The sequence below is a fragment of the Colwellia sp. BRX9-1 genome (genome assembly GCF_014077195.1).
GTDB lineage: Bacteria > Pseudomonadota > Gammaproteobacteria > Enterobacterales > Alteromonadaceae > Colwellia_A.
On the sequence record NZ_JACGVM010000017.1, the window covers coordinates 1 to 103,131 of the forward strand.

General features: G+C 38.1%; 88 protein-coding genes, 2 tRNA genes and 1 pseudogene. 57 read left to right on the plus strand and 34 right to left on the minus strand.

Annotated features, from left to right (window positions below; translation table 11 throughout):
* Positions 1–40: 40 nt before the first annotated feature.
* A tRNA-Met gene (locus H4J76_RS14690) sits at positions 41–117 on the minus strand.
* Between the two features lie 363 nt (positions 118–480).
* On the opposite strand from H4J76_RS14690, the gene rlmKL reads away from it, so the two are divergent.
* From rlmKL to H4J76_RS14735, 9 genes are all read left to right on the plus strand, one after another.
* Positions 481–2,616: a bifunctional 23S rRNA (guanine(2069)-N(7))-methyltransferase RlmK/23S rRNA (guanine(2445)-N(2))-methyltransferase RlmL gene (gene rlmKL / locus H4J76_RS14695; RefSeq protein ID WP_182221907.1), complete on the plus strand. Its 2,136-nt coding sequence runs from the start codon at positions 481–483 to the stop codon at positions 2,614–2,616.
* Positions 2,616–2,861, plus strand: a complete 246-nt coding sequence (locus H4J76_RS14700; protein ID WP_182173404.1) for a glutaredoxin family protein — start codon at positions 2,616–2,618, stop codon at positions 2,859–2,861. Before rlmKL ends, H4J76_RS14700 begins: the two co-directional genes overlap by 1 nt.
* A 3-nt stretch (positions 2,862–2,864) precedes the next feature.
* Positions 2,865–4,772 (plus strand): ABC transporter ATP-binding protein, encoded by a 1,908-nt coding sequence (locus H4J76_RS14705; RefSeq protein ID WP_182215263.1) that lies wholly within the window; start codon positions 2,865–2,867, stop codon positions 4,770–4,772.
* A gap of 24 nt (positions 4,773–4,796) precedes the next feature.
* Positions 4,797–6,593: a DUF3466 family protein gene (locus tag H4J76_RS14710; protein WP_182221908.1), complete on the plus strand. Its 1,797-nt coding sequence runs from the start codon at positions 4,797–4,799 to the stop codon at positions 6,591–6,593.
* A gap of 106 nt (positions 6,594–6,699) precedes the next feature.
* Positions 6,700–7,353, plus strand: a complete 654-nt coding sequence (gene bluB, locus H4J76_RS14715; protein ID WP_182215260.1) for a 5,6-dimethylbenzimidazole synthase — start codon at positions 6,700–6,702, stop codon at positions 7,351–7,353.
* 20 nt (positions 7,354–7,373) lie between these two features.
* A complete protein-coding gene (gene hinT / locus H4J76_RS14720) occupies positions 7,374–7,724 on the plus strand; it encodes a purine nucleoside phosphoramidase (protein ID WP_182215258.1) in 351 nt (116 codons plus the stop codon).
* Between the two features lie 120 nt (positions 7,725–7,844).
* Positions 7,845–8,918 carry a sensor histidine kinase gene (locus H4J76_RS14725; protein ID WP_070376930.1) on the plus strand — a complete coding sequence of 358 codons (1,074 nt, stop codon included), beginning with the start codon at positions 7,845–7,847 and terminating at the stop codon, positions 8,916–8,918.
* Complete coding sequence (locus H4J76_RS14730) at positions 8,915–9,739, plus strand: LytTR family DNA-binding domain-containing protein (protein WP_070373519.1); 825 nt, start codon at positions 8,915–8,917, stop codon at positions 9,737–9,739. The genes H4J76_RS14725 and H4J76_RS14730 overlap by 4 nt, the downstream gene beginning before the upstream one ends.
* Positions 9,740–10,118: 379 nt before the next feature.
* Positions 10,119–10,364: a CDGSH iron-sulfur domain-containing protein gene (locus tag H4J76_RS14735; protein WP_070373520.1), complete on the plus strand. Its 246-nt coding sequence runs from the start codon at positions 10,119–10,121 to the stop codon at positions 10,362–10,364.
* 193 nt (positions 10,365–10,557) lie between these two features.
* Here the strand turns inward: H4J76_RS14735 and H4J76_RS14740 are convergent, their stop codons facing one another.
* Together H4J76_RS14740 and H4J76_RS14745 are read right to left on the minus strand one after the other, a co-directional pair.
* A complete protein-coding gene (locus tag H4J76_RS14740; RefSeq protein WP_220466035.1) occupies positions 10,558–10,752 on the minus strand; it encodes an MBL fold metallo-hydrolase in 195 nt (64 codons plus the stop codon).
* A 17-nt stretch (positions 10,753–10,769) separates the two neighbouring features.
* Positions 10,770–11,225 (minus strand): cytochrome C, encoded by a 456-nt coding sequence (locus H4J76_RS14745; RefSeq protein WP_182215253.1) that lies wholly within the window; start codon positions 11,223–11,225, stop codon positions 10,770–10,772.
* 615 nt (positions 11,226–11,840) lie between these two features.
* Between H4J76_RS14745 and H4J76_RS14750 the strand changes: the two genes are divergently transcribed.
* From H4J76_RS14750 to H4J76_RS14765, 4 genes are all read left to right on the plus strand, one after another.
* On the plus strand, positions 11,841–12,302 hold the full coding sequence (locus H4J76_RS14750) for a DUF1269 domain-containing protein (RefSeq protein WP_182230878.1): 462 nt from the start codon (positions 11,841–11,843) through the stop codon (positions 12,300–12,302).
* A 465-nt stretch (positions 12,303–12,767) separates the two neighbouring features.
* On the plus strand, positions 12,768–13,886 hold the full coding sequence (gene hflK, locus H4J76_RS14755; RefSeq protein WP_182230879.1) for an FtsH protease activity modulator HflK: 1,119 nt from the start codon (positions 12,768–12,770) through the stop codon (positions 13,884–13,886).
* Complete coding sequence (gene hflC, locus H4J76_RS14760; RefSeq protein ID WP_070373525.1) at positions 13,883–14,866, plus strand: protease modulator HflC; 984 nt, start codon at positions 13,883–13,885, stop codon at positions 14,864–14,866. The genes hflK and hflC overlap by 4 nt, the downstream gene beginning before the upstream one ends.
* A gap of 139 nt (positions 14,867–15,005) precedes the next feature.
* A complete protein-coding gene (locus H4J76_RS14765) occupies positions 15,006–15,221 on the plus strand; it encodes a hypothetical protein (protein WP_182215249.1) in 216 nt (71 codons plus the stop codon).
* Between the two features lie 168 nt (positions 15,222–15,389).
* Here the strand turns inward: H4J76_RS14765 and acnA are convergent, their stop codons facing one another.
* Both acnA and H4J76_RS14775 read right to left on the minus strand, forming a co-directional pair.
* Entirely contained in the window at positions 15,390–18,128 is a 2,739-nt protein-coding gene (gene acnA / locus H4J76_RS14770) for an aconitate hydratase AcnA (protein WP_182230880.1), read from the minus strand.
* Between the two features lie 391 nt (positions 18,129–18,519).
* Positions 18,520–18,969, minus strand: a complete 450-nt coding sequence (locus H4J76_RS14775; RefSeq protein ID WP_182230881.1) for a universal stress protein — start codon at positions 18,967–18,969, stop codon at positions 18,520–18,522.
* Between the two features lie 569 nt (positions 18,970–19,538).
* Between H4J76_RS14775 and H4J76_RS14780 the strand changes: the two genes are divergently transcribed.
* The 9 genes from H4J76_RS14780 (at position 19,539) to H4J76_RS14820 (ending at position 33,993) form a co-directional block, all read left to right on the plus strand.
* The gene (locus tag H4J76_RS14780) at positions 19,539–20,303 is read left to right on the plus strand and encodes a Crp/Fnr family transcriptional regulator (RefSeq protein ID WP_182230882.1); all 765 of its coding nucleotides are present in this window, start codon (positions 19,539–19,541) and stop codon (positions 20,301–20,303) included.
* Positions 20,304–20,721: 418 nt separating this feature from the next.
* Positions 20,722–21,429 carry a Crp/Fnr family transcriptional regulator gene (locus H4J76_RS14785; protein ID WP_182215242.1) on the plus strand — a complete coding sequence of 236 codons (708 nt, stop codon included), beginning with the start codon at positions 20,722–20,724 and terminating at the stop codon, positions 21,427–21,429.
* Between the two features lie 333 nt (positions 21,430–21,762).
* Complete coding sequence (locus tag H4J76_RS14790; protein WP_182230883.1) at positions 21,763–22,260, plus strand: pyridoxamine 5'-phosphate oxidase family protein; 498 nt, start codon at positions 21,763–21,765, stop codon at positions 22,258–22,260.
* Between the two features lie 110 nt (positions 22,261–22,370).
* Positions 22,371–24,056: a thiamine pyrophosphate-dependent enzyme gene (locus H4J76_RS14795; protein WP_182230884.1), complete on the plus strand. Its 1,686-nt coding sequence runs from the start codon at positions 22,371–22,373 to the stop codon at positions 24,054–24,056.
* A gap of 133 nt (positions 24,057–24,189) precedes the next feature.
* Positions 24,190–28,014 (plus strand): bifunctional proline dehydrogenase/L-glutamate gamma-semialdehyde dehydrogenase PutA, encoded by a 3,825-nt coding sequence (gene putA, locus H4J76_RS14800; protein WP_182230885.1) that lies wholly within the window; start codon positions 24,190–24,192, stop codon positions 28,012–28,014.
* A 225-nt stretch (positions 28,015–28,239) separates the two neighbouring features.
* Positions 28,240–28,710 (plus strand): Dps family protein, encoded by a 471-nt coding sequence (locus H4J76_RS14805; RefSeq protein WP_182230886.1) that lies wholly within the window; start codon positions 28,240–28,242, stop codon positions 28,708–28,710.
* 88 nt (positions 28,711–28,798) lie between these two features.
* Positions 28,799–29,917: an efflux RND transporter periplasmic adaptor subunit gene (locus H4J76_RS14810; RefSeq protein ID WP_182230887.1), complete on the plus strand. Its 1,119-nt coding sequence runs from the start codon at positions 28,799–28,801 to the stop codon at positions 29,915–29,917.
* 2 nt (positions 29,918–29,919) lie between these two features.
* Positions 29,920–32,961 carry an efflux RND transporter permease subunit gene (locus H4J76_RS14815; protein ID WP_182230888.1) on the plus strand — a complete coding sequence of 1,014 codons (3,042 nt, stop codon included), beginning with the start codon at positions 29,920–29,922 and terminating at the stop codon, positions 32,959–32,961.
* 303 nt (positions 32,962–33,264) lie between these two features.
* A complete protein-coding gene (locus tag H4J76_RS14820) occupies positions 33,265–33,993 on the plus strand; it encodes a PRC-barrel domain-containing protein (RefSeq protein WP_182230889.1) in 729 nt (242 codons plus the stop codon).
* Between the two features lie 352 nt (positions 33,994–34,345).
* Here the strand turns inward: H4J76_RS14820 and H4J76_RS14825 are convergent, their stop codons facing one another.
* On the minus strand, positions 34,346–34,549 hold the full coding sequence (locus tag H4J76_RS14825) for a hypothetical protein (RefSeq protein WP_182230890.1): 204 nt from the start codon (positions 34,547–34,549) through the stop codon (positions 34,346–34,348).
* A gap of 445 nt (positions 34,550–34,994) precedes the next feature.
* On the opposite strand from H4J76_RS14825, the gene H4J76_RS14830 reads away from it, so the two are divergent.
* The 3 genes from H4J76_RS14830 (at position 34,995) to H4J76_RS14840 (ending at position 37,796) form a co-directional block, all read left to right on the plus strand.
* Complete coding sequence (locus tag H4J76_RS14830; protein WP_182215228.1) at positions 34,995–35,450, plus strand: hypothetical protein; 456 nt, start codon at positions 34,995–34,997, stop codon at positions 35,448–35,450.
* Between the two features lie 138 nt (positions 35,451–35,588).
* Complete coding sequence (nhaC, locus tag H4J76_RS14835; protein ID WP_182230891.1) at positions 35,589–37,124, plus strand: Na+/H+ antiporter NhaC; 1,536 nt, start codon at positions 35,589–35,591, stop codon at positions 37,122–37,124.
* Between the two features lie 201 nt (positions 37,125–37,325).
* The gene (locus tag H4J76_RS14840; protein WP_070373535.1) at positions 37,326–37,796 is read left to right on the plus strand and encodes a low molecular weight protein-tyrosine-phosphatase; all 471 of its coding nucleotides are present in this window, start codon (positions 37,326–37,328) and stop codon (positions 37,794–37,796) included.
* Positions 37,797–37,896: 100 nt separating this feature from the next.
* Here the strand turns inward: H4J76_RS14840 and infA are convergent, their stop codons facing one another.
* From infA to ald, 6 genes are all read right to left on the minus strand, one after another.
* On the minus strand, positions 37,897–38,115 hold the full coding sequence (infA, locus tag H4J76_RS14845; protein ID WP_011043571.1) for a translation initiation factor IF-1: 219 nt from the start codon (positions 38,113–38,115) through the stop codon (positions 37,897–37,899).
* A gap of 84 nt (positions 38,116–38,199) precedes the next feature.
* On the minus strand, positions 38,200–38,901 hold the full coding sequence (locus H4J76_RS14850; RefSeq protein ID WP_070373536.1) for an arginyltransferase: 702 nt from the start codon (positions 38,899–38,901) through the stop codon (positions 38,200–38,202).
* A 1-nt stretch (position 38,902) separates the two neighbouring features.
* Entirely contained in the window at positions 38,903–39,553 is a 651-nt protein-coding gene (gene aat / locus H4J76_RS14855) for a leucyl/phenylalanyl-tRNA--protein transferase (protein ID WP_259377153.1), read from the minus strand.
* 68 nt (positions 39,554–39,621) lie between these two features.
* Positions 39,622–40,578: a thioredoxin-disulfide reductase gene (gene trxB, locus H4J76_RS14860; protein ID WP_070373538.1), complete on the minus strand. Its 957-nt coding sequence runs from the start codon at positions 40,576–40,578 to the stop codon at positions 39,622–39,624.
* Positions 40,579–40,741: 163 nt separating this feature from the next.
* Complete coding sequence (locus tag H4J76_RS14865; protein ID WP_070373539.1) at positions 40,742–41,581, minus strand: isopenicillin N synthase family oxygenase; 840 nt, start codon at positions 41,579–41,581, stop codon at positions 40,742–40,744.
* A gap of 160 nt (positions 41,582–41,741) precedes the next feature.
* Positions 41,742–42,863, minus strand: coding sequence for an alanine dehydrogenase (ald, locus tag H4J76_RS14870; RefSeq protein ID WP_070373540.1), 1,122 nt, complete (start codon positions 42,861–42,863; stop codon positions 41,742–41,744).
* Between the two features lie 134 nt (positions 42,864–42,997).
* On the opposite strand from ald, the gene lrp reads away from it, so the two are divergent.
* The 12 genes from lrp (at position 42,998) to H4J76_RS14930 (ending at position 57,090) form a co-directional block, all read left to right on the plus strand.
* Positions 42,998–43,480, plus strand: a complete 483-nt coding sequence (gene lrp, locus H4J76_RS14875; protein WP_182215220.1) for a leucine-responsive transcriptional regulator Lrp — start codon at positions 42,998–43,000, stop codon at positions 43,478–43,480.
* A 227-nt stretch (positions 43,481–43,707) separates the two neighbouring features.
* A complete protein-coding gene (locus H4J76_RS14880; RefSeq protein WP_404842537.1) occupies positions 43,708–46,161 on the plus strand; it encodes a DNA translocase FtsK in 2,454 nt (817 codons plus the stop codon).
* A gap of 46 nt (positions 46,162–46,207) precedes the next feature.
* Positions 46,208–46,900 (plus strand): outer membrane lipoprotein chaperone LolA, encoded by a 693-nt coding sequence (lolA, locus tag H4J76_RS14885; RefSeq protein ID WP_182230892.1) that lies wholly within the window; start codon positions 46,208–46,210, stop codon positions 46,898–46,900.
* Positions 46,901–46,946: 46 nt separating this feature from the next.
* Positions 46,947–48,281, plus strand: a complete 1,335-nt coding sequence (locus H4J76_RS14890) for a replication-associated recombination protein A (RefSeq protein ID WP_182230907.1) — start codon at positions 46,947–46,949, stop codon at positions 48,279–48,281.
* Positions 48,274–48,675, plus strand: a complete 402-nt coding sequence (gene crcB, locus H4J76_RS14895; RefSeq protein ID WP_070373543.1) for a fluoride efflux transporter CrcB — start codon at positions 48,274–48,276, stop codon at positions 48,673–48,675. Before H4J76_RS14890 ends, crcB begins: the two co-directional genes overlap by 8 nt.
* A 49-nt stretch (positions 48,676–48,724) precedes the next feature.
* Positions 48,725–50,005, plus strand: a complete 1,281-nt coding sequence (serS, locus tag H4J76_RS14900; protein ID WP_070373544.1) for a serine--tRNA ligase — start codon at positions 48,725–48,727, stop codon at positions 50,003–50,005.
* A gap of 148 nt (positions 50,006–50,153) precedes the next feature.
* Positions 50,154–50,639, plus strand: coding sequence for a TlpA disulfide reductase family protein (locus tag H4J76_RS14905; protein ID WP_310734078.1), 486 nt, complete (start codon positions 50,154–50,156; stop codon positions 50,637–50,639).
* Between the two features lie 73 nt (positions 50,640–50,712).
* A complete protein-coding gene (locus H4J76_RS14910; RefSeq protein WP_182215217.1) occupies positions 50,713–51,840 on the plus strand; it encodes a carboxypeptidase family protein in 1,128 nt (375 codons plus the stop codon).
* A gap of 131 nt (positions 51,841–51,971) precedes the next feature.
* Complete coding sequence (locus tag H4J76_RS14915; RefSeq protein ID WP_182215215.1) at positions 51,972–53,462, plus strand: sodium:alanine symporter family protein; 1,491 nt, start codon at positions 51,972–51,974, stop codon at positions 53,460–53,462.
* A gap of 139 nt (positions 53,463–53,601) precedes the next feature.
* Positions 53,602–53,928 (plus strand): hypothetical protein, encoded by a 327-nt coding sequence (locus H4J76_RS14920; RefSeq protein WP_182173780.1) that lies wholly within the window; start codon positions 53,602–53,604, stop codon positions 53,926–53,928.
* Positions 53,929–53,977: 49 nt separating this feature from the next.
* The gene (locus H4J76_RS14925) at positions 53,978–54,268 is read left to right on the plus strand and encodes a YeaC family protein (RefSeq protein WP_070373547.1); all 291 of its coding nucleotides are present in this window, start codon (positions 53,978–53,980) and stop codon (positions 54,266–54,268) included.
* Positions 54,265–57,090 carry a DUF349 domain-containing protein gene (locus H4J76_RS14930; RefSeq protein ID WP_182230893.1) on the plus strand — a complete coding sequence of 942 codons (2,826 nt, stop codon included), beginning with the start codon at positions 54,265–54,267 and terminating at the stop codon, positions 57,088–57,090. The genes H4J76_RS14925 and H4J76_RS14930 overlap by 4 nt, the downstream gene beginning before the upstream one ends.
* A 371-nt stretch (positions 57,091–57,461) precedes the next feature.
* On the opposite strand, the gene ansA is transcribed toward H4J76_RS14930, so the two are convergent.
* Together ansA and sppA are read right to left on the minus strand one after the other, a co-directional pair.
* Positions 57,462–58,472 (minus strand): asparaginase, encoded by a 1,011-nt coding sequence (gene ansA / locus H4J76_RS14935; protein ID WP_182215212.1) that lies wholly within the window; start codon positions 58,470–58,472, stop codon positions 57,462–57,464.
* 120 nt (positions 58,473–58,592) lie between these two features.
* Entirely contained in the window at positions 58,593–60,479 is a 1,887-nt protein-coding gene (gene sppA / locus H4J76_RS14940) for a signal peptide peptidase SppA (RefSeq protein ID WP_182230894.1), read from the minus strand.
* Between the two features lie 270 nt (positions 60,480–60,749).
* Here sppA and H4J76_RS14945 point away from each other — a divergent pair, with 270 nt between their 5' ends.
* Complete coding sequence (locus H4J76_RS14945; RefSeq protein ID WP_182215208.1) at positions 60,750–61,298, plus strand: NAD(P)H nitroreductase; 549 nt, start codon at positions 60,750–60,752, stop codon at positions 61,296–61,298.
* 17 nt (positions 61,299–61,315) lie between these two features.
* Positions 61,316–61,735 carry an N-acetyltransferase gene (locus H4J76_RS14950; RefSeq protein ID WP_182204314.1) on the plus strand — a complete coding sequence of 140 codons (420 nt, stop codon included), beginning with the start codon at positions 61,316–61,318 and terminating at the stop codon, positions 61,733–61,735.
* Positions 61,736–61,801: 66 nt separating this feature from the next.
* Here H4J76_RS14950 and asnS read toward each other — a convergent pair whose 3' ends face one another.
* Positions 61,802–63,202, minus strand: coding sequence for an asparagine--tRNA ligase (gene asnS / locus H4J76_RS14955; RefSeq protein WP_182221928.1), 1,401 nt, complete (start codon positions 63,200–63,202; stop codon positions 61,802–61,804).
* Between the two features lie 303 nt (positions 63,203–63,505).
* Here asnS and H4J76_RS14960 point away from each other — a divergent pair, with 303 nt between their 5' ends.
* Positions 63,506–63,769: a hypothetical protein gene (locus tag H4J76_RS14960; protein ID WP_259364644.1), complete on the plus strand. Its 264-nt coding sequence runs from the start codon at positions 63,506–63,508 to the stop codon at positions 63,767–63,769.
* Positions 63,770–63,818: 49 nt separating this feature from the next.
* Here the strand turns inward: H4J76_RS14960 and bioA are convergent, their stop codons facing one another.
* Positions 63,819–65,120, minus strand: coding sequence for an adenosylmethionine--8-amino-7-oxononanoate transaminase (gene bioA / locus H4J76_RS14965; protein ID WP_182230895.1), 1,302 nt, complete (start codon positions 65,118–65,120; stop codon positions 63,819–63,821).
* Positions 65,121–65,232: 112 nt separating this feature from the next.
* Between bioA and bioB the strand changes: the two genes are divergently transcribed.
* From bioB to bioD, 4 genes are read left to right on the plus strand one after another with little or no spacing between them, the layout of a single operon-like run.
* Positions 65,233–66,279 carry a biotin synthase BioB gene (gene bioB / locus H4J76_RS14970; RefSeq protein ID WP_070373554.1) on the plus strand — a complete coding sequence of 349 codons (1,047 nt, stop codon included), beginning with the start codon at positions 65,233–65,235 and terminating at the stop codon, positions 66,277–66,279.
* 35 nt (positions 66,280–66,314) lie between these two features.
* Positions 66,315–67,454: an 8-amino-7-oxononanoate synthase gene (locus tag H4J76_RS14975; RefSeq protein WP_182215196.1), complete on the plus strand. Its 1,140-nt coding sequence runs from the start codon at positions 66,315–66,317 to the stop codon at positions 67,452–67,454.
* Entirely contained in the window at positions 67,454–68,239 is a 786-nt protein-coding gene (bioC, locus tag H4J76_RS14980; RefSeq protein ID WP_182215194.1) for a malonyl-ACP O-methyltransferase BioC, read from the plus strand. The genes H4J76_RS14975 and bioC overlap by 1 nt, the downstream gene beginning before the upstream one ends.
* A complete protein-coding gene (gene bioD, locus H4J76_RS14985; protein WP_182215192.1) occupies positions 68,232–68,921 on the plus strand; it encodes a dethiobiotin synthase in 690 nt (229 codons plus the stop codon). Before bioC ends, bioD begins: the two co-directional genes overlap by 8 nt.
* A 262-nt stretch (positions 68,922–69,183) precedes the next feature.
* Here the strand turns inward: bioD and H4J76_RS14990 are convergent, their stop codons facing one another.
* From H4J76_RS14990 to H4J76_RS15005, 4 genes are all read right to left on the minus strand, one after another.
* Complete coding sequence (locus H4J76_RS14990) at positions 69,184–69,582, minus strand: type II toxin-antitoxin system HicB family antitoxin (protein ID WP_070373558.1); 399 nt, start codon at positions 69,580–69,582, stop codon at positions 69,184–69,186.
* Between the two features lie 507 nt (positions 69,583–70,089).
* Entirely contained in the window at positions 70,090–71,493 is a 1,404-nt protein-coding gene (locus tag H4J76_RS14995) for an alkaline phosphatase (RefSeq protein WP_182221933.1), read from the minus strand.
* 28 nt (positions 71,494–71,521) lie between these two features.
* Positions 71,522–72,703 (minus strand): endonuclease/exonuclease/phosphatase family protein, encoded by a 1,182-nt coding sequence (locus tag H4J76_RS15000; protein ID WP_182230896.1) that lies wholly within the window; start codon positions 72,701–72,703, stop codon positions 71,522–71,524.
* A gap of 54 nt (positions 72,704–72,757) precedes the next feature.
* The gene (locus tag H4J76_RS15005) at positions 72,758–73,402 is read right to left on the minus strand and encodes a TetR/AcrR family transcriptional regulator (RefSeq protein WP_259367747.1); all 645 of its coding nucleotides are present in this window, start codon (positions 73,400–73,402) and stop codon (positions 72,758–72,760) included.
* A gap of 662 nt (positions 73,403–74,064) precedes the next feature.
* Here H4J76_RS15005 and H4J76_RS15010 point away from each other — a divergent pair.
* From H4J76_RS15010 to deoA, 3 genes are all read left to right on the plus strand, one after another.
* Positions 74,065–77,205 (plus strand): TonB-dependent receptor, encoded by a 3,141-nt coding sequence (locus H4J76_RS15010; protein WP_182230897.1) that lies wholly within the window; start codon positions 74,065–74,067, stop codon positions 77,203–77,205.
* Between the two features lie 159 nt (positions 77,206–77,364).
* Entirely contained in the window at positions 77,365–77,784 is a 420-nt protein-coding gene (locus H4J76_RS15015; protein WP_070373562.1) for a cytidine deaminase, read from the plus strand.
* A gap of 12 nt (positions 77,785–77,796) precedes the next feature.
* A complete protein-coding gene (gene deoA / locus H4J76_RS15020; RefSeq protein ID WP_182215185.1) occupies positions 77,797–79,098 on the plus strand; it encodes a thymidine phosphorylase in 1,302 nt (433 codons plus the stop codon).
* A 106-nt stretch (positions 79,099–79,204) separates the two neighbouring features.
* On the opposite strand, the gene upp is transcribed toward deoA, so the two are convergent.
* From upp to udk, 5 genes are all read right to left on the minus strand, one after another.
* The gene (upp, locus tag H4J76_RS15025; RefSeq protein ID WP_182230898.1) at positions 79,205–79,831 is read right to left on the minus strand and encodes a uracil phosphoribosyltransferase; all 627 of its coding nucleotides are present in this window, start codon (positions 79,829–79,831) and stop codon (positions 79,205–79,207) included.
* An 80-nt stretch (positions 79,832–79,911) separates the two neighbouring features.
* The gene (locus tag H4J76_RS15030; protein WP_070373565.1) at positions 79,912–80,487 is read right to left on the minus strand and encodes a thymidine kinase; all 576 of its coding nucleotides are present in this window, start codon (positions 80,485–80,487) and stop codon (positions 79,912–79,914) included.
* A gap of 24 nt (positions 80,488–80,511) precedes the next feature.
* Entirely contained in the window at positions 80,512–81,285 is a 774-nt protein-coding gene (gene deoC, locus H4J76_RS15035; protein ID WP_182230899.1) for a deoxyribose-phosphate aldolase, read from the minus strand.
* A 24-nt stretch (positions 81,286–81,309) separates the two neighbouring features.
* Positions 81,310–82,554 carry a NupC/NupG family nucleoside CNT transporter gene (locus H4J76_RS15040; protein ID WP_182215181.1) on the minus strand — a complete coding sequence of 415 codons (1,245 nt, stop codon included), beginning with the start codon at positions 82,552–82,554 and terminating at the stop codon, positions 81,310–81,312.
* A 43-nt stretch (positions 82,555–82,597) separates the two neighbouring features.
* The gene (gene udk / locus H4J76_RS15045; protein WP_070373568.1) at positions 82,598–83,248 is read right to left on the minus strand and encodes a uridine kinase; all 651 of its coding nucleotides are present in this window, start codon (positions 83,246–83,248) and stop codon (positions 82,598–82,600) included.
* A 256-nt stretch (positions 83,249–83,504) separates the two neighbouring features.
* Here udk and H4J76_RS15050 point away from each other — a divergent pair, with 256 nt between their 5' ends.
* Positions 83,505–84,725, plus strand: a complete 1,221-nt coding sequence (locus H4J76_RS15050; RefSeq protein ID WP_182215179.1) for a phosphopentomutase — start codon at positions 83,505–83,507, stop codon at positions 84,723–84,725.
* Positions 84,726–84,835: 110 nt separating this feature from the next.
* On the opposite strand, the gene deoD is transcribed toward H4J76_RS15050, so the two are convergent.
* From deoD to H4J76_RS15065, 3 genes are all read right to left on the minus strand, one after another.
* Positions 84,836–85,540, minus strand: coding sequence for a purine-nucleoside phosphorylase (gene deoD, locus H4J76_RS15055; RefSeq protein ID WP_146800086.1), 705 nt, complete (start codon positions 85,538–85,540; stop codon positions 84,836–84,838).
* Positions 85,541–85,789: 249 nt separating this feature from the next.
* Positions 85,790–86,785 (minus strand): adenosine deaminase, encoded by a 996-nt coding sequence (add, locus tag H4J76_RS15060; RefSeq protein WP_182230900.1) that lies wholly within the window; start codon positions 86,783–86,785, stop codon positions 85,790–85,792.
* 97 nt (positions 86,786–86,882) lie between these two features.
* A complete protein-coding gene (locus H4J76_RS15065; RefSeq protein WP_182221940.1) occupies positions 86,883–87,788 on the minus strand; it encodes an endonuclease/exonuclease/phosphatase family protein in 906 nt (301 codons plus the stop codon).
* 144 nt (positions 87,789–87,932) lie between these two features.
* Between H4J76_RS15065 and H4J76_RS15070 the strand changes: the two genes are divergently transcribed.
* The 3 genes from H4J76_RS15070 to H4J76_RS15080 all read left to right on the plus strand — a co-directional run bounded on the left by H4J76_RS15070 (position 87,933) and on the right by H4J76_RS15080 (position 92,118).
* On the plus strand, positions 87,933–88,490 hold the full coding sequence (locus H4J76_RS15070) for a phosphoribosyltransferase (protein ID WP_146800083.1): 558 nt from the start codon (positions 87,933–87,935) through the stop codon (positions 88,488–88,490).
* 18 nt (positions 88,491–88,508) lie between these two features.
* Entirely contained in the window at positions 88,509–89,615 is a 1,107-nt protein-coding gene (locus tag H4J76_RS15075; RefSeq protein WP_182230901.1) for a hypothetical protein, read from the plus strand.
* A gap of 271 nt (positions 89,616–89,886) precedes the next feature.
* The gene (locus H4J76_RS15080; protein WP_182230902.1) at positions 89,887–92,118 is read left to right on the plus strand and encodes an NADP-dependent isocitrate dehydrogenase; all 2,232 of its coding nucleotides are present in this window, start codon (positions 89,887–89,889) and stop codon (positions 92,116–92,118) included.
* A 92-nt stretch (positions 92,119–92,210) separates the two neighbouring features.
* On the opposite strand, the gene H4J76_RS15085 is transcribed toward H4J76_RS15080, so the two are convergent.
* Positions 92,211–92,447: an RNA-binding protein gene (locus H4J76_RS15085; protein ID WP_070373576.1), complete on the minus strand. Its 237-nt coding sequence runs from the start codon at positions 92,445–92,447 to the stop codon at positions 92,211–92,213.
* Between the two features lie 309 nt (positions 92,448–92,756).
* Here H4J76_RS15085 and icd point away from each other — a divergent pair, with 309 nt between their 5' ends.
* The 3 genes and pseudogenes from icd to H4J76_RS15100 all read left to right on the plus strand — a co-directional run bounded on the left by icd (position 92,757) and on the right by H4J76_RS15100 (position 95,971).
* Positions 92,757–94,007: an NADP-dependent isocitrate dehydrogenase gene (gene icd, locus H4J76_RS15090; RefSeq protein WP_182230903.1), complete on the plus strand. Its 1,251-nt coding sequence runs from the start codon at positions 92,757–92,759 to the stop codon at positions 94,005–94,007.
* Between the two features lie 136 nt (positions 94,008–94,143).
* A pseudogene (locus H4J76_RS15095) lies at positions 94,144–94,357 on the plus strand (cold shock domain-containing protein); the annotation flags it as partial.
* Between the two features lie 372 nt (positions 94,358–94,729).
* Positions 94,730–95,971 carry a tyrosine-type recombinase/integrase gene (locus H4J76_RS15100; protein ID WP_182215169.1) on the plus strand — a complete coding sequence of 414 codons (1,242 nt, stop codon included), beginning with the start codon at positions 94,730–94,732 and terminating at the stop codon, positions 95,969–95,971.
* A 79-nt stretch (positions 95,972–96,050) separates the two neighbouring features.
* Here the strand turns inward: H4J76_RS15100 and H4J76_RS15105 are convergent, their stop codons facing one another.
* The 4 genes from H4J76_RS15105 to yejK are packed head-to-tail and all read right to left on the minus strand — an operon-like array spanning position 96,051 to position 99,924.
* Positions 96,051–96,881 carry a M23 family metallopeptidase gene (locus H4J76_RS15105; protein ID WP_182230904.1) on the minus strand — a complete coding sequence of 277 codons (831 nt, stop codon included), beginning with the start codon at positions 96,879–96,881 and terminating at the stop codon, positions 96,051–96,053.
* A complete protein-coding gene (locus H4J76_RS15110) occupies positions 96,874–97,752 on the minus strand; it encodes a 6-carboxytetrahydropterin synthase (RefSeq protein ID WP_182215166.1) in 879 nt (292 codons plus the stop codon). Before H4J76_RS15110 ends, H4J76_RS15105 begins: the two co-directional genes overlap by 8 nt.
* A gap of 19 nt (positions 97,753–97,771) precedes the next feature.
* A complete protein-coding gene (gene pyrC, locus H4J76_RS15115) occupies positions 97,772–98,818 on the minus strand; it encodes a dihydroorotase (RefSeq protein ID WP_182215164.1) in 1,047 nt (348 codons plus the stop codon).
* A 29-nt stretch (positions 98,819–98,847) separates the two neighbouring features.
* Positions 98,848–99,924 carry a nucleoid-associated protein YejK gene (yejK, locus tag H4J76_RS15120; protein ID WP_070373582.1) on the minus strand — a complete coding sequence of 359 codons (1,077 nt, stop codon included), beginning with the start codon at positions 99,922–99,924 and terminating at the stop codon, positions 98,848–98,850.
* Positions 99,925–100,003: 79 nt separating this feature from the next.
* Between yejK and H4J76_RS15125 the strand changes: the two genes are divergently transcribed.
* From H4J76_RS15125 to H4J76_RS15135, 3 genes are all read left to right on the plus strand, one after another.
* Complete coding sequence (locus H4J76_RS15125) at positions 100,004–100,216, plus strand: DUF1414 domain-containing protein (protein WP_070373583.1); 213 nt, start codon at positions 100,004–100,006, stop codon at positions 100,214–100,216.
* 64 nt (positions 100,217–100,280) lie between these two features.
* Positions 100,281–101,972: a DUF3413 domain-containing protein gene (locus tag H4J76_RS15130; protein ID WP_182215162.1), complete on the plus strand. Its 1,692-nt coding sequence runs from the start codon at positions 100,281–100,283 to the stop codon at positions 101,970–101,972.
* Positions 101,973–102,070: 98 nt separating this feature from the next.
* Positions 102,071–102,147, plus strand: a tRNA-Pro gene (locus H4J76_RS15135).
* Between the two features lie 353 nt (positions 102,148–102,500).
* On the opposite strand, the gene H4J76_RS15140 is transcribed toward H4J76_RS15135, so the two are convergent.
* Positions 102,501–102,911 (minus strand): hypothetical protein, encoded by a 411-nt coding sequence (locus H4J76_RS15140; protein WP_182215160.1) that lies wholly within the window; start codon positions 102,909–102,911, stop codon positions 102,501–102,503.
* Positions 102,912–103,131 lie beyond the last annotated feature (220 nt).

Below are 103,131 nucleotides of genomic sequence, written 5' to 3' on the forward strand. Positions count from 1 at the left end.
AAGGGAACTGACGACCTGATTTTATACTTATATCTTAAGTTGGTTGCGGGAGCCAGATTTGAACTGACGACCTTCGGGTTATGAGCCCGACGAGCTACCAGACTGCTCCATCCCGCGTCCGAATGGTTTAAGTATTCCCATCAAAGGTTACACATAAACAAGCCATAACTGTTTTAATTCTTGTTATTAACGAATGCATTTCAAAAGGCTGAGCCCTTGAAAGCGATGCGTATCTTAAGGATAGTTACATCACATTGCAAGGCGTTTCTTTAACATTTTTACATCTATTGAAAAATGGCAGTTAATTGCCCTAATTGTAGTCTAAACGGTGGTTTTATGACCTTTAAAGTCTGCTAATACAGTTATTAAAAATATTTTAAAATATATATCAATGAATATTGGTGTTTTATGCACGTCTCTATATAAGTAGTTAGCGTCTTTGTTTATAATTGCGGGCATAAATCGGTCTGGAAAACACTCATGCAGCAATTTTTAGCATTAACATCTCCTGGTATAGAAATTTTATTAGCTCAAGAGCTAAAAGATTTAAAAGCATCACAAGTCGTGCAAAAGCCTGAAGGCGTATATTTTACGGCAACAATTGAAGAGGCCTATAAAATCTGTCTCTATTGTCGCTTATCAACGCGAATTTTATTAAAACTTGCTGAAGGTGATGCTGAAAATAAAGATAAACTTTTTGCAACCGCGCAAAGTGTTAATTGGTCTGAACAATTTTCGAGTAACCATACCTTTGCTATCGACTTTGTCGGGTCAAGTGATGAAATAAGAAATACCCAGTTTGGTGCGCTTACGATTAAAGATGCGCTAGTTGATCATTTTCGTGATCAAGGTATGGATAGACCTTCTGTTGACAAAAGTACGCCAGACATCAGTTTTCAAGCGCGTTTGTTAAGAGAAAAGGTTGTTATTTATCTTGATTTCTCTGGTCGTAGTTTATTTAAGCGTGGCTATCGCGAGCACTCGGGTGCTGCGCCATTAAAAGAGCATCTAGCGGCGGCTATTATTACTCGTTCGGGCTGGTTAGATGATACCACTAAACCGCTTGTTGATCCTATGTGTGGTTCTGGCACGATTTTAATTGAAGCTATAATGATGGCCGCAGGTTACGCGCCGGGTATCGACAGAGTAAAATGGGGATTTGATTGTTGGCTTGGTCATCAATTATACCCGTGGCAAGCACAATTAACTCAAGCTAAACAAAAATCACATCTTGGTCTTGAAGAATTAAAAGCGAAAGTTTTTGGTATTGATATTGATAGCCGAGTAATAAATACCGCACAAGTAAATGCTCGTAATGCCGGTGTACAAAAGTTTATTGAATTTTCATGTAAAGATATCAATAATTTAAATAATGGTTTTGGCCACAATGGTACTTTTTTACTTAACCCTCCTTATGGGGAGCGTATTGGTGAATTACCAGAACTTGTTGAAAATTTTGTTTTATTAGGTCGAAAACTAAAAGCACAATTTGTGGACTGGCGTATTGCTATTTTAACAGCGAATGTTGAATTGCTTTCGATGATGAAGCTAGCAAGCCACAAACGCTATAAATTTAAGAATGGTCCATTAGATTGTCAACTTGCTCTTTATAACGTCGATGAAAAACAAGCTTCAGGGCAAAACAATGATGCAGAATTCGAAGATAAAGATTCGGATTTTGGTAATCGCTTATTAAAAAATAAGAAAAATTTAAAAAGCTGGCTGAAAAAAGAAAATATTGAATGTTATCGTTTATACGATGCAGATATTCCAGAATATAATGTCGCGGTTGATGTTTATGGTGAGTATTTGGTTATTCAAGAGTATTCAGCACCTAAAATTATCGAAGAAAGTAAAGTAGCAAAACGTTTGCAAGAAGTTATCTATTTTGCTCCTAAGGTACTCGGTGTTCCTACCGATAAGGTGATATTAAAAACCCGTGCCAAGCAAAAGGGCAGTGACCAATATCAACGTGTTGATCAAAGTAAACAGTCGATGATTATCAACGAACATGGTGCAAAATTAAAAATTAATTTATGGGACTACCTTGATACAGGCTTATTTTTAGATCACCGTAAAACCAGGCAAATTGTTGCACAGAAAGCTAAAAACAAATCATTACTTAATTTATTTGCGTATACCGGTTCTGTTTCATTGCAAGCCGCACTGCATGGCGCAACAAGTATTACTACTGTTGATATGTCGAATACTTACTTGAACTGGGCACAAGAAAACTTTGCCTTGAATAAATTGTCAGGTCATAAATATCAATTTGTACAAGCCGATTGTTTAACTTGGTTAAAAGAACATAGGGGCACTTACGATGTTGTTTTCGTTGATCCGCCAACGTTCTCAAATTCTAAGCGTATGGAAGACAGCTTTGATGTGCAAAGCGATCACGTGGCGTTAATTACTGATGCAATGAAGTGTGTTGCTGAAAACGGTGAGCTTATTTTCACGAATAATAAACGAAACTTCAAAATGGACTTTGATGCTGTTGCTGCTTTAAATTTTGAGGTGAAGTCAATTTCAGAGTTAACCCGCGATAAAGATTTTCAGCGTAATAAGCACATCCATAACAGTTGGTTAATTACCCGTAAAAAAGTTACGGCTTAATGAGTGTTTTATTTCACTTATATAGTAGTGCCGGTTGCCACCTTTGTGAGCAAGCTGCAGAGTTAATTGTTGATATAATACCCGATCACCAAATTAAGGTGGTTGATATTATTGATGATGACACCAGTAGTGAAAATAATTTAGTAAATTTATACGGTGTTCATATTCCCGTATTAGAGCGCTTGAGTGATAACACATTATTATTCTGGCCTTTCGAACAATCACAAGTAGTAGAGTTGATATAAACCATGGAATTAATCCGAATAGCTCAAGGCGAATTAGCCTTCGGTGAAGACAGTATTTTAGATAAGACAGACTTAACGGTAAAAACGGGCGAACGCGTCTGTTTAGTTGGTAAAAATGGCGCAGGTAAGTCTTCATTAATGAAAGTGTTGATGGGTAAACAGAACCTAGACGATGGTCAGATCTTGATGTCGAGCAACATTAAGTTAGCGATGTTAGAGCAAGATCCACCTGAGTCATCTGAAATGAGCGTTTTTGATTATGTTGCTCAAGGTGTTGCTGAAAATGCAGAATTGATTAAGCAATATCACCATATAATTCATATTATTGGTGAAGACCCTTCAGAGAAGAATCTTAATAAATTATCAAACGTTCAACAACAACTTGACCAAGCCAATGCTTGGCAAGATGAACAACGTATCGATAAAGTATTAACCACGCTAGCGCTAGAAGCAGACAAAATGATTTGCGATCTCTCTGGTGGTTGGTTACGTAAACTGGCATTAGCGAAAGCATTAGTCAGCGAGCCTGACGTGCTATTACTTGATGAGCCTACTAACCATTTAGATATTAGTAGTGTGTTGTGGTTAGAGCAATTTCTAAAAGACTTTAAAGGCACTATCATATTTATTAGTCATGATAGAGCATTTATTCGTGGTTTAGCGACCCGTATTTTAGACTTAGACCGTGGTCAGCTTGTTAGCTATCCTGGTAACTATGATCTTTATATCGAACAAAAAGCTCACGACTTAGAAGTTGAGTCCACACAAAATGCGCTTTTTGATAAGCGTCTAGCTGAAGAAGAAGTATGGATAAGACAAGGGGTTAAGGCTCGCAGAACTCGTAACGAAGGCAGAGTTCGTTCACTTGAAAAGTTACGAGTCGAACGCCAAGAAAGACGTGAAGTTAAGAAGCAGGGCGATATTAATATATCAACCGGAGATCGCTCAGGTAAGTTAGTCTTTGAGTGTGAAAACTTGCATATGGCGTTTGGTGATAAAACCATTTTTAATGGTTTAGATTTACTTATAACGCGTGGCGACCGTTTAGCCCTTATTGGTGCCAACGGCACGGGTAAGTCAACGTTAATCAAATTAATCATGGAACAACAACAACCCACCTCAGGAAAGATGCGTGTTGGTGTTAATTTAGATGTGGCTTATTTTGATCAACATCGCGATGCTTTAGACTTGAGTATGACCGTTCAGGACACCGTTGCCGAAGGTAAGCAAGAAGTCACTGTTAATGGGGTAACACGCCATGTATTGGGATATTTGCAAGATTTCTTATTCAGTCCTAAACGTGCTAGAACTCCTGTACGTGCGCTTTCAGGTGGTGAAAAAAATCGCTTGTTATTAGCACGTCTATTTTTAAGACCCAGCAACTTACTTATTCTTGATGAGCCAACTAACGATCTAGATATAGAAACTTTAGAATTATTAGAAGAAGTCGTTGCAAATTATGCAGGAACCGTTATTTTAGTAAGCCATGATCGCGATTTTGTTAATAATTGTGTAAATAGTTGTCTTTACTTTGATGGTAGTGGTGAAATAACAAATATTGTTGGCGGTTATGATGATGTTGATAGTTATTTAGCATACAAAGCTGAACAGCGTAAGCAGTTAGCTGAAGGTATAAAAGCCCCTGTTAATTCAGTGAGTGAGAGTAAATCTGCAGTTAATGTGCCTACTAAAAAAAAATTATCGTTCAAAGATAATCGTGAATTAGAAGCGCTACCTGGACAGGTCGATGAACTTGAAGCATTAATAAATTCATTGCAAGAACAAGTCAACGACGCTAACTTTTTTGCTCAAGATAGTGATAAAACAAAAAATATATTGAACCAGCTTGAAGAAAGTGAGTCAAAACTCGAAATCGCTTTCGCAAGATGGCAAGAGCTAGATGAATTATAACAAGAAATGAGAGTTAAGTAGTATATGAACAAATTTGTAAAATCTGTATTAGTTTTAGGAATTAGCAGTGCGTTAAGTTTATCAATGGCACAGGCAGCTAAATATGAAGTTATCGATAAAGGTGGCATTGATATAGTTAAATATAGTTATGCTCAGCAAGAAAACAACCAAAATCAAATGGCTATTTCTGGCTCAGATATTTATAATTTTCCCGTTCAATTTCAGTACTTTGATACTAATGATTTTGATAGTATTGTTAGATTTGCCAATTTACAATATGAAGATGTTGATGGCTTAGTCGATATTGAAAACGAAAACGACTTAAGGTTAGGTAATCCAACCGCTAATGATTTAGCTTGGGCTGTCCTGTATTTGACTAGTCAAAACAGCAGTAGCTCAGCTAGGTTTTATCAAAAAATTGGTAATATCTTGGCTATGCGTAACTTAACAGGTAAAGCGGGTGATACTGAAAGCTTTGCTGTATTTGACCAATATTTCCCAGATACCACAACATTGACGCGTTCAACGGTTGATTATGTAAACGGTATTACTAATGATGGCTGGATTTATGGTAACGGCTCAGCTCCATATACTGCATTGCCATTTACGGGCACTGATAATAACCCTGTTGTCTATTGGGTTCGTGATTTTACCTCAAGAGCCTTTTATTCTCCTGATGCAGGCAATACCATTATTGAATTAAAGCCACCGACTGAAGGTGACGATGTTGCCGAGAATCTTCGCTTAGGCGGTGATTCTGCTATTTTAGACATGAGTGAATCTTTATTTGCTGTCGGTTATGCCAGTACGAGTATCGATCAAGAAGCGCTTGATTTTATTTTTGATGAAACGGGTGGCTGTGCAGACCCTGCTATTTTAGCAAATGCTCCGTTCGAAATTTGTATTCAAAATGCAGTGTCGAGTATGTATAACACTGAAGCAATAAAATGGACGCTAAGTTTAGAAGGGGTGACAAAGACTGAGACTTTAGGGCATTTAGTTACACCAAATGTTGATGATACAAGAGAATTTCTTAACTACGCACAGGCTATTAATAATGATGGTGTTGCTGTTGGTTTTGCTCATGGTTGGGTGGATGAGAACGAAACCGAACCAAGCAGAAGTGAACGTCGAAATTTATATGCGGTAGTTTATAAAAATGGTCAAGTGAAAGACTTCACTGATGATCATAGTAAGTTTTTTGATTCTCGTACTTACGGTATTAATAATGCTGGTATTGCTATCGGTCATACTAAAACGGTGGTAAATGGTAATACGCGTACAAAATTCTTTCATGTAGATACCAATGATTTTGATAGTGGTATGCAAATGATAATGCCTGATGACTTTTTCAAGGGCTCATCAAGTACTGCACGTGCTATTAACGAAAATGGTATTATTGTTGGTGAAGGTGAAGTTGAAACACATAACGATCAGCAGTCTCCTCGTCGTAGACATGCTTTTATGTATGAGATTGCCAGTAAGACCTTTACCGATCTCAATGACTTTTTAACTTGTGACTCACAGTACACAATTATCGAAGCGCGAGACATTAACGATAAAAATGAAATATCTGCTTCAGCACTTGTTAAAGCACCTCGCCGTGACGCAAAAGGTGAATTGATGTTTGATTTAGATACTGGCGAGCAGCTTTTAGAAGATGTTGTTCGTGCTGTCACATTGAGACCGTTAGCGGGTGAGATAGATGACTGTTCAGCGGTAGAGAAAAAAATAGAAAGAGAAGGCGCTGGTTTAGGCTTTATCAGTTTATTCGCTCTATTAACCTTTGGCTTCACTCGACGAGTGTTGAAAAAAAGCTAACGATGAGTTTTTAAATATATGATTAGGTCTAGGTTAATTTTTAACCTAGACCTTTTTTATGCGACATTGTTATTTATTTCATTTACCTCAAGCAAAAATTATTCAAATGCATATTTCTGAAAAAGAAAGAGACGCGGTTTATAAAACTATCTTTTCACGTCGAGATGTTAGAAGCGATTTTATTAACAAACCCATCCCAGAAGATGTTTTAAAGCGAGTATTAACCGCCGCTCATCATGCTCCCAGTGTTGGTTTCATGCAGCCGTGGGACTTTATTGTTATTAATGATAAAGAAACAAAACAAAAAATTAAGCATGGATTTGAGCAAGCAAATTCGGTCTCTGAAAAAATGTTTACAGATGATAAACAACAAAGCTATCAAAAGTTAAAACTTGAAGGGATATTAGAAGCGCCGATAGGAATATGTGTCACATGTGATAGAGAAAGAAATGGCCCAGTTGTCTTAGGAAAAACGATCAAAGCTGAAATGGATTTATACAGTGCGGTTTGCGCTGTACAAAACTTATGGCTTGCCGCAAGAGCAGAAAATTTAGGCGTTGGCTGGGTAAGTATTATCGAAGATGACAAGCTTCGAGATGCTTTGAATATTCCCACAAAAATTGAAATCATTGCTTATTTATGCGTTGGTTATGTCACACATTTCAAAGACAAACCTGAATTAGAAAGTGCAGGGTGGTTGCCGAGACGTTCAGTTGATAACGCGATACACTATAATAAGTGGACACCAGAAGTAAACTAACAGACACAACGGAGCATATCATGGCAGAAGAAACTATTTTTTCAAAAATAATCAGACAAGAAATACCAACACCTTTACTCTATCAAGATGAACTCGTAACAGCATTTAGAGACATAACACCACAAGCGAGTACCCATGTTCTTATTATTCCGAATAAATTAATTCCGACGGTTAATGATGTCACTGACGATGACGAGCTCACTCTAGGGCGCATGATCACTGTCGCTAAAAAAATAGCCAAAGAAGAGGGCATTGCTGAAAATGGCTACCGCCTTATTATTAATTGTAATGATCATGGCGGCCAAGAGGTTTATCACATCCATATGCACTTAGTCGGTGGGCAACGTTTAGGTAAAATGATAGCGCTTTAAAGCTTTGTATTTATATTGAATACAAATGAGTTGAGTCGCTGAAATGCTACGGTCAACGGTAATGCGTGAATGGCAAAGCTACTTCATAATTATTATAAGATTTTTTATTGGTTATACTGCGTGAATTGGAAAGAATTATTAGAAAATAAGAACCGACTGTTTTGGTTAGTGCATAGCACTAGTTGGTTTGGATTTGCTTTAGTGCATTATTTAGGATCATTATTACATGATCCTCGTGATATTTTTGTCGTGATAATTTTTCTCAATGCTTATGCAGGTTGGCTGTTCACTGTGCCTTTGCGCTACCTATATCGTAGAGTTTGGAATTTTAGTCCGGCAAAAATAGCCGTTGTGGTCATAGTCGCCTCTTATTTGGTTGGCGTACTTTGGCAAGTTGTTAAAAACATTAACCACTGGGAAATATACAAGCACGGTTATCGCCCTGATTTTTGGCTGTACTACACCACTAACAGTGTTTATTCATTTTTTATTATTTTGAGCTGGAGTGGTTTATACTTTGGTACAAAATATTATCAAATGCTGCAAAAAGAAAAACAAAATGTTTTAGAAGCTAACAGTGTCGCTCACCAGGCTCAGCTTAAAATGCTGCGTTATCAGCTCAATCCTCATTTTTTGTTTAATACTCTTAATGCAATCTCTACCCTTATTTTGGTTAATGAAAATAAAATAGCCAATGGTATGGTGACTAAATTAAGTGAGTTTCTTCGTTATTCTCTTGATAAAGATCCGATGAAAAAAGTCACCTTAAATAGTGAGTTGCATGCACTAAAACTTTACCTAGATATAGAAAAAGTTAGATTTGAAGACCGATTATGTGTAGAGTTTATCGCAGCGGATGATTGTAAAAATGCCTTAGTACCCAGTATGATATTACAACCTATTGCTGAAAACTCTATTAAGTATGCTATTGCTTCTCAAGAGAGTGGCGGTACCATTAAAGTTACGGTGACCCGCTTTGCCAATGACTTATTATTAGAACTTGCCGATGATGGTCCTGGCGCTGAAATTAAAAATGGTAATCTTTATCGTGAAAATGGTGTTGGCCTCGCAAATAGCCGAGAAAGATTAGCCGCATTGTACGGTAGTGATTTTTCTTTAGTTGTTGCCAATAATACGCCAAAAGGTGTTAAAGTGAGCATTAGAATGCCCTATGAACTAGAGATAAATACATGACAAAGCTTCTGTCAACAATCATAGTTGATGATGAACCTTTAGCAAGGAAAGGCCTTGCCGTAAGATTAGCGGATCATAAAGACGTTGATATTATTGCGCAATGCCATAATGGTCGTGAAGCACTTGAAGCTGTGCGAGCCTATGAACCTGATTTAATGTTTCTTGATATTCAAATGCCAGGCCTCAATGGTTTTGAAGTCGTGCAAGCTATTATTGAAAGAGGATTAAAGCTACCCATTGTTATTTTTGTCACCGCCTTTGATCAATATGCCTTACAAGCCTTTGAAGTTCACGCACAAGACTACCTGTTAAAGCCTGCTGATGAAACTCGCTTAGCCGAATCTATGGACAAGGTTAGGCAGAGCCTGATCAGCTCAGAAAATGCTGCTCATAAATCTAAACTTATTCAGTTAGTCAGTGATGTTACCGGTAATGATTGTGACAAAATTTTAGCTGAGCTCGCAAATAATCAACCGGTAAGTTTATCTTCTTACTCTGATATCTTGGCTATAAAAGATGCAGGCGAAGTGAGTAGAGTCCCAGTTAAAGACATTTTATGGATTGACGCTGCGGGAGACTATATGTGTGTTCATACCCATAGTGCTACACATATATTACGTAAAACCATGAAGCAGCTTGAAGAAATATTAGACCCAAAGCAATTTGTACGCAGTCATCGCTCAACCATAGTTAATAAAAATTATGTTGATAAGTTTTGTAGTCAACTTAATGGCGAATATTACTTAGTGATGAGTAATGGCAAAGAATTAAAAGTGAGTCGAAGTTACAAAGAAAAAGTTAAACAAGCTGTTGGTATTTAAAGCGTCAAAATTAGTATTTCCAATTGAATTATTTGCTTAACGTCTCTGTTATTAACAGCGCAGGTTTTTTTAATCCACCTTTTCATTGAACGCTATTCCTTAAGCAGCCTTGTTTTTAATGGCTTTAGTCTTTTGGGTTAACTTTATTATTGTTACTTCACTTGGCATAGTTATTCTTCAAATGTCAGAGGATAAAATTTTAAAATCCCTTTAATGACCTTGGACTTTAGTGCAGTTTTCTTATGATTTTTTTACTCAACAGATAATTAAAGTTCAACTGGGATAAATAACAGTTGGCTTTTATGGCTTTATCGCTTACTTTAAATATCAGTTACTTGCCTATTTATCGGGCGCTATATATCAATTAATGGAGATTACTATGTCTACACCAGTACGAGCATCTGACACACCTTTTGCAGTCGACGTTGAAGAAGGTAAAAAATATTCTTGGTGTTCTTGTGGGGAAAGCCAAAAACAACCCTTTTGTGATGGCTCTCATAAAGGCTCAGAATTCTCACCAGTAAGATATACCGCAACAGAGTCAAAAAAAGTATTTTTTTGTGGCTGTAAACAAACGGCATCTCAGCCGATGTGTGATGGTAGCCATAAAAAAGCCCTAAGCTAAAATTTTTTATCTGCGACTAGGCAAAGACAAACGCTGTTTTGTTTGACCCTAGTTTTATCAGTATTGTCGACAAACCAATTAACAAAGATATTAACCAATTCCCTTCCTTATAATAATATCTTGGTCAATGACCATGCAAATTGCCACCCCCTCTTAGATTATAATATTTTACTTATAACTTGCTTGGGTTACATTAGCCTGATGCATGTGTGATCACCACAGCATCTAACTCACTAACATCAAAAGGGAAGGGGTCATGGTTGTGTTTTTCATGGTGATGAGAACCTTGAAACATACCACATTCAATCAGTATATTTTTGTTATTACCCTGTACCAAATAGCAAGAGCCAGTGACTTCTCTAGTGGCTCCAAAAAATTTAATGTTCATGTTAACTCCCATACCTTTTAATGTGGATAATATTGATATCTGGTTTGTTGATAAGGTTTTAATGAATAGTTAGGTTGTAAAAAAGATACTAAATCAATGAGTTCAGTCACAGTCATTACATCATTAAAGACTTTCATCTTTGATTCACCCTGAGGTGTTCTAAACTGTGGTGAATGTAAATTTGAAAATTTATGGGATGGATTAATAATAGAGGTAACCAATTCAGCATAAGTGACTATTTTAGTTTTTTTACCACCCAGGGAAATTGAAAGGGTTTGCTGCTTTGCAATACTATCATCCTTAACACCATCGAGTGTGTGGCAGGCTAAACATTGATATTTTAAGAAAGCTATTTTACCTGCTTCAATATTCCCTGTAGGCAGACTAAATCCTCTTGGTGAGTCAATTCCGTTATCACAACTGAACAGTGTTAATGACATAACGACAAGTAAACTCAATAGAAAGTATTTCATTATTATTCCTTAATCATTTTTAGGTTGAATTATTAGCCAGCTAGTTAACACTCTGCGCTATATGAAGATAATAGAGAATCAATTCTTGCCCATTAATAATGACAAATGAAATAAAAATTTCTAATCATATCAAGGGTCATTCATTAAATAGCAGAATAAATTAAACAGATACCTAAGCAAAGGTAGAGGTAGTAGCTTCTACTAATCGATTGATTTTTAGTCTAGTTACTGTTGATAAAGAGCGCTAGTTTATCTGAATCAAGGTTGATACAGATCAATCAGCTTGTCGTTAGTTAAGATCTCATTGATAAGCAGAGAGTAAGTTTTGACGTTGTTTATCATAGCTTAAGCAATGCAATTTATGACTTTAGATCACTTCATTAAATAATGTGTGGCAACGCACAGACGCTTTGTGGATATGAATTTATGATGACTTATGGATAAACATGCACTTTATCGATAGGGGAATTATTAAAATTTTCCTTCTTGTTTTAATCAAATACTGCAGTTCATGCCTGTTAACATTATAAGGTTTTTAGCCAGTGTGGCTGCACACAGGAGCAACAAATGAAACGTATTTATTTTCTAGCCCCCGATGTTAAGGTTACATGTGAATTGGTAAACTTGTTTCGTGCTGATGGCATTAACGACAGTCAAATGCATCTAATAGCAAACGATAAAATCGATTTAAGCGAACTCCCCAAAGCGGATGCATTGGATGATTCAGACTTGTACCCAGCGATCAAACGGGGTGTTATTGCTGGTGGAACTACTGGATTATTGGCAGGTCTGGCGGTTATAACCCTTCCGGCTACGGGTTTAGCCCTTGGTGGTGCCGCTATTTTAGGTTTTACCGTTGCGGGTGCGAGTTTTGGTGCTTGGGTCTCTGGTATGGTAGGAGCTGGTTTAAGTGATCAGGAGAAGGTTGCATGCGAAACTGCAATTAGTAATGGCGAAGTGCTGATGATGTTGGATGTTCCAGCTGATCACCAGATTGAGGTATATCACAATAAAGTAGCCAGTGTTTGTCCGCTGGTTGAGATTCGTCAAACAGAAATTACTGTCCCACCGCTTTAGCCCTCCTTTTAAAATAGAGACCTTATCTGCACAAGTGCGTCAGTAATCATCTCATACTGGCCACATCAACGATTAGCGTAAGCACTTATAAAAAATCACCATTTGAATTTCCTCAGATTCAATGGAAAGTTATCTAATAAATTCAGCCTGTGAAAACGTTATTTCGACACTCAACTTTAATCAAAATTAAATATTTGTGATGATGCTCTATCTATCACAGGCTGTATTAACTGAAATAATTTATGACGACTACGTGTGGTATCGAACAGAAAACTAATATTATTTATCGTAGAATTTTCTGATGATCCTGAGTAGGAAATTACAAAGTGTGTCTATCCAAAAACAAATAATATAATACGATTTATTTAATTAAAGTTATATTTTACAGTTTGATAGGATGGGGCAGTCATTAATTATAAAGTTAAAACCTATTTTTCGAAGGTTAGTTAATAAAGAGAGGAGCCTATGACGCCAGATAATAACAACGCTAAAAAGCCCAAAGCAGAGCTACCTGATCTAAGCAAAGTAGTCGGTAAATTTTTTCAAAAGTATCAAGAATTATTGCCAACGAGTAGTGGCAAAAAACCTGGATGGATTATCCTTGCAGTTATATTGCTTACTGGTGGTATTTATACCGCGGTATACACAGTTCCTAGCGATTCTGTAGCCGTTGTACTGAGATTTGGTAAGTTTGAAGCTATTTTCCCCGCAGGTTTACATTTCAAATTACCTTTAGGTATAGAGCAAGTGAACATAGTGCCAACAAAGCGGCAGTTGAAGCAAGAGTTTGGCTTTTCAACGCCTGGTGCTAAAGACCCTGACCAAAATATCTCCATAAACAACTCGTTCAATGATTCTTTAAACAATATAGGCCGTAGTGCTCGTGAGCGTGACTTAGCCGTAGCAAGTAATCAAGTGGGTGAAACGCAAATGGTGACGGGGGATTTGAATACTGCACTGGTGGAATGGGTTATTCAGTATCGAATTGCTGATCCCAAAAATTACTTATTTGAAGTACGTGATCCAGCAGGTACGTTACGCTATGTTTCTGAATCAGTGATGCGTGAAGTGGTAGGTGATAGAACCGTTGACGAAGTGATCACTATTGGCCGCCAAGAAATTGAAGTTGAAGCACTTAAAAAAATGCAGGCTTTGGCAACTAAATATGTAATGGGCATTAGTATCGACCAAGTTCAATTAAAGAATATTAATCCGCCAAAGCCCGTTCAAGCGTCATTTAATGAGGTAAATCAGGCTCAACAAGAAAAGGAAAAGCTGATTAATGAAGCGCGCCGAGATTACAATCGTATTATCCCATTGGCAGAAGGCGAGCGAGATCAACGTATTCGTGAAGCAGATGGCTATAGAATAAAACGAATTAATGAAGCAGAAGGTGATGTATTACGTTTTAATGCACTATATGACCAGTTTAAATTGGCGCCAGAGGTCACGCGCAGACGCATTTACGTGGAGACCATGCAAAAAGTAATGCCAACCATAAGCAACAAAATTATCATCGATAGTGGCACAGTAGATGTTTTGCCTTTGCTGAATTTAACATCTATTGAAGGGAGAAAACCATGAAACGTTATTTAAGCTTATTCACGAGTATTTTGCTATTCGTTATTATTACCTTACTTTATGGCGCCTTTTATACCGTAAATGAAGTCGAACAAGTCATTATTACCCAATTTGGTCGTCCCGTGGGGGAGCCGGTTGTTGATGCTGGTATTAAGTTTAAATTACCTTATATTCAGCAGGTTAATTCGATTGATAAACGTGTGTTGGAATGGGAAGGTACACCTTCAGATATGCCGACAAAGGACAAGTTATATATTTCTGTTAGCTTATATGCACGCTGGCAGATAACCGACCCATTGCCGTATTTTTTACGTCTGGGTGATGAACGCAGTGCGCAATCGAGATTAGATGATATTTTTGGTAGTGAGACACGAAATGCGGTAGCAACACATAAGCTAATTGAAATTATTCGGACCACGAAAGGCCGTCAACCTCTGCGTGACCCATTGTTAACTGATGCAGAAAAAGCATTAGATATGGGCAGTTTAGTGCCTATCCATAAAGGTAGGAAACTTGTCGAACAAGACATATTTAACGCCGCGGCAGAAAAGGTTAAGGTGTTTGGTATTGAACTATTAGATATTCGTTTTAAGCGCATTAATTATAATGAAAGTGTACGACCTAAAATTTATGAGCGCATGATCAGTGAACGTCGCCAAATTGCCGAAAGGTTCTTATCTGAAGGCAAAGGTGAGGCAGCTAGAATATTAGGCAACCGCGAACGTGATTTAAATAAAATTCAATCAGAAGCTTATCGTCAAGTTGTAGAAATTCGCGGTAAAGCCGATGCTAAAGCCGCTGGAATTTATTCTACCGCACATAGCCAAAGCCAAGAATCTATTGAATTTTATGCTTTTACACGAACCTTGCAAGCCTATGAGCTTGCTATTGGCGAAGATACGACATTAGTACTGTCGACTAACAGTGACTTATTTAAATATTTACACAATGCCAACCCCCCAAAAAATATCATCGAAAAGTAAGCGCTACATTGATATTTTAAATAGCATCAATACGAATAAGTCTACATATAAAAACTGCTTTACTGGTACTCCTAATTTGCATCGTTAGATGCTAGGAGTAGCGGTGACTATCATAACGAATAATTAACGGAGTGTTATCATGGGATCTCATCATACGAATCAAAATAAACACGCTACCGTGAACTTCTCTGCTTTGAAAACCGCAATAGGAAATGGCGAAGCGTTATTAATAAAAAACTTACTAGCAAATCAATCCATGCAAGATCTTGAAAAAAAATACCTCATTAATTTAGCCTATATAAACAACAACCCCAGTATTATAGAACTACTCGAAGGTATTCCTGTTAAGGAATAGTCCATTAGTATCGTTAATATTGACTAGGGTTCAGGCATTTACATTTAAAATCTACAGTTGAATGTTAACCTCTACAACAATGAATAATAAACAGTTCAACAATATGACCTGTTTATACATTATGCTAAAAAATTTACCCTTCAAAATTAATTAAGAAGGGTAACAACATTAGTCTGTCGACGCTAAATTTCGTAGCACATAATGTAATATGCCACCATGTTGGTAGTATTTGAATTCGTTGGGTGTATCAATACGAATTTTTACTTCAAAGGAACGTTCATTACCCTCTTCATTTTTAACAGATACTGTCACCGTTTTCTGCCCAATACTCACGGCAGGAATACTGAATTGCTCTTCACCGGTTAGCTTTAGTGACTCGGCATTATCATCTGGCATAAATTGCAGTGGTAATATCCCCATGCCGACTAAATTAGAGCGATGAATACGTTCGTAACTCTGTGCAATAACCGCTTTAACGCCTAATAAAGCTGGCCCTTTGGCGGCCCAATCACGAGAACTGCCCGTACCATACTCTTTTCCAGCTAAAACAATCGAAGCAATGTTTTGTTGTTGATATTGCATCGCCGCATCAAAAACACTCATTTTTTCACCTGATGGCATCAGTGTCGTCCAACAGCCCTCAGTGCCGGGTGCTAATAAATTACGTAAACGAACATTGGCAAAAGTACCGCGCATCATCACTTCATGATTACCGCGTCTAGAGCCATAAGAATTAAAGTCTTTGGGAGAGACTCCTTCACTTTTTAAATATTCAGCCGCGGGGCTATCTAGCGCAATCGAACCGGCAGGAGATATATGGTCAGTAGTGACACTATCACCCAGTTTTAATAAACATCGAGCATTTTTAATTGGCTTAATAGTTGGTATTTTTGCGCTAATATTATTAAAAAATGGTGGCAGTTTAACGTAGGTAGAAGCTGGCCAATCATATTTTTGGCTTTGTACTATATCCAGCGCTTGCCAGTCTTTATTACCGCTATAAACATCTTCATATCGGGAAATAAACATTGAACTGTCGATAACTTTTTCGATAACTTGTTTAATTTCCTGACTATCTGGCCAGATGTCATGTAAATAAACCGGTTTACCTGTAGGGTCATCACCTAGTGAACCCGTGGTAATATCTATCTTCATATTACCCGCTAAAGCATAAGCAACGACCAAAGGAGGAGAGGCTAAATAATTAGCTTGGACTTCTGGATGAATACGACCTTCAAAGTTACGATTACCCGATAAAACAGAGGTAACAGATAAATCGCCTTGATGAATAGCGTCGCTAATTTCGGTAGGTAAAGGGCCGGAGTTACCAATACAGGTAGTACATCCGTATCCGACTAACTGAAAACCAAGGGCATCTAAATCTTCATTTAAGCCAGATTTAAGCAGATAATCAGTGACCACTTGTGAACCAGGTGCAAAACTGGTTTTTACCCAAGGTTTAACCGTTAATCCTCGCAACCGGGCATTTCTGGCTAATAGTCCAGCGGCAATTAATACCGATGGATTTGAGGTATTAGTGCAACTGGTAATTGCCGCTATAACGACGGATCCGTGTTTTAATACAAAGTCTTCATCAGCATACTGACAGGGAACGCCTGAATCTTCATTACTAGCAGGTAATAGTACCGAAGGTTGTCCGCCTTCACTTTCAAAGCCACTTTCACTATCGCTCGAGACTGTTTGTTTTATACCGTGTTGTAAAGCTAACCAGTCACGATACGCCAGACCGGCACGGTCAAGTGAAATTCTGTCTTGAGGACGTTTAGGACCAGCAATAGAAGGCACTACTTCATCTAATTTTAATGATAATCGGCTATGATAAACAGCATGCTGTTGAGATTGCGTTCCCCACATATCCATCGTTTTTAAATAGGACTCTACGCGTTCAATGTGCTCACTGTCACGCCCGGTTAATTGCAGATAATCGGTAGTTTGATGATCGATGGGGAAAATTCCACACGTTGCCCCATATTCTGGCGCCATATTGGCTATGGTTGCTCGGTCGGCCAAGGTCAGCTCATTCACCCCAGTACCAAAGAACTCGACAAACTTACCTACCACACCTGCAGCACGTAATTGTTCGGTTACCGTTAAGACTAAGTCAGTCGCTGTAGTTCCTGCAGGTAATTTCCCCGTTAATTCAAAACCAACAATCTCAGGTATTAACATGGTCACGGGTTGTCCCAGCATCGCCGCTTCAGCTTCGATACCGCCGACTCCCCAACCTAACACACCTAAGCCATTAATCATGGTGGTATGTGAATCGGTGCCAACCAAGGTATCTGGGTAAAGTAAATTATTCTCGTCGGGCTTTTTGAATACTACGCGGGCTAAATATTCGAGATTTACCTGATGTACAATACCACGGCCCGGTGGTACCACTTTAAAATTATCAAAACTTTGCTGACCCCAGCGTAAAAACTGATAACGTTCACGATTACGTTGAAACTCAATTGCGGTGTTTTTTTCCATCGCATCAGCTTGACCAAACACATCGACCATAACTGAATGGTCAATGACCAATTCGACTGGATTTAATGGGTTTATTTTTTCGGCTTTTCCACCCATTTTTACTATCGCATCTCGCATAGCCGCTAAATCAACTACGGCGGGTACCCCAGTAAAGTCTTGCAAAATTACGCGAGCAGGTACAAAGGCAATTTCAGTATCCTGCCAGTTGTCTACATCCCAATTGGCTAAGGTTTCAATATCCCCTTGTTGGACAAAATCACTATCTGCATGTCGTAATAAGTTTTCTAAAAGAATTTTAGCGGCAAAAGGCAAACGTGAAAGGTCATACTTATCCGCTAAACCATCAAAACTGTGGTAGTGACAAATTTCACCATTAATTTCAAGTTGCTTTAAACGTTGTATAGAGTTGGCCATTGTCGTTATCTCCATTAAAAGTATTAATCTGATTGGTATACGCATTATGATAAACGTAGTAAATATACCCTAGCATACATAGACGAAAACATAATGTGGTAGCCAAAATAAAGGGCTGGTAACATGTATAGTTATATAACAATCAGTAGGGTGTTTATTATAAATGAGACTCGAGTCAAATAATTTATCATGATAGGTCGATTTGATAAGACAGGATAAATTAGTGATACGACCCTCGATAAAAACCTGTTATGGAAAGGTAAGTCTAGCTGCAACCGATAGATAATTAACGATATTATATTAATTGCCGACTTAATTGATTGGCTCGTTCACAGCAGGTTCGTTACCATCATAATATTCAAAGCAATGTATTTATTGCTTAAATCAATGCTTATTGCTCTTTATAACGCACTGCCAATACATCACATTTTGCGCCGTGTAAAATGGCATTTGCGGTAGACCCTAATAATAAGCGTAAACCATGTACGCCATGGCTACCGGTTATAATTAAATCGACATTTTCGTGCTCTGCGAAAGCCAATATTTCTTCGCTAATATATCCAACCGATATAAACAAGTGTTGTTCGGTGATATTTAGCCTTTTAGCTAATGGTTGAAGTATCTCTTTGGCTTGTTCTTTTCGTTTTTCTGTATTACCAAAACTGCCAACTGGGTCTGGACTCGGAACAACACCGAGTGCTCCACCATAATTAGGTATCGGCTCTACCACATGAATAATACTAAGTTTAGCGTCGGTGAACTGTTGTAATTGCGCGACTTTATCTTCAATATAGCTTTTTGAGTCATGGAGTTCTGTGGCAAATAAAATATGTTTATACATAACGTTTTCCTCTATTAAATGATAAGGGTTTTATTGGTGGCTGGCAAAGCATTAACTTGTTGTTTTACCTGTTTTACCTGTTTTAAAGGGTGCTACTTCTTTTACTGAAGTAAAACTTTTATGGTCTTGTCCATTCCATTAATGAATAAAATTTTATAACGCTAAGCTCTAAATACTACCTTGTACTTTACGTAAAGATATATCTGTACGCTGTCACACATAACCTAATAATTATCGTACTATTTTTTATGCGAAAGCCACTAGAGCAGTAGGCTATTTCTTCGTTAGACTTTACAGTAGTGGAAAGTTTAAGTTTTTGTCTTTAAATGTTATTGTTGTTTGTTATGTTGTTATCTGAATGTAAGCGCATCTACTTTAGGTGGTCTAAATGTTGATTAGTGCGATATATACTTTAATTACCTAAAATAAAAATGATCATCACCTAAAATAAAAATGATCATCTAAAAAGAGTGTTGTGTACGGTATCGAACCGAACAGCGAGATTGTTTTTGTTAAGGTATAATAATATCTAGTAGCTTGATTTAATTCTTAAGAAGGGACGCCTCACGATGCAAAAAATAATCGACACCCAAATTTCCCCCTTACAAAATCACTTACTAGCTGTCTTGCCTGATGAAGTAAAAGAACGACTTTTTCCTTTTGTTGAATTAGTAAAGCTAGAGTTAGGCGAGGTTATGTACGAAGCCGGTGATAAGCTCGCTAATGTATACTTTCCCGTTGACTCTATTGTTTCTTTATTATACGTAATGGAGAGTGGCGCTTCGGCAGAAATTTCTGTGGTCGGTAACGAAGGCGTTGTTGGTATTGCGTTGTTTATGGGCGGAGAAAGTACGTCTAGCCGAGCTGTGGTTCAAAGTGCAGGTTATGCTTATCGGCTTAAAGGAAAATGCTTAACCGAAGAATTCCATCGACATGGAAAATTGTTAGGTGTAATGCTTCGTTATACCCAATCCCTTATTACTCAAATGTCACAGACTGCAGTATGTAATCGCCACCATACGATTGATCAGCAATTATGCCGTTTTCTTTTACTGTCGCTTGACCGTTTACCCGATAATACCCTAGTGATGACTCAAGAACTTATTGGTAATATGTTAGGGGTTCGCCGAGAAGGTGTGACCGAAGCTGCGGGAAAACTGCAGAAGTTGGGTGTCATTGATTATCATCGCGGTCATATTACCGTATTAAATAGGCAGAAACTTGAAAGCTTAAGTTGTGAATGCTACGCGGTTGTAAAAAAAGAAACCGACCGATTGCTCCCTCATGAAAACGAAAAAGTTTACTATCAATCAAAAAACGTTATTAATCTTTAATCAAGGTTATTTGTTTCAATGAGTAATACTGTCTTTTATCTTTATAAATTGATGATTTTTATCAGTATTAAAGCTCAGTTTTTAATCAGCTTAGATATTTAGCACAATATCAGCTATTGCGCTAAATAAGGCGGTCACGCCATTGACTTTTATCAAAAATTTTCCTGCAATATCCGCATCAAAACGTTAAGACTTTAGCGCTGGCATTGAAGAAAACCTCCCGACATTATAGACACCGCAATTGCTTAGTGAACTAATCATTTTAAATATGTAAGTTATAAAGTCATCATATAAGTGAGTAATGTTTGCCAGCGCACAGATCCTCTATTTTATATCGCTTACACTTGACTATTGCTGCTATAAATTAAATTTTAATTATTTAAGGCAATATCATTTTTCTGTATCAGAGAGCAAACATATGCGATCAAAAGAAAAGCAAGAAGTCACCAATGAGCTGTTAGATGGGCTACCAAGTAAACTCAGAAAAACTATTGTAGCGCAATGCGAGCAAGTCCATTTAACCTCCGGTGATATATTGCATGAGCGCGGGCAAGGCATTGACTACATATTTTATCCTTTAACAGGGTATATTTCACTGGTCACTACAGGAACAAGACACCCACCGCTTGAATTGTGTATTATTGGTAATGAAGGTATGTTGGGTATTTCCAATATTTCAGGGGTACAATCGGCTCCTGATAGAGCTGTTGTTCAGGGGTCTGGAACGGCGCTGCGCTTATCTGTTAAGCAATTTCAGTATCAACTGAAAAACTTTCCATTACTGTTAAAAAGGTTGAATGATTACCTTTATATTTTGTTTGTGCAAGGTTCTCAATCATTAGTCTGCATGCGATTTCATCCCATAGTATCTCGTCTTGCTCGTTGGTTACTCATGACTGATGATAGGGCACATTCTACTCATTTAAACCTAACACATCAATTTCTTGCTGATATGCTTGGTGTTCGAAGAAGCGGGATAACAGTAGCCGCTTGCTTATTAAAAGATAAAAAGTTAATTAGCTATACACGAGGTACCATTCAGATACTTAATCGTAAGGGCTTAGAGAGGGAAGCTTGTGAGTGTTATCAGCTGATGAAAGGTAATTATACCAATAGGTTAAACTAGACCACTTTAGCTATTCGTTTGTTTTAAATAAGCATTAGTAAAGACATTTATTATAACCTCAAACAGTATTTTACACTATTTTTAGTCTGTTAATCAGCGCTAAGACCACCTTAAAAACCCTCTGTTTCAACTTGCCAGCATTAGTTTTAAGCCGTTTAGGTAAAAGCCATTTTTTAGACAGTACGCTAACGTACAGAGCGACCTCCCTTGTCACCGTATAATATTTTTAGATTTAGCTTAATAAATCAAATATAACTGTTTTTATGTTAACTATCTTAGCCGTATCTAAAAACAGATAACACCGTTGAATACATTTAATCGGAGAAAATTAGCATGCAAAGTGAAAAGCATTTACAGAGAGATATCTCACATATTCAAAAGCTCATTAATATAGGTGATGTAGCAATGCTCGTTTCTAGGTCTGCTGATGGAATAATGAAAAGTCGACCGATGGAAACCGTTGAAGTTAGTGCTGAAGGAGAACTCTTCTTTTTTACAACGCTATCTTCAGAGTTGATTGGTGAATTGACTGAAAACAGCTTCGTCAATCTTAGTTTTATCAAAGAAGATAACAATTTTATTTCGGTATCTGGGATCACTCAGGTAATTAAAAGTGAAGCTATGTTGATTAAATTATGGGAGTCACGTTATGAAACGTGGATTCAAGATGGATTGGATAACCCAGACATTGCTTTATTGAAAGTAAGTTTAGTGCGAGCAGAGCATTGGAGGCATAACACGATGTTGAACAGCATCAGACAACTATTTACTCCGGGAGTTTCAGCAGTAAATAATGTTCATGAATCAATTGAGCCTGATGAAAGTCGTTAACAGTGAGTAAATATAATAGATAAATTCATAACGCTTTGAGCGTTGTGCACAATTAAAGTAAATATCGATGAACTTATTTGAAATTGAAATTGAAATTGAAAGGGGAATACATGTCTACAATCAAAAAACGTAAAGTTGTCGACCACATTGTAGAGACACTTTACAAATATGGTGTCCGCCATGTCTTTGGTATTCCAGGTGATGCGATTAATGATTTGATGGATGCTATACGCCGCAATGGAAAGATAGAATTCATACAGGTCCGTCATGAAGAAAGTGGGGCGTTTGCCGCATCAGCCCAAGCAAAATTAACCGGTAAACTTGCCGTTTGTGTCGGTACTGCTGGAGGTGGAGCCATACATTTACTCAATGGCTTGTACGACGCTAAGCTCGACCATGCACCTGTCCTAGCGATAACGGGGCAGTTACCGCGTTCTGAAATAGGTAATAACTCACATCAAGAAATCAATTCATCCGCTCTTTTTTCTGATGTCGCTGTGTTTAATCAAACCTTGTTTGCTGCTGATCGTGTCCCTGAAATCATCCAGCAAGCGTGTAATAGTGCGATTAATGAAAGCGGAGTTGCTCATATTGCCTTACCTGTAGATGTGGCCACGGAGCAAATAGAAGGAGGTATTACTTGTCATCCAATCGCGGGCAATGAAACGGGTAGTACAAAACCTTTAGCATCAGCATTAAACAATACACTTAGCCTAATTCAGCAAGCTAATAAAATTGTAGTTCTTGCGGGTGTAGGGGCTATTCCAGCGCGTCAACAGCTACTTACTTTGTTGAAAAAATGCAATGCACCACTTATTAGAACATTAAAAGCAAAAGTATTACTGCCAGATGAGCATGAATATTCCTTAGGAGGACTTGGCTTACTTGGTACGCGACCATCAATTGAGGCAATAAATAATTGTGATTTACTTATTATGCTCGGTACTGACTTTCCCTACAAAGAATATTACCCTGGAAAAGCGAAAGTCATTCAAGTGGACAAGGATATTCGACACATAGGTCGACGTTGCCCTGTCGATGTATCGATAGTTGGAGAGGTAAGTGAGGTGCTAGAGCAATTAATTATTGATTTACCCCAAAAAGATGACAAAAATTTTCTTGATGAATGTCGTCACCAGAAAATGAAATGGTCAAGAGAACAAGGCGAAAAAGAAAGCTCGCAAGTAGCGCCAATAAAACCGCAGTTTCTAGCACGAACAATCGGCGAGCTTGCCAACAAAGATGCGATTTTTCTTTGTGATACTGGCACGGTTACTGCGTGGGCCGCACGTCATTTACCCGTAACTGAACACCAACTATTTACCCTTTCAGGTAACTTGGCCACGATGGCATTTAGCATGGCTGGCGCGATAGGCGCACAATTAAAATTTCCTGACCGGCAGGTAATAGTACTTATCGGGGATGGTGGTTTTAGCATGTTAATGCAAGAATTTATTACCGTGGTCAACCGGAAATTACCGATAAAGGTTATTATTTTTAACAATGCCAAATTGGGACTAATTCAACTCGAACAAGAAAGCAGCGGTTACCCCAATTATAAAACGGCATTAAAAAATCCAGATTTTGCTGAATTTGCTCGATTATGTGGTGGTGAGGGTTGGAGTGTAGAACGCCCTGAAATGCTAGTCGACGCATTGAAAGAGGCATTTACTAGTACTGAGGCCTGTGTGCTTGATGTCCATGTCGATCCAAATGAATTGGTTATGCCGCCCAAACTTGAACTGTCACAAGCAGTAAATTATTCGATTGCTAAAGCTAAAGAGTTTTTAAATTAAAAGGACAGACTTTGTTACGTATCTTGTCGGCGATGATTGACAAAGAGCTAACAAAGCATTCGTAGCATAAATTAAATTGTAATCACTTAAGTGATTACAAAAGACTATTTAATAATTTTTTAAGGATAACTATATGCTTTTCAATGGTTCGTTTAATACAGACTGTCCTCTTCGTCAAAAACTTCGTGAGTTTTACCGTATCGATGAAAAAATCGCGGTAGATCATATCTTACCATTGGCAGAAGTAAATGTTGGTGCCAGAAGTCGAGCGTGGGAAAGAGCGCGTAAAATGGCTGTTCAAATTCGTAAAGTCGAGTCAGGTAATGGTGCAATAGACGCCTTATTAAAAGAATACACCCTATCAAGTGAAGAAGGTGTGGTCTTAATGTGTTTGGCCGAAGCCTTGTTACGAGTACCAGACAAACATACTCAAGATGCTTTAATTCGTGACAAAATTTCTCAAGGGCAATGGAACAGTCATTTAGGCAGCAGCGATTCATTGTTCGTTAATGCCTCGTCATGGGGCTTGTTAATTACCGGCACTATGGTTAATTATGCCGATAAACGCAAAAAGGAAAGCTTTGGTTTATTGAAAAAGATTGTCGGTCGTTTAGGTGAACCTGTTATTCGTAAATCAATGAACTACGCCATGAAAATTATGGGTAAGCAGTTTGTGATGGGCGATACAATCATTGCCGCAACTGAGCGTGCTGCCGATAAAGAGCAGCAAGGCTATGTCTATTCATTTGACATGCTCGGTGAAGGTGCCCGTACGATGAATGATGCTGATAAGTATTTTAAAGCTTATCAAGAGGCAATAGACACGATTGGGAATGTAGCGCGTGCTACGGGTAAAGATGATCCTCGTAAAGTTCCTGGTATTTCAGTGAAACTTTCTGCTATTCACCCTCGTTATGAATTTAACCACAAAGAACGCGTTATGGCTGAAATTGTGCCAAAACTTAAGGCGCTCTGTTTACAAGCTAAAAGCTACAATATTGGTTTAACCGTTGATGCAGAAGAGTCTGAACGTTTAGATATATCACTTGATATTATTGAAGCGGTTTTTAGTGATAGTGATTTAGCAAATTGGACTGGCTTTGGTATGGCATTACAAGCTTATCAAAAGCGGGCTATTTTTGTCGTTGATTGGTTACGTGAATTAACGGTGCGAGTTGACCGAAAAATGATGGTCCGCCTAGTAAAAGGAGCTTATTGGGATACTGAAATTAAAAAGGCTCAAAAAGAAGGTCATCAGCATTTCACTGTATTTACACGAAAATCTTCTACTGATGTTTCTTTCCGCGCTTGTGCAAAAAAATTATTAGCTTATAGAGATACCATTTATCCACAGTTTGCTACGCATAATGCATACACTGTTGCCGCCATTCTTGAACTCGTTGATGGCAATAAAGAGGGTTTTGAATTTCAATGTTTACATGGCATGGGGAACTCTTTGTATGATCAAATAGTTTCTAGTGAAAATATTCAATGTCGCATCTACGCCCCAGTTGGTCATCATGAAGAGCTATTAGCTTATTTAGTGCGGCGTTTGCTAGAAAATGGTGCTAACTCTTCTTTTGTTAATGCCATTGTTGATGAGACTCAACCTGTTGAATCTTTACTGAGAGATCCCGTTGAAAAAACGCAGCGTTTAAAAGATAAATATAACACCCAAATCACCAAACCCATAGCTTTATACCATGATGAAAAAGGTCTCGGTCGTGATAACTCTAAAGGCGTCGATTTAGCTGATATTAATACAATCACACCCTTGCAGTCGTTTTTAGATAGCTGGTTTACTGATCATCTACTCTCTGAAAGTAACGTTCCAAAAGGGGCTTTTGCCGTTAATAATCCTGCCAACCAAACTGAAATAATAGGCTTTTATCGTCATCACAACGAAGATGAAATGCTGGCAATGATAACGTTGGCTAAAACAGCATTTTCATCATGGTCACAAACACCAGTATCTGAACGCGCAGCGTTATTGTGCCGCGTTGCCGATATTCTTGAACATCATATGGACGAGCTTATCGCCTTATGTATTAAAGAAGCGGGTAAAACAGCTCAAGATGGCATCGATGAAGTACGTGAAGCGGTTGATTTTTGTCGTTATTATGCTGAAAAAGCTATTAATCTTGCGGAAGACGAACGTTTCGAAGCTCGTGGTGTAGTGCTCTGTATCAGCCCATGGAATTTTCCTTTAGCGATATTTTTAGGGCAGATCGCTGCAGCCATTGTTACGGGTAATACTGTATTGGCAAAACCCGCTGAACAAACCAGTTTGATTGCGCTGCGCACCATTGAACTGATGAAATCTGTTGGACTACCTGAAGGCGTTGTACAAGAGGTTATTGCCCGTGGTAGTAAAGTGGGTAGTGTAATTATTCCGGATGATCGTATTAAAACCGTTATTTTTACTGGCTCTAGTGACACAGCGACAATAATTTCACAAACCTTGGCTGATAGAGGTGGCGATCAGGTGCCTTTCATCGCTGAAACGGGTGGACAAAATTGTATGATAGTTGACTCAACTGCCTTGCCTGAGCAAGTTGTTGACGATGTTATTTCTTCAGGATTTCAATCGGCAGGTCAACGCTGTTCTGCGCTTCGGGTATTATTTTTACAAGAAGACATCGCTGATAATGTTATTACTATGCTTAAGGGTGCCTTAGCAGAATTACATGTCGGTAATCCAGCGTACTTAAGCACTGATGTAGGGCCTGTTATAGATAAAAAAGCACTCGGCGTTCTAAATGCGCACAGCGATTATATGAAAACACATGGTCAGTTATTATACCAATGTGAAATATCTGCCGAGGTAGAAAATAATGAGCATTTCTTTTTTGCCCCGCGTCTTTATGAAATTGAAGATATTAGCGTGTTAGAAAAAGAAGTCTTTGGTCCTTGTGTGCACATTGTACGTTTTAAAGGTAATGAGATAGAAGGGGTTATCGATAAAATTAATGGTACAGGTTTTGGTTTAACCATGGGTATTCATACACGTATTGAACACCGTGCCTTTGATTTAGCTAAGCGGTCACGTGCCGGTAATGTTTATATCAACCGTAATATAATTGGCGCCATTGTTGGTGTACAACCTTTTGGTGGTCGAGGTCTTTCTGGTACTGGGCCAAAAGCAGGGGGTCCCAATTATTTAACGCGCTTAGTGAAAGAAAAATCTACCCCTGATGCGGCGAAACTTAATGTATCGCCCTCACAAGAGGAAGTGTTAGAGGGAGATGAAAAAGCTAAAAAAGAGGCAGTTTTACTTATGGATAAGGCCGATGTCGCTGAAAAATGCTGGCGTTTAACTGAGTTAAATACACGTATTTCTTGCGTGCGTCAATTGTTAGCCAAAATTGCTGATGTTGATATTGTTGATGATTTATTTGATGACCTAAATCTTACGTTAACAGCGGCTCGTGAACAATTAATACGTATTGAAAAACACCTTAATAAACCACTAACTCTACCTGGGCCAACAGGTGAGTCTAATATGTTGTATTTAGAAAACCGCGGTAATATTATTTGCTTTGCGGATAAAAATGTCAGCTTTCAGTTTTTGTTGATGTCTATTATAACGGCGTTGGCGACGGGTAATACCGTTATTACGGTTGTCTCTGATTTATTTTATCAGGAAGCTTTAGCCTTTAGAGATAAGTTTGTTGCAACAGGCGAAGATGAAAATGTTTTTCAAGTTGCTAAGTTATGTCATTTATCAGCGCTGTTAGCGCATCCTGCTTTGTCAGGTGTTGTTGTTGATAGTCATTGCGACCGAAAACATTATATCAGTGAGAAGTTAGCTGAACGTCAAGGCGCAATATTACCGGTGATCAGTTCAGAATATTTGGATAATTTAATTCAGCGTCTATTAACAGAAAAATCAGTTAGCATTGATACGACCGCTGCTGGTGGTAACACATCGCTTATGACTTTAGAGGAAGAATATTAGTTAATAATCCATTGTTAGCCGTTAGATATTGTTATAAATCTACAATAACTATCGGCAGGCAACCTAAAGCCAATAGAGTTATCCCCCGTATACTCATCAGCCAAACGTTTTTGGTTCGATATCGCACAGAGCCTAAATCGATAAAGTCGTACACTATGTTTTTGGTGGGGCGGCAAAAATCGCCTCCCTATATTGATTTTTTTAATGAAAAAAGGAAAAGTAATTATGAGCACCATTGATATTGGTATTGATGAAAAAGATAGAAGCAAAATCGCTGAAGGATTAAAAAAATTACTAGCAGACTCTTATACGCTTTATTTACAAACACATAACTTTCACTGGAATGTTACGGGGTTGAGGTTTAGAGAGTTACACTTAATGTTTGAGGATCAATATACAGAATTAGCAATTGCTGTAGACGACATTGCAGAACGTATTAGAACGCTTGATGTTGACGCGCCAGGCACTTATAAAGAATTTTCCAGATTAAGCTCAATCCACGAGGTGGATGGTGTTCCTAATGCCACAGAAATGATTGCAGTATTAACTGTTGGGCATGAAACACTTATAAAGACCGCACGTGACGTTTTAAAAGTGGCTCATCAATTAGACGATGAATCAACGGTATCTCTTGTCTCTGACCGAATGCGAATTCATGAAAAAACATCGTGGATGCTAAGAGCTTCAAATAAGTAGCTTGAGTAATTACCTTTCAATGTTTTGAAATTAAATTCGTTATATATTTCAACGTTATTCACCTATTTTATTTAAAAGGATCACCAGAATGGGCACTTTTTCTCGCTTTGCAATGGCTATTGTTTTACTGCTTGTTTTGCTTGGTGGCGTATTCAGCTACAAGTTCTATCAACTAGAGCAAATAAAGGCGAAGTTCTCGCAGCCACGACCACCTGCGGTTGTTGAAGCCACAGAGGTTGTTATGGCTACCTGGCAAACGAGCATTCAATCAATTGGCAGTATTAGGGCTATAAATGGTGTTCGGATCGCTAATGAGATGCCAGGCGTTGTAACTGAGGTCTTATTCGAATCGGGTCAGCGTGTTGAAAAAGGTGATATCCTTATTCGCCTGAATAGCGAAATAGAGCAAGCCATACTTAAAAAAAGTAGGGCTGAGGAACAGCTTGCATCGAAGGAGTTTCAACATAACGTCGATCTGATTTCCAAACGAGCTGTTTCACAGTTAGCCTATGATAAAGCTAAGGCTGCGGAAGATTCTGCCAGAGCAAGAGTGCAAGAGGCAGAGGCTCAGCTTGGCAAAAAAGTCATTACAGCACCTTTCAATGGTGTTCTCGGGCTCCGTCTAGCCGACATTGGCCAATATCTATTCGTAGGTACGCCTATCGTTGAAATCAATATGCTTAACCCAATTCTTGTTGAATATACACTTTCTGAAAAAGAGCTGCGAAGTGTTGACATCGGAGACCCTGTTGAAGTCACTGTTGCGGCAAAAGGTTCCGAGGTATTTAAGGGGTCCGTTACCGCTATCAACAGTTCGGTCACACCTGAAACACGCACCGTTAAATTACGTGCTCAGCTTCTTAATTTACAACAAGGACTCAAACCTGGAATGTTTGCTACTGTCAGAACCTTCGCAGAAGGTCCTCGAGAGGTGGTAGCGATCCCAAACACGTCAATATCATTCAACACCTACGGTAACTTTGCCTATGTATTAACAGAAAATTCAGCGGGTCAACTGGTTACTGAGCGCCGAACATTAGAAACAGGTTTTAAACGAGGAAGTATGACAGAAGTTAAGCAAGGACTTGAAGCTGGAGAGCGTATTGTTGCCTCAGGCCTCTTGCGCCTCAGGGCTGGCCAGCAAGTAAAAATCAAGCAGAACGACTCCTCACGCGACCCTGCTTCTGTTAGCACAGGAGTAAAATAGCCATGCGTTTTACAGACATATTCATAAAACGGCCCGTTTTATCCACGGTAGTAAGTTTGCTGATATTACTGGTTGGTGTGCGGTCCATCATGGAAATGGAGATCCGCGAATATCCTTTGCTAGAAAGCACTAAAGTCACGGTTACGACTGCATATCCAGGTGCTAGCAGCGAACTAATTCAGGGGTTTATCACCCAACCTTTGCAACAGGCCATCGCCGAAGCTAAAGGCATCGACTTCTTAAGCTCTTCGAGCACGCAGGGGTTTTCAACTATCGAAGCACAGATGGAACTTAATTACGATGCTAATGACGCGTTAGCCGAGATCCAATCTAAAGTCGCTAGTCAGCGGAACGCATTACCTGTAAACGCTCAAGACCCTGTTATTAATTCGACAACAGGTGAAGGTCGCGCGCTTATGTACATTGCTTTCTTCAGTGAGACTATGCGGGTACCAGAAATCACCGATTATCTTGCTCGTGAAGTACAGCCAAAACTACAGGCACTATCGGGTGTGGGTAAAGCTGAACTTTTAGGACGGCGTTTTGCTCTGAGAGTTTGGTTAGACCCCCAAAGACTTGCTGCGGTTAATCTTACCTCGACCGAGATTGTTCAGACCCTGCGCGAAAACAATTATCTCTCTGGTGTTGGACAAACAAAAGGAGAGTTAATAAAGATTAGTCTTACCAGTAACACTGACGTTTCTAACACTGAACAGTTCAAGAATCTTGTTATCAAATCAACTGAAGACACGATTATTCGTCTCAAGGATGTTGCGAGGGTGGAACTTGGATCGCAAACCTACGAAAACATTGCGTTATACAAAGGAAAACCATCGACATACGTGGCTATTAGCCTCTCTCCTGGCTCAAATCCGCTGTCTGTGGCAGAACGGGTAAAAGAACTTCTACCTGAGATTAAATCTCAACTACCGTCTGGTTTGCTGGTTGAACTGCCTTATGATGCATCAGAATTTATCGACGATTCAATTAATGAGGTCATTAAAACGCTGATCGAGGCAATAGGTATTGTGCTTGTTATTGTGTTTTTGTGTCTTGGTTCCCTTCGCGCTGCCATCATTCCATCACTAGCGGTTCCGCTCTCGCTAATTGGTGGTGCCTTTATAATGCTTGTACTGGGTTTCTCACTCAATTTACTGACATTACTTTCACTTGTTTTGGCCATTGGTTTAGTCGTCGACGATGCGATTATTATTGTCGAAAATATCCATCGTCACATCGTTAATGGTAAGTCAAAGAAGGAAGCTGCGATCATTGGCGCCCGTGAAATGGCAAGTCCAATTATTGCGATGACAATCACGCTGGTTGCTGTTTATGCACCTATTGGCTTTATGGGAGGGCTAGTTGGCTCGCTATTTACTGAGTTTGCTTTCACGCTTGCAGGTGCGGTCGTTATTTCAGGGATCATCGCCTTGACCTTATCGCCTATGCTAGCTAGCAAGGTACTGAAACCTCATGGAGAGTCGTCGCGTTTTGAAAGTGCTGTAGAAGGCTTGTTTGAAAAGCTCGCCAACGTTTATCAGCGCTCATTGACTATCGTTGTTAAGGCCGTGTCACCTGTGATCATGTTTGCATTGGTTGTTCTCGTGTCGATATTTTTTATGGTCATGTTAAGTGAAAAAGAGCTGGCGCCCACTGAAGATCGTGGCATTATTCTATTTCAGGGCAAAGGACCACAGACTGCTACCCTTGAATACTTGCAAAAGTATGGCGCGGAAATGCAGACAGCGTTTGAGCAGGTGCCAGGCTACGACGAGACATTTATGCTGGTGGGTATGACAAGTTCCGATGCTGTATTTGGCGGTTTTAAAATGAAACCCTGGAGTGAACGTGATATATCGCAGTTTGACATAATGCCTCAACTACAGTCTTCGGTGGCAAATATTACCGGTTTAAAAACAGCATTATTCCCGATCCCCTCCTTGCCTGGTTCCAGTGGTGGTTTACCTTTTCAGTTTGTAGTGACTTCAGGGAGTGACTTTAATCAGCTTAACCAGGTGGCTGATGAATTGGTTGTTGCCGCCATGCAAAGTGGCAACTTTACCTTCGTGCAAAAATCAATCGATATCGATAAGCCTGTTACTCGGGTAAAGGTTGACAGAGATCGCGCTGCAGATTTAGGTTTGTCGATGGAAGAAATCGGTCAGGAGCTCAGTAGTATGCTTGGTGGTGGCTATATTAATCGTTTTAATATGGAAGGGCGCTCTTACGAAGTTATTCCTCAGGTTGAGCGTTATGCTAGGGATAGTGAACTGGCAATAAACGATTATTACATCCGCGCTGATTCTGGCGAGTTGGTTCCACTTGGCTCGGTCGTTAATTTCGAACATGATGTTGAACCCTCGTCAAGGACACAATTTAATCAGCTAAATTCGATAACAATTGAAGGTATTCCCGTGCCATCAGTACCCATGGGAGATGCTGTTGGTTTCATGAAAGCCAAGGCTGCTGATATCTTGCCACGCGGCTTTAGCTACGATTTTAAGGGCGAGTCTAGACAATTCGAAAATTCTGGTAGCGCACTAATCGTTACCTTCTTTATATCGTTACTCGTTATCTACCTTGTGCTGGCGGCGCAATTTGAGAGTTGGCGCGATCCATTTATTATACTGGTGTCTGTACCTATGTCTATTGCCGGCGCTATGGCTTTTATTATGCTTGGTTTTGCTTCAATGAATATTTATACGCAAGTGGGCCTGATCACTCTGATTGGTGTAGTCGCAAAAAATGGTATTCTCATCGTGGAATTTGCGAATACTCTACAACAGCGAGGCCGCAATAGACGCGACGCGGTCATTGAAGCGGCTGCGATTCGCTTGAGACCCATTATTATGACGTCGCTGGCACTTATTGTGGCTATGATCCCGCTGTTAATTGCAGTGGGTCCAGGCGCACAGTCGCGCTTTGCGATTGGTATTACTATTGTTGCAGGGCTTGGTATTGGTACTATATTAACACTGTACGTGTTGCCAGCGTTCTACATTGTGCTAGCAAAGAAAATTAAGACGTCAAATCAGGAAACATAAGGACCTCCAACGATAAAGCTATCATCATCTAAGAGTGAACTTTCTTTTTAAGAAAGTTCACGTTGATTGAATCTACCATGATTTATATCTATATCGAGTAGAACAAGGGTATGTACCCGCTACCAATCAAAATGCATGTTTCAGGTGCTTGATCCATAACAGGTATAAATATTATCTCCATGTTTTGGAGTGAAAATATCACTGCTAAGTGTGTTGACGTACATACGAAAAATAACTGACCGAGTATGATATAAGCCATGACTTTCGAAAATTAAAGCTTAATTAATATAGAAGGGTAGGACAATGTTACGAAGTCTCAATGAACTTATGCGTTTTCAATTACAAGGTATCGACAAAAAAATAGGTCTTTGTAAAGATTTCCTCTTTGACGATAAATTATGGGTAATACGTTACATAGTTCCTGATACTAAAAAGTGGCTCTGTGGAGAACGAAAAATATTAATCAGCACCATCTCACTGCAAAAACCTCAGTGGGAACAGTACAAATTCCCTGTTGATTTAACTCAACAAAAAATTAAAAATAGTCCTCCACTTGAGGAACACCAACAAATATCTCATCAATATGAAACTGAATTATTTCAATTCTACGGTTATGCTTACTATTGGATGAACGAAGGATTATGGAGAACTTCTCCTAGTCCCAAACCCTTAGTTGATACAAAGTTATCTAAGGATAATACTCAAGTAAAATCAGAAGATTGGCATTTACATTCAACCAATGATGTTAAGAAATTTAAAATCTACGCGAAAGATCAAAAAATTGGCCATATTAAAGACTTCATTTTAAATGATGATAATTGGACTATTTCGTATATCGTCATAGACACGCGTAATTGGGCTCCCGGTGGTCGCAAGGTTTTGATTAGTCATAAATGTATTGAGGCAGTTAATTGGACTGACTGTTATATTACCGTTAATGTAAACGCTGAGAAAATAATGGAAAATCCACCATTCGATCAAGAGCGGTTTATTGATCCAGAATATGAAAACGAGCTCCGTAAGTATTATTAAAAGTTATTAAACTTTGTTAAGGGTTACCGTTAGCCAAGGTAAATAAGCGTTGGCTAACAAAAATGGATAATATATTACGATACCTTTTCCATTCTTAAGCTAGAAATTTTCGTTAAATTCTAACGTAGTAACAGGTTAAGTTGCGCGACTATTTCAGACCATAAAGCTGTTTCGTGTCGTTTAACATCGCTGGCTATAGGCGCATTGTTATCAATATAATTAGATAATCAATAAAATAGATATTAGCCTTTCTTGTTCCTTGCTAGCCCTGTTGATTAAAAAGTTATTCAATTGAATGCATTGGTGCTTGCATCTGGCACTCTTTAAATTGTGATGTTAATTTTTAATTAATTCATTCGTTTATTGGGCTTTCTTCAATGAGTTTTATTATAGTAGGATTGTTATTTAATTTTGCTAAGTCAATAAGATAGCTTTTTTCAAGTGCTTGTATTGGCTGCTTTGCTAATAATTCTTTTACTGATTGTGTTTCTCCATTTGCTATGCAAGTTTTTAAAGCCGCAAAGGTCGCGATACTGCGTTCGTTTTGATTGCTCATATTAAATCCCAATAGTTCAGTTTTGTTAAATTAGTTAAGTTATAGGTTACGGCTATTATTTTGCACGGAATGTGACAATAAATATGTACGCCATCACACAAAACTTAACGGTTTTCTTATCTACAAAGCTACTACCCCCTGTATTGCTATATTCTCAGTAGTCTAGGTTATATTTAAATGTGTATATTAGCGGTATAAGTAACATATCTCCCTTTAGGCTTTTTATAATGCTAAAAATTGATTTTTGTTCTGCTACATCAATTAAGTATGTGCGCTAGCGCACATCTAGCAGGCTGATATTTTGTTACTTTGAGTTGTAAAAATAAATCCTACATGACTAAATTATTCATAAGCAGAAAATTCAAGTGGCGTTGTTTAATTTATAAGTTGATCGTTAGGTTCTTCGAAAATAGGCTCACAAAAATTTAGAATAGGAAGGAAAGTTATGCGTTATCACCAGTTAAGTGAAGTATTTGAACACCTAATAACATTGAATACCGCAACGCTAGCGTTTTATGAGAGAAGTCTTAAAGTGACAGAGCAAGAGCGCGCTAGAATGTTTTTACATTATTTAACAGACAAGCAAAAAGTCAGAAACCAATATTTAATCACCTCATTGATAGAGGCGCCTATTAAAACATTTGAAATGTGGTTCGATGACGATATTGACGAACAATTATTAGTTTATATAGAAACACTAGCGTTAGCTCCTAATGCAAACAGTGAAACAATAACCACTGTAATGCTAGAGGTAAATGAGAAGATAGAAATGTGGTTAAGATCCATTTTACCTTTGATAATCAATAATTACAGTAAAGAGTATCTTCTGGATTTGATCAATAATTTACATCAAAAAAATCAGCAAATAATGCATGGCCTTCAAAGGATGAATGATGTGTGACCCTACCTTTGTTATCCTTTATATCGACGATGTAATGATGCTTTCAAAGCCGTAACAAGTTAAATTGGCCTATTGCTTTACCCATCACGATGACTGTTCTTCACCTAATCTATGAATAACAAAACATGAGGTATTTAAATGAAACGGACAAAAAATGCCAATCCGGGTTTATTACTTGCCTTGACGCCTGTCGTATTAACGCTACTTATTCTTGGGACACAAATATTTTACTTTGGCGTTTTTGAGCCACACATTCCTCTTGCCATTGGTTTAGCCATTACCAGTATTGTTGGTATTAAGTTAGGGCTGAAATGGAAAGATATTGAAAGAGGAATTTTTCACGTTATTCACGTCGCTTTACCTTCAGTGTCTGTTTTAATAACGGTTGGGATGATTATTGGGGTCTGGATTGCTAGCGGTACAGTACCCAGTATTATTTATTATGGTTTAAAGGTCCTTTCGCCTGAAATCTTTCTGGCTGCTGGTATGGTCATTTGTGCTGTTGTTTCACTTTCTCTTGGCACTAGTTGGGCCAGTGTCGGTACGGTTGGTTTGGCCTTAATGGGCATTGGCGAAGGTTTTAACATTCCTGCATATTGGACAGCTGGCGCTGTAGTTTCTGGTGCTTTTTTTGGTGATAAAATTTCACCACTTTCCGACACAACTAATTTGGCCCCTGCAGTGACTGGAACCGATGTTTTTTCTCATATAAAAAATATGATGGCAACGACCATCCCAGCTATGCTCATCGCTCTTATCATCTATTTGTTGGTGGGGTTTTTCGTCATCGACACTCAAAGCATTTCATTTGAAAGAATTGACGCTATCACTAACACCCTAGACGAAAACTTTTATATTTCAGGATGGGTATTATTACCTGCTTTGGCTGTCATGGGTTTAGCGATAAAAAAATATCCCCCTATGCCATCATTATTCGCTGGCGTTGTTGCGGGTGGTGCAACGGCAATGGTTGTACAGGGGCAGAGTCTGCAATCAATTTTTGATTTTGCCAATAATGGCTACTCGATAAGTACGGGGATTGAAGAAATTGACAGCTTGTTAAATAGGGGGGGCATACAATCGATGATGTGGACCATTTCCTTGATATTAATTGCACTAGGCTTTGGCGGTGCACTCGAAAAAACAGGTTGTTTGAAGTCAATTATTAATGCTATTAAAAGTAAGGTGAGTAGTTTTGCCGGTATTCAAACCGCAGCGATTGGTACTGCCTTTGCGACTAACCTAGTTGCCGGTGACCCTTATTTATCGATTGCTTTACCGGGACGAATGTACTCGCCTGTTTATCGTGGTATGGGCTATTCAACCTTAAATCTATCACGTGGAATCGAAGAAGGTGGAACATTAATGTCTCCCCTTATTCCATGGAATGCGGGTGGTGCATTTGTAATTTCAGCGCTAGGTCTTGGTATTGCTGATGGCAATATAGAAAACCTTTTGTATATCCCCCTTGCTTTTGCCTGCTGGATGGCACCACTTATTGGGATCTTCTATGCTTTTACTGGGCTATTCTCGCCCAAAGCAACCGAAGAAGAAAGAGAACATTGGGAATCTTCTGGTGAAGCGATAGCTGAATTTAATGCTAACGGTACACCAAAAGTTGAAGAAACTGCGAAAGATGATGTAGATAACAATTCAGTCACGAAAAAGTCATAGTGTTGTTGATATGATTTATTACGCCATTGAATTTAGTTTGACGTAAAGTAACTTTCTATCGAGAATTATCCTTTACCTTCTTATAAAAATAGCTCAAGATAGTTTCGTTAAATACACTGACAATACATAAGTCATTGATTTTACTAGTATGAAAACACTAGTGATCAGATGTCAAATACATGGAGATTGGTAACTAAACTTATGAATTATAAAGAAATAAATAGCATTCTGTTTGTCTGTATGGGCAATATTTGTCGTTCGCCAAGCGCAGAGGCGGTCTTTCGTCATAAAGTTAAAGAAAAGGGTATTTCTTTAATTATAGATTCTGCGGGTACAACGGGCTCTCATGCGCGTGAAAAGCCCGATCATCGTGCACAAAAGATAGGTACTGAACGTGGCTACTCATTTGACAAAATTAAAGCACGTAAAGTTATTGTTGAAGATTTTACCAAATTTGATTTAGTCTTAGCGATGGACGAGCATAATGTTAAAGAGCTAAAAAAGTTAGCACCAGAGCATTTACATGAAAAAATTCAATTGTTTTTGGAATATGCAGATAATTTTGAAGAACGAGAAGTACCTGATCCATATTATGGTGGGGCGAGGGGATTTAAGCTTGTCTTAGATTTAGTTGAGGATGCTAGCGACGGCTTATTAAAAAAGCTGGCTTAATCGTCAATGATTGGTTTTTAGGTTTAAGGATCTATAACTAAAGTAATAAAAAAGCCCTGTGAATATTATTCACAGGGCTTTTAGCTTTATAGGGTCTTAATTATCTAGCACGGAAAATAATACGGCCTTTAGATAAATCATACGGTGTCAATTCAACCGTTACTTTATCACCCGTTAATATGCGAATGTAGTTCTTACGCATTTTTCCTGAAATATGTGCCGTAACAACATGACCATTTTCTAGTTCAACGCGGAACATAGTATTTGGTAAGGTATCAAGAACCGTACCTTGCATTTCAATATTTTCTTCTTTCGCCATTGGGCGCTAAACCTCTAAAGTTGTGCATAAACAAAAATCTGGGCAGATGATGCCGAAAACAGGCCGGAATGTAAAGCTATAGTGTTATTTATTTACTGTTTGCCATCTGTTTTCTATCAATACTTGATGTGGGTAATAACGATCCTTGTAGTTCATCTTTTTGCAGTCATCAATTTGGTAACCCAGATAAAGAAAGTTCTTCTGCCTATCTTTTGCTAAATACACTTGCTGCAAAATAGAAAACACGCCTAAGCCGTGCTTATTATAATCCGGATGATAAAACGTATATACGGCTGATAGGGCATCTTTTAGTACATCGGTTACTGCAACACTAATAAGTTGATTATCATGCCATATTTCAAGGTAGAGCTGCTCTGTGACGTTACAACGGATAAAACTATTGTATTGATCGTTTGTCGCTGGGAACATTGAGCCATCGGAATGTAAAGTATTGATGTAATTTTCGTAAAGCGGGTAATAAATAGCTTTTTTTTCAGTTGATATGTTAATAGTAAATAGGTTGTTTTTCTTTATATTTCGTTTTTGACTTTTAGATAACAAAAATTCCTTAACTAAGACCCGCAAAGATTTGCATGCAGAGCAAAGTTCACAATGAGGTCGGTATATCTGATCACCACTGCGTCTAAAGCCTTGTGACATTAACCAACCATAATGTTCACTGTTATGTAAACGTTCATCGGTTGCAATCAGTAAACGTTCTTCTTGGTCGGGCAAGTAGTTACAAGGAAACGAACCGGTAATGCCTAACTGAAAATTTGTGCTCATACTAAGGCTCTTCTGTCAGTTGGCGAGGTAGCCAAAAATCCGTTGGTAATGAAACCGTTAATGCTTCTGCTTTCAATGTCATAAACTGCGAGCGTGAAACCTCAATACAGCCCATGTCTTCTAAAAAAGGGTTGAGCATTTGGCAGTCAATTAATGGAATGTTTTGGCCTTTTAATAAAGCATTTAAATAAACTAATGCGATTTTAGAACCATTGCTTTTTCGATAAAACATTGATTCTCCAGAAAAGCTGCCATTAATTGCCACGCCATATAAACCGCCGGCCAATTCGCCATCCATCCACACTTCTATCGAATGTGCGACACCATTGTCATGCAGTTGCTGATAAGCCGCTAACATATCATCAACTATCCAAGTATCTTCCTTACGAAAGGGAGCATCGGCACAATAATGAATAACACGGTCAAAGGCTTGATTTAAGGTTACGGTGAAGTTCTGTTGTTTTAATACTTTTCGCAAGGTGCGATTAATACGTAATTGGTCGGTTAGGATAATACCACGCGGATCTGGGCTCCACCACATAATGGCTTCGCCAGCACTGTACCAAGGAAAGACACCACTTCGATAGGCCGACTTTAATCGCGCTACAGATAAATCACCACCAAAAGCAAGTAAGCCATTAGGTTCAATCAACGCATGCTTTAAGGGTGGAAATGCCAGATCATCGACATCGAGTAATGCGACAATCTGGTTTTTAATGACTAAGAGCCTTTAGCGTCTAAGTAACGTTCTGCATCAAGGGCTGCCATACAACCAGCTCCAGCAGAGGTAATTGCTTGACGATAAATATGGTCAGCTACATCACCCGCGGCAAAAACACCTTCAACACTGGTCTGTGTTGCATTACCGTTAGTGCCACTTTGTATCGTTAAGTAGCCATCTTTCATCGCTAATTGGTCGTTGAAAATATCAGTGTTTGGCTTATGACCAATCGCAATAAAACAACCCATAACGTCAATATCTTTAGTCGTGTCAGATTGCGTTTCTTTTAAACGTACACCAGTAACACCCATTTTATCGCCTAACACTTCATCTAAGGTTTGATTTAAGTGTAAGGTAATATTGCCGTTTTTAACTTTTTCGTATAAACGGTCAGTTAAAATCTTTTCAGAGCGAAAAGTTTCACGACGATGCACTAAGTGAACTTCAGAGGCAATATTTGATAAATATAACGCTTCTTCAACAGCGGTATTACCACCGCCAACAACAGCAACTTTTTGGTTGCGGTAAAAGAAACCATCACAGGTAGCACAGGCTGAAACGCCTTTACCCATAAATGCTTCTTCTGAAGGTAAACCTAGGTATTGTGCAGAAGCACCCGTACAAATGATAAGTGCATCACAAGTATAGCTCATGCTATCGCCTTTTAAGGTAAAAGGGCGTTTCGAAAAGTCAACTTCATTGATATGGTCAAAAATAATCTCGGTATCAAACTTTTCTGCATGCTTTTGCATACGATCCATTAATGCTGGACCCGTAAGGTCATCGGCATCACCAGGCCAGTTTTCAACTTCAGTGGTCGTTGTTAATTGACCCCCTTGCTGCATGCCAGTGATCATCACTGGTTTTAAATTTGCGCGTGCGGCATAAACTGCAGCCGTGTAACCAGCTGGACCTGATCCTAAAATGAGTAACGGGCAATGTCTTGCTTCGCTCATGAATGACTCCAAAGATTGATAAAAAGTATAATTATAAGGTATTAGTTGGGAGTTTAAGCAAAGAACTCAAGAGGGTAAATTAATTTTTTGATAAAAATTTCTATGAGTGCAATGTTAAATGTACAGTGATGGCATATAAACCCTTATACACCACCACTCATCGCTATTTTACGCCAAGCTCTTTTAATCTTTCTAATAAGTAGCTTTTTTGAGTATGTCGTTCAGACAAGACGACTTCGTCTCGTGGATGAAGAAACAACGGCAATGATATTCTAGACTTTTTACTGGCCTTACCTGAAGGATTAATAACCCGATGGCTGGTAGATGGGAAATATCCACCTGAGGCTTCTTGCAACATATCACCAATATTAATAATTAAACTGCCAAAATCACTGGGAACGTCAATCCAAGACCCGTCTTGCTTTTGTACTTGCAGACCGGGTTCATTTGCTGCCGGTAATATGGTTAATAAATTAATATCTTCGTGCGCAGCGGCTCTCACTGCGCCCGGTTCTTCATCTCCACTTAGTGGCGGATAATGTAAAATACGTAATAAAGTATTTGGCGTATCTTTGATCATATTCGCTAGTTGTTCTGAATATTTTTCTGAGACGTCGACCGGACTATATTTTTCTACCCAATCAAGTAATTCTGCAGCAAGTTCAGAGGCTTTTTGGTAATAAGTAAGTATTTCATCTTTAAGTTGATCAGGGATCCTGCCCCAAGGATAAACATGAAAATATTCTTTTATATCTTTATTTGCATGACCCTTAGCCGTCTCAGATATCTCGGTTGAAAAGTAGCCATCTTGTTTCTTTGGATCAAAACTTAAGTTATGCTTTTCTTCACCGCTAAAAAATTCATACCAATTTTTATAAATAGATTCAACAAGCTGTTGCTCAATAGGGTGATTAATTAATACACCGAAACCTGTTTCTCTTAAGCTTTGAACAAATAATTTTCCAGCATTTTTATCTTGATAGTCAACAACCTGAATTTCCATGATTGATTCCCTAACTCTAATTTTAGTGATATTTATTGAAATATAACACAAGCTAACCAAATGGTCAGGTTTAAGATTCATCGTAAAAAAAACCTCTATTAAATATATAACAGAGGTTTGTTGTTTTTATGAAGAACTCACAAAGTATTATTTTCAGTCGTTATAAAGTCGCTATAGCCACTTCAGGTGGTATGTAGTCGTAGCCTAAAACTTCAGCAACAGGTTGGTAAGTGATTTTTCCGCCTAATACGTTTAAACCATTCATTAAGTGTACGTTGTCAAGCATGGCTTGTTTTGCACCCTTATTGGCAAGCATTACCGCAAATGGCATGGTTGCATTAGTTAATGCCATTGTTGATGTGCGTGCTACGCCACCTGGCATGTTAGCTACACAGTAATGTACTACGTCGTCAACAACATACGTTGGGTCTTGATGAGTTGTTGCTTTTGATGTTTCAAAACAACCACCTTGGTCAATCGCCACATCAACAACAACAGCACCTTTTTTCATCATTTTGATGTGGGCTCTTGTTACCAATTTAGGTGCAGCTGCACCTGGAATTAAGACCGCGCCTATGACTAAGTCAGCTTCAACAATTAATTGGTCCATCGCATCGGCAGTAGAGTAAACTGTTTTTAAACGGCCATCAAATTCAGTATCTAATTGACGTAGACGGGGTAATGAACGATCTAATATCGTTACATCAGCGCCCATACCTATTGCCATACGAGCAGCTTGAGTACCAACAACACCGCCACCTATAATTAATACTTTCGCAGGAGCAACACCCGGAACACCACCTAATAAAGCACCTAAACCGCCTTGTGCTTTTTCAAGCGCATGAGCACCTGCTTGAATAGACATACGTCCAGCGACTTCAGACATTGGCGCTAATAAAGGTAAACCACCTTGAGCAGAGGTTACCGTTTCGTAGGCAATACAGGTTGCGCCAGAAGCAACTAATAATTCAGTTTGCTTAGCATCGGGTGCTAAATGTAGGTAAGTAAAAAGTATTTGACCTGGGCGTAGCATTTTACACTCGTCAGGTTGTGGCTCTTTTACTTTTATTATCATGTCAGCGGTTGCAAAAATTTCTGCCGCCGTGTTTATAATTTTGGCACCGGCTGCTATATATTGCTCGTTTTCAAAACCAATAGATTCGCCGCCGTTATTTTCAACAATCACTTCATGACCATTAACCGTTAGCTCATTAACGCCTGCTGGAGTTAAGCCTATACGGTACTCATGGTTTTTAATTTCTTTAGGAACACCAATAATCATAATCGTCTCACCAGTTAAATGTTTTTATATTATTTGCGGCTATTATAATGCGTTATTCTCGAATTAACCTATCGTAATATTTTATAAATCGATATATAATCCTGTTATAACTCGAAAATGTAGTGTTTTATATAATGTCGTCGTCTCAAAGCAAAAGTATTGATCGCATCGATCGTAATATTCTCGTTGAGCTACAAAAAAATGCTCGTATATCCAATATAGAGTTGTCTAAAAGGGTAGGGCTAAGTCCAACACCTTGTTTAGAAAGGGTTAAGCGATTAGAAAAAGAGAAGTATATTAAAGGCTACCAAGCGATATTAAACCCCCAAAAGCTTGAAGCTGCATTACTTGTATTAGTGGAAATAACCTTAACCAAAACCAGTCCTGATGTTTTTGATGATTTTTCTAGGGCGGTCCATGACCTTGATGTTATACAAGAGTGTCATTTAGTGTCTGGAAACTTTGACTTTTTACTTAAAACCCGCGTTGCAGACATGGTCGCCTATCGAGAATTACTAGGTGATACTTTACTTCGTTTGCCCTCTGTAAGCGAAAGTAGAAGTTATGTTGTTATGGAAGAGGTTAAATCGACTAATTTTCTACCGATTAAACGTTAATCGCATCATTGAGCTCAAGTAAGTGATTTAAACATTTAACTCCTTACAATAGTTTGTTATTTTACTGTATATAAACTTACCCGTATTACTGCAACTTGAGTGGTATGGCTATAAAATAGTTATTAACTCGGTTTATTATATTGTCTACAGAATCTCCTACTCAAAGTAAATTAAATGGTGTGCAACGATTACTAGAAGCTGGTTTGTTGGTTTCTTTTCTTTTTGCCATGTTTATTATGTTAGCGCTATTTAGCTTTAACCCCGCTGATCCTGGTTGGTCTCAAAGTGGTTATCAAACACCTATTCGTAATTTAGGCGGTGCTGTTGGCGCTTATATTTCTGACCTACTGTTAAACTTATTTGGTTTTATTTCTTATAGTCTACCCTTTGTTACTGCAATAACAGGGTGGTTATTGTTTCAAAAATATCATCGCTTAATTCAATTAGATTACTTAACCTTAGGGTTAAAGTGTATTGGCTTTATTCTTTTTTATATTGGTATAACATCAATTGCCAGTATGAATTTTGATGATGTCTTTTACTTTTCAGCTGGTGGTATTATTGGTGACGCGTTAAGTCAAACGGTGCTGCCTTATTTTTCTTTTGTCGGTAGTACTTTATTATTCTTGACCTTTCTCCTCTCTGGTTTTGTGCTACTAACCGGTTTCTCATTGATCGCCTTTATTGATAAAACCGGTGCTTATACAATACTATTCGCCCAATATTTATTAACAATACCTCAAAAACTACAAGCCTACTTCACTGCATTGAAGACTGAAAAAGTAAAAAAACAAGTATTGGTTAGTACTGTTGAGAAAAAAGAACAGCCAGTGGCTTTACCTGAGCTAACTGAAAAACAACCGGCAAGTTTTCAAGTAGATGAAAATCTAGAGGATGAAAATCTAGAGGATGAAAACGAAGAGCTACATCATGCTTTTGATGCAATAAATGAACAAGAATATGAAGACATTATTGCACCGAGTAAAAAAGATCTTTCTTTTGATCTCGAAGAGGACATCGAGCATTTTGTCGCAATAGATGACCTAATCGGTGAACCACTCGCTTTTAATGTTCAAGAACATGTTAGCGATGATGAAATAACGGCTGCCTTTGAGAAAGTTGATCCAATCAATGTTGAAGAACCGATAAAGGTCGCGGTAAAAAGAGATAGCGCAACTTATCAAGGACTACCGGGGCTTGATTTATTAGATCGCCCCAACCGGACTGAAAACCCTATTGACGAGAAAGAGCTTGAATTAGTCAGTCGACTAGTTGAGGAAAAACTCTTAGAGTTTGGTGTGAAAGCTGAAGTCGTTGGTGTTTATCCCGGACCTGTTATTACCCGTTTCGAGTTAAATTTAGCGCCAGGTGTTAAAGCCAGTAAAGTAAGCGGTTTGTCGCAAGATATTGCCCGTTCCTTATCTGCTAAAAGTGTCCGTGTCGTTGAAGTTATTGAAGGTAAATCTGTCATTGGTGTTGAGTTACCCAATAAATATAGAGAAACGGTTTATTTTACTGATGTCATTTCTGCCCCGGCATTTGCTGCATCAAGATCCCACTTAGCCATGGCGATTGGTAGCGATATTTCAGGTAAACCCGTGATAGCCGATCTAGCCAAGATGCCACATTTATTAGTGGCAGGAACAACAGGCTCAGGTAAGTCAGTTGCGGTTAATACCATGATTGTCAGTATATTGTATAAATCCACACCTGAAGATGTGCGGATGATAATGATCGACCCCAAACAAGTTGAACTCTCTGTTTATAACGGTATTCCACATTTGTTAGCTGAAGTGGTTACCGACATGAAAGAAGCGGCTAACGCGCTGCGCTGGTGTGTCGGTGAAATGGAACGTCGCTATAAACTTATGTCGTCTCTGGGTGTACGTAACCTTAAAGGCTACAATGAAAAAGTGCTTAATGCTATTGAAGCTGGAGAGCCGTTAATCGATCCTACTTGGCAGCCTAATGATGCTTTTACGCAAACGCCGCCTTTGTTAGAAAAATTGCCTGCGATTGTTATACTCGTTGACGAATTTGCCGATATGATGATGGTTGCAGGTAAAAAAGTCGAAGAACTTATTGCGCGTATTGCTCAAAAAGCCCGAGCGGCGGGTATGCACTTAATTTTAGCGACTCAACGCCCCTCAGCGGATGTAATTACCGGTTTAATTAAAGCTAATATTCCAACCCGTATGGCACTGCGAGTACAATCAAGAATGGAGTCACGTATTATTCTTGACCAACAAGGTGCTGAACAGCTGTTAGGCATGGGAGATATGTTTTATTTACCACCTGGCGAGGCTGTTTCTGTGCGTGTTCACGGCGCTTTTGTTAACGATGACGAAGTACATGCTGTTGTTGCCGACTGGAAGTCTCGTGGCGAACCTAATTATGTTGAAGAAATATTGTCAGGTGATACTGATAATGAAATTTTATTACCCGGAGAGCAAGCCGAAGCCGATGAAGCGGTTGAACTTGATACCTTGTATGACGAGGCGGTTGAATTTGTCACTAAAGGTCGACGTGTCTCCATATCAAGTGTGCAACGTAAATTTAGAATTGGTTATAACCGTGCAGCACGTATTGTTGAAGATATGGAAAACCAAAGTGTGGTAAGTTCACCAGGCCATAACGGTGCCCGTGAAGTATTGGCACCACCACCTGTAAGAGATTTGTAGGTGTTATTTTTCCCGACTTATGTAGTCAAGTTATAAGGATAACTGAATGAATTTTTCCCTAAAAAAAACAGCACTTTTATCATTTTTTTCTGTTGTTGTATTAAGCAGTGCAAGTACCTCCGTTTTTGCTTTGCCGTTCAATGAACCGACCAATGTTATAGAAAAGCCAAGCAACGATGCTCTAATCATTAAAAGTAATTTAATACAAAAATTAGCAAAACTTGAATATTTTACGGCAAATTTTAACCAGCAAGTTCTGGATGCTGAAGGTAATGAGTTACAAAACGCTTTGGGTACTCTAGCGGTTAAAAAACCTAACTTAGTACACTGGAAAACGGCAGAACCAGATGAGTCATTAATCGTTTCAGATGGTGATACCTTATGGTTTTTTGACCCGTTTGTAGAGCAGGTTAGTGCTTATCTTTTAGAAAAAGCGCTACTCAATACCCCCATTTTATTATTAACAAGCAGCGATCCAACACTATGGCAACATTATAGTGTTAGCTCGACCGATGAAAACAATTACCTCATTCATGCCAATGATAATAATGCCCAAGTGAAGACGTTAGAATTACGTTTTAAGAAAAATAGTAATATGCTTACTAGCTTTACTATTTTAGACGCAACAGGGCAGTTAAGCCTGTTTAAGCTTTCACAGTTTGACCAAGTAACTGTTCCCGAAAGTGCACTATTTACCTTTAAAATACCCGAAGGTGTTGAGTTAGATGATCAACGCTAACGACGACGCTAATGGCTCTTTACCTTTAGATTTCGCTGATGAAGGAATGATTGAAACTGACAATGACGATGACGATGATCAGTTTCAACCATTAGCGGCCAAACTTCGCCCTAAAACATTAGCCGATTATCAAGGTCAACAACATATCTTATCGCCAGGTATGCCGTTAACGATCGCGATTGAGCAGGGGAAGTGTCATTCTGTTATCTTTTGGGGGCCGCCGGGTACAGGCAAAACCACCTTAGCAGAAATTATCGCTAGTCATGCAAATGCCGAGGTTGAACGCTTATCGGCGGTAACCTCGGGTATTAAAGATATACGTCAAGCAATAGATAATGCTAAGCAACGTTTACTTCGCCATAAAAAACGCACCGTATTATTTGTTGACGAAGTTCACCGTTTTAATAAAGGACAGCAAGACGCTTTTTTGCCTTTTATTGAAGATGGCACCATTATTTTTATTGGCGCGACCACTGAAAATCCCGCTTTTGAACTTAACCAAGCAGTTTTATCACGTGCACGTGTTTATACTTTAAAAAAGTTAACGCGTGATGATCTATCAATTATTTTAACGCGCGCTTGTGAGAATCAGCAAAACAGCAAAAACATTAAGATATCTATTGCCGATAATGCCCAGCAGCAATTATTAACCTTGGCGAATGGCGATGCACGACGTCTATTGAATGTCTTTGAAAACTGCGTTGATATTCTGTCAGGATCCAAAATCACTATTACTTTAGAAACTGTTGTGCAAGTAGCGGGCAATAAAATTGCTTTATACGATAAAGGTGGTGATGCCTTTTATGATTTGATCAGTGCTTTTCATAAATCTGTGCGCGGTAGCTCTCCTGATGCCGCACTTTATTGGTACGCGAGAATATTAGCAGGGGGCGGAGATGCACTTTACGTCGCCCGTCGGCTGTTAGCGATCGCCAGTGAAGACATTGGTAATGCCGACCCCAGAGCAATGCAACTCGCTATTAATGCTTGGGATACTTTTCAGCGTGTCGGACCTAGTGAAGGTGAGCGAGCTATAGCTCAAGCAACTGTATACATGGCTTTAGCACCGAAAAGTAATGCCGTATATATGGCTTTTAACCAGGCCAAAGAGCTTGCTAAAAATACTGCAGAGCTCGACGTCCCCTTTCATTTAAAAAATGCCACCAGTAGTATTACTAAAGAACTCGGTCATGGCAGCGAGTATAGGTACGCTCATAATGAAGATAATGGCTTTGCTGCAGGGGAAAATTATTTTCCTGAATCCTTGCAACATACCTTGCTTTATCAACCAACAGACCGTGGCTTGGAAAAACAGTTAAAAGATAAACAAAATTTTCTCAATGAATTAAATAACCAAAGTAATAATAAACGTTATGACTAATACCATTAGTACCTTTTCATTATATCTATTTGTAGCACTTGGCGGAGCGTGTGGGGCAAGTCTACGCTTTTATTTTTCGCAATTAATATTGAATTGGCTCGGAAAAGGTTTCCCTTTTGCGACATTGGCGGTTAATATTTCCGGTTCATTGATCATGGGCACCTTATATGGTCTTATTGAAAATGGTGTAATTGAAGTAAGTGTCTACCGAACCCTAATAGGTATCGGGTTTCTAGGAGCTTTCACCACATTTTCAACCTTTTCATTGGATACACTTTTGTTAATGCAACAAGGTGAATTCCTAAAAGGCATGATAAATATATTACTTAATGTCAGCTTATGTGTTTTTGCTGCTGGTATTGGGATGTACTTAGTAACTTATGCGACTAAGTAAGCAAAGCTAAAATAAATAAACAACCACTTAACTTGTAGATGTGAATAAAATGCTTGATCCAAAATTATTTAGAAATGATATCGAAGCCACTGCGGCACAATTAGCGAAACGTGGCTTTTCTTTAGATACTGCGTTATTAATCGATCTAGAAGAGCAACGAAAAGCTTTTCAGATCAAAACCCAAGAATTACAAAATCAACGCAATACCCGTTCAAAATCTATTGGCCAAGCTAAAGCGCGTGGAGAAGATATTCAGCCATTATTAGCTGAAGTGAGTCAATTAGGTGCTGATCTAGATGCTGCCAAAATTGAACAAGATGATGTGCTTGCTAAAATTGATGATATTCTTTCGGCGGTACCAAATTTAATCGATCATTCAGTCCCAGACGGGGCAAGTGAAGATGATAATGTTGAAATTAAACGCTGGGGAACACCTCGTGTCTTTGATTTCGAAGTTAAAGATCATGTTGATGTTGGTGCTGGTATTGGCAACGGTTTAGATTTTGAAAGTGGTGCTAAACTTGCGGGAACACGTTTTGCGGTTTTACGTGGCCAAATTGCTAAAATGCACCGTGCGCTTGCACAGTTAATGCTTGATGTTCATACCGAAGAGCATGGTTATCAAGAAATGTACGTGCCTTATTTAGTGAATCAAGATTCACTTTATGGCACAGGACAGTTACCTAAATTTGGTGAAGATTTATTTCACACTGATTTAAGTAATAAAAAATTCTCTTTGATCCCAACGGCTGAAGTCCCTTTAACAAATTTATTAAGAAATGAAATTGTAGAAGAGGCCGAGTTACCTATTAAGATGTGCGCGCATACCCCATGTTTTAGAAGTGAAGCCGGTTCAGGTGGTCGTGATATTCGCGGTCTAATTCGCCAGCATCAGTTTGATAAAGTTGAAATGGTGCAGATTGTTAAGCCAGAAGATTCATTTACCGCGTTAGAAGCCTTAACAGGTCATGCTGAAAAAATTCTTGAAAGATTAGAATTACCTTACCGTACCGTTATTTTATGTACGGGGGATATTGGTTTTAGTGCAACTAAAACATTCGATATCGAAGTATGGTTGCCTGCACAAAATACTTACCGTGAAATCTCTTCTTGTTCTAACATGGGCGACTTTCAAGCTCGCCGCATGCAAGCACGCTTTAGAAGCAGTGAAACGAAGAGACCTGAATTATTGCACACCTTAAATGGCTCTGGCTTAGCGGTTGGTCGTACATTAGTCGCTATTTTAGAAAATTACCAACAAGCTGACGGCAGTGTAAAAATTCCAACAGCATTACAACCTTACATGAATGGTTTAACACAGATAGGCTAACGCTACTTGTTAACCTTCCTCTATTAATAGCAATAAAGATCCAATACCTAGGTATTGGATTTTTTTTGTTTTAATTTGAATTTTTAATCGGGTGATCGGGTCTATAAATATAACTATTTCGTTATTATATTATTTATAAAGGTGAGTTGTGTTGAAGAGTTTATTTATTCAAGCTGTGGTGTTTTTAGCCATCTTTCAAGCACTGACAATGTTCAGAGAATCAGACATGCTATCAACGGGAGAACAGATAACGCCACAAACTGTTTCATTAGAAACGCTCGATGATAAAACCATTGAACTTGCCAATTTTAAGAAAACTACCATTATTTATTTTTTTGCTCCTTGGTGTCAAATATGTCATATCAGTATCAGTAATCTTCAAGAGACATATGAAAAGAACCAACAGATAAATGTTATCGCCATTGCATTAGATTATGTTGATAAAAAAGAGGTCTTTGATTTTTCTAGCCAGCATCAATTAACTTTCCCTATTGCCTTAGGTACAGAGCAAATCAAGCATCAATTCAAGATAGAAGGTTATCCAAGTTATTATGTCATTGATGATAAAAATACCGTTATTGCAAAATCAATGGGCTATTCTTCTGAAATTGGGCTGTTTCTTAGAACACTTTAACGCATATTACTTCTGATCTTTTCATTGTTTGTGTACACTGTGGCTATTCATAATAAAAATAGCAGATCCTGTCATGCAAATTACCTCTAACTTTGATAGTGGAAATATCCGCGTTATTGATGCAAGCCAAGCCGATAATATTCAACTTGAAATTGTTAAAGACAACCAATCTGATTTTTATCAGTGGTTTCATTTTAAACTTAATAATACCGATCGTTGTGAACATACCCTTCATTTAATGAATGCTGGAACTTCTGCTTACACAGAAGGATGGACCGATTATCAAGCAGTGGCTTCCTACGACCGTGAGCATTGGTTTCGTGTACCAACTGAATTTGATGGAGAAAAACTGAGTATTACTTTAACCCCAGAATATGATTCAGTTTATTTTGCTTATTTTGCTCCGTATAGCTACGAACGTCATCAAGACTTACTGCATCAAGCGCAATTAGATATTGATTGCCAGTTGCAAGTTTTAGGACAAACCCTTGATGGACGCGATGTGTCAGTATTAAAAGTTGGAGAAGAAGGTCCAAACAAGAAAGTTATTTGGGTTACTGCTCGTCAACATCCTGGCGAAAGTATGGCTGAATGGTTTATGGAAGGTTTTATTGACCGTTTGCTCGATGAAGACGATGGCGTTGCTCGCTCACTCTTAGACAGTTCGGTGTTTTATTTAGTGCCTAATATGAATCCTGATGGTTCAGTTCGAGGACATTTAAGAACAAATGCTATCGGTACTAATTTAAATCGTGAGTGGTTAGAGCCTTCAATGGCACGCAGTCCAGAAGTATTCTTGGTGCGTGAGAAAATGTTAGCTACCGGTGTTGACATGTTTCTTGATATTCATGGCGATGAAGCTCTACCGTTTAACTTTGTCGCTGGCTGTGAAGGTGTCCCCGCATATGACGCTAAACATCAAGCCTTGGAAGAAAAATTCAAAGCCATTCTTCTAGCGGTAACTCCTGAGTTTCAAGATGACAAAGGTTATGATAAAGATGAGCCCGGCCAAGCTAACTTAACTGTGGGTGCTAATTGGGTTGGTAATAACTTCAAATGTTTGTCTTATACTGTAGAAATGCCTTTTAAAGATAATGACTTATTACCAGACCGCAGTGTCGGTTGGTCAGACACGCGTAGTAGCTTATTTGGTCGTGACTTTTTAACGGCTATTTATCATGTTGTTGATGATTTACGCTAAACCTATCTAAAATCAATAATTGAAGTTCGATGATCGTTTAAGTGCTATATCAAGTTGCACTTAAATGATTAGCGGCCCTCAACCGTCGAACAACAAATTAAATAATAATAATAATAAATCTGGAGTGTCATGTGGAAGCGATTGTAAATACCATTAACGGCTATATTTGGAGCCCGTACTTAATTTATCTCTGTTTAGGAACGGGGGTCTTTTTCTCTGTCTTAACGCGATTTGCGCAAGTACGTCATTTCAGAGAAATGTTTCGCCTATTACTTTCGGGTAAAAGCTCAGAAAAGGGTATCTCATCTTTTCAAGCCTTAGCGGTGTCTTTATCTGGACGAGTTGGTACTGGTAATATTGCAGGGGTTGCTGCTGCTATTGGTTTTGGTGGACCTGGCGCGGTATTTTGGATGTGGGTAGTTGCCTTTTTAGGTGCAGCAACGGCTTATATCGAATCAACCAATGCCCAAATTTATAAAGAAGAAGAGGACGGTCAGTACCGTGGTGGCCCAGCTTACTACATTGAAAAAGCCTTAGGTCAAAAATGGTATGCTTGGATATTTGCTTTATCAACTATTCTTGCTTGTGGTGTTTTATTACCTGTTGTGCAATCAAACGGCATCGGTGATGCTATGGTCAATGTGTTTGGCGCCGGTGGTTCAGTTAGCTCTTTTATGGGCGACTTACCTTTAACGAAAGTATATACCGCGGTATTTATTGTTTTATTACTTGGTTTTATCATTTTTGGTGGTGTTAAGCGTATTGCTAACTTTACCCAAATTGTGGTGCCTTTTATGGCGCTTGCTTACATTATCATTGCCTGTACTATCATAGCATTGCATATTGATCAGCTTCCTGGTGTCTTTATGCTAATTATTACCGATGCTTTTACGCCAATGGCGGGGTTTGGTGCAGCAATTGGTTGGGGTGTTAAACGCGGAGTTTATTCAAATGAAGCCGGACAAGGTACTGGACCACATGCTGCTGCTGCTGCAGAAGTTGAACATCCAGCGCAACAAGGATTAGTGCAAGCCTTCTCAGTTTATATTGACACCTTATTTGTTTGTTCTGCTACTGCGTTTATGATCTTAATCACACAGTCGTATAATGTTATGCCAGAAGGCGCGACTAGTTTTGTTGTTAGTAACTTAGCCAGTGACGTTGTTATTAGTGGTCCTGCTTTTACGCAAATTGCGGTCGATAGTGTTTTAACCGGTTTTGGTAAACCCTTTATTGCTATTGCTTTGTTTTTCTTTGCCTTTACAACGGTACTAGCTTATTACTTTATCGCGGAAAATAATGTTTCTTATATTAATAAAACAATTAAAATGCCGGCACTTAGATTCCTCCTTAAAGTGGTGCTAATGTCAGCAGTCTTTTACGGTACTGTTGCAGAACCTAGTGCTGCTTGGAGTCTTGGTGATATTGGTGTTGGGTTAATGGCTTGGTTGAATATTTTTGCACTTATCGCCATCTTCTTTATGGCTAAGCCCGCGATTAAAGCACTAAAAGATTATGAACGTCAGCAGAAACTAGGGGTGACAAAATTTACCTTTGACCCTAAAAAGCTTGGTATTGAAAAAGCTAAATTCTGGGAAGATCGTTTTAATAAAAACAAGTAATTTTATTTATAATTGATTTACTTTTATTAATTTGCAATAAAAGTAAAATTACTTTAAAAAACGTCCAATAGGACGTTTTTTTTTGCTTAAATTTAGGTAGAATATTAACACTAATTATTTTATGGAGCGTTATCTTCCTATGGCTGTAATTAATTGCCCAAACTGTAAGAAAAAGATATCTGACAAAGCGAAGTCTTGCTCTCATTGTGAAATCGATTTGACCAAAGTTGATGCCAGTCAAATAGCATCAATGAAAAAATTGAGCAAAATAGATCAATCCCAAAAACTGATGAATCACTCATTTATCGCTATGTTACTTTTTTGTGGTGGTTTTCTATTTTTGTATTGGCAAGACGCACAGCAGGGCACATGGCAATATTTTATAAGTATTGGTGCGGCAGTGGTTGGCTTTATTTGGTATATTGCAACTCGCATTCGTTTGCTGATGCTTAAATACCGAAATTAACATTAACTTTTCTCGTAAGAATTAAGAAACAAAGGCTGTAAATATAACAATGGATATTATTTCATTAGTAGACGATATGTCAGAAGAAATGTACTTGCGCTTAAAGTGTGCCGCTGAAACGGGCAAATGGCCAGAGGGAACTATAGTTGATACAGCACAAAAAACATCAGCGCTGCAAATTACCATGGCTTATCAATCAAGACATTTAAATTCAGATCAAATCTTAAGCGTTGGCGCAGATGGACTTATCGTAGATAAAACTAAACGCCAGTTGAAAAGCGAGTTCGCTGATCTTAAAAACAACCCAGACAATAATATTGCAAGGTTTTCCGATTTATGATTTTTTCTAAATTTTTCAAAGCAAAATGGCAAAGTAAAGAACACAATGTTCGGTTAACGGCAATCAGTGAAGATTTATTACTTAGCAATCCCGATGACTTAGTTATATTAACAAATCTTGCACAAACAGACCCTAACGAATTAGTGCGCCGCGCTGCTCTCATTAAAATGGCTGACTTTACTGTTTGGCATAAAAACAGTATCGACAACGACAATAAAAAAGTCCGTGAATATTGTCTTAAGCAAGTAGAAAAGATTCTGCTTGGCCAGCACGAAATAACGATCAGTAATCAAGACAAATTAATCTTATTGAAAAGCAATGATAAGTTACCGTCCTTGGAACTATGGTTACAAAATGAAACACAAGCCGATGTTGTTATCGCTTTATTTGAAAAAATTAATAAACCATCGTTAACCCATTCAATATTTACCCATAAGCAAGATGAAGTCGTACAAGCTTATTTACTCAAACAAGTATTGCCTCTTGATGTATTAGATAAATTACTTAAAAAATCATGTAATGAAAAAATAAAAACTAATATTGAGCAACAGTTACAACATTTACACGAGTTGGCAGAACAACCTGACAAAATTAAAAAAGGTGTTCAGTTAGTTTTAGCAAAGTTACTTGCTTTGAAAGAGGTCAATGATTATCTGCAACTCAAAGAAAAACAAGCTGAATTAGAAACGCAGTGGCAAAACTATTATCAAGATTTCTCTTGTCTCTCTTCGCCAGAAGCTGAGAACTTTACAGAAAAGTATAAAATAATTAATAGCCAACTCATTAAACATTTTTCTCCGTTACATGAATCCCATCAACAAGAAATCATTGCTGAAAAATTAGTGGCAGACAAACGTTTGGCTAATGAACATTTTAATAGTGCCCTTAATGAAATGAGTAAAAAGCTTACCACAACAATTTTTGAAAGTGGTGATCTTGATGAAGCTGAGTATCAAGATAAACTTGAACAATTACGCGAAGAAATAACCTCTTCAATATTAAACAGTAAAGAACAACAACACTTTATTGCTTTAGTAAAAGCCCAAGCAAAAAAACTGGCTCAGTTGCCTGAGATTGCACAATCGGTGAGTGATGCAACCCATCTAATTTCAAAAATATCACAAGTTGCTTTACCTAAAAACATTGAAGAATTGAACCTGCGTAAACCTCTGTTCGATCAGTGGTTACAAGAATGGAAAACTGTTGAGCTAAAAGCGGCAGGGGTATTACCACAATCTATTGTTGACGCCTTTAAAGAAATAAAACAACAATGGCAGCAAGGCCTAAAATCGTTAATTAAAGAACAAGGCTTACTCTTATCACAATGCCAGAAAAAAGTTGCTGACGTAAAGCGCTTAATAATGACGGGTAAGTACAATGCGGCTTTTGGTGTTTTCAAAAAAGCTAAAAAACATTTTGATGGTTTATCAGAAGAGCAAAAGTCACGAGTTCAACGTGACTTTGATGATATAGCAGATAAAATTGCCGAATTAAGTGATTTAGAGCAATCTATTGCTACGCCTAGAAAACAGCAGTTACTTGTGGATATTAAGTTACTCGTTGATCAGCCAATTGATAACCCCAATGAGCAAGCAGCAAAAGTTAAACAATTTCGTGTTACGTGGAATTCACTTGGACATGCTGAAGAATCAATTGAAAAAGAGTTAAATTACCAATTCAACGCACTTTGCGAACAAGCTTTTGCTCCATGTCGGTTATTTTATGCAGAACAAGAAAAGTTACGTGAACTACATCTTGAATCTCGCCAACAACTTATTAGTAAAGCGCAAAGCTTTGCCGACGACTTTTCTGCAAAACTCAATGAAGGCATTGATAATGAAGCCATCGATTGGAAGTTTACTGATGCAACACTCAATAAATTAATACAGCAATGGCAAAACGCGGGGCAGGTTGATAAAACTAAATTCAACTTACTTAGTCAATCGTTTACGGCGAGCTTACAACCCGTTAAAGCTGAATTAAGAAATTATCATCAACGTAACAGTGATAGCAAAAACCTATTGATTGCTCAAGTTACTCAAGCATTGAACGACGATGACGTTTTCTCTGCAATTGAGAGTGTTAAAAAACTGCAAACACAATGGCAAGCCATTGGCTACAGCGGTCAACGTGAAGAGAATCAGCTTTGGCAAAAATTTAGAAAAGTGAATGACCAGCTATTTTCAAAGCGTGATGAAGCTAAGTTGCTTGAACAATCGAACCGTGAAAATCAACAAATTGAATTATCACAACAATTACAAAGCTATCAGCAACAACTAGTCGCGGATATATCAGAAACAGCGTTATTAAGCTTACAAGTAAGTATTGAAGAATTACGTGTAAAAATTACCAGTCAACGTCCGGTAATAAGAAGTGCCGTAACCTTAGCTGAAAAATTACTTGCGCAAATATCTCAACAACTCATGCAAATGACAGAAAACAAAAAGGCCAAGACTTGGCAACTTGTTTTCGATTGCTTAGAAAGTTTAGCTACTAATAAACCGGAAACGGCAGCAGATTTTTCTGAAACACTGGTAGATTTACCCAATGTTTGGCAGAAACGTTTACAAGAGTGTTATCAAAACAGCAAACTGATTGACCGAAGTAACAAAACCCTTGAACTCGAAATTTTAGCAAGTAAAGAGTCACCTGCAGAATTTAAAGCCGAGCGGATGCAAGTACAGGTACAATTATTACAAAATCAAATGTTGTCAGGGCAATCTATCGATTTAACTAAATCGCTTATTGAATGGTTAAAATTAGGGGCGTTATCTGCAAATGATTTACCATTACTGGCCAGAGTTAAACCTATTTACTGTTAATGTAACATAAGTTTTATATGAGTTGAATGTGAGTTTATTTCATTAATTATACTTAACAATAGCCCAAAGCCACTGATTATTTAGTGGCTTTTCCTTTTCTGGTGTTTACTAAATATTGCCAGTTTTTTAAGGAGAGTAAAAACGGGCTACTATTATATTTAATGTTGATTTTATCCCGATCACCGGTAACGCGTAACTGTTTATTTAAAGGATAATCCTTGTAAATCGACGAGTATAAGTACCGGTGTTGTTCTAAGTTGTTGATTTTAAATGTTTTATATTCTTTGTTTGGGCTAGGGGTGATTTAGCAGTATAGGAGAGATAAATAAGGCTGCCATGTTTCTTAATCATAGCAACCAGAGCGTAATGGTTTAATGAGTCGTGAGTTCACCACGGAGATTTTCTTGTAAAAGACGACAAATTTCAGCTTGAGGTAATTCTTTACTGAGTAAGTAATGTAGTTTAGTTAATGTTGCTTCTAGCGTCATATCACCACCACCGACAACACCACATTTACTTAATGCGACGCCCGTTGCATAACCTTCCATATTCACAGTCCCTTTTATACATTGGCTACAATTTACCACGACAATTCCTTGATGATAAGCTTGCGTTAAACAAGCAAGTAGCTGTTCATCTTGTGGCGCATTACCGACGCCATAACTGCGAATAATTAACGCTTTTACCGGTTGCTTGATAATATTGGCGACTAGTTCACTAGAAATCCCTGGGTACAAATGAACAACACCTATCGGTTGTGGTGTTATTTGTGCGACCGAGAATGGTTGGGTAACAGCAACGTTGAGTTTACCTTCAAGGAGCTTAATATTAATTCCAGCTTCGAGAAGTGGCGACATATTGGGGGAATCAAAAGCGTTAAAACCATCAGCGTAAGCTTTAATGCAACGGTTACCCCGGTATAATTTATTATTAAAATACAAGCCCACTTCATTAATGGGGTAGTTTGCCGCAATATAAAGTGAATTTAACAGATTTACTTGTCCGTCTGAGCGTAATTGGCTTAACGGAATTTGTGAGCCGGTAACAATGACAGGTTTAGATAAATTTTCAAACATAAACGAAAGCGCAGAGCTGGTATAAGCCATGGTATCTGTACCATGAAGAACAACAAAGCCATCGTAATTATCGTAATTAGCTTTTATATCATCGGCAATACGTTGCCAATCTTGCGGCGTCATATTTGATGAATCAATTAATGGTGAATATTCATTAATGGTAAAGTCAGGCATCTCTTGTCGATGAAAATCAGGCGTACCATTAATTGACTCGGTTAAATGTCCTTTTACCGGAACACAACCTTGGCCGCTGTTTTTCATGCCGATGGTACCGCCAGTGTAGGCGATATAAATGCGTTTTTTCATGCTGTTACCTTAGAATTATTACTATCTTGTCGTTTGGTCTGATAATCACGTGCGCTTGTTAAATATTGTTCTCTATTCACTTCCATGTGAATATAACAAAGCGATTTAGGTCACTGCGAACTAATTAATTTCACAGGTCATACATAAGGAGTAAACCCCTTGCGGATCATTAAGTATGTTGAGGTGAGATAGCTGTGCTTTCATTTCTAAAAATAATTTATCCGTATTGCTTAGAGTCATTATTTCAGTTTCAGGAAAGAAAGTCTTCGCTTGACCTAATAACCCTTGCAGGAAAAGATCTTTTGGCGTTTGTTCTATTTCAATCAATAAGGTTTCAAACGTTGCTAACTCGGCTAATTCTGCTGCTGCATTAATAGCGGTCGTTAAGTTGCCTAACTCATCAACAAGCCCTAACTCTTTCGCTTTTGCACCTGACCAGACACGTCCTTGGGCTATACTATCAACTTGCTCAAGGCTCATATTTCTATTTTCAGCGACAAGGCCAATGAAGTCTTGATAGCCTCTATTAATATTTAATTGAAATACTCTTGCCATGCCATCAGTCAGTGGGCGGGTTACACCAAATCCGGCTATATCAGTGGTACCAACGCCATCAGTGTAAACACCTAGTTTGCTTAATGAATTCTCAAAGGTCATGAAAAATCCATAAATACCAATTGAGCCGGTGATCGTTGCTGGAGAAGCTATTATTTTATCAGCAGGTGCCGATATCCAATAGCCCCCAGAAGCGGCATAAGTTCCCATTGAAGCAACAACAGGTTTTCCTGCTAACTTGATCAGTTCAATTTCTTGACGAATAATTTCAGAGGCATAAGCACTTCCACCCGGGCTATCGACACGAAGAACTACCGCTTTCACCTTATTGTTTAAACGCGCTTCTCTTAATAGTGATGCTGTACTATCCCCGCCAATGGTTCCTGGCTTTTGGCGACCATCTAAAATAGTCCCCTTAGCAACAATAACGGCGACTTTATCGGTATTTGGGTTAACCATTGGATACATAGGTTTAGTGGCAGACAAATAATGTTTGAAACTAATATGATTATAGCTATCACCGGCTGAATTTTTTCCAACAAGTTTAATCAAAGACAGCTTCATCTCTTGACGATTTTTTAACGCGTCAACCCAAAGATTATCTAAAGCATACTGCGCAATATTACCATCAGCTTGCTCAAGTTTTGCCACTAAAACATCAGCATTTTCATCAAAATTATCAATCGAAAATTTTCGGTTGCTTGCGACATCACTTTTATATTGTGACCATAAATCAGTTAACCATAATTTGTTGGCTTCTTTAGCCGCCGCTGACATATCGTCGCGCATGTATGGTTCTACAGCAGATTTATAGGTACCGACTCGAAATATATGTTGGCTAATAGAGAGCTTATCTAATGCAGATTTAAAATAAAGTTGATAACGGCCATAACCGTCAAGTAACAACCAACCACGAGGATTGAGCCATACTTCATCAGCAGAGCTTGCCAAGTAATATTGGTCTTGAGAATATTGATCGCCAACAGCAATTATTTTTTTACCAGCAGCTTTAAACGTCTCTAAAGCTTGGGCAATGTCTTGTAATTTACTTAAACCCGTGCTGTTAAGTCCTTGAAGCTGTAATACGATCATTTCTATACGGCTGTCATTTTTTGCTCTTTCAATGACATTCAATAAGTCGCTAAGTAAAACTTCTGGGTTTTTTTCTTTTTCTTCTAAGGCTTCTGATATTAAAGCATCCATCGGGTCAATCGCATTCTTTTGTTCAACGATATCTCCAGTAAGATTTAACACTAAGGCTGTATTGTTAGGAACAACGATCTTGTCATCATCGCTGCCAAGTGCCGCGATAAATAAAAATAAAACCAGAAAAAAAACAACATTAATAATTATTTTTCTAAATGAATTTAATAAACTAAAAAATTTTAAAGTAACTCGTTTTAAAGCACTTTGCTTTACAGGAGCATTAGGTAACGATGTGGGTTCTGTCATAATATCCGGCACAGTTAGTATGTAATTGTAATTACTGGCTATGCTACTTAATTATTGATCACTTATGTAGTCTGATTAGTAAATAAATGTGTTATTAGCGAACTTTTTTCATTATATGTTACGCCTTTGATTTTTTGTGCAGGTCTGTTGACCCGTATTGATTATTATCTATGTTGTTTATTAAACAAGATGTAGGGATCCGCGTGCACTTTGAAGGATAACGGGTATATAATCCTTAGTATTGAAACTACCCATGAGTCTTTATAATTAATGAATGCCAAAGAATTATTATTAAAACGACAATCTAATCCTAGGTTAATATCACCAGCCCCTGTTGCTAGCGATGTTGAATTTATATTGAACGCTGGAATGCGTGTTCCTGATCACGGTTGTTTATCACCATGGTTTTTTACCCTTGTTAAAGAACAAGGGTTAGATAAGTTAAGCCAGATATTTGAAGATGTCGCTAAAGTTCATCAGTTTACTGAAGCTAAAATACAAAAAGCCAAAAATATGCCGTATCGTGCACCGTTAATTATCGTTGTTAGCACGCGGTATCAAGCGCACGACAAAGTGCCTAAATTTGAACAAGCAATCGCAGCAGGTTGTTGTGCCCATGCTATGCAAATGGCTGCCTTTAGTTTAGGTTATGGCGCTGTGTGGCGAACGGGTGATTTTAGCTACGATTCATCAGTAAAACGTGGTTTAGGAATAGACCAAGACGATGATATTATAGGATTTATTTACATAGGCACCGCCGAAAACGATCGTCCTATTAAACCCGCTAAAAGCTTAACGTCTCATGTTTCATATTTGTAAAATAAAGGGGGGGAGCGATGAATATTGAAATTTTGGATGCGCCTGAGCAAGCACTAATAGATTTTTTAGATAAAAAAATTGCAGATTTCAATTGGGCTCACTGGGAAGTAAGCGAACGAAAGCCATTAGCTATTCAAATAAAGGACGAACTAGGTAACATTATTGCTGGTTCATCCGCACGCACCTTTGGTAATTGGCTGTTAATTAATACGCTGTGGGTTGACGAGTCACTTCGTGGTAAAAAAATGGGTGTTAAGATATTAGCACAACTTGAAACTGCAGCAGTGGCGAGGGGATGTACGTTAAGTATGCTTGATACTCTGAACTTTCAAGCAATGCCATTTTATGAAAAGCAAGGTTATCAAACAAAATGGGTACAAGAAAATTATCCAAAAACAGGCTGTAAATATTTTATGGTAAAAGAACTTACTGAGTAAACCAGATATTTCACCCATAAAAAAACCTCAATAATGAGGTTTTTTTATGGGATTATTATTCTTAGCCTAGAACGCAGCGTTGTTTGGCGTTCTTGGGAAAGGAATTACGTCACGAACGTTTTGCATACCGGTAGCATAAGCCACTAAACGCTCAAAACCTAAACCAAAACCTGAATGAGGAACAGTGCCGTAACGACGTAAATCGCGATACCAACTGTAATCATCTTGGTTTAAATTCATTTCGGCTAAACGCGCATCAAGTACATCAAGACGTTCTTCACGTTGGCTACCACCAATGATTTCGCCAATACCTGGTGCTAAGATATCCATAGCAGCAACTGTTTTGCCATCATCATTTAAGCGCATGTAAAATGATTTAATATCTTTAGGGTAATTTTGTAACACGACTGGGCCATTAAAATGTTCTTCGGCTAAGTAACGCTCGTGCTCTGAATTAAGATCAACACCCCAAGACACTTTGTTTTCAAATTTCTTATCACAATTTTCTAATATTGTAATAGCGTCAGTGTAATCTAAACGGACAAAATCATTATTAATAACAGAATTCATACGGTCAATAACTGTTTTATCAATGCGTTGTTGGAAGAAATTCATGTCATCACTACGTTCATCAAGCACAGCTTGGAAGACATATTTCAGCATTTCTTCTGCGAGGTCAGCAGCATCAGACAAATCAGCGAAAGCGATTTCTGGTTCAATCATCCAAAATTCTGCAAGATGACGTGTTGTGTTAGAATTTTCAGCACGGAAGGTCGGTCCAAAAGTATAAACTTTTGAAAGGGCACATGCATAAGTCTCAACGTTCAATTGACCTGAAACGGTTAAGAAAGTTTCTTTACCGAAAAAATCTTTAGCGTAGTCAACATTACCTTTATCGGTGCGAGGTAAGTTTTCCATATCAAGCGTACTAACACGGAACATTTCGCCAGCGCCTTCACAATCTGAGCCAGTAATTAACGGCGTGCTGATCCAAAAGTAACCTTTACTGTGTAAAAAGCGATGAACCGCTTGAGCTAACGTATTACGAACACGAGCAACAGCTCCGCCCATATTAGTACGAGCACGAAGATGTGCTTGCTCTCGTAAAAATTCAATGCTGTGACGTTTTGCTGCCATAGGATAGGTATCAGGATCATCAACCAAACCAAGTATCTCTACTTTAGTTGCTTGAATTTCAAAAGATTGGCCTTGGCCCGGAGACTCAACCAATATACCGGTGACTTTAACTGAAGCACCCGTAGTCAATTTTAATATTTCTGATTGATAATTATCGAGATCACTGGGTGCGATAGCTTGAATCGCATCAAAACATGATCCATCATGAACCGCTAGGAATGAAATACCTGCTTTAGAATCACGGCGAGTGCGGATCCATCCGTGTACTGTAACTGCTTCACTTACTGGGTACTTACCAGCAAGTACATCAGTGATTGAGATAACTGACATTATCAACCTCTTTTCTTTATTTAATTATTGTCATAGATTTTGTCGGTGCACAGACCCAGTGTAGAATACTGAATTTATTTGCACTAACTTTAAGGTGTGATATGTTACCTTTACTGCGGTGTTTAACAAGTAAAAGTTGCTGATCCGGTCTATATAAAAACAAAAAACAGTAATATTGACTTTAGAGGGTTTGAATCAATGATATTGGGATTAAAAAACAGGCGACATTCAACAGATTTTTGGGTTCTCTTAAGCCGAACTTTGGCATTAAGCGGATGGATATTATTCATTTTTGCTATTGTTATGTCTTATTATGCTGCACCAGAGCAAGATTATGGTTTATTGCGCTTTAGAAATATCGAAATAAGGCAATTTTGGTTAACGCCATTAACGGGCTATTTATATATCGTGCTTTGGGTAAGTGCACTTTGTAGTTACCTTTGTTTGGTTGTCGATCACTATCGCACTAGAAGAGAACAAGACAGTAAGCATTTTAATATCGTTCTGCTACTAACGATAACGGTTGCTTGGGTCATCTATATATTAGTGAAACTTAACTTGGCGTAAGATTATTAATAATTCTACGCCGTTTTACCTAACAGCAAATCTGTGTCGGTTAATCTTCAAAACACTGCTGCTCATCGAGTACCGTGCTTATCGCCTTAACAAGTTTCGCTAAAGCCCGTTCATCACTAATAAAGGGCGGCATAATATAAATAAGCTTGCCAAACGGTCTGATCCAGACACCCAATTCAACAAATCTTTTTTGTATCTTTGCCATATTAACCGCAACCCTTGTTTCTACCACACCTATACCTCCTAAGACGCGGGCATTTTTTACTCTTGAATGTTGATTTAACACTAATAAGTGTCGCGTTAAATAATCTTCAATAAAACTCACTTGCTGTTGCCATTCTCCTGTTGCCAAAAGCTCTAGACTTGCATTTGCTACCGCACAAGCCAGCGGATTAGCCATAAACGTTGGGCCGTGCATAAAACATCCGGCTTCTCCATCACTGATGGTCTGTGCAATTTCTTGCGTACACAAAGTTGCTGCCAGGGTCATATAACCGCCGGTCAGGGTTTTTCCTAAACACATAATGTCAGGACTTATATCCGCCCAATGACAAGCAAACAATTTTCCTGTACGGCCTAAACCCGTAGCAATTTCATCAACAATAAATAACACCTGATATTGGGTACATAAAGCGCGACAAGCTTTTAAATACTCAGGATGATAAAAGCGCATACCACCAGCACCTTGGACAATAGGTTCAATAATAAAGGCGGCAATATCATTATGGTGTTGTGCAAATAAGGCTTTTAATGGCGCTAACTCAGCGTTATCCCAAGGTTGATAAAAATCACACTGTGGCGCAGGAGCGAAAATGTTTTTCATTAATACACTTTCAAAAATTTGGTGCATACCATTAACAGGATCGCATACCGACATTGCGGCAAAAGTATCACCATGATAACCATTTTTAACGGTCAATAATTTATGCTTCTCACTTTTGCCCTGACTGTGCCAATACTGTAATGACATTTTTATGGCAACTTCTACCGATACAGAGCCAGAGTCTGATAAAAAAACTTTTTGTAGCGGCTCTGGTGTGATCTCAATGAGCTTCTTACACAAGTTAATAGCGGGTTCATGCGTTAGGCCCCCAAACATAACATGTGCCATCTTTTGTGTTTGATCAACAAGCGCCTGATTTAACTTTGGATGATTGTAGCCGTGTAAAACAGACCACCAGGATGACATACCATCAACAAGTTCTTCACCCGTAGCTAACTTTATATAAACGCCCTTAGCCGATTCAACTAAGTATGAGGGCAGAGGGTTTGACATCGATGTGTAGGGATGCCAAACATGTTTCTTATCAAAATCGATTAAATCTGTGTGTTTTTTGTTCATATGTAAAGCTTGCAATGTTTTTTATGTTGACAATTAATGACTGGCGTATAGATTACCTGCTAATATTTAGCGATGCAATTTTCACATTTACATTTTACAGTAAAGGTTTCACATGTCACAAACGAATATACCTCGTCATGATTGGTCAATAGCAGAAGTGGAAGCATTATTTGCTCGACCTTTTAGTGACCTTATGTTTCAAGCTCAAACCGTTCATCGTGAACACTTTAATCCTAATGAAGTACAAGTTAGTACCTTATTGTCAATCAAAACAGGTGCTTGTCCTGAAGATTGTAAATATTGCTCGCAAAGTGCACGCTATAATACTGATGTTCAAAAAGAACGTTTGATGGAAGTTGAAAAAGTATTAGAAGCAGCAAAGGTAGCGAAAGACCAAGGGTCAACGCGTTTTTGTATGGGGGCAGGTTGGAGAAATCCAAAAGCTCGTGATATGCCCTTTGTGTTAGAGATGGTCAAAGGTGTTAAAGCACTTGGCTTAGAAACCTGTATGACATTAGGCATGATTAACGGAGGTCAAGCCGATGAATTACAAGAAGCTGGGTTAGATTATTATAACCACAACTTAGATACTTCTCCTGAACATTATAACTCTATTATTACCACACGCAGCTATCAAGACCGATTAGATACACTGCAAAACGTCCGTGATTCGGGAATGAAAGTTTGTAGTGGTGGTATTGTTGGTTTAGGCGAAAATGCTCAAGACAGAGCGTCATTTTTAGCACAATTGGCTAACTTACCTAAACATCCTGAAAGTGTTCCAATTAATATGCTGGTAAAAATTGCCGGAACACCACTCGCAGATGTTGACGATTTAGAAGCTTTTGATTTTGTTCGTTGTATAGCGGTTGCACGTATTATGATGCCTAAAAGCCATGTGCGTTTATCAGCTGGGCGCGATGCAATGAACGAACAAATGCAAGCAATGTGTTTCTTAGCCGGTGCCAACTCAATATTCTACGGTTGTAAGTTGTTAACTACAGGCAACCCTGAAGCCAATAAAGATATGCAGTTATTTGCAAAATTGGGCATTAATACTGAAACAGTGGCCACCGATGATATTGAGACTGAGCAAAAAATAACGACTGCCGTTGTCAATCAGCAAAATAAAGAACTTTTTTACGACGCTGCGCTTTAACGTTTATTTACTGATCAAGAGCCAAGCTGAAATTTATGTCTTTTAACTTTATTGCTGAGCAAGTCGCTCAGCAAAAAGAAAAATCACAATATCGCCAACGCCAATGTATAAGCGAGCAAAATGGCCGAGAGGTGGTTGTTGCAGGAAAACGCTATTTAAATTTTTCTTCTAATGATTATCTCGGCTTAAATCATCACCCTTCAATAAATAAAGCCTGGCAAGAAGGTGTCGATAAATACGGCAGTTGCGCAAGTGCTTCCAGTTTAATAACCGGTTTTCATTATGCACACCAAGCTTTAGAAGATGAAGTTTGTCAGTGGTTAAATAAACCACGGTGCTTACTTTATAGCAGTGGTTTTGCAGCTAATTCCGGTGTATTACAAGCCTTGGGTAAAAAAGACTGCCAATTTTTTCTAGACAAGTTAAGTCACGCTTCTTTAATTGATGGTGCTTTGGCTAGTGAAGCTTCCGTGAAGCGATATTTACACAATAATCATCAGCAACTTGAACAATATTTAGCGAAAAGTCCTGTTGACAATAAACTGATTATTTCTGAAGGTATTTTTAGCATGGATGGCGATCGCGCAGACGTTAGCCAGTTAATTATGATTGCTCAGCAGCAACAAGCTATGCTTTACATGGATGATGCACACAGTATTGGAATTATTGGTCATGCCGGTCAGGGCAGTAGTAGCTTTGGTCAGGTCGATATAGTAATGGCAACTTTTGGCAAAGCTTTAGCCACTAGTGGTGCATTTATCGCTTGTGATGAAGATGTTTATGATTACTTAGTCAATTTTTCTCGTCATTATATTTATTCAACCGCGATTTCCCCCGCCGTTGCTTGGGCGACAAAAACCAGTATCAAGCTTGCTCAAAAAGAGTCTTGGCGTAGAGATAATATTTTTGAATTGAGCGCGCTTTTATCAAATAAACTTGATAGTCAAATAACAATAATTCCGTCATCCTCTTCTATTCACGCTATTGTTATTGGCAGCGAAAAAAGAACACTAGAAATATGTCAACATTTGAAAAACAGAGGTATTTGGCTAACCGCGATACGCCCACCAACGGTTGCTAAAAACAGCTCAAGGTTACGCGTTACCATTACAGCTAACCATAAAGAATGTGATATCAATTACTTAGCTAATTGTTTGAATGAGGTTTTACGTTAATGCCTGAAGTGTTAAACAGAATTAAAATAGCCAAGTCATTTGGCTTAGCGAGTCAGTCGTATGATATTTCATCTCGATTACAACGCTATACGGGTAAGCACTTAATGTCTTTATTACCCAACCGTTCAGATCTAACTGTCGTCGACTTAGGCTCAGGTACCGGTTTTTTTACTGACATTCTTGCCAGTAAATTTCAACAAACTATTGGCGTTGATATCTCCGCTAAAATGCTGTCTTTTGCTCAAGAAAACCGCAGTAAGGAAATCTGCTGGTTAGAAGCTGATGCGTATTACCTGCCTTTTAAAGCCAACACAATTGATGTTATTTATTCTAATTTGGTTATTCAGTGGTGTGATCCACTCGATGATATTATTGAAGAAATATTACGCGTGCTCAAACCAGGAGGATTGTTTATATTTTCCACCTTACTCGATGGCACATTACATGAGTTAAAATCATCTTGGGCACAAGTCGATGATGAACAGCACGTGATTGACTTTAAAACAGATGCAAACCTAAAAGCTATTTTTGATAAGGCCTCATGTAAATTACTTGAACAAAAAACTCAAGACTTAGTATTAGAATATCAAAATGTTATACATCTAGCGCGAGAGTTGAAAGGGCTAGGCGCAAACCATGTCCCTAAACAGCAAGGCAAGGGTTTAGCGGGTAAAGATAAATGGCAAAAGATGACTAATTGCTATCAAGACTTTCAAGAGCCTAGTGGTATTTATCCGGCGACTTATAAGGTGTATTCTGCAATTATGGTAAAATTAAATGCTTAAAATTTTTATTACTGCCACAGATACTGATGCTGGAAAAACCTATTTTGCGCAAATACTCACCGCAGCCTTAGTTAAAAAAGATTATCAAGTTGCTGTATTTAAACCTATATCTGCAGGGTGTGAGCTTAAGCATACAGCGCAGGGTGAAATACTGGTCAATGAAGATGCACAATTATTGTTGCAGCAAGCAAACTGTGGACAAGGTATTAGTGAAATTAACCCTATTGCATTTGAACCGGCAATAGCACCACACATCGCCGCTAATTTAATGAATGTTGACATTAAACTCGCTGATATAAATGCGGGTTACGAGCGAATTATTGCTAGGGCTTGCGATATTGTTATCACTGAAGGTGCAGGGGGATGGCGACTACCTTTAGGTAAAGGTAGGTTTTTATCTGAGTTCGTACAGCAGACAAAACAGCAGGTAATATTGGTGGTGAATATGAAACTAGGGTGTTTAAATCATGCGGTTCTCACCTATGAAGCGATAGTTGCCGATGGTCTTGATTGTATTGGTTGGGTAGCAAACTGCGTTGAGCCAATGAATTATCTCGCTGAAAATATAGCTGAACTCAAAACACTTATTCCAATTCCAATGATTGCTCAACTCGGTTTTGAAACAGATATCAATAAAGCCAGTTCAAACGTTAATGTATCGTCGATAACGGCACGGCTTTAGCGACTAGTTTTACTTTAAATTATAGATAGAACAAGCAATAAGTGAGTGCCTTATCTGATTTATTGCTTGGTTTATTAATAGATAATTATCAGGCTTTTATCCTTACGAAAAAAGTCTAACGATAAAAGACTATTATCAATTTAATGCACTCCCTTTAACAATCCTCACAACTAATCTTGCAGTGTTTATCACCATGAACCTTGTTAAGTCTTACTCTTTCTTATTTTTCCATAATTTATAAATAATAATTCAGGGAAAACTCTTATTTATTTAACTCACTGATACACGCGCTTGCGATAAAGCCGGAACGTGTTTTATAAGTTGAAGACTTACTGACTCGGTTATCAATTTGTTTAATCAACAACTCCGGTAAGGTGACATTGATTTTATGACTTTTCCCTAAATAGGGTGTTATATCGATATCAAGAATACACCAAATAACATTTGGATAGGCTGTTAGATGATTTTCAATCGTTGTAGCGTGTGGGATGGCTTCACCATATTCGGCCAATATAGAAAGGTGTGCAGCGATGCTGTCATTAATATTGTTTAAAGAGACATCAATACTCTCACCATTACCTACACAACCGGGTAAGTCAGGGACGTATGTTTTGTAGTTTTCAACGCCAATTATTTTCTTTAATGCGATAGGGTATTTCATTGTTTTTGCCTCTTTAATTAACGCCCTTAAGTGTAACTCCAGCAACCCCGAATAGCAACAACATAACAACCCTGATAACTCCTTACTTAGCCGCTTGGTAACCCCAGTAACTCCTGCGATTACCGCGAGGACAACCCTAGTAACTCCAGCTGTGTTACGAAGTGATTGGTCACTTAGCACTAGACACCTTGAAAATAAGGAAAGTGATAACGAGTTAAATTTTATCGTTATAGATAGTCAAGAATGCTTTAACGAAGCTAATACAGGGGGGTTGGGGTTACTTTGATTAAGTTGTTTGAGGGAGATTAACAAACAACAAAGGATTTTTAGCGACTCTTTCTAGCTGAATTATTCACATAAAGTAAGGTAGTAAAGGTATGGATAAACGTTTAATCAATAAAATATTTATTGATGAGATAAAGAGGTTTTATAGCAGGGAGTGTAGTTTTTGAACACAAAAAAAACGGCTAATTTTCATTAGCCGTTGTTATATTATTAACGTGGAGGTTACTTTTTACCGAGTAATAAAAATATTTGTTTAGCTACGTCGGTATTATCAACCTTGCCCTTTAAGACTTCACTGCTTTTACCTAGTGTATGTAAAGGAACATCAATTGCGGTGTGGCCGCCTGATGTCCAGCCAGTGTTTGTTCTAATATCTATAATGTTTTTAATTGCACTTGATATGATGTTATTCATGGTGGGCTCTTTAGTCTTTAGTTTTTCTTGTTCATCAAGTGATTTGTAAGTAGCAATTTCCTCAACTGCAAATATTTTCGCCGCTTCAATTTGTTCAACTTCGTTATTTGTTACATCGAAGTTAAGCAATTTACTTAATTCTTGTTGTGTTATTTGGCTGTTAGCTAACTGTTTAGCTATTGTGCTTGGCGAACTTTTCATTGTGCGTAAAACTTCAGGGTGCCACTCATACTTGCCACGTGCACCAACGGTTAAACCACCCGTACTATGATCAGCTGTTAATATAACTAACGTATCAGGGTTTTGTTTTACGTACTCTTCTAAGTACTCCATCGTTTTAGCTAAATCTGACATTTCAGCCATCGCCGTTGCTATATCATTAGAGTGACCAGCCCAATCTACTTGACTAGCTTCAACGAGCATAAAATAACCTTTACTATTTTCTAGTTGTTTAATTGCAACTTTAGTCATGGCGGATAAACGATATGGGTCACTATCATCTAAGGCTGACGGTAAACCAGTATCATCAAAAAGACCAATAACAGGCATATCTGCTTTAAGCGTGTTTAAGGCGTTGTAGTTATCAATATACTGAAATCCTGACGCTTTAAATTCTTCAATTAAATTTCTATCTTCACGTATAAAGTATTTCCAGCCCCCCCCAAAATAGACATCTGCTTTTATACCGTTATCTATATAGCTATCAGCAATAGCATTATAATTATTTCTGCTTTCATTATGTGTTAAATATCCAGCAGGGGTCGCATGATTTATTTGTGATGTTACGACAACACCTGTTTTTTTACCTTGTTTTCTGGCAAATTCAAGTACAGTTTCAACGCTGTTTTTATTCACGTCTAAAGCAATTGCGCCGTTGTAAGTTTTATAACCCGTGGCAAGTGCAGTAGCACCAGCGGCGGAATCAGTGACAACACCAGAAACACTTGCCGGATAAGTACTAGCTGAGCCAACAAGTAAACGGTCAAATACTGTTTCTTCTACAATGTCAGTTGTTGGGTCGTCGTTAAAGTATCGGTACGATGTTGTATAAGCGGGACCCATGCCATCAGCTATCACCATAATGATATTTTTTGGTGAAGGAATATTCTTAGCTGTCTCTGTATTTAAAAGCATTGCTGTTGAGTCATTATCAATCGTTTGACAGGCTGTTAATGCAAGTATAATGCTAACAGCAGATAGGAGTTTTTTCATTTTTATCTTCTTATATAAGTGTTAATAATTAATAAGGGTTGGTGATTATTTCAGATGACTCTTTAGTCTTCAGTAACAGGTCAATCCATACCATACGGTGATCGGAAGATGCTGCTCTGTTTTTTATTAACCTAAAAGTCTCTTCATTTTCTGTTGGCCAGTAAACACCTGATTTTTCAATAACTAATCCATATTTCGATGGTAACGCGTAATCGGCTCTCATTCGCCAGGAGGCCGTATGGTAATTTGCATGTTCGTTATTTTTACTGTGCTGTTTTCCCCCTTCGCTTTGGGGTAATGCATCTTGAATTTTATCATTATTTAGTAAGCTTGATATGGCCGAATTTAACGCATCACCCTCAACATTAGATGCATTAAGATCACCCAAAATAACAAAAGGTTCAAGGGATTTCAAACCTCCTTTTTGACCCTTGTCATCGTAAATGTATGCTGATTTTTCTGGCGAAATGTAATCATCCCAAAAACGAATTTCATCATGATTACGGTTACCATTTCTATTTTCTGGACCATCAAATATCGGCGGTGTAGGGTGGCTTGCTAAAATATGAACGACTTGCCCATTAACCTCAACCGGAATATCCCAATGAGATTTAGAAGATAAACGCATGTTTTGCCAAGCTTCATCACTAAACCAAGATGTCGAGGTTTTAGGATCTAAAGGTTGCAGGGCGTTAGGCATATCTCGCCACTTAAAGTACTGGAAGGTACGAATAGCGTCACTATTAATTGGGTACTTTGACAAGAGTACCAAACCAAAGTGACCTGAAAAATGTCCGTAACCAAAACCATCACCCGGCAAAACACCTTGTTTACCGTCGCCATCTAGATCATAGCCTGAATTGACACCCGTATTAACGGGTCCTTGATAAAAATAAGGAAAATCAATTTCTTTTTGTCCATTTTGGCTTTTGTTCAAATAACGTTTAATGAAAGTCTTTAGGGCGTGGTGTTGGTTATTGTTGCTATTATCTTGATTATCAAATTCATTCAGTAAAAGAATATCTGGGTTATTACGCTGAATAATTTCTGCAATATTTTTAATTTGTTGATGATCACTGTCTATGGCTATTTGCAGGGTGTTATTTGAAATATTAGTCGCCTCAGAACTCAGCGCAGACTGATAGTTTAAAGCCTCCATACTTACATTAAATGTTGCTATTTTAAGAGGCTGTGCTTGTGTTCTACTCATATAAGTTAGTGCTAATGTTAAGTAATAGGTTAAGTGTCGATGATTATATCAACGTTAGTGCAAACCGCAGCCACGTAAAATCATGTCAGTTAGAAAAGCGATGACATCTTCAACATCTTCATCTTCGTAATCCGCTCTATTCATAATCGTTAAAATTTGTGTTTCAAAATCGGCATAGTGTTGAGTTGCAGACCAAATAAGAAAAATTAGATGAGTCGGGTTAACATCGCGCATTTCGCCATTATCTATCCATTGCTGGAATAGTTGTGCTTTCTCTCTCACCCATTTTCTTTGATAGGTACGAGCAAAATCTTTCAAATGTTGTGCACCTTGAATAATCTCCATGGCATATATCTTTGAAGATTCAGGGTGTTTAAAAGACATCCTTACTTTTGCTTCAATAAATTTTTCAATAGCTGCTTTAGGACCGTCTTCAGGATTTATATCACCTATGCCTTCGTCCCACATTTGTAGGGTATGTTCTAGTACGGCATGGTATATATTTTCTTTATTCTTGAAATAATAAAGTATATTAGCCTTAGGTAGGCTTGCTCTATCGGCAATGGATTGTACCGTAGCGCCTTTATACCCTTGTAAAACAAATTCTGTACTAGCCGCTATTAAAATCTTGTGCTGGCTTAGTGCGCGAATATTCCCTGTTTTTTTTATTTCTTTGTTATTTTTCATTAAGTTGCTCAATATTTAAAATGCATAAATAAAACATTTTTAAGTTAAATTGTTATTATAATTTTACTTTAATACTATCTGTTGACCAAATAGTTAACTTTTATGGTTTGTTATACTTATCTTTATTTTATCATTGATTTAAATCACTAAATGCCATTTTTCAATGAAATTCTACTATAAATGTTTAGCCATTTATATGAAAGGGAACTTTAGTGCTTTAGTTGATGTTTTTAATTTCTCTATATAAAAACATTTAGTTAAATAATGAGTATTAATTGGCTTAAGGCCATGTATATATGGCTAATTGTTTATTATGGTTTGTTTTTTATCTAAATTGGCTCACTAAGCTTATAACTAAAAAGCCTTAAACCTGTTTATAGATAACAATATCTTATATAAAGGCCATCTTCGTTATTAATATAAATGATAGTCATAAGCTTAAGATGCATCCCGTTGTTTATTAAGGCTTTTTAAAATGCTTTTCTGGTTGATTTCTTTTTAATCACTAACAGATACTATTTGAATTTCAAAAACTCTGAAAATATGTAATGAAAGTGTAATAAAAATCTGGTCTAATTTCATCCGAAATTAAAAACAGAGCAACTGGTTAAGTTTTTTGGTTGCTAAAAAAAAATAATTCGTAAACACTTAAAAACGTAATCAAGGAATAACCGATGAACACTCAACGTCTCTCACTTATTTCAAGTGCAGTTATTTTTGCACTTGGCTTATCGACTTCTGCTATGGCAAACGATACCTCCTCCGCTATTCGAGGTAGTATTGAAAATTCAGCGGGTGCTATTTCAGTTAACGCAAAAATTGAAATTATCCACGAACCTTCAGGCACAAAAACGCTTACCACTTCTAACGACGCTGGTAACTTTTCAAGTAAAGGTCTTCGCGTAGGCGGTCCTTACACGATTAAAATCACTGGCGAAAAAGGTGTTACTGTTTACAGAGATATCTTTTTAACACTAGGTGATACCTTTCGTTTAAATGCAAAACTTGAAGCTGCAGACGATGTTGAACGTATTTCTGTAACAGGTAGCAAGATTTTTTCTAATAATATTGGTAGCAACAGTTATTTTGGTGCTGATGATATTGTTAATGCTCCAAGTTTCGACCGTGATATCAAAGATATCGTTCGTAACAACCCTCTAGCCGTTTTATCTTCTAAAGATGGCGAGTTAAGTGTTGCCGGTACTAACCCAAGATTTAACAGCATCAGTGTTGACGGTATTAGCCAAAATGATGACTTTGGTTTGAATGCCAATGGTTACCCTACAACGCGTTCACCTATTTCTCTTGACGCGATTGAACAGGTAACTATCGATGTTACTCCTTTCAATGCAAAAGACAGCGGCTTCCAAGGCGCTAAGATTAACGCAGTAACAAAATCAGGTACCAACGAGTTATCAGGTTCATTCTTTTATGAAACTCAAAATGACGGCATGGCCGGCACACCTAAAAATGGTACAGACGAAGCACCATTAGATTTTGATGAAACAACTTTTGGTGCAACCCTTGGTGGCGCTATTATTGAAGATGAATTGTTTTTCTTCGCTTCATACGAATATTACGAAGCAACATCAACTGTTGAGTGGGGACCAGATGGCGCTAACGTACCTAACTCTGCTGATGCCAGCGTTGCTGATGTTTTAGAAGTACAAAGAATTGCTCGTGAAGTCTACGGCGTAGAGCCAGGCGAATGGGATTTATCTCCTAAAGTAGACGATGAAAAATTATTGTTGAAACTCGATTGGAACATTAACGATGATCATCGTTCAGCGTTTACTTACCAATATACTAAAGGTAACAGTACACGTAACCAGTCTACTTATGGTGGCGAATTACGTTTATCATCACATTGGTATGACAGAACTGAAGAATTAAACAACTACGCGTTTAAACTTTATTCTGATTGGAATGACGATTTTTCAACTCAACTTAGCCTAACTTACCTTGATAACCCAACAACTCAAGCTTCATTAGGTGATTATTCTGACACTGTTATTCAAGCTGATTCTGGTGATATCGCAATTGGTGCAGATCACTCTCGCCATTCTAACGATTTACATAAAAAGACTTTTATCATGGCTATAGACGGTGATTACCTAGTTGGCGATCACAGTTTAACTTTTGGTTACCAGTTTAAGCGTTTAGACATTTTCAACTTGTTTTTACAAAACACCAAAGGCGATTACCGTTTTGGTAGTATTGAAGACTTTGAAAATAAAGTGGCAAACAGAGTTATCTACCAAAATGCAACGAGCTTAGATCCAAATGACGCAGCCGCTTCATTTGTTCGTGACGAGCATGCTTTTTACATTCAAGATGAATGGATGTTCAATGACGATATTACTATCGACATGGGTTTAAGATACGAAATGTTAGCGTCTAGCGACATACCTACCTATAACGAACAATCTCAAGCACGTACAGGTTTTGACAACACAGACAACTTAGACGGCACGGGTATTTTCTTACCACGCTTTGGTATTAAGTGGGATGCAAGTGATGACCTTATCGTTCGCGGTGGTGTTGGTCGTTATTCTGGTGGTCAACCAACAGTTTGGGTATCTAACTCTTATTCAAACCCTGGCGTTGGAATTGGTGAAGTTTTTGCAAACGGTACCTTTGAAAATGTAGATATTAACGGTCCACGTCAAGAAGATAAAGACACAGTAGCTAATTCAACCACATTTGCTGGCACAAACTTTGTTGATCCAAACTTTGATTTACCTTCTGATTGGCGCTACCAGATAGCTCTTGATTACCGCTTCGATATTCCGGTATTAGGTGAAGACTTTTTATTAACCACAGAATACTTATACAAAAAGTCAGAGAATACTGCTTTTTGGCAAGACGCAAGTTTGTTGGGTGACGAAGATGGCACGACAGCAGATGGCGGTCGTACTATCTATGATGATGCCGATGGTTCAATTACTGACCTAATGTTAACAAATGCCGGTAAAGATGGTCGTTCTAAAATCTTCAGCGTTGTTTTGAACAAAGATTGGGACAGTGGTGTTAGATTAACAACGTCATACACTAACCAAGATGTAACTGATGCACACACAAGTACAAGTGCTACAGCAGGCAGTAACTTTGGCTATAATACGGTGATTAACCGTAATGACGCTGTAGTAGGTCGTTCTGGTTTTGAAACAGAACACAGATTTGTTGTTAACTTAGGTTATGAAACTGAATTTGTTGCGGGTTACAAAACTAATATCAACTTGTTCTTCGAACGCCGTTCAGGCAAGCCAGTAACTTTCTATGCTGACGGTACTGACGTAGATGGAAGAAGTGGCCCAGGTCGCGACCCTTATGGTTTATTAAGCCCTGGTACTACTAACGATTCGTTCTTACCTTATATTCCTACACCAGGTGATACTAACGTTGTTTTCACTTCAGCGGAAAATGAAGCTAACTTCTTTGAAGCGATTAACGACTTAGGTTTAGATAAATATGCCGGTGGTTACTTACCAAAAGGCGTAATAACTACTCCATGGGTAACAACACTTGATTTAAGCATTCGTCAAGAAATCCCAGGGTTTAAAGAAGGCCACAAAGGTATGGTTTACTTAACGGTTGATAATCTATTAAATCTTGTAGATAGCAGCAAAGGTAAAGTATACGGAAGCGACTTCGGTACTCAAGAGTTAGTTGAATTTACTGTTGACCCAGCAACAAGACAATATGTATATGGCCGTTCTATCTCACAAAATGATGATGGTAGTTACGCAGACAATAAATTTTATACGACTGATTCTGCATGGCGTATAAAAGTGGGTGTTAGCTACAAGTTCTAACCACACTGTAATCTATTGAAATATAAACCCTTTAGTTTGCTAAAGGGTTTTTTTTACAAAAAATTTAGCCATGTAAGTGATACCTTAAATGCATTACTTGACCACTTGGTCAGCTATGGTATTCTCATAGGTCTACATTACTCTTGAATTTTTACAATAATGAATAAAAATACCATAGAAATACCTGCAGAATTAAAAGTAGCCGCTAAAGAAGCTTATTTAAAAGCTTATGCGCCTTATAGTAAGTTTCATGTCGGTGCTGCGGCTTTAACCACTTCCGGTACGATTGTCCAAGGGTGTAATGTTGAAAATGCCTCTTACGGTTTAACTGTCTGTGCAGAACGAAATTGCATAAGCCATGCTGTGATAAAGGGTGAGCAAAGTTTTCAAATGATCGTTATATATACCGAGCAAGAAAAAATGACACCTCCGTGTGGCGCTTGCCGACAGGTTATTGCTGAATTTTTTGAACAATCAGCACCTGTGATAGCGTTTAATCACAAAGACAAACAACAAGTGTGGAGTGTCGCTGAGCTTTTACCTGATGCTTTTACGCCAAAATATTTATTGGACATTTAAGGATATCCATCAATGATATTACCCCAAGAAATTATTCGCACTAAGCGCGATGGTAAAATTCTCAATCAAAGCCAAATTCACGATTTTGTTAATGGTTTAGTTGATGGTAGCTTTTCTGACAGCCAAGTCGGTGCAATGGCGATGGCAATTTTTCAGCAAGGATTATCGGTTGAAGAAAAAGTAACGCTCACCACCGCCATGATGAACTCGGGTGATGTGCTCTCTTGGGAGGGCTATGATGCCCCCATCGTTGATAAACACTCTACGGGTGGCGTAGGTGATAAAGTCAGCTTTATGTTAGCTGCTATTGTTTCTGCGTGTGGCGCTTATGTGCCAATGATCTCAGGGAGAGGGTTAGGGCATACCGGAGGTACATCAGATAAATTAGAAAGTATTGCCGGTTTTAATGTAGAACCAACAATTAGCGAGTTTAAGCGAATTGTTAAAGACGTGGGCGTAGCCATTATTTCTCAAACAGATAATTTAGCGCCAGCAGATAAACGCCTTTATGGTATTCGTGATGTGACCGCGACGGTTGAATCTATTCCACTGATAACCGCTTCAATTTTATCTAAGAAACTTGCAGCAGGTCTTGATACTTTAGTGATGGATGTCAAAGTGGGTAATGGCGCGATGATGTCATCTCTTGAAGATGCTAAAGCGCTTGCCGATAGTATTTCTAGTGTCGCCAATGGTGCAGGGGTTAAGACTCAAGCGATCATTACTGACATGAATCAGGTATTAGGCACCAGTGCTGGTAATGCCATTGAAATGTATGAAACCGCTAAATATCTGACGGGTAAACAACGCGAACCTCGTTTACATAAAGTCGTTAAAACATTAGCCTGTGCGATGCTTGTGAATTCGGGCTTAGCCAGCGATGAGCAAACCGCTTACCTTAAAATTGACAAAGCCCTTCATTCAGGTCAAGCAGCTGAAATATTTGAGCGGATGATAGCGGCGTTAGGCGGGCCAAAAGATTTTGTTGAAAACCCATGGGGCTCAATGAATAAAGCGGCCATTATTATGGAAGTTAAAGCCAGTCAACATGGCTATTTAGCTCAAATGAACACTCGAGATATTGGTATGTCAGTGGTGGGATTAGGCGGCGGCAGAACTGCGCCAAAACAAAAAGTTAACCACAGTGTTGGCTTCGATAGAATTTTACCGCTTGGGGTTCAGGTTAATAGTGGTGAAGTCATCGCTCGTGTACACGCCAAAGACGAAAATTCAGCGCTGTTAGCCGCAGAGCAATTTAAACAAGCGATCACTTATTCTGAAGAAAGTCCTGAATTACCACCGGTTATTTATTAAATAAGGCCGATATAAACAAAGCAGTTATAGACAATGCCGATATAGGTAATATCTTGCTAACTAATCACTTATTAAAAAAGTGATTAGTTTAAGCAAGTCGCATTAATTACAGCGTACCAAAGATTTTATCACCGGCATCGCCCAGACCCGGTAAAATATAACCTTGTTCGTTAAGTTTCTCATCTATCACACCAATCGTTAACGTGACATCAGGGTGAGCATCCTCAAGCAATTTTATACCTTCAGGGGCAGCGACCAAAAATAGTGCAATGATTGTTTTACATCCCGATGCCTTTAATAGATCTATGGTTGCTAATGCTGTGCCGCCAGTCGCTAGCATAGGATCAATAATAATCGCTGTTCGACTTTCTATATCAGAGATAATATTCTCGTAATAACTTTCTGCCGCTAATGTGTCTTCATTACGTTGTATACCGACAACACTTATTTTTGCACACGGCAGTATTGACAGTGAGCCTTCAAGCATACCTAAACCGGCACGTAGAATGGGTACCAGTGTGGGTTGTTTATCAGCAAGAGTTGGCACTGAAATTTCGCCAGACCAACAAGTTAATGGGATATTTTTAATACTAAGGTGTTGAGTGGCCTCAACCGTTAATAACATTGATATCTCTTTGGTTAATTCTCGAAAGGCTTTAACTGAAATGTTATTATCGCGTAGTAAACTGACTTTGTGTTTAACCAGAGGATGAGAGCTTTCAAAAACTGACATGGAATATTCCTTGTTTTTTAAAGGTATAGAGGAAATTTAGCTGAATATATTGTTAGCAACAAGTGCTTTAATCTAGATATTTACCAGACCAATTGTTTAAAATGGGCTCTGCATAATGGCTCATAACGTTCATTGCCGCCCACTTCTACTTGTTGACCTACTTTTACAGGTACACCATTTTCATCTTGTCTGATAACAAAATTAGCTTTGCGGCCACAATGGCAAATTGTTTTTAATTCGACTAACTTATCGGCCCAAGCAAGCAGGGCAGCGCTGCCTGAAAAAGTTTCACCAAGAAAGTCAGTTCTTATCCCGTAGGCTAACACGGGAATATGTAAGAGATCGACAACATCCGTTAACTGCTTAACTTGTTCAGTTGACAAAAACTGTGCTTCATCAATCAGTACACAATCTATTTTAGCGGCTTGATGTTTATCTTTTATTTCAGTAAACATATTGATGCTATCATCAAATAAGAAAGCATCTGCGTCTATACCTAAGCGCGAAGCGACTTTGCCTTTGGCGAATCTGTCATCAATTTGCGCCGTATAAATTGCGGTAGTTAAGCCGCGCTCACGATAATTATAAGACGATTGCAGCAAATGAGTAGATTTACCCGCATTCATTGATGAATAATAAAAATACAGTTGTGCCATGAGTTACTTCTTTATCAAAGGAGATCAGTAGTTAGTTGCTGAGGTATTTTCTGTGCTGTGTCCTAGTGTGTCAAGTAAACTGTTAAGTAAGCTACTTGCACCAAAGCGAAAGTGGTTATTATCAGCCCACTCACTGCCTAAGATACTATCGGCTAAAGCAAGATAAACGGCTGCATCTTCTGCGTTTTTAACACCACCTGCGGGTTTAAAACCGACATTGATATTTTTGTTTTTTATCACTTCAAGCATTATTTTTGCGGCTTCTGGTGTTGCATTTACCGCAACTTTCCCCGTTGAGGTTTTGATAAAGTCAGCACCGGCATTAATAGCAATTTCACTGGCATGTTCAATCAACGCAGGTGATTTAAGCTCACCCGTTTCAATAATCACCTTCAACTTAGCAAATTCACCACAAGCTTGTTTACACACTTTGACCATATCAAAACCAATCGCTTCATTACCTTCCATTAGAGCTCGGTAAGGAAAAACTAAATCGACTTCGTCGGCGCCGTATGCGACAGCGGCTTGTGTTTCAGCTAATGCGATATCTATATCATCATTACCGTGCGGGAAGTTAGTGACGGTAGCAATTTTTATCTGTGGTGTTTGTTGCGCTTTTAACGTCTTTTTTGCCAAAGGCACAAAGCGAGGAAAAATACAGATAGCAGCAGTGACGCCACCGATAGAATTTGCTTGTTGACACAAGGTTATAATTTCTTCTTCTGTTTCGCTATCGGTTAAACTTGTCAAATCAATTAACGAAAGTGCGCGTTGAGCGATGGCTTTAAGGTCAGACATAACGTTTATTTTCCTATCAATTATTTATAAAGAAATGAATACGCCAGCAATAGCTGCGCTCATTAAATTAGCTAAGGTTGCCGCTAACATTGCGTGCATACCAAGGCGTGCGATATCACGTCGGCGACTAGGCGCCATTGAACCAATACCACCTAACAAAATTGCGATGGAAGATAAGTTAGCAAAGCCGCACAATGCAAAGGTGACAATGGCTTGGGTTACCGGTGAAAGTGTATCTTTAATTTCAACAAAATTAACATAAGCAAAAAATTCATTGACCACAACTTTTTGGCCGATAAAACTACCTGCTTGTAGCATTTCATTAACCGGTACACCAATAATGAAAGCGAAGGGAGCAAACACGTAGCCTAAAATAAGTTCGATGGTAATATTATCGTAGCCGAATAAACCACTAATACCGCCAACAATGGTATTGAGGAGAGCAATTAAAGCAATAAAAGCTAATAGCATCGCACCCACATTCACCGCTAGTTTTAATCCAGATGCCGCGCCAGATGCAGCAGCATCAATAACATTAGCAGGCTTTTCATCGCCTTCATCAAAGTCTATCGAGTCTTGAACAATTTTTTCAGGCTCTGTTTCAGGGCAAATAATTTTAGCCATCAGTAAGCCACCCGGTGCCGCCATAAACGACGCCGCTATTAGGTATTTAAGCTCTATGCCTAAACCCGCATAACCCGCCATAATAGAACCAGCAACAGAGGCTAAGCCACCAACCATAATGGCAAATAGTTCAGACTGAGTCATTTTAGCAATGTAAGGTCGAACAACTAAGGGGGCTTCTGTTTGACCAACAAAGATATTGGCAGTCGCTGATAGTGACTCGGGTTTACTGGTTTTTAACAGTTTTTGTAAACTACCACCAATAATTTTAATAACCCACTGCATAATGCCAAGATAATAAAGTACGGCGATTAATGAAGAAAAGAAAATAATATTAGGTAAAACACGTACAGCAAAGACAAAACCAACACCATTCTCGTACATAGCGTCTGTGCCTAAGCCACCAAAGAGGAAGTTAATACCGACCTTGGCACTATCAATAACACTTTGAACACTTGAAGTAATCGTGGTCAATACGTCTTTGCCAAAGGGGACATATAAAACAAACGCACCAAGTAATAGTTGCAGCAAAAATGCAAAACCTACCGTACGAAAATTAATGTCCTTTCTACTTTTAGAAATTCCATAGGCAATGGCTAATAAAACAAATATGCCTATTACCCCTCTAAATGCGGCAAAATCCATACATACCCCTTAATATTTTTTATTGTTATTGTTATTGTTATTGTTATTTTTGTAGTGGTAATTTTGACAGTTGACGAATTTTTGCTTTAAGTACTTCAATCGCCATTCTGTTTTTTCCGCCTCGTGTGATCACTATATCAGCCCATGCTTTAGAGGGTTCAATAAATTGATAATACATAGGTCTAACCGTTTCTAAGTATTGATTTGTTACCGACTCAACACTTCTATTTCGCTCGGTTAAATCACGTTTAATTCGTCGAACTAAACAAATATCAAGTGGCGTGTCCATGTAGACTTTTATATCAAACTGATCTCTAAGTGCTTTGTTTGAAAGCAGTAAAATACCTTCAACAAGCACAATCTTCGTTGGTGTAAATACCCGTGTTTCATTTAAACGTGTATGCGTTTTATAACAGTAAATAGGCACGTCGATAGATTTATTTTCAGTGATATTTTTTAAGTGCTCAGTTAACAAGTCATGTTCAAAGGCACTGGGATTATCATAGTTTGTTTGTTCACGTTCAGACATCGACAAATGAGATTGATCGCGATAGTAGGCGTCTTCACTTAGAATAGAAATACCGTCTTCACCTAATTCATCGATAAGTTCGTCGTGAATAGTATGCGCAAAAAGGGTTTTACCCGATGCAGAAGGACCTGTGATTGTAATGATTGTCGGTTTATTTGCGTTCAATTGTTTATGCCTGTCGATAATTCAGCTTCAGAAATGGTTTTAATCCTATCATTAGTGATAATGTGATAGTAATTAACGCTAATTTTATACTTTTACGGTTAAATGATCAAAAATACGTTACTTTATTCGCGTATATTTTAAAGCATCATTTACCCCATTTTCAAAAGATGGTAAATTAGCACAACTTGACCATGTGGTCATGTTTTATTCTGCTATTTATGAATATATATTGAAAAAAGATCATAAAGGAAATGCTATGGCCCGCGCAATAGTTTTAGTAATAGACAGTTTTGGTATCGGTTACTCTGCTGATGCAGCTGAGTTTGGTGATGTAGGTGCAAATACCCTTGCTAACCTCGCTAAAGCATATTATGCAGAGACAGGCAAAGCGATAAACTTACCTAATTTGGCAAGTTTAGGCTTATTTAAAGCTTGCCATGAGGCGTCAAATACCGATTTTCCACAGCAAGGCGGTGAACCTCAAAAAGGGGCTTATGGCTACGCACAAGAGATAAGCACAGGTAAAGATACCCCAAGTGGTCATTGGGAAATGGCAGGTGTGCCGGTTCTCTTTGACTGGGGATATTTCACCAATAAAGAAGAAGCCTTTCCGGTTGACCTAATAGATAAAGTTAACAAAGCCACTGGCTTTAGCGATATGCTAGGCAATTGTCATGCCTCAGGTACGGTTATCTTAGAAAAGTTAGGACAAGAGCATATCAAAACTGGCTTACCTATTTGTTATACCTCAGCAGATAGTGTTTTTCAGGTTGCCGCACATGAAGAACATTTTGGTCTAGACAATCTTTATAAGTATTGCGAAACAGTTAGAGCAGAACTTGAAGGCCTTAATATAGGGCGAGTTATTGCCAGACCTTTTATCGGTGACAACCCAGACAATTTTTCTCGAACAGGTAACCGCCGCGATTATTCGGTATTACCACCAGCACCAACCGTGCTAGATAAAATTTTTGATGCCGGTACGCATGTGATCAGTGTTGGTAAAATTGCTGACATTTTTGCCCATCAAGGTATTAGCGAAAAAACCAAAGCGACGGGCTTAGATGCTTTACTTGATGCCAGTATTAAACATCTTAATAGTGCAGCAGATAATTCATTAATATTTACTAATTTGGTTAATTTCGACCAAGATTTTGGCCATAGACGTAACCCGGTCGGCTATGCACAAGAACTTGAAGCCTTCGATCTACGTATCCCTGAAGTACTCAATGCGATGACCGATAACGATGTGCTGTTTTTAACCGCTGACCATGGATGTGATCCAACGTGGCCAGGTAGCGACCATACCCGTGAGTATGTGCCAGTATTGGCTTATCATCACAATATTGCTTCGGTAAATTTAGGTAAACGAACAACCTTTGCTGATTTAGGGCAAACCATAGCTGAAATGTTTAATGTTGATAAAATGGATTACGGCACCAGCTTTCTGACTGAGCTTAACTTTAACAATAAGTAGCGATGTGGCTTTGATTAAAAAGCTGTTATTCGTGTAAATAATGATTATAAAAAAAGGGGTTAGCAAAAATGCTAACCCCTTTTTTATATTCAGAATGAACGAATATAACGTTATAGAATACTTTCTAAGGTTAATTCCATCATGTCTTTAAAGGTGGTTTCGCGCTCATCTGCGGTAGTTTGTTCACCGGTTTTAATATGATCGCTCACGGTTAATACCGTTAAAGCTTTTTTACCGTATTCTGCTGCAACGCCATAAAGGCCAGCAGCTTCCATTTCTACCGCTAAAATTCCATACTTTTCCATGGTGGCAAACATTTCAGGCTGCGGAGTATAAAATAAATCCGCCGTAAAAATATTACCAACGCGCACAGGTTTATTTAAACGTTCAGCCGTATCTACAACACTCTTTAACAATGAAAAGTCTGCACATGCGGCAAAATCAACGCCATGAAAACGCTGTCTGTTAACGTTAGAGTCGGTACTTGCTGCCATACCAATAACAATATCACGTACTTTAATGTCATCACGAACAGCGCCACAAGAACCAATACGAATAATACTTTCAACGCCGTAGTCTTTGTATAATTCAGTCGCGTATATTGAAACGCTAGGGATCCCCATTCCAGAACCCATTACTGAGATAGGCTTGCCTTTATAGGTGCCCGTGTAGCCAAACATGTTTCGAACACGTGTAACGCATTTAACATTTTCTAAGAAATTATCGGCAATATATTTAGCGCGAAGTGGGTCGCCCGGCATTAATACAGTTTTTGCAAAGTCGCCTGCTTGAGCTTCAATATGTGGAGTTGGCATAAGAGTTATCCTTTAGTTTTTAAGTGTAACTCAGTAAGTTTCTAGCCAGACTTGATGGGATCAAACTGCTATCAAGGGTTTTTTACTGAAAAAAATGTTTATGGCGACTATTTAAAAGTCGCCTAAAAGTTAATATGGGTATAATAATACTAAGTACTGTAACGATCAATTACCTATTAATCATTAAGGTTAACAACAACCAATAAAATTTATAATCGCAGTGTGATTGATAGCAATATTATCTTTACCCTATAGTTTTAATTGGCGTAATGTTTGTTTTTCATCATGGCTTAAAAAACTCATTTCAATGGCATTGCTTTGTAATTGCGTTATTTGTGCTTCACTGAGTTTAAGTAAGTTACTGGCAAGGTTAAATTCATCTTCAAGCTCAATATTCTCAACTGCAGGGTCATCGGTATTTAAACAAACATTAAGGCCATTTGCTAAAAAAGTTTTTACTGGGTGCTGACTTAAATCTTTTATCGTACCTGTTTGATAATTTGACGTCAGGCAAGACTCAAGACCAATGTTATGTTTAAGCATGTAGTCCATTAGCTTTTGATCTTTTACACAAGCGACACCATGACCAATTCTAGTCGCTCCCAATTTTTCTATAGCATGCCAAACGCTTTCTGGTCCAGCCGCTTCACCCGCATGCACGGTTACTTGCAAACCCGCATGTGATGCTTTCTTAAAGTGACTTTCAAAAAGGCTACCAGGAAAATTATATTCGTCTCCCGCTAAATCAAGTGCAACAATATTATCTTTATTGGCTAAAAGGGCGTTGAGCTCAGTTTCACAATTGTCTACTCCAAAAGTACGGCTCAAAATACCAATTAAATTTATTTTGGTCGGATACTTTTTACGGCCTTGGTTAACGCCTTCAATAATCGCTTCCACAACACCTTCAATAGGGAGTTTATGGGTCATTGCCATATAAAAAGGTGAAAAACGTAATTCGGCATAATCAATATTAGCCAGATAAGCATCTTCAACATTTTCATAACCGATGCGAATAACATCATCTAATGAAGAGAGTACTTGCACGCCCCAATCTAACTTCTTTAAAAAAGCGAGTAGGTCGGCTTCATTGTCCGTAATTTTAATATGAGGTAAAAAGTCTTCGAAATTAGTTTCAGGTAAAGCAATATTATTTTTCTGAGCTAATTGCCAAACAGTTTTAGGTCGAATGTTTCCGTCTAAATGTCGGTGAAGGTCTATAAGTGGCAGTTGCTTGTTATACATGTGGGTCTATTGTCCTGATAATATAAAGTGTTGCTAGTTATCACTAGCAACGGTTTATGTCTGTGGTCTATTCTAGCTCAAAATCCTTATTAAATGTTTAAAGCTGTACTTTAACCGAAATAGGGCAATGGTCTGTTAATGTATTAGCAAGCTCGCGAGTATATTTTTCTTTGAAAACTAATTGTTCAAAAGAGTTTTCGATATACATGTTTTTAGCGCTAGGGTTAAAAACAATATGGTCGATATAATCTTTGTAGTAACCGCCCCAACAAGCAGACTCTTTAGTCATTGTTGGTGTCCAAAGCGCTTCATTGCCTTCATCGTCAAGTGCTTGCCATAAACCTTGGTCTTCGGCATATTGATGACTTACATCTTGTGAGAACCTGCGGTTAAAATCGCCAAGTACAATAAAGGCTTCATTATCTTTAGCTCGTTCATCTACCCAACGTTCAAGTGGGTCTATTTGCATACTTAATGTAGTGCAGGCTTCTTTTAGTCTTAATTCTTTATCTGTACTACTTGGCATCGCTGCAAGATATTTGCTATCAAGTGGCAAAGCAAAACAACCAGACTTTAAATGTACAGCAAGTAACCTGATTTGTTTACCATCTCGAGATAAGGTTAAGTCCATACCATGTCTGACACGGGTAACATTTAATGCTTTATATTCTTTGGCAACCACTGTTAAACCCGCTGATTTTTTAACGGCAACACCAACACGCTGTACCCAGTCTTTAGTTGAAAAATAAAAATCGTATTCGTTACCAAAGACCATTTTTGCCCAATTTTCATCTTCAACTTCTTGTAAAGCAATCACATCGGCATCAAGTTGTTTAGCATAGACGGCTAATTGCTGATAATCATCTGATTTTCGTTTATTATACTCATGAGAACCTAACCAAGCGATATTCCATGAAGCTACTTTTAGTTCTTGAGAGTAACTTGGTGAAACATACATTAAGCTAAATAGTAAACTAGCAGTTGTTAATATTGTTTTTTGCATTAATACTTCTCTTAGTTAAACTCAAGTTTTTTGAGTACAGGTAAATAATAAACGTTAATTCACTGAATAATTTACTTAACCATTCGGTCAAGAATTGATATAATTCGCCACATTACACTACTTTTACAGTAAGAAACAACCACTATGAATAAAAAATTTATCACCGCACAAGAATTACTAGAAGATTCTTTTAGACTGGCCGCAAAAGTCTTTGAAGATGGTTTTCGTCCACAATTTATCATAGGCATATGGCGTGGTGGAGCACCTGTTGGTATTGCTGTTCAGGAGTATTTTGATTTTAAAAATATTGAAACAGATCATATCGCTGTCCGTACTTCTTCTTACTACGGCATTAACCAACAAAGTAAAGAAATCAAAGTGCATGGTTTGCATTACATTATCGAAAATGCCAATGCAACTGATGGCTTATTAATTGTTGATGATGTTTTTGATTCAGGCCGCAGTATTGATGCATTAATAAAACAACTTAAAAAATTAGCGCGTAATAATATGCCAACAGATGTTCGCATTGCTTGTCCTTGGTATAAGCCAACCAATAACGTGGTTGATATCAAACCAGACTACTATGTTCACGAGTCTGATGAATGGTTGGTATTTCCACATGAATTGTCAGGATTAACACAAGAAGAAATTGCTGAAGGCAAATCTGACCTTACCAATATATTACACCTTTTAAAATAATTACAGGTTGAGTTGTTAATGAAGCTGCTACCCTTTATAGCTATCTATCTCTCTGCTTTTACTGTACTTGCTGATGATAACATTCATCAGCAAGTGACTTTAAAGGGAAAGTGGCTGGTAGAAGCTGATCAGCAAGTTATGTTCGATCCACAAACCTCCGCGTTAAAGCTATGGCGCGGAAAGTTACTGACGCTCTCTGATGGTTCAGCTGATAAGTCTCAGCAGAAACAATTACATATTATTGAGCCCACGAGTGGATTAGTAGAAGAAAAATCAATGCTCATGACCCTGTCTAGCCAGGTAAAGTCCAGCTGCTTTTCCTCGTATCTAGCAGGTGAGCCTGATTTTGAAGCTTTAGCGGTTGACCCTAACAATGATAAAGTTTTCATTATAGTGACCGAAGATGCCCGTAATGGCGATGAACTTTCATCGGCATGTCAGCAGCGCTTTCAAAATACCGGTTCGACAACATACCCCACACTTATTGTGAGATTAGCGCTTGATGATAATAATATATTATCAATGACGCATGTTAGACCCTTACAATTTGACGCAAGTTATAACGTGGGTGACTTTTCTAATGATGGTATCGAGGGACTAGCTTTTGGTCAGGACAACACTTTATACCTTGGTTTAGAAAAAGACAGTCAGGGTTTGGCGCGTATTTTTTCGTTGGTATTAGGCGAAAACTTTTGGGCGACTGATGAATTTGCTCCGGTAATTGATACTGAAGTTCTATTACCGACATTTAGTCAGGGTGGGCACCCTATAAACGGTATGGACTATCTTTCGAAGGATAATCACCCTGGTTATATCGTTGCTGCAGCTAGGAATGATGATCAATTATGGATTATCGATTTGGCAAAGAAACAACCAACAAAAATTATTGCTATGAGTTTTTTAGCGCCAGTGAGTGCTGAAAATAATGAATGCAGTGATTGGGAGCCTATCGGTAACACCTCATTAGAAGGCGTTGCAGTAGCGAAAAATAAAATTTGGCTAATCAATGATCCATGGAAAGCGCATTATATAGAGAATGCAAAGTGTCCGTCAAATGATGAAAAATACAAATCTTTTTCGCCTTTATTGTTTTCATTAACAATTGACAAAGGTTGGTTAGAATAAATAATGGCTATATATACAACATAGTTATTTGTAATTATAGCCATATTGTTTACGAAGCTTACTTGAAGGTTTATAATACTCAGGTTAACCAGTGGTACAGCCACTGGTTTTTTATGTCTGTACTTAGTCAGGCACATAGATCGCGAATAAATAGTCATAAATTTTTAATACGCTTTAGCGTTCTCGCGGAATAATTAATAGTAATAGAGTGATGAATAACGCCAACAGGTGGTATTTTCACTTTATTAGGCAATTAGCAATAGGAAAGTAAATGAGCTCAGATTCAACAAAAATAATTTATACGATTACCGATGAAGCGCCTGCATTGGCGACTCACTCTTTATTACCAATTATTCAGGCATTTACGGCTTCTTCAGGTATTAACGTTGAAACGCGTGATATTTCACTTGCGGCACGTGTATTAGCAAACTTTCCAAAATACTTAACAGCAGAACAACGTGTTAGTGATGCTTTATCTGAATTAGGCATGTTAGCTAAAACACCAGAAGCTAACATCATTAAATTACCTAATGTTTCAGCTTCAATACCACAGCTAGAAGCCGTTATTAAAGAGCTTCAAGCTAAAGGTTATAACTTACCAAACTATCCAGCTGAACCACAAAATGAAGCTGAGCAATCTATTAAGCTTACTTACGCAAAAGTTTTAGGCTCTGCGGTTAATCCTGTTCTACGTGAAGGTAACTCAGACCGTCGTGCGCCTAGCTCGGTTAAACAATATGCACGCAAAAATCCACATTCTATGGGTGCTTGGTCAAAAGATTCTAAATCACACGTTGCTCATATGTCAGCGGGTGACTTTTACGGTAGTGAAAAATCAACCACTATTAATGGCGAAACCAATGTAAAGATTGAATTCGTTAGCGAAAATGGTGCGGTCACTTTATTAAAAGAGCACTTACCGTTATTAGACAAAGAAATTATCGATGCGGCAGTAATGAGCAAAGCGGCATTAATTGAATTCTATGAAACACAAACAGCTAAAGCTAAAGAAGAGGGCGTTTTACTTTCTCTTCACTTAAAAGCAACCATGATGAAAGTTTCAGATCCAATCATGTTCGGCTATGCAGTAAAAGTTTTCTATAAAGATGTTTTTGACAAACATGCTGCTATTTTCGAACAACTTGGTGTAGATGCCGATAATGGTATTGGCGATGTTTATGCAAAAACATCTCGTTTACCAAGCGAAAAACAAAAAGAAATTGAAGCCGATTTAGCCGCTGTTTATACCACACGTCCAGAAGTTGCGATGGTTGATTCAGACAAAGGTATTACTAATTTTCATGTACCAAGCGATGTAATTATTGATGCTTCAATGCCTGCGGCTTTAAGAGCTTCTGGTATGATGTGGGATCGTGATGGCAATCAAAAAGATACTAAGTTTATGATCCCTGATCGTAACTACGCCGGTGTTTTTTCAGCGGTTGTCGATTTTTGTCGTGAAAATGGTGCATTCAACCCAACAACAATGGGTACAGTGCCAAACGTAGGTCTAATGGCGCAAAAAGCTGAAGAATACGGTTCACATGACAAAACATTTACCATGACAGGTAAAGGTACGGTTCGAGTAGTTAATGACAACGGCGAAACCTTGTTAGAACATAACGTTGCTCAAGGTGATATTTGGAGAATGTGTCAGGTTAAAGATGCGCCTATTCAAGATTGGGTTAAGCTTGCTGTTACACGTGCTAAAGCAACTAACGTACCGACAGTATTTTGGTTAGATGAAAATCGTGGCCATGATGCAGAGATGATTAAAAAGGTAAATACCTACCTAGCTGACCATGATACAACAGGTTTAGATATTCAGATTTTAGAACCCGTTAAAGCTTGTGAGTTTACTTTAGCGCGTACTGCTAATAGTGAAGATACTATTTCAGTAACTGGTAACGTTTTACGTGATTACTTAACTGATTTATTTCCAATTTTAGAATTAGGCACCAGCGCTAAAATGCTTTCAATTGTGCCACTAATGAATGGCGGCGGATTATTTGAAACAGGCGCGGGTGGTTCAGCACCTAAGCATGTTCAACAATTTGAAAAAGAAAACCATTTACGTTGGGATTCTTTGGGTGAATTTTTAGCCCTTGCTGCTTCTTTAGAACATGTAAGCGTTCATACCAAGAATAACAAAGCGCAAGTACTTGCTGATACGCTAGATTCAGCAACAGGTAAGTTCCTCGATGAAAACAAATCGCCTTCACGTAGAGTGGGTGAATTAGATAACCGTGGTAGCCATTTTTATCTTGCTATGTACTGGGCACAAGCACTTGCTGAACAAACAAATGATGAAGAGTTAAAAGCGAGTTTTACTGCTATTGCTCAAGCATTAACTAAGCAAGAAGCTAAAATTATTGCTGAATTAAATGCCGCTCAAGGTCCTTCAATGAACATCAACGGTTATTATTATGCTGATGTTGACCTAGCGCGTAAAGCGATGCGTCCAAGCGAAACGTTTAATACTATATTGTCTAGCTTACTGTAACGTAACATTCGTTAAGTTATAAAGATAAAAAAGGCTGAGTATCTTAATTGATACTCAGCCTTTTTATTGAATGCTAATAATGATAATTAGTCTTACTTAGATATTTTCACTCTAATTCTATTACTACCAATTCTAGTTTCGTGCAGTGCTTTAATCGCTTTTTTAGCTTCTGCTTCATTAGGCATTGCCACAAACGCGAAACCTTTAGATTTTCCCGTTTCTTGGTCTAAAACTAAAGTACATTCGGTGACACCACCATGAGCTGAAAATAAAATCCGAATTTCTTGTTCGGTTGTAGAGCGAGATAAGTTACGTACTAATAGTTTCATCAACAATCCTAAAAAATAATATTAAAAGTAATTATCTCAAGATAGTTTACTTTCACCAAGCTATTTTATTTCATTAGCGGTTATTAATAGCTTTCAAACACATAATTTAAACGGTTGTTTAAATTATTCACCTCGGTTATAGTCAATATCATCTATTTTGTATTAGTGTTGCAGGTCTTTTTCATTTATTTTTAACATTCAAGTAAAGATAACCTATACTAAAATAAGCAGTTTTATCCATAATTCAAACAATATAGCTTTAAAGTTAATACCTGTTAACGTTATTGTGCTAAAGAAGAGGAATCATATATGTCTACGAACGTAACAATCCCGACTGAAGGTCAAGCCATTACCTGTGAAAACGGGCAGCTATGTGTCCCGAATAATCCTATTATCCCTTTTATTGAAGGTGACGGTATTGGCATCGATGTAACACCGCCAATGATAAAAGTTGTTAACGCTGCTGTTGAAAAAGCTTATAACAGTGATCGTAAGATCCACTGGATGGAAGTTTATGCCGGTGAAAAGGCAACCCAAGTTTACGATTCAGAAACATGGTTACCTGATGAAACATTAGAAATGTTTAAGCAATATAAAGTTGGTATAAAAGGGCCGTTAACTACACCTGTAGGTGGTGGCATGCGTTCATTAAACGTAGCACTTAGACAAATATTAGATCTATATGTTTGCCAACGCCCAGTACAATGGTTCACCGGTGTACCAAGCCCAGTTAAAAAACCAAGCGAAGTAGATATGGTTATTTTTCGAGAAAATTCAGAAGATATCTATGCTGGTATTGAGTATAAAGCGGGATCTGATCAAGCGAAGAAAATGATTAAGTTTTTAATCGATGAAATGGGCGCAACAAAAATTCGTTTCACCGAGAACTGTGGCATAGGTATTAAGCCAGTATCTAAAGAAGGTACCGAACGCTTAGTGAGAAAAGCCATTCAGTATGCTATTGATCACGACAGAGAGTCGGTAACTTTAGTACACAAAGGTAATATCATGAAGTATACCGAGGGTGCCTTTAAAGAATGGGGTTACCAATTAGCACGTGATGAATTTGGTGCTGACTTTATTGCGGGTGGTCCTTGGTGTTCATTTGTAAACCCAAAAACGGGTAAAGAGATCATCATTAAAGATGTTATTGCTGATGCAATGCTACAGCAAATTTTATTAAGACCCGCAGAATACAGTGTTATCGCAACATTAAATTTGAACGGTGACTATATATCTGACGCATTAGCAGCACAAGTTGGCGGCATTGGTATTGCACCAGGCGCGAACATGAATGATGATATTGCCATTTTTGAAGCAACACATGGCACAGCACCAAAATATGCGGGTTTGAACAAAGTTAATCCAGGCTCTGTTATTTTGTCAGCAGAAATGATGTTGAGACATATGGGTTGGGTTGAAGCTGCTGATTTATTACTTAAAGGTATGTCAGGTGCCATTAACGCTAAAACAGTCACTTACGATTTTGAACGTTTGATGGATGGTGCAACACTCGTTACATGTTCAGAGTTTGGTGATTGTATTATTGACCATATGTAATATTAACGTCATTAAGTTATAGTAAAGAGGATCAGTCGAACCAAATTCGACTGGTCTTTTTTAATGATAATTATTATGATATTTACCCTAGAACAAGCTTTAATAGTTTATAACCAAACGCTGTAATGGAATCGTGATGCACAAAGGACAATTAACAAGTTGGAAAGATAATAAAGGTTTTGGCTTCATTCAATCGAGTGAACTGGCTAAAGATACCTTTATTCATATATCATCATTAAAAGAGATGAGCAGAAAACCTAAAGTAGGTGATTTAATTTACTTTGAAGTAGAAAAGCAAACTAACGGTAAAAGCAAAGCCGTTAATTGTCGTATTGAAGGTGTTGAAGCTAAAGTGATACAAGAACATAAACCTCGTATTTACAGAAATACTTCAGCCGTTAAAAGTAAGCTTGTTTTATTATTAGTGCTAGTAGGTATTGGTGCTTTTGCATTTCAACGACTAGGGTTAGCGCCTTAACACTTGACGCGATAAACAACGTTCGTAATTTATCGCGTTGCTAGACGACAAGTTTATGAAAAAAATTAAAGTAGATTAAGACTAAAATAGCAGATCAGAAGTTTTTTAATCTACGAGTAATTACGGGGAGCACTTCCCTATATTCCACATAGCTCACTATGTCCGATACTCTTCAGTATTGGACATAGTACGTATAATGGTTTAGACTGCCTTTATACGTACTATCTACTTGGTTTTCAAAATAATGTTGTTAAATAAACCTGTTCCTTTATATCCACCATACATTGATTTGTGTGATTTTGATTTTGATGACTACCCAGAGTTAGATAAAATATTCTCATCAAATGAACCTTGGTGGCTTGAACAATTTGATTGGGGGAAAATCTTCCTTACTTATATAGGTAGAAATAAATCTACTCACACTTATGACCGATTTAGAAACGACGTTGAACGTTTTCTTTTGTGGTCATTTATTGAAAAGAAAAAACCAATAGACCAATTACGTAAATCAGACTTACTTGAATATGCTGACTTTTGTTGGCAGCCACCAGTTACTTGGATTGGTACATCAAATCAAGAACGTTTCAAAATATCCAATGGCTATTCCTTGGCTAATGAGCTTTGGTTCCCGTATAAAATCCAAGCACCTAAAAGTCTAAAATCTGAATACATCATTGATAAGAAAAAATATCGTCCATCACAACAAACACTTTCATCAATGTTTACCGCAATTATCGTTTTCTACAACTATTTAATGGCTGAGGATTTTTGCATTGGTAATCCTGCACAAATAGCTAAAAAAGATTGCCGACATTTTATAATAGACTCTCAAGTTAAAGAAGTTAAACGTTTAACCGCTAGCCAATGGCAATATGTTTTAGATACAGCCATTGAAATGGCTGATGAAAACCCACTATTTGAACGAAATTTATTTGTTATATCTGCATTAAAAACCCTTTTTTTAAGAATTTCCGAACTATCAGAACGTGAAAATTGGTCACCTACAATGGGACACTTTTGGCAAGATGATGATGAAAATTGGTGGCTTAAAGTCTTTGGAAAAAGCCGTAAATTGCGTGACATCACGGTTCCTCTTGATTTCTTACCTTTTTTAGAGCGTTACCGCTCTTCCCGAGGTTTATTAGGTTTGCCATCAAGTAATGAAAATTCAATTCTTGTTGAGAAAGTTCGTGGCCAAGGTGGTATGACATCTCGACATTTACGCCGTTTAGTTCAAAGTGTTTTTGATCAAGCACATGAAAATATGCGTAGATCCGAAGGTGAAAATAAGGCATTAAAATTGAAAGAAGCTTCTGCCCATTGGTTAAGGCATACCGGTGCAAGTATGGAAATTGAACGTGGGCGCCCTCTTAAAGATATTTCAGAAGATCTGGGCCATGCAAGCATGGCAACAACCGATACGGTATATGTTCAAAGTGAAAATAAGAAACGTGCTGAAAGTGGTAAAAAACGACGGGTTAATTAATCCTACACTCATTTATTTGTATAACTTACTACTGACTTAATAAATGAATGTAGACCTTAATATATAGCGTTAATATTTTCTATTTAATGGCAACAGCTCTTAACGCTAATGCGGGATCTAAGCGCATATTGAACCAATTAATACGCCAATCTAAATGAGGACCTGTAGTTCTGCCACTAGAGCCAACGGCAGCAACAACTTGTCCTTTTTTAACTTCGTCACCGGTTTTAACGTAAGATTTACTTAAATGTAAAAAACTAGAAGTAATACCATGACCGTGATCAATTATCATAGTGCCACCTGAATAAAACATATCAGGTACGAACATTACCACAGTGCCCGCTGCGGGAGCTTTGACTGGATCGCCGGTTTTTCCTGCGTAATCTAAACCATAATGTGGACGTTTAGGCACACCATTAAAAACCCGTTGGCTACCATAAACACCAGTAATAATACCTGTTATTGGTGCAATAAATCCGTTAGCAAAATCAGTTTTAGTACTTAAGGTTTTTCTGGCTGCACTCACTTGCGCGCCATCTTGCTTAGAACGAGTAATAGCTTTCGGATTTGGGTTCATTATTTTTTTGGCAATACCTTCAATACGCTGTATATCGTATTGACGCTTTGCCGGTGTTAAAGACTTTAATTCTTTTTCACCATTTGGCTGAGTGATCACTAATTGATGTGTTTTCTCATCATCGGGGCTAAATCCAAAAACGTAATCGCCATATGCAGATAAAGGCAGCACTTTCCCATCAAAAGTAACAACATTATTATTAGCTGTTTTACCTATGACTAAAGCGCCCTGCTTTATTTCTCCCGAAAGCTTAATATCAGCAAACGTATGCGGACTAAAAAAAACACCGACTAAACAAAAGGTTATAAGCTTAATTTTTTTAGTATTAAGCATTTGCAATAGCGCCTTTACCAACACCTTCAAAGGCAACAACCGTTACATCACTTTGATTATCAGCAACTAATTGTCTGGCAATAAAGTCGGCTAAAAGCTCAACGGTTGAGTCACAATCGACAACGTCTAATACCTTATTCTCAACCGCTATGTCAAAGCGACCTTGTGGCGCGGTATAAGAAAAGAAATGGTGATCGGGCGTCAAATTATGTTGAGCAAAATTTGACAGTTCAATATCTGCTTTTGCAACACGGTCAACATCTGAAGCAATATAAATATCTTGCCAACGTAAGCACCAAGCTTTTTCTAATGCAGCTACCCGTTGACCTTTTTGTAAGATATGAATAGTAGAACGGTGACCATGGGCAATACGCTGACAATTTCCGTCATGTAATTTTAAACCATGGGTGTAGTGGTAAAAATCGCCACTTATATTCTCTGGTCGAAGGGTTAGCTTAAGACCTTGAACATTTTGTGGTAATTGCTCAAGAATTATTGCGGTTAAATGCTCAGTAACAGATGCTACATCAATCGTATCGCTAGTAATTTTAGCAAAAGCACATTTTGGTGACTGTAAATAGTAACTGGCTCGCTCACTAATAAAATCAACATATTCATGGTTTTCCTGATGTAATGAATCAGAAACAGTAATACATTCGTTTTTCATCGGTAATAATAATTTATGATCAACAGCATCATCTATAATTGCTTTAATTTGCTTTTTAACCACAGCAAAGTCAAGCACCATGCTCATTTCATTGAGAGCACCATCAAGGAGTACATCAACGATCCAACTCTCGCCGACAATGCCACGTTCCTGGCAACAGTATGAAAAATCAATGACCGTTAAATCATTTACAAATAATTGCATTATTACTTCCTATTTAAATCTAGTCTTTTACTTGCCAAGCAATAGTATCGTTAGCACGGATTGGCACAACAACATCATGACCAAACGACATCGTCGCTGGTACATGCCATTGGGCTTTTTCTAAAGTTATTTTATCGTTATTAACGGGTAAATTATAAAATGCTGGCCCATGTAAACTCGCAAAGCCCTCTAATTTATCCAAGGCCCCTGCTGCTTCAAATGCTTCAGCATAAAGCTCAATTGCAGCATGTGCCGTATAAGATCCCGCACAGCCACAAGCAGATTCTTTGGCATGTTGTGGGTGAGGAGCAGAATCAGTGCCTAAGAAAAATTTACGACTGCCTCCAGTTGCTGCAGCAATTAATGCTTGTTGATGAATGTTACGTTTCAAAATAGGTAGACAGTAGTAATGAGGTTTAATTCCGCCAACTAACATATCGTTACGATTAAATAATAAATGGTGAACGGTAATTGTCGCCGCAACGTTATCACCTGCTTGCTCAACAAATTCAACCGCATTTTTAGTGGTTATATGTTCTAAAACTATTTTTAATTCCGTATATTTTGCTACTAAGGGCGTTAAAATAGTTTCAATAAATATCGCTTCACGATCAAATATATCAATATGGCTGTCAGTCACTTCGCCGTGGATCAATAAAAGCATGCCCACTTCTTGCATTGCTGTAAGTACATCAGCGATGTTATCAACACTCGTCACACCAGAAGAAGAGTTTGTCGTTGCCCCAGCAGGATACAACTTAGCAGCAAAAACAAGACCCGTTGCTTTAGCGTCGTATATTTCTTGTACGGTGGTTTTATCAGTTAAATAAAGCACCATTAATGGTTGAAATGGCGTACTTTGTTTTGAGCCGTTTACATTAGCAGCCATAATGCGTTGATGATATTGCGTCGCTAATTCAGCATTGGTAACTGGAGGAACTAAGTTTGGCATAATAATAGCGCGGCCAAAGTAACGGCTAGTATCTGGAACTGTGGTCGTTAAAGCATCGCCATCGCGTAAATGTACATGCCAATCGTCTGGGCGAGTAATGGTTAATGTTGTCATTTTTATACCTATAAATTAGTTAACTAAGTTTAAAATTCTGTATTTTCAGATTGATGAGCGTCTTGCTCTTTCTTATCAGCCGTTTGCAATAACGCTAATAATTGATCTTTTAAATTTGGTGGTACTTTATAAATAGTAATACTTTCATTTGCCGCATTGTAAACAACGTCTTCGCCAAAGTGACTGCGTTCAAAGCTCAAGCTGATCCCGTTACCATACCCTGAGTACTTAGTGACCTTATTAACAACCGTTTGATCATGTGGAAAAGATTCTTCCAACGGATAAGATTGCTCTTGGCAAAATTGGTGAAAATCTTGAGTGGCGCCCTCTTGCTTGATCACTTGCCCTATTTCTTGAATGGAGACATCCTGAGCAGCACTTTTTTGTTCTTTACAGTAACTCAATAATTCTTTGCGAGTATTCTGTTTTTCTGTCGCATCAAGTTGATTAACAGCAACATAATCTTCAACGGCCTGCACTAACGTTTGTGTTTGTTCTTTGGAATTTAAGCCTTCTTCACAACCTAAAAAGTCTAAAAAGAAATCAGAAACAACACGACCCGCTCTACCTTTGATAAACGAAACATACTTATTACCTTGCTGGTTTTCTTTATAATCAAATAAATCGATACGCGCTGCTAATTGCATACGCGCGGTATCAAGGTGTTTGTCAGCAGAAATATTTAATTCGCCATCGACAGAATAATGTTCAGAAACGGGGATCACTGTAGCAAGTAAATAACGACCGCCCATGTACTCATAGTGACAAACAACTAAGTAGCCGGTTTCTGCCAGGTTATATTTTTCCAATTCATTTTTTAATAAATTAGCCGCCTGACTACTAAAAGCATAAAAACTTTGTGATTCACCTAAATAGCTTTCCATAATATCAACAAAACGAGCAGTATCTCCTGCTGCAGGCATAGTGGTAAAATGTCCGTAGGCTTTACTCGCTTTAGCATTATAGATTTTATGAAGTCCATCAACAAAATTTTCAATCTTATTGCTGATTTCGATAGATTCTGGCCCTAAACGCAGCACAACTTCACCGGTTTCTTCTTTTTTGGTTAAAAAATGTAGGGCAATGTTTGAAATAATTAAGCTCATAGTTAAAGGCCAGTTTTATATTGTTCAGGCATTTGATAAACTTGTACCAATCTATCAAATAACCTATTAAGTATTTAAGATGCCTATTGTATCCAAGTATTCGAATGAACGTGTAGAAAAAATTATCCAAGATTTACATAATGTTTTAGTTAATGAGTCTGCAACCCCTGATCTAGCGCTAATGTGCTTAGGAAATACCTTAACAGAAATTATTAATAAAAATATTCCTGAAGCAAAAAGAGCTGATATTGTAACCAATTTCACTAATGCTTTAAAAAAGTCGGTCCTATAATTACCACTATATTCATAAAATATAGAATTGATAAACTACAATAATAAGAGAATGATAATTAACTATGGTTGCATTTGATTCAAAAACGTATAGCAAGCGCCTGTTACACCTGATCAGTTGGAGCCATTGGTTCACTTTTTTTAATATAATTGCCGCCATTGGATTATCATCCTTTTATATTTTTAGTGAAGGAGGTCCCGAGACATTCCTTGGACAATTTTATTTAATCACCACGTGGTTTAGTCATATGGGTTTTTTAACCTTTATGACTTTTGTTTTAATACTATTCCCGATCACCTTAATATTTCCACATACCCGTTTTATTCGAGCAACAGCCTCTGTGGTCTTTACCCTGCAATTGTTAATATTACTGCTAGATGCTTATATATATAACAGTTTGGGTTACCATCTAAATGCTTCTTCAAGCGCACAAATTGTTGATCTAATTAGCACGCAAATACAACATAACAGCCGTATGTTTTGGTTTGTTAGTATCGTATTAACCTTGTTTATTTTAGCCTTTGAATTAATTCTGAGTAATTATGCGTGGAAACATTTAAGAGACTTACAGAAAGTCGTCTTCGCAAAATTTGTTGTTATTGGTTTAGTCTGTTCTTTTTTCTTTAGCCACTTATTACATATTTGGGCTGATGCGAACTTAGAATATGATATTTTAAGGCAAGACACAGTATTACCTTTGTCATACCCTTCGACGGCAAAAACATTACTCACCAAATACGGTATGTTTGACCGTGAAGCATACATAGAAAGAACAACAAGCCCACTAGCCTTTACCAATGCTATTCCTCAATACCCGTTGCTCAATGAAGCGTGTGTATCACAAACACCAATACAAAAATCAGTATTTATGGTGGTTAACGATGTGAGCTTAACAGATAAGCAAATCAAGCAATTCAAGCAGAGAAACACCCAAAACCAGTTAACGCTCGAACATCATATAGATAACGCCTTACACAAAAACGCGTGGTTTAACTTGTTTTACAGCTTGCCTAGTATTTACCAAGAAGGCTTGGAAGAACAAAAGGCGATCCCTTTACTCTTTCAATTATTAGACAGAAATAAGTTGGCAAGTTCTTACACAATGATCCATGACAAGATAAATAAAGAACTAGTTTCAGAATCACAAGGTTTTGAACATTTATTTAGCCAGCAAACGACACTTGATAATATTTCATCACTAGTCTTTGCTGATAAGCTTAATAGCTTACCTGTAGGCTTACATTTATTTTATTTTGCTGACAGTAATACTTACCAATTTGAATTGTTTATGGATGCTTTGCTACTAGCACAAAAAACAAAACAAACTAAAGATATTATTTGGATCACTTCCGTTGGCAATAAGACCAAGGCGACCAGTTTATCTATTAAACCTTCGTTACTTATTTTACCTGAAAGTAAAAGTAAAACAGTGAGCCATTTAACCAGTCACATGGATATTCAACCAACCCTTATACAGGAATGGTTAAACTGTGAAATTAATGAAACAACCTATAGTAATGGTAAAAATGTTCTGCGGTTATCCAAAGACCGTATTATTGCCAATACCATGGACGATGGCATGATGGTATTTAGTAAAGACAAATCGGTGTTTATTGATCAAAACGGTAATTTCCAAAGCTACTCTCGACAATTAGCGGCTCCCATAATGGTAAACTCTGATTTTCCATTAATGATTGATGGGGTTAACTTTATTAAGCAGTTTAGTAAGCAGGCAGAGAAATTGAACAATAAATAAACTAACAGATTGATTTTCTATATTTTATATTGCAATCAGTATTTAAACCATTATTATACAGGCAGTAAACAGATTAACCCTCTTAATGTTTACTGATTCGGGGTATAGCGCAGCTTGGTAGCGCGTGCGTCTGGGGGACGTGAGGTCGCAAGTTCGAATCTTGCTACTCCGACCATATTAATGAATCAAGACGTCCTAGGACGTCTTTTTTTATGCCTAAAGACCAATCTAAACGACTAATCAGCAAAATTATAACGCTTTTTACAGACCTATATTGTGTTATGAAATCCCACCGCTAATTAACACTCTAAGTAACACTATCTATTACTCATGATTATGATGTTATTTAGAAAGACCTGATTGTTTAATTACTATACTATTGATGTGTCATAGCAAAATAGCATAACCATTAGGCAATATTTAAGTTAAGGCCGCAAAAGACATAAATTATAATTTTACTGATACTTTAGGCTTACAAATGGCACCAAGAAAAGATAATGGATAAAAGAGATCACAGTATTACTTTAGCTAAGCTCTCTCTTTACCGTGATAGAAATATACAAACTTCTCAATATCGTGAACGCCTGTTCCCCACATAGGTGAGTTTAATGAAATAACAGAACCGTCCTTTGCTATTTTAATCTTTTCTCTTACATAAGTTTCAAATTCTGAAAAGTTCTCAATTTTAATGTTTTTTAATTCTTCTACAAAGTGCGCTGCTTTATACTTAACGGCTTCTCGCTCATAGTGTTTCGCACAGTTTTCAGGAATAAGAAAAAATTCTTCATCTTCATCCCAATCAAAGGCTTCCACGTAGTCAATTTCTATACTTCCTGACCCATCTTCTGAGTAACAAGCAAAGGCGACATCATAGTCTTTTGTTTCAGGCTGCTTGCTAAAGACAGACTCTAAATCGTCGATGATATGCTGAACCTTCATTTAGCTTCCTAACACCCCATTAAGAGGTTTTAATTGTTGGTTAAAAAAGTGACGAGGGAGCAAATAGTGAACTCTTACTTGTCCTTGTTAAATGGCTTATAGTTGGACCAATCCATTTATCAATCGATTAGTTTACTATATTTGATAAGTGGAATATGCCTCTGTTGGTTACGAATATTGAACGGCAAACATCCAATGTTTCTAACAAGACGTTCGAACC

What these genes read in the sequence shown, in the direction of transcription:
- rlmKL (WP_182221907.1), top strand. Translation starts at nt 481, where the DNA reads ATGCAGCAATTTTTAGCATTAACATCTCCTGGTATAGAAATTTTATTA.
- H4J76_RS14700 (WP_182173404.1), top strand. Translation starts at nt 2,616, where the DNA reads ATGAGTGTTTTATTTCACTTATATAGTAGTGCCGGTTGCCACCTTTGT.
- H4J76_RS14705 (WP_182215263.1), top strand. Translation starts at nt 2,865, where the DNA reads ATGGAATTAATCCGAATAGCTCAAGGCGAATTAGCCTTCGGTGAAGAC.
- H4J76_RS14710 (WP_182221908.1), top strand. Translation starts at nt 4,797, where the DNA reads ATGAACAAATTTGTAAAATCTGTATTAGTTTTAGGAATTAGCAGTGCG.
- bluB (WP_182215260.1), top strand. Translation starts at nt 6,700, where the DNA reads ATGCATATTTCTGAAAAAGAAAGAGACGCGGTTTATAAAACTATCTTT.
- hinT (WP_182215258.1), top strand. Translation starts at nt 7,374, where the DNA reads ATGGCAGAAGAAACTATTTTTTCAAAAATAATCAGACAAGAAATACCA.
- H4J76_RS14730 (WP_070373519.1), top strand. Translation starts at nt 8,915, where the DNA reads ATGACAAAGCTTCTGTCAACAATCATAGTTGATGATGAACCTTTAGCA.
- H4J76_RS14735 (WP_070373520.1), top strand. Translation starts at nt 10,119, where the DNA reads ATGTCTACACCAGTACGAGCATCTGACACACCTTTTGCAGTCGACGTT.
- H4J76_RS14740 (WP_220466035.1), bottom strand. Translation starts at nt 10,752, where the DNA reads ATGAACATTAAATTTTTTGGAGCCACTAGAGAAGTCACTGGCTCTTGC.
- H4J76_RS14745 (WP_182215253.1), bottom strand. Translation starts at nt 11,225, where the DNA reads ATGAAATACTTTCTATTGAGTTTACTTGTCGTTATGTCATTAACACTG.
- hflK (WP_182230879.1), top strand. Translation starts at nt 12,768, where the DNA reads ATGACGCCAGATAATAACAACGCTAAAAAGCCCAAAGCAGAGCTACCT.
- hflC (WP_070373525.1), top strand. Translation starts at nt 13,883, where the DNA reads ATGAAACGTTATTTAAGCTTATTCACGAGTATTTTGCTATTCGTTATT.
- H4J76_RS14765 (WP_182215249.1), top strand. Translation starts at nt 15,006, where the DNA reads ATGGGATCTCATCATACGAATCAAAATAAACACGCTACCGTGAACTTC.
- acnA (WP_182230880.1), bottom strand. Translation starts at nt 18,128, where the DNA reads ATGGCCAACTCTATACAACGTTTAAAGCAACTTGAAATTAATGGTGAA.
- H4J76_RS14775 (WP_182230881.1), bottom strand. Translation starts at nt 18,969, where the DNA reads ATGTATAAACATATTTTATTTGCCACAGAACTCCATGACTCAAAAAGC.
- H4J76_RS14780 (WP_182230882.1), top strand. Translation starts at nt 19,539, where the DNA reads ATGCAAAAAATAATCGACACCCAAATTTCCCCCTTACAAAATCACTTA.
- H4J76_RS14785 (WP_182215242.1), top strand. Translation starts at nt 20,722, where the DNA reads ATGCGATCAAAAGAAAAGCAAGAAGTCACCAATGAGCTGTTAGATGGG.
- H4J76_RS14790 (WP_182230883.1), top strand. Translation starts at nt 21,763, where the DNA reads ATGCAAAGTGAAAAGCATTTACAGAGAGATATCTCACATATTCAAAAG.
- H4J76_RS14795 (WP_182230884.1), top strand. Translation starts at nt 22,371, where the DNA reads ATGTCTACAATCAAAAAACGTAAAGTTGTCGACCACATTGTAGAGACA.
- putA (WP_182230885.1), top strand. Translation starts at nt 24,190, where the DNA reads ATGCTTTTCAATGGTTCGTTTAATACAGACTGTCCTCTTCGTCAAAAA.
- H4J76_RS14805 (WP_182230886.1), top strand. Translation starts at nt 28,240, where the DNA reads ATGAGCACCATTGATATTGGTATTGATGAAAAAGATAGAAGCAAAATC.
- H4J76_RS14810 (WP_182230887.1), top strand. Translation starts at nt 28,799, where the DNA reads ATGGGCACTTTTTCTCGCTTTGCAATGGCTATTGTTTTACTGCTTGTT.
- H4J76_RS14815 (WP_182230888.1), top strand. Translation starts at nt 29,920, where the DNA reads ATGCGTTTTACAGACATATTCATAAAACGGCCCGTTTTATCCACGGTA.
- H4J76_RS14820 (WP_182230889.1), top strand. Translation starts at nt 33,265, where the DNA reads ATGTTACGAAGTCTCAATGAACTTATGCGTTTTCAATTACAAGGTATC.
- H4J76_RS14825 (WP_182230890.1), bottom strand. Translation starts at nt 34,549, where the DNA reads ATGAGCAATCAAAACGAACGCAGTATCGCGACCTTTGCGGCTTTAAAA.
- H4J76_RS14830 (WP_182215228.1), top strand. Translation starts at nt 34,995, where the DNA reads ATGCGTTATCACCAGTTAAGTGAAGTATTTGAACACCTAATAACATTG.
- nhaC (WP_182230891.1), top strand. Translation starts at nt 35,589, where the DNA reads ATGAAACGGACAAAAAATGCCAATCCGGGTTTATTACTTGCCTTGACG.
- H4J76_RS14840 (WP_070373535.1), top strand. Translation starts at nt 37,326, where the DNA reads ATGAATTATAAAGAAATAAATAGCATTCTGTTTGTCTGTATGGGCAAT.
- infA (WP_011043571.1), bottom strand. Translation starts at nt 38,115, where the DNA reads ATGGCGAAAGAAGAAAATATTGAAATGCAAGGTACGGTTCTTGATACC.
- H4J76_RS14850 (WP_070373536.1), bottom strand. Translation starts at nt 38,901, where the DNA reads ATGAGCACAAATTTTCAGTTAGGCATTACCGGTTCGTTTCCTTGTAAC.
- trxB (WP_070373538.1), bottom strand. Translation starts at nt 40,578, where the DNA reads ATGAGCGAAGCAAGACATTGCCCGTTACTCATTTTAGGATCAGGTCCA.
- H4J76_RS14865 (WP_070373539.1), bottom strand. Translation starts at nt 41,581, where the DNA reads ATGGAAATTCAGGTTGTTGACTATCAAGATAAAAATGCTGGAAAATTA.
- ald (WP_070373540.1), bottom strand. Translation starts at nt 42,863, where the DNA reads ATGATTATTGGTGTTCCTAAAGAAATTAAAAACCATGAGTACCGTATA.
- lrp (WP_182215220.1), top strand. Translation starts at nt 42,998, where the DNA reads ATGTCGTCGTCTCAAAGCAAAAGTATTGATCGCATCGATCGTAATATT.
- H4J76_RS14880 (WP_404842537.1), top strand. Translation starts at nt 43,708, where the DNA reads ATGTTTATTATGTTAGCGCTATTTAGCTTTAACCCCGCTGATCCTGGT.
- lolA (WP_182230892.1), top strand. Translation starts at nt 46,208, where the DNA reads ATGAATTTTTCCCTAAAAAAAACAGCACTTTTATCATTTTTTTCTGTT.
- H4J76_RS14890 (WP_182230907.1), top strand. Translation starts at nt 46,947, where the DNA reads ATGATTGAAACTGACAATGACGATGACGATGATCAGTTTCAACCATTA.
- crcB (WP_070373543.1), top strand. Translation starts at nt 48,274, where the DNA reads ATGACTAATACCATTAGTACCTTTTCATTATATCTATTTGTAGCACTT.
- serS (WP_070373544.1), top strand. Translation starts at nt 48,725, where the DNA reads ATGCTTGATCCAAAATTATTTAGAAATGATATCGAAGCCACTGCGGCA.
- H4J76_RS14910 (WP_182215217.1), top strand. Translation starts at nt 50,713, where the DNA reads ATGCAAATTACCTCTAACTTTGATAGTGGAAATATCCGCGTTATTGAT.
- H4J76_RS14920 (WP_182173780.1), top strand. Translation starts at nt 53,602, where the DNA reads ATGGCTGTAATTAATTGCCCAAACTGTAAGAAAAAGATATCTGACAAA.
- H4J76_RS14925 (WP_070373547.1), top strand. Translation starts at nt 53,978, where the DNA reads ATGGATATTATTTCATTAGTAGACGATATGTCAGAAGAAATGTACTTG.
- H4J76_RS14930 (WP_182230893.1), top strand. Translation starts at nt 54,265, where the DNA reads ATGATTTTTTCTAAATTTTTCAAAGCAAAATGGCAAAGTAAAGAACAC.
- ansA (WP_182215212.1), bottom strand. Translation starts at nt 58,472, where the DNA reads ATGAAAAAACGCATTTATATCGCCTACACTGGCGGTACCATCGGCATG.
- sppA (WP_182230894.1), bottom strand. Translation starts at nt 60,479, where the DNA reads ATGACAGAACCCACATCGTTACCTAATGCTCCTGTAAAGCAAAGTGCT.
- H4J76_RS14945 (WP_182215208.1), top strand. Translation starts at nt 60,750, where the DNA reads ATGAATGCCAAAGAATTATTATTAAAACGACAATCTAATCCTAGGTTA.
- H4J76_RS14950 (WP_182204314.1), top strand. Translation starts at nt 61,316, where the DNA reads ATGAATATTGAAATTTTGGATGCGCCTGAGCAAGCACTAATAGATTTT.
- asnS (WP_182221928.1), bottom strand. Translation starts at nt 63,202, where the DNA reads ATGTCAGTTATCTCAATCACTGATGTACTTGCTGGTAAGTACCCAGTA.
- H4J76_RS14960 (WP_259364644.1), top strand. Translation starts at nt 63,506, where the DNA reads ATGTCTTATTATGCTGCACCAGAGCAAGATTATGGTTTATTGCGCTTT.
- bioA (WP_182230895.1), bottom strand. Translation starts at nt 65,120, where the DNA reads ATGAACAAAAAACACACAGATTTAATCGATTTTGATAAGAAACATGTT.
- bioB (WP_070373554.1), top strand. Translation starts at nt 65,233, where the DNA reads ATGTCACAAACGAATATACCTCGTCATGATTGGTCAATAGCAGAAGTG.
- H4J76_RS14975 (WP_182215196.1), top strand. Translation starts at nt 66,315, where the DNA reads ATGTCTTTTAACTTTATTGCTGAGCAAGTCGCTCAGCAAAAAGAAAAA.
- bioC (WP_182215194.1), top strand. Translation starts at nt 67,454, where the DNA reads ATGCCTGAAGTGTTAAACAGAATTAAAATAGCCAAGTCATTTGGCTTA.
- bioD (WP_182215192.1), top strand. Translation starts at nt 68,232, where the DNA reads ATGCTTAAAATTTTTATTACTGCCACAGATACTGATGCTGGAAAAACC.
- H4J76_RS14990 (WP_070373558.1), bottom strand. Translation starts at nt 69,582, where the DNA reads ATGAAATACCCTATCGCATTAAAGAAAATAATTGGCGTTGAAAACTAC.
- H4J76_RS14995 (WP_182221933.1), bottom strand. Translation starts at nt 71,493, where the DNA reads ATGAAAAAACTCCTATCTGCTGTTAGCATTATACTTGCATTAACAGCC.
- H4J76_RS15000 (WP_182230896.1), bottom strand. Translation starts at nt 72,703, where the DNA reads ATGAGTAGAACACAAGCACAGCCTCTTAAAATAGCAACATTTAATGTA.
- H4J76_RS15010 (WP_182230897.1), top strand. Translation starts at nt 74,065, where the DNA reads ATGAACACTCAACGTCTCTCACTTATTTCAAGTGCAGTTATTTTTGCA.
- H4J76_RS15015 (WP_070373562.1), top strand. Translation starts at nt 77,365, where the DNA reads ATGAATAAAAATACCATAGAAATACCTGCAGAATTAAAAGTAGCCGCT.
- deoA (WP_182215185.1), top strand. Translation starts at nt 77,797, where the DNA reads ATGATATTACCCCAAGAAATTATTCGCACTAAGCGCGATGGTAAAATT.
- upp (WP_182230898.1), bottom strand. Translation starts at nt 79,831, where the DNA reads ATGTCAGTTTTTGAAAGCTCTCATCCTCTGGTTAAACACAAAGTCAGT.
- H4J76_RS15030 (WP_070373565.1), bottom strand. Translation starts at nt 80,487, where the DNA reads ATGGCACAACTGTATTTTTATTATTCATCAATGAATGCGGGTAAATCT.
- deoC (WP_182230899.1), bottom strand. Translation starts at nt 81,285, where the DNA reads ATGTCTGACCTTAAAGCCATCGCTCAACGCGCACTTTCGTTAATTGAT.
- H4J76_RS15040 (WP_182215181.1), bottom strand. Translation starts at nt 82,554, where the DNA reads ATGGATTTTGCCGCATTTAGAGGGGTAATAGGCATATTTGTTTTATTA.
- H4J76_RS15050 (WP_182215179.1), top strand. Translation starts at nt 83,505, where the DNA reads ATGGCCCGCGCAATAGTTTTAGTAATAGACAGTTTTGGTATCGGTTAC.
- deoD (WP_146800086.1), bottom strand. Translation starts at nt 85,540, where the DNA reads ATGCCAACTCCACATATTGAAGCTCAAGCAGGCGACTTTGCAAAAACT.
- add (WP_182230900.1), bottom strand. Translation starts at nt 86,785, where the DNA reads ATGTATAACAAGCAACTGCCACTTATAGACCTTCACCGACATTTAGAC.
- H4J76_RS15065 (WP_182221940.1), bottom strand. Translation starts at nt 87,788, where the DNA reads ATGCAAAAAACAATATTAACAACTGCTAGTTTACTATTTAGCTTAATG.
- H4J76_RS15070 (WP_146800083.1), top strand. Translation starts at nt 87,933, where the DNA reads ATGAATAAAAAATTTATCACCGCACAAGAATTACTAGAAGATTCTTTT.
- H4J76_RS15075 (WP_182230901.1), top strand. Translation starts at nt 88,509, where the DNA reads ATGAAGCTGCTACCCTTTATAGCTATCTATCTCTCTGCTTTTACTGTA.
- H4J76_RS15080 (WP_182230902.1), top strand. Translation starts at nt 89,887, where the DNA reads ATGAGCTCAGATTCAACAAAAATAATTTATACGATTACCGATGAAGCG.
- H4J76_RS15085 (WP_070373576.1), bottom strand. Translation starts at nt 92,447, where the DNA reads ATGAAACTATTAGTACGTAACTTATCTCGCTCTACAACCGAACAAGAA.
- icd (WP_182230903.1), top strand. Translation starts at nt 92,757, where the DNA reads ATGTCTACGAACGTAACAATCCCGACTGAAGGTCAAGCCATTACCTGT.
- H4J76_RS15100 (WP_182215169.1), top strand. Translation starts at nt 94,730, where the DNA reads ATGTTGTTAAATAAACCTGTTCCTTTATATCCACCATACATTGATTTG.
- H4J76_RS15105 (WP_182230904.1), bottom strand. Translation starts at nt 96,881, where the DNA reads ATGCTTAATACTAAAAAAATTAAGCTTATAACCTTTTGTTTAGTCGGT.
- H4J76_RS15110 (WP_182215166.1), bottom strand. Translation starts at nt 97,752, where the DNA reads ATGCAATTATTTGTAAATGATTTAACGGTCATTGATTTTTCATACTGT.
- pyrC (WP_182215164.1), bottom strand. Translation starts at nt 98,818, where the DNA reads ATGACAACATTAACCATTACTCGCCCAGACGATTGGCATGTACATTTA.
- yejK (WP_070373582.1), bottom strand. Translation starts at nt 99,924, where the DNA reads ATGAGCTTAATTATTTCAAACATTGCCCTACATTTTTTAACCAAAAAA.
- H4J76_RS15125 (WP_070373583.1), top strand. Translation starts at nt 100,004, where the DNA reads ATGCCTATTGTATCCAAGTATTCGAATGAACGTGTAGAAAAAATTATC.
- H4J76_RS15130 (WP_182215162.1), top strand. Translation starts at nt 100,281, where the DNA reads ATGGTTGCATTTGATTCAAAAACGTATAGCAAGCGCCTGTTACACCTG.
- H4J76_RS15140 (WP_182215160.1), bottom strand. Translation starts at nt 102,911, where the DNA reads ATGAAGGTTCAGCATATCATCGACGATTTAGAGTCTGTCTTTAGCAAG.